Annotated in this window: 97 protein-coding genes, 2 tRNA genes and 1 pseudogene (2 of these 100 cut by a window edge); 49 read left to right on the top strand and 51 right to left on the bottom strand. The window is 72.2% G+C overall.

Going from position 1 to position 114,317, the window contains the following annotated elements; all coding sequences use genetic code 11:
- Positions 1–165 carry the 3' end of a 1-phosphofructokinase gene (pfkB, locus tag AAC944_RS16220; RefSeq protein WP_030617145.1) on the top strand. Its footprint begins 783 nt before the window's first position, so 165 of the gene's 948 nt are visible here — the last part of the coding sequence; the start codon falls outside the window, past its left edge; its stop codon occupies positions 163–165.
- A 97-nt stretch (positions 166–262) separates the two neighbouring features.
- Positions 263–2,467 carry a PTS fructose transporter subunit IIABC gene (locus AAC944_RS16215; protein ID WP_030617146.1) on the top strand — a complete coding sequence of 735 codons (2,205 nt, stop codon included), beginning with the start codon at positions 263–265 and terminating at the stop codon, positions 2,465–2,467.
- Positions 2,468–2,574: 107 nt separating this feature from the next.
- Here the strand turns inward: AAC944_RS16215 and AAC944_RS16210 are convergent, their stop codons facing one another.
- A complete protein-coding gene (locus AAC944_RS16210) occupies positions 2,575–3,867 on the bottom strand; it encodes a L,D-transpeptidase (RefSeq protein WP_030617147.1) in 1,293 nt (430 codons plus the stop codon).
- A 79-nt stretch (positions 3,868–3,946) separates the two neighbouring features.
- Complete coding sequence (locus AAC944_RS16205) at positions 3,947–5,134, bottom strand: CaiB/BaiF CoA transferase family protein (RefSeq protein ID WP_438272807.1); 1,188 nt, start codon at positions 5,132–5,134, stop codon at positions 3,947–3,949.
- Positions 5,135–5,647: 513 nt separating this feature from the next.
- Between AAC944_RS16205 and AAC944_RS16200 the strand changes: the two genes are divergently transcribed.
- A complete protein-coding gene (locus tag AAC944_RS16200; protein WP_030617149.1) occupies positions 5,648–5,899 on the top strand; it encodes a hypothetical protein in 252 nt (83 codons plus the stop codon).
- Positions 5,900–6,065: 166 nt separating this feature from the next.
- Here AAC944_RS16200 and AAC944_RS16195 read toward each other — a convergent pair whose 3' ends face one another.
- The 3 genes from AAC944_RS16195 to AAC944_RS16185 all read right to left on the bottom strand — a co-directional run bounded on the left by AAC944_RS16195 (position 6,066) and on the right by AAC944_RS16185 (position 9,173).
- On the bottom strand, positions 6,066–6,671 hold the full coding sequence (locus AAC944_RS16195; RefSeq protein ID WP_078888655.1) for a YIP1 family protein: 606 nt from the start codon (positions 6,669–6,671) through the stop codon (positions 6,066–6,068).
- A 190-nt stretch (positions 6,672–6,861) separates the two neighbouring features.
- Positions 6,862–7,986, bottom strand: coding sequence for a P1 family peptidase (locus tag AAC944_RS16190; RefSeq protein ID WP_030617154.1), 1,125 nt, complete (start codon positions 7,984–7,986; stop codon positions 6,862–6,864).
- A 362-nt stretch (positions 7,987–8,348) separates the two neighbouring features.
- Complete coding sequence (locus AAC944_RS16185) at positions 8,349–9,173, bottom strand: hypothetical protein (protein WP_030617156.1); 825 nt, start codon at positions 9,171–9,173, stop codon at positions 8,349–8,351.
- A 358-nt stretch (positions 9,174–9,531) separates the two neighbouring features.
- On the opposite strand from AAC944_RS16185, the gene AAC944_RS16180 reads away from it, so the two are divergent.
- A complete protein-coding gene (locus AAC944_RS16180; RefSeq protein WP_368397208.1) occupies positions 9,532–10,302 on the top strand; it encodes a group III truncated hemoglobin in 771 nt (256 codons plus the stop codon).
- Here the strand turns inward: AAC944_RS16180 and AAC944_RS16175 are convergent.
- Positions 10,247–11,494, bottom strand: a complete 1,248-nt coding sequence (locus AAC944_RS16175) for a methyltransferase (RefSeq protein WP_368397207.1) — start codon at positions 11,492–11,494, stop codon at positions 10,247–10,249. The two genes, AAC944_RS16180 and AAC944_RS16175, sit on opposite strands and share 56 nt — an antisense overlap.
- Before the next feature lie 428 nt (positions 11,495–11,922).
- On the opposite strand from AAC944_RS16175, the gene AAC944_RS16170 reads away from it, so the two are divergent.
- Positions 11,923–13,188, top strand: a complete 1,266-nt coding sequence (locus AAC944_RS16170) for an amidohydrolase (protein ID WP_030617162.1) — start codon at positions 11,923–11,925, stop codon at positions 13,186–13,188.
- Positions 13,189–13,277: 89 nt separating this feature from the next.
- Positions 13,278–14,357 (top strand): MerR family transcriptional regulator, encoded by a 1,080-nt coding sequence (locus AAC944_RS16165; protein ID WP_030617165.1) that lies wholly within the window; start codon positions 13,278–13,280, stop codon positions 14,355–14,357.
- 61 nt (positions 14,358–14,418) lie between these two features.
- Here AAC944_RS16165 and AAC944_RS16160 read toward each other — a convergent pair whose 3' ends face one another.
- On the bottom strand, positions 14,419–15,669 hold the full coding sequence (locus AAC944_RS16160) for an NAD(P)/FAD-dependent oxidoreductase (RefSeq protein WP_078888656.1): 1,251 nt from the start codon (positions 15,667–15,669) through the stop codon (positions 14,419–14,421).
- A 269-nt stretch (positions 15,670–15,938) separates the two neighbouring features.
- Here AAC944_RS16160 and AAC944_RS16155 point away from each other — a divergent pair, with 269 nt between their 5' ends.
- Positions 15,939–16,517 carry an AMP-binding protein gene (locus tag AAC944_RS16155; RefSeq protein ID WP_078888657.1) on the top strand — a complete coding sequence of 193 codons (579 nt, stop codon included), beginning with the start codon at positions 15,939–15,941 and terminating at the stop codon, positions 16,515–16,517.
- Positions 16,514–16,726 (top strand): hypothetical protein, encoded by a 213-nt coding sequence (locus AAC944_RS16150; protein ID WP_107054177.1) that lies wholly within the window; start codon positions 16,514–16,516, stop codon positions 16,724–16,726. The genes AAC944_RS16155 and AAC944_RS16150 overlap by 4 nt, the downstream gene beginning before the upstream one ends.
- A 218-nt stretch (positions 16,727–16,944) precedes the next feature.
- On the opposite strand, the gene mscL is transcribed toward AAC944_RS16150, so the two are convergent.
- From mscL to AAC944_RS16125, 5 genes are all read right to left on the bottom strand, one after another.
- Positions 16,945–17,457: a large conductance mechanosensitive channel protein MscL gene (gene mscL / locus AAC944_RS16145; RefSeq protein ID WP_368397206.1), complete on the bottom strand. Its 513-nt coding sequence runs from the start codon at positions 17,455–17,457 to the stop codon at positions 16,945–16,947.
- Between the two features lie 637 nt (positions 17,458–18,094).
- Positions 18,095–18,928 carry an S-methyl-5'-thioadenosine phosphorylase gene (locus AAC944_RS16140; RefSeq protein WP_030617195.1) on the bottom strand — a complete coding sequence of 278 codons (834 nt, stop codon included), beginning with the start codon at positions 18,926–18,928 and terminating at the stop codon, positions 18,095–18,097.
- 98 nt (positions 18,929–19,026) lie between these two features.
- The gene (locus AAC944_RS16135) at positions 19,027–19,359 is read right to left on the bottom strand and encodes an FmdB family zinc ribbon protein (protein ID WP_078888658.1); all 333 of its coding nucleotides are present in this window, start codon (positions 19,357–19,359) and stop codon (positions 19,027–19,029) included.
- Positions 19,360–19,427: 68 nt separating this feature from the next.
- Positions 19,428–20,651: an MFS transporter gene (locus tag AAC944_RS16130; RefSeq protein WP_368397278.1), complete on the bottom strand. Its 1,224-nt coding sequence runs from the start codon at positions 20,649–20,651 to the stop codon at positions 19,428–19,430.
- Between the two features lie 421 nt (positions 20,652–21,072).
- A complete protein-coding gene (locus AAC944_RS16125) occupies positions 21,073–22,578 on the bottom strand; it encodes a potassium/proton antiporter (protein WP_030617201.1) in 1,506 nt (501 codons plus the stop codon).
- 193 nt (positions 22,579–22,771) lie between these two features.
- On the opposite strand from AAC944_RS16125, the gene AAC944_RS16120 reads away from it, so the two are divergent.
- The gene (locus AAC944_RS16120; RefSeq protein WP_030617204.1) at positions 22,772–25,486 is read left to right on the top strand and encodes a penicillin acylase family protein; all 2,715 of its coding nucleotides are present in this window, start codon (positions 22,772–22,774) and stop codon (positions 25,484–25,486) included.
- Between the two features lie 88 nt (positions 25,487–25,574).
- On the opposite strand, the gene AAC944_RS16115 is transcribed toward AAC944_RS16120, so the two are convergent.
- Complete coding sequence (locus AAC944_RS16115; RefSeq protein WP_196943065.1) at positions 25,575–26,207, bottom strand: 5-formyltetrahydrofolate cyclo-ligase; 633 nt, start codon at positions 26,205–26,207, stop codon at positions 25,575–25,577.
- A 56-nt stretch (positions 26,208–26,263) separates the two neighbouring features.
- On the opposite strand from AAC944_RS16115, the gene galU reads away from it, so the two are divergent.
- From galU to AAC944_RS16080, 7 genes are all read left to right on the top strand, one after another.
- The gene (galU, locus tag AAC944_RS16110) at positions 26,264–27,166 is read left to right on the top strand and encodes a UTP--glucose-1-phosphate uridylyltransferase GalU (RefSeq protein ID WP_030617209.1); all 903 of its coding nucleotides are present in this window, start codon (positions 26,264–26,266) and stop codon (positions 27,164–27,166) included.
- A 4-nt stretch (positions 27,167–27,170) separates the two neighbouring features.
- On the top strand, positions 27,171–28,487 hold the full coding sequence (gene glp, locus AAC944_RS16105; RefSeq protein ID WP_030617211.1) for a molybdotransferase-like divisome protein Glp: 1,317 nt from the start codon (positions 27,171–27,173) through the stop codon (positions 28,485–28,487).
- Positions 28,488–28,602: 115 nt separating this feature from the next.
- Positions 28,603–29,133, top strand: coding sequence for a cyclic pyranopterin monophosphate synthase MoaC (moaC, locus tag AAC944_RS16100; RefSeq protein ID WP_030617213.1), 531 nt, complete (start codon positions 28,603–28,605; stop codon positions 29,131–29,133).
- Entirely contained in the window at positions 29,130–29,651 is a 522-nt protein-coding gene (locus AAC944_RS16095; protein ID WP_030617216.1) for a MogA/MoaB family molybdenum cofactor biosynthesis protein, read from the top strand. The genes moaC and AAC944_RS16095 overlap by 4 nt, the downstream gene beginning before the upstream one ends.
- Positions 29,648–30,280: a GNAT family N-acetyltransferase gene (locus tag AAC944_RS16090; protein WP_030617619.1), complete on the top strand. Its 633-nt coding sequence runs from the start codon at positions 29,648–29,650 to the stop codon at positions 30,278–30,280. The genes AAC944_RS16095 and AAC944_RS16090 overlap by 4 nt, the downstream gene beginning before the upstream one ends.
- Before the next feature lie 151 nt (positions 30,281–30,431).
- Positions 30,432–31,535: a divisome protein SepX/GlpR gene (sepX, locus tag AAC944_RS16085; protein ID WP_030617219.1), complete on the top strand. Its 1,104-nt coding sequence runs from the start codon at positions 30,432–30,434 to the stop codon at positions 31,533–31,535.
- A 75-nt stretch (positions 31,536–31,610) separates the two neighbouring features.
- Positions 31,611–31,683: transfer RNA gene (locus AAC944_RS16080), tRNA-Ala, on the top strand.
- Between the two features lie 96 nt (positions 31,684–31,779).
- Here AAC944_RS16080 and AAC944_RS16075 read toward each other — a convergent pair.
- The 4 genes from AAC944_RS16075 to AAC944_RS16060 form a co-directional block, all read right to left on the bottom strand.
- Entirely contained in the window at positions 31,780–32,766 is a 987-nt protein-coding gene (locus tag AAC944_RS16075; protein ID WP_368397205.1) for a DUF2637 domain-containing protein, read from the bottom strand.
- 87 nt (positions 32,767–32,853) lie between these two features.
- Positions 32,854–33,066, bottom strand: a complete 213-nt coding sequence (locus AAC944_RS16070) for a hypothetical protein (protein ID WP_030617225.1) — start codon at positions 33,064–33,066, stop codon at positions 32,854–32,856.
- Positions 33,067–33,271: 205 nt separating this feature from the next.
- Positions 33,272–33,568: an ABC transporter ATP-binding protein gene (locus AAC944_RS16065; RefSeq protein ID WP_196943067.1), complete on the bottom strand. Its 297-nt coding sequence runs from the start codon at positions 33,566–33,568 to the stop codon at positions 33,272–33,274.
- Positions 33,569–33,598: 30 nt separating this feature from the next.
- The gene (locus AAC944_RS16060) at positions 33,599–34,117 is read right to left on the bottom strand and encodes a M23 family metallopeptidase (protein ID WP_030617226.1); all 519 of its coding nucleotides are present in this window, start codon (positions 34,115–34,117) and stop codon (positions 33,599–33,601) included.
- A 198-nt stretch (positions 34,118–34,315) separates the two neighbouring features.
- On the opposite strand from AAC944_RS16060, the gene AAC944_RS16055 reads away from it, so the two are divergent.
- Positions 34,316–37,453 carry an alpha-mannosidase gene (locus AAC944_RS16055; RefSeq protein WP_030617230.1) on the top strand — a complete coding sequence of 1,046 codons (3,138 nt, stop codon included), beginning with the start codon at positions 34,316–34,318 and terminating at the stop codon, positions 37,451–37,453.
- Here AAC944_RS16055 and AAC944_RS16050 read toward each other — a convergent pair.
- On the bottom strand, positions 37,450–37,929 hold the full coding sequence (locus AAC944_RS16050) for a hypothetical protein (RefSeq protein ID WP_051871913.1): 480 nt from the start codon (positions 37,927–37,929) through the stop codon (positions 37,450–37,452). The two genes, AAC944_RS16055 and AAC944_RS16050, sit on opposite strands and share 4 nt — an antisense overlap.
- A 131-nt stretch (positions 37,930–38,060) precedes the next feature.
- On the opposite strand from AAC944_RS16050, the gene AAC944_RS16045 reads away from it, so the two are divergent.
- Positions 38,061–38,939, top strand: a complete 879-nt coding sequence (locus AAC944_RS16045; protein WP_063759975.1) for a helix-turn-helix domain-containing protein — start codon at positions 38,061–38,063, stop codon at positions 38,937–38,939.
- Positions 38,940–39,046: 107 nt separating this feature from the next.
- Here AAC944_RS16045 and AAC944_RS16040 read toward each other — a convergent pair whose 3' ends face one another.
- The 4 genes from AAC944_RS16040 to AAC944_RS16025 form a co-directional block, all read right to left on the bottom strand.
- A complete protein-coding gene (locus tag AAC944_RS16040) occupies positions 39,047–39,433 on the bottom strand; it encodes a GntR family transcriptional regulator (protein WP_030617240.1) in 387 nt (128 codons plus the stop codon).
- A gap of 37 nt (positions 39,434–39,470) precedes the next feature.
- Complete coding sequence (locus AAC944_RS16035; RefSeq protein ID WP_030617243.1) at positions 39,471–40,451, bottom strand: ABC-2 membrane transporter-related protein; 981 nt, start codon at positions 40,449–40,451, stop codon at positions 39,471–39,473.
- A complete protein-coding gene (locus tag AAC944_RS16030) occupies positions 40,448–41,407 on the bottom strand; it encodes an ABC transporter ATP-binding protein (protein WP_030617246.1) in 960 nt (319 codons plus the stop codon). Before AAC944_RS16030 ends, AAC944_RS16035 begins: the two co-directional genes overlap by 4 nt.
- Positions 41,408–41,526: 119 nt before the next feature.
- A complete protein-coding gene (locus AAC944_RS16025; RefSeq protein WP_030617249.1) occupies positions 41,527–42,003 on the bottom strand; it encodes a GNAT family N-acetyltransferase in 477 nt (158 codons plus the stop codon).
- A 68-nt stretch (positions 42,004–42,071) separates the two neighbouring features.
- On the opposite strand from AAC944_RS16025, the gene AAC944_RS16020 reads away from it, so the two are divergent.
- Together AAC944_RS16020 and AAC944_RS16015 are read left to right on the top strand one after the other, a co-directional pair.
- Complete coding sequence (locus tag AAC944_RS16020) at positions 42,072–42,869, top strand: exodeoxyribonuclease III (protein WP_030617252.1); 798 nt, start codon at positions 42,072–42,074, stop codon at positions 42,867–42,869.
- A 201-nt stretch (positions 42,870–43,070) separates the two neighbouring features.
- Entirely contained in the window at positions 43,071–44,159 is a 1,089-nt protein-coding gene (locus AAC944_RS16015) for a hypothetical protein (RefSeq protein ID WP_030617255.1), read from the top strand.
- A gap of 55 nt (positions 44,160–44,214) precedes the next feature.
- Here the strand turns inward: AAC944_RS16015 and AAC944_RS16010 are convergent, their stop codons facing one another.
- Positions 44,215–44,970 carry a MerR family transcriptional regulator gene (locus tag AAC944_RS16010; RefSeq protein WP_051871940.1) on the bottom strand — a complete coding sequence of 252 codons (756 nt, stop codon included), beginning with the start codon at positions 44,968–44,970 and terminating at the stop codon, positions 44,215–44,217.
- Positions 44,971–45,189: 219 nt separating this feature from the next.
- Between AAC944_RS16010 and AAC944_RS16005 the strand changes: the two genes are divergently transcribed.
- The 4 genes from AAC944_RS16005 (at position 45,190) to AAC944_RS15990 (ending at position 48,843) form a co-directional block, all read left to right on the top strand.
- Positions 45,190–46,716 carry a flavin-containing monooxygenase gene (locus tag AAC944_RS16005; protein ID WP_030617262.1) on the top strand — a complete coding sequence of 509 codons (1,527 nt, stop codon included), beginning with the start codon at positions 45,190–45,192 and terminating at the stop codon, positions 46,714–46,716.
- Positions 46,713–47,705, top strand: a complete 993-nt coding sequence (locus AAC944_RS16000) for an alpha/beta fold hydrolase (protein WP_030617264.1) — start codon at positions 46,713–46,715, stop codon at positions 47,703–47,705. Before AAC944_RS16005 ends, AAC944_RS16000 begins: the two co-directional genes overlap by 4 nt.
- Positions 47,702–48,583, top strand: coding sequence for an SDR family oxidoreductase (locus AAC944_RS15995; RefSeq protein WP_030617266.1), 882 nt, complete (start codon positions 47,702–47,704; stop codon positions 48,581–48,583). The genes AAC944_RS16000 and AAC944_RS15995 overlap by 4 nt, the downstream gene beginning before the upstream one ends.
- A gap of 74 nt (positions 48,584–48,657) precedes the next feature.
- A complete protein-coding gene (locus AAC944_RS15990; RefSeq protein ID WP_030617268.1) occupies positions 48,658–48,843 on the top strand; it encodes a hypothetical protein in 186 nt (61 codons plus the stop codon).
- 85 nt (positions 48,844–48,928) lie between these two features.
- Here the strand turns inward: AAC944_RS15990 and AAC944_RS15985 are convergent, their stop codons facing one another.
- The gene (locus AAC944_RS15985) at positions 48,929–52,243 is read right to left on the bottom strand and encodes a S41 family peptidase (RefSeq protein ID WP_030617270.1); all 3,315 of its coding nucleotides are present in this window, start codon (positions 52,241–52,243) and stop codon (positions 48,929–48,931) included.
- 187 nt (positions 52,244–52,430) lie between these two features.
- Positions 52,431–54,467, bottom strand: coding sequence for an MDR family MFS transporter (locus AAC944_RS15980; protein ID WP_030617273.1), 2,037 nt, complete (start codon positions 54,465–54,467; stop codon positions 52,431–52,433).
- Positions 54,468–54,677: 210 nt separating this feature from the next.
- Here AAC944_RS15980 and AAC944_RS15975 point away from each other — a divergent pair, with 210 nt between their 5' ends.
- The 5 genes from AAC944_RS15975 (at position 54,678) to AAC944_RS15955 (ending at position 60,045) form a co-directional block, all read left to right on the top strand.
- Positions 54,678–55,826 carry an energy-coupling factor ABC transporter permease gene (locus tag AAC944_RS15975; protein WP_030617276.1) on the top strand — a complete coding sequence of 383 codons (1,149 nt, stop codon included), beginning with the start codon at positions 54,678–54,680 and terminating at the stop codon, positions 55,824–55,826.
- 1 nt (position 55,827) lies between these two features.
- On the top strand, positions 55,828–56,589 hold the full coding sequence (gene cbiQ / locus AAC944_RS15970; protein ID WP_030617279.1) for a cobalt ECF transporter T component CbiQ: 762 nt from the start codon (positions 55,828–55,830) through the stop codon (positions 56,587–56,589).
- A 2-nt stretch (positions 56,590–56,591) separates the two neighbouring features.
- A complete protein-coding gene (locus tag AAC944_RS15965; RefSeq protein WP_438272806.1) occupies positions 56,592–57,356 on the top strand; it encodes an energy-coupling factor ABC transporter ATP-binding protein in 765 nt (254 codons plus the stop codon).
- A gap of 102 nt (positions 57,357–57,458) precedes the next feature.
- A complete protein-coding gene (locus AAC944_RS15960) occupies positions 57,459–58,667 on the top strand; it encodes a serine hydrolase domain-containing protein (protein WP_030617285.1) in 1,209 nt (402 codons plus the stop codon).
- 592 nt (positions 58,668–59,259) lie between these two features.
- Entirely contained in the window at positions 59,260–60,045 is a 786-nt protein-coding gene (locus AAC944_RS15955) for an SDR family NAD(P)-dependent oxidoreductase (RefSeq protein WP_030617289.1), read from the top strand.
- Positions 60,046–60,075: 30 nt separating this feature from the next.
- Here AAC944_RS15955 and AAC944_RS15950 read toward each other — a convergent pair whose 3' ends face one another.
- The 8 genes and pseudogenes from AAC944_RS15950 to AAC944_RS15915 form a co-directional block, all read right to left on the bottom strand.
- A complete protein-coding gene (locus AAC944_RS15950) occupies positions 60,076–60,927 on the bottom strand; it encodes an EamA family transporter (protein WP_030617293.1) in 852 nt (283 codons plus the stop codon).
- Positions 60,924–61,409, bottom strand: coding sequence for a YbaK/EbsC family protein (locus AAC944_RS15945; protein WP_030617295.1), 486 nt, complete (start codon positions 61,407–61,409; stop codon positions 60,924–60,926). The genes AAC944_RS15950 and AAC944_RS15945 overlap by 4 nt, the downstream gene beginning before the upstream one ends.
- 117 nt (positions 61,410–61,526) lie before the next feature.
- Positions 61,527–63,185 carry a penicillin-binding transpeptidase domain-containing protein gene (locus AAC944_RS15940; protein WP_030617297.1) on the bottom strand — a complete coding sequence of 553 codons (1,659 nt, stop codon included), beginning with the start codon at positions 63,183–63,185 and terminating at the stop codon, positions 61,527–61,529.
- A gap of 316 nt (positions 63,186–63,501) precedes the next feature.
- Positions 63,502–64,395 carry a hypothetical protein gene (locus AAC944_RS15935; protein WP_368397204.1) on the bottom strand — a complete coding sequence of 298 codons (894 nt, stop codon included), beginning with the start codon at positions 64,393–64,395 and terminating at the stop codon, positions 63,502–63,504.
- A gap of 744 nt (positions 64,396–65,139) precedes the next feature.
- Positions 65,140–65,862 (bottom strand): annotated as a pseudogene (locus tag AAC944_RS15930) (NUDIX domain-containing protein).
- A gap of 537 nt (positions 65,863–66,399) precedes the next feature.
- Complete coding sequence (locus tag AAC944_RS15925; RefSeq protein ID WP_196943069.1) at positions 66,400–67,179, bottom strand: restriction endonuclease; 780 nt, start codon at positions 67,177–67,179, stop codon at positions 66,400–66,402.
- A gap of 113 nt (positions 67,180–67,292) precedes the next feature.
- Complete coding sequence (locus AAC944_RS15920; RefSeq protein ID WP_078888662.1) at positions 67,293–68,369, bottom strand: ParB N-terminal domain-containing protein; 1,077 nt, start codon at positions 68,367–68,369, stop codon at positions 67,293–67,295.
- A gap of 477 nt (positions 68,370–68,846) precedes the next feature.
- Positions 68,847–70,604, bottom strand: coding sequence for a dolichyl-phosphate-mannose--protein mannosyltransferase (locus AAC944_RS15915; RefSeq protein WP_030617307.1), 1,758 nt, complete (start codon positions 70,602–70,604; stop codon positions 68,847–68,849).
- Between the two features lie 98 nt (positions 70,605–70,702).
- On the opposite strand from AAC944_RS15915, the gene rsmI reads away from it, so the two are divergent.
- From rsmI to AAC944_RS15885, 6 genes are all read left to right on the top strand, one after another.
- Positions 70,703–71,572: a 16S rRNA (cytidine(1402)-2'-O)-methyltransferase gene (gene rsmI / locus AAC944_RS15910; protein WP_030617309.1), complete on the top strand. Its 870-nt coding sequence runs from the start codon at positions 70,703–70,705 to the stop codon at positions 71,570–71,572.
- Between the two features lie 179 nt (positions 71,573–71,751).
- Positions 71,752–72,183 (top strand): hypothetical protein, encoded by a 432-nt coding sequence (locus AAC944_RS15905; protein ID WP_030617312.1) that lies wholly within the window; start codon positions 71,752–71,754, stop codon positions 72,181–72,183.
- Positions 72,184–72,229: 46 nt separating this feature from the next.
- Complete coding sequence (locus AAC944_RS15900) at positions 72,230–73,099, top strand: TatD family hydrolase (RefSeq protein WP_030617315.1); 870 nt, start codon at positions 72,230–72,232, stop codon at positions 73,097–73,099.
- Between the two features lie 222 nt (positions 73,100–73,321).
- Positions 73,322–74,836, top strand: a complete 1,515-nt coding sequence (locus AAC944_RS15895) for a resuscitation-promoting factor (protein WP_438272829.1) — start codon at positions 73,322–73,324, stop codon at positions 74,834–74,836.
- Positions 74,833–75,714: a 16S rRNA (adenine(1518)-N(6)/adenine(1519)-N(6))-dimethyltransferase RsmA gene (gene rsmA / locus AAC944_RS15890; protein WP_030617320.1), complete on the top strand. Its 882-nt coding sequence runs from the start codon at positions 74,833–74,835 to the stop codon at positions 75,712–75,714. The genes AAC944_RS15895 and rsmA overlap by 4 nt, the downstream gene beginning before the upstream one ends.
- On the top strand, positions 75,711–76,631 hold the full coding sequence (locus AAC944_RS15885) for a 4-(cytidine 5'-diphospho)-2-C-methyl-D-erythritol kinase (protein ID WP_030617323.1): 921 nt from the start codon (positions 75,711–75,713) through the stop codon (positions 76,629–76,631). Before rsmA ends, AAC944_RS15885 begins: the two co-directional genes overlap by 4 nt.
- Positions 76,632–76,693: 62 nt before the next feature.
- Here the strand turns inward: AAC944_RS15885 and AAC944_RS15880 are convergent, their stop codons facing one another.
- Positions 76,694–77,425, bottom strand: a complete 732-nt coding sequence (locus AAC944_RS15880) for an alpha/beta hydrolase (RefSeq protein WP_051871915.1) — start codon at positions 77,423–77,425, stop codon at positions 76,694–76,696.
- Positions 77,426–77,571: 146 nt separating this feature from the next.
- Between AAC944_RS15880 and AAC944_RS15875 the strand changes: the two genes are divergently transcribed.
- The 3 genes from AAC944_RS15875 to AAC944_RS15865 all read left to right on the top strand — a co-directional run bounded on the left by AAC944_RS15875 (position 77,572) and on the right by AAC944_RS15865 (position 82,466).
- Positions 77,572–79,368 carry an ABC-F family ATP-binding cassette domain-containing protein gene (locus AAC944_RS15875; RefSeq protein ID WP_030617329.1) on the top strand — a complete coding sequence of 599 codons (1,797 nt, stop codon included), beginning with the start codon at positions 77,572–77,574 and terminating at the stop codon, positions 79,366–79,368.
- Between the two features lie 256 nt (positions 79,369–79,624).
- Complete coding sequence (locus AAC944_RS15870; protein ID WP_051871916.1) at positions 79,625–81,493, top strand: PQQ-binding-like beta-propeller repeat protein; 1,869 nt, start codon at positions 79,625–79,627, stop codon at positions 81,491–81,493.
- 265 nt (positions 81,494–81,758) lie between these two features.
- Positions 81,759–82,466, top strand: a complete 708-nt coding sequence (locus AAC944_RS15865) for a helix-turn-helix transcriptional regulator (RefSeq protein WP_030617335.1) — start codon at positions 81,759–81,761, stop codon at positions 82,464–82,466.
- 12 nt (positions 82,467–82,478) lie between these two features.
- Here AAC944_RS15865 and AAC944_RS15860 read toward each other — a convergent pair whose 3' ends face one another.
- Together AAC944_RS15860 and AAC944_RS15855 are read right to left on the bottom strand one after the other, a co-directional pair.
- Positions 82,479–82,790, bottom strand: coding sequence for a hypothetical protein (locus tag AAC944_RS15860; RefSeq protein WP_030617337.1), 312 nt, complete (start codon positions 82,788–82,790; stop codon positions 82,479–82,481).
- Positions 82,791–82,809: 19 nt separating this feature from the next.
- Entirely contained in the window at positions 82,810–84,480 is a 1,671-nt protein-coding gene (locus AAC944_RS15855; protein ID WP_030617340.1) for a sodium:solute symporter family protein, read from the bottom strand.
- Between the two features lie 265 nt (positions 84,481–84,745).
- On the opposite strand from AAC944_RS15855, the gene galT reads away from it, so the two are divergent.
- From galT to AAC944_RS15835, 4 genes are all read left to right on the top strand, one after another.
- Positions 84,746–85,792 carry a galactose-1-phosphate uridylyltransferase gene (gene galT / locus AAC944_RS15850; protein ID WP_030617343.1) on the top strand — a complete coding sequence of 349 codons (1,047 nt, stop codon included), beginning with the start codon at positions 84,746–84,748 and terminating at the stop codon, positions 85,790–85,792.
- Positions 85,789–86,757, top strand: a complete 969-nt coding sequence (gene galE, locus AAC944_RS15845; protein ID WP_030617345.1) for a UDP-glucose 4-epimerase GalE — start codon at positions 85,789–85,791, stop codon at positions 86,755–86,757. Before galT ends, galE begins: the two co-directional genes overlap by 4 nt.
- A gap of 50 nt (positions 86,758–86,807) precedes the next feature.
- Positions 86,808–87,977 (top strand): galactokinase, encoded by a 1,170-nt coding sequence (galK, locus tag AAC944_RS15840; protein ID WP_030617349.1) that lies wholly within the window; start codon positions 86,808–86,810, stop codon positions 87,975–87,977.
- Positions 87,978–88,400: 423 nt separating this feature from the next.
- Positions 88,401–89,207, top strand: coding sequence for a LuxR C-terminal-related transcriptional regulator (locus AAC944_RS15835; RefSeq protein ID WP_030617352.1), 807 nt, complete (start codon positions 88,401–88,403; stop codon positions 89,205–89,207).
- Between the two features lie 122 nt (positions 89,208–89,329).
- Here the strand turns inward: AAC944_RS15835 and AAC944_RS15830 are convergent, their stop codons facing one another.
- From AAC944_RS15830 to AAC944_RS15820, 3 genes are all read right to left on the bottom strand, one after another.
- Positions 89,330–91,339 carry a beta-galactosidase gene (locus AAC944_RS15830; protein WP_030617354.1) on the bottom strand — a complete coding sequence of 670 codons (2,010 nt, stop codon included), beginning with the start codon at positions 91,337–91,339 and terminating at the stop codon, positions 89,330–89,332.
- Between the two features lie 77 nt (positions 91,340–91,416).
- Positions 91,417–92,199: an SDR family NAD(P)-dependent oxidoreductase gene (locus AAC944_RS15825; protein WP_030617358.1), complete on the bottom strand. Its 783-nt coding sequence runs from the start codon at positions 92,197–92,199 to the stop codon at positions 91,417–91,419.
- A gap of 224 nt (positions 92,200–92,423) precedes the next feature.
- The gene (locus AAC944_RS15820; protein WP_030617361.1) at positions 92,424–92,921 is read right to left on the bottom strand and encodes a MarR family winged helix-turn-helix transcriptional regulator; all 498 of its coding nucleotides are present in this window, start codon (positions 92,919–92,921) and stop codon (positions 92,424–92,426) included.
- Between the two features lie 131 nt (positions 92,922–93,052).
- Here AAC944_RS15820 and AAC944_RS15815 point away from each other — a divergent pair, with 131 nt between their 5' ends.
- Together AAC944_RS15815 and AAC944_RS15810 are read left to right on the top strand one after the other, a co-directional pair.
- A complete protein-coding gene (locus tag AAC944_RS15815) occupies positions 93,053–93,877 on the top strand; it encodes a trans-aconitate 2-methyltransferase (RefSeq protein ID WP_030617364.1) in 825 nt (274 codons plus the stop codon).
- 3 nt (positions 93,878–93,880) lie between these two features.
- Complete coding sequence (locus AAC944_RS15810; protein WP_030617366.1) at positions 93,881–94,240, top strand: VOC family protein; 360 nt, start codon at positions 93,881–93,883, stop codon at positions 94,238–94,240.
- Between the two features lie 70 nt (positions 94,241–94,310).
- Here the strand turns inward: AAC944_RS15810 and AAC944_RS15805 are convergent, their stop codons facing one another.
- Positions 94,311–94,997, bottom strand: a complete 687-nt coding sequence (locus tag AAC944_RS15805; RefSeq protein ID WP_030617371.1) for a TetR family transcriptional regulator — start codon at positions 94,995–94,997, stop codon at positions 94,311–94,313.
- Between the two features lie 22 nt (positions 94,998–95,019).
- Entirely contained in the window at positions 95,020–96,012 is a 993-nt protein-coding gene (locus AAC944_RS15800; protein ID WP_030617374.1) for an acyl-CoA desaturase, read from the bottom strand.
- Between the two features lie 344 nt (positions 96,013–96,356).
- Between AAC944_RS15800 and ppc the strand changes: the two genes are divergently transcribed.
- The gene (gene ppc, locus AAC944_RS15795) at positions 96,357–99,044 is read left to right on the top strand and encodes a phosphoenolpyruvate carboxylase (protein ID WP_051871942.1); all 2,688 of its coding nucleotides are present in this window, start codon (positions 96,357–96,359) and stop codon (positions 99,042–99,044) included.
- Between the two features lie 65 nt (positions 99,045–99,109).
- On the opposite strand, the gene AAC944_RS15790 is transcribed toward ppc, so the two are convergent.
- From AAC944_RS15790 to AAC944_RS15760, 7 genes are all read right to left on the bottom strand, one after another.
- Positions 99,110–99,631, bottom strand: coding sequence for a hypothetical protein (locus tag AAC944_RS15790; protein WP_030617380.1), 522 nt, complete (start codon positions 99,629–99,631; stop codon positions 99,110–99,112).
- 81 nt (positions 99,632–99,712) lie between these two features.
- A complete protein-coding gene (pth, locus tag AAC944_RS15785; RefSeq protein WP_030617383.1) occupies positions 99,713–100,306 on the bottom strand; it encodes an aminoacyl-tRNA hydrolase in 594 nt (197 codons plus the stop codon).
- 117 nt (positions 100,307–100,423) lie between these two features.
- Entirely contained in the window at positions 100,424–101,017 is a 594-nt protein-coding gene (locus AAC944_RS15780) for a 50S ribosomal protein L25/general stress protein Ctc (RefSeq protein WP_030617386.1), read from the bottom strand.
- 193 nt (positions 101,018–101,210) lie between these two features.
- Positions 101,211–102,185 (bottom strand): ribose-phosphate diphosphokinase, encoded by a 975-nt coding sequence (locus AAC944_RS15775; RefSeq protein WP_030617389.1) that lies wholly within the window; start codon positions 102,183–102,185, stop codon positions 101,211–101,213.
- Positions 102,186–102,291: 106 nt separating this feature from the next.
- Entirely contained in the window at positions 102,292–103,773 is a 1,482-nt protein-coding gene (gene glmU / locus AAC944_RS15770; RefSeq protein ID WP_030617390.1) for a bifunctional UDP-N-acetylglucosamine diphosphorylase/glucosamine-1-phosphate N-acetyltransferase GlmU, read from the bottom strand.
- Positions 103,774–103,892: 119 nt separating this feature from the next.
- A tRNA-Gln gene (locus AAC944_RS15765) sits at positions 103,893–103,963 on the bottom strand.
- Between the two features lie 6 nt (positions 103,964–103,969).
- Entirely contained in the window at positions 103,970–104,833 is an 864-nt protein-coding gene (locus tag AAC944_RS15760) for a hypothetical protein (protein WP_030617393.1), read from the bottom strand.
- 156 nt (positions 104,834–104,989) lie between these two features.
- Here AAC944_RS15760 and AAC944_RS15755 point away from each other — a divergent pair, with 156 nt between their 5' ends.
- The gene (locus AAC944_RS15755) at positions 104,990–106,432 is read left to right on the top strand and encodes a sensor histidine kinase (RefSeq protein ID WP_037772504.1); all 1,443 of its coding nucleotides are present in this window, start codon (positions 104,990–104,992) and stop codon (positions 106,430–106,432) included.
- A 76-nt stretch (positions 106,433–106,508) separates the two neighbouring features.
- Here the strand turns inward: AAC944_RS15755 and AAC944_RS15750 are convergent, their stop codons facing one another.
- The gene (locus AAC944_RS15750) at positions 106,509–107,045 is read right to left on the bottom strand and encodes an SUKH-3 domain-containing protein (protein WP_030617398.1); all 537 of its coding nucleotides are present in this window, start codon (positions 107,043–107,045) and stop codon (positions 106,509–106,511) included.
- 8 nt (positions 107,046–107,053) lie between these two features.
- Complete coding sequence (locus tag AAC944_RS15745; RefSeq protein ID WP_030617400.1) at positions 107,054–107,617, bottom strand: YwqJ-related putative deaminase; 564 nt, start codon at positions 107,615–107,617, stop codon at positions 107,054–107,056.
- Positions 107,618–107,889: 272 nt separating this feature from the next.
- On the opposite strand from AAC944_RS15745, the gene AAC944_RS15740 reads away from it, so the two are divergent.
- The 3 genes from AAC944_RS15740 (at position 107,890) to AAC944_RS15730 (ending at position 112,865) form a co-directional block, all read left to right on the top strand.
- The gene (locus AAC944_RS15740) at positions 107,890–108,900 is read left to right on the top strand and encodes an SMI1/KNR4 family protein (protein WP_078888664.1); all 1,011 of its coding nucleotides are present in this window, start codon (positions 107,890–107,892) and stop codon (positions 108,898–108,900) included.
- A 6-nt stretch (positions 108,901–108,906) separates the two neighbouring features.
- On the top strand, positions 108,907–111,720 hold the full coding sequence (locus tag AAC944_RS15735; protein ID WP_030617403.1) for an SUKH-4 family immunity protein: 2,814 nt from the start codon (positions 108,907–108,909) through the stop codon (positions 111,718–111,720).
- Positions 111,721–111,830: 110 nt separating this feature from the next.
- Positions 111,831–112,865 (top strand): LCP family protein, encoded by a 1,035-nt coding sequence (locus AAC944_RS15730; RefSeq protein WP_438272805.1) that lies wholly within the window; start codon positions 111,831–111,833, stop codon positions 112,863–112,865.
- 1,391 nt (positions 112,866–114,256) lie between these two features.
- On the opposite strand, the gene AAC944_RS15725 is transcribed toward AAC944_RS15730, so the two are convergent.
- A protein-coding gene (locus AAC944_RS15725; RefSeq protein WP_368397202.1) for an MFS transporter crosses the window boundary here: on the bottom strand, positions 114,257–114,317 show its end. The gene runs 1,673 nt beyond the window's last position; the window shows 61 of its 1,734 coding nt (coding positions 1,674–1,734); its start codon lies off the right edge, out of view; it ends in the stop codon at positions 114,257–114,259.

Here is a 114,317-nt window from a genome sequence, read left to right as displayed (position 1 = left end):
GGCGGTACGGGGCCGCGCGCGCTGGCCGAGGCGGTGGCGCACGGCGCGGCGGCGGTGCAGCTGCCGGGCAGCGTCATGCCGTCGCCCGACGACCTGCGGCCGTCGGACGTGACGGTGACGGATGCGGTCCCGATGGACCGCCCCTTGACGGAGGCCGTGTCATGAACGGTTCGGTACGCCGGGACCGCCCGGCAGACGTTCGTCCTCAAGCGCCGGACGGGCTGGTCGCCCGGACGGGCCGGGAATACAGAGGGAGCCCGCGATGAGTGAGCTGATCACCGCGGACCTGGTCGACCTCGACCTGTCCGCCGACACCAAGGAAGCGGCCGCCAGGTCGCTGGCCGAACGGATGGTGGCGGCCGGTCGCGTCACCGACCTGGAGGGGTTCCTCGCGGACGTCGCCGCGCGCGAGGCCCAGATGCCCACCGGGCTGGACGGCGGCATCGGCATCCCGCACTGCCGGAGCGCCCATGTCACCGAGCCGACGCTGGCCTTCGGGCGCAGCGCAGCCGGTATCGACTTCGGCGCGGCGGACGGCCCGGCCGACCTGATCTTCCTGATAGCCGCCCCGGCCGGCGGTGACGCCGACCACCTGTCGATCCTCTCGACGCTGGCCCGGCACCTGATGGACGAGGAGTTCACCGGGGCGCTGCGGTCGGCGGACGCCCCGGAGCGGGCGGCCGCGCTGGTACGCGGGGACGAACCGGCGGCGGAGGCCCCCGCGGCCGACAAGTCTGCGAAGGCCCCCGCTGCCGATGAGCCTGCGGAGGCTCCTGGGGCCGGCGAGGCCGCGGCGGCCGCGGAAACCGCGGAGCCCGCCGCTACGGAGCCTGCCCCCGCAGAGCCCGCCACTACGAAGCCCGCCACCGCGGAGTCCGTCGCGGACGACGCCGCCACGGACGACGCCGCCACAGACACAACCGGTTCCGACGGGACCGGTTCCGACGGGACCCCGTCCGGCGGCGCCCCCTTCCGCATCGTCGCGGTCACGTCCTGCCCGACCGGTATCGCGCACACCTACATGGCCGCCGAGTCGCTGACGAAGGCGGGGGAGACGGCCGGCGTGGAGCTGGTCGTCGAGACGCAGGGATCGGCCGGGTTCACCCGTCTCGACCCGGCGGTGATCGCGGCCGCGGACGGCGTGATCTTCGCGCACGACGTGGAGGTACGGGACCGGGACCGGTTCGCCGGCAAGCCGGTCGTCGACGTCGGTGTGAAGGCCGGCATCAACCGCCCCGCCGAACTCATCGCCGAGGTACGGGAGAAGGCCGCGCGCGGCGAGGTCGGCGCGCCGGCCGCGAGCCCCGACGCGCCGATGGACCGGGACGCCGACGAGCGCGACGGCTTCGGCACCAGGCTGCGCAAGTGGCTGATGACCGGTGTCAGTTACATGGTGCCGTTCGTCGCTGCGGGCGGTCTGCTGATGGCCCTCGCCTTCGCGATCGGCGGCTACGAGATCAACAAGGCCCCGTCCGTCGCCGAGCACTTCGTCTGGACGGAGACCGGCAGCTGGGCCGCGCTGCTCTTCCAGATCGGCAACGTCGCCTTCACCTTCCTGGTGCCGGTGCTGGCCGGGTTCATCGCGTACGGCATGGCCGACCGGCCGGGCCTCGTACCGGGCTTCGTCGGCGGCTCGATCGCGCTGACGATCAACGCGGGCTTCCTCGGCGGGTTGATCGCCGGTCTGCTCGCGGGCGCGGTGGTGATGGCCATTCAGCGGGTGAAGGTGCCCGCGCCACTGCGCGGCATCATGCCGGTGGTGGTGATCCCGCTGATCTCCTCGGCGGTGGTCGGCTTCCTGATGTTCCTGGTCGTCGGCAAGCCGATCGCCTCGCTGCAGAAGGCGCTGACCGACTGGCTGTCCGGCCTGACCGGCGCCAACGCGATCATCCTGGGCGTCATCCTCGGCCTGATGATGTGCTTCGACCTCGGCGGTCCGCTGAACAAGGTCGCGTACGCCTTCGCGGTCGGCGGCCTGGCCAACCCCAACGACGGCAGCCTGAAGGTCATGGCCGCGGCGATGGCGGCCGGCATGGTCCCGCCGCTGGCGATGGCGCTGGCGACGACCGTACGCGGCAAGCTCTTCACCAAGGCCGAGCGGGAGAACGGCAAGGCCGCCTGGGTGCTGGGCGCCTCCTTCATCACCGAGGGCGCGATCCCGTTCGCCGCGGGCGACCCCCTGCGCGTCATCCCCGCCTCCATGGCGGGCGGCGCGGTGACCGGCGCGCTGTCCATGGCGTTCGGCTGCACGCTGCGCGCCCCGCACGGCGGCGTCTTCGTGGTCCCGCTGATCGGCCAGCCGCTGCTGTACCTGGTGGCCATCGCGGCGGGCGTGGCCGTCAGCACGGTCCTCGTGGTCGTCCTGAAGGGGCTGCGGAAGACCGGTACGGAGGCGGTCGCCCCGGCCGCCGCCGAGGGGGCGGAGCAGCCGGCTGCCGAGAGCCGGAAGGAGCCGGTCGCCGCCTGACACGGCCCCCCGCTCCCGGGCGGTCCGCCGCTCCGGCATTCCCCATGAGCACACCACCCCGCTGCCAGTGCCCGGCAGCGGGGTGGTGTTTCGCTGTGTCGGTTCGGTCAGGCGGCGCTGCCGGCCTTCCACTCGTCCCACGGCATGTTCCAGCCGTTGAGGCCGTTGTCGGGCTTGATCGTCTCGTCCTTGGAGTTCTTCACGACGACCACGTCACCGATGAGCGAGTTGTCGAAGAACCACTTGCCCGGGGTGTCGCTGTTGGCGCCCTTGGCGTCCCGCAGGCCGACGCAGCCGTGGCTGGTGCCCGCATTGCCGAAGATCGAGGGGGAGCCCCAGTAGTTGCCGTGGATGAACGTGCCGGACGAGGACAGCCGCATGGCGTGCGGCACGTCCTTGATGTCGTACTCGCCCTTGCCGTCCTTGTTGGTGAAGCCGACCGTGGAGCCGTCCATCCGGGTCTCCTTGAACTTCTCCGAGATCACCATCTGACCGTTGTAGGTCGGGTTCTCGGGGCTGCCGCCGGAGATCGGGATCTTCTTGAGGACCTTGCCATCCCGCTCGACCGTCATCTGCTGGGTGTTCATGTCGACGGTGGAGACCTGCGAGCGGCCGACGGTGAAGGTGACCGTCTTGTCCTGGACGCCGGTGACGCCGTCGGCGCCCTCCACGCCGTCCAGGTCGATCTTCATCGTGACCTTGGAGCCGGCCTTCCAGTAGTCCTGCGGGCGGAAGTCCAGGCGCTGGTTGCCGAACCAGTGGCCGACGACCTCCTGGCCGCTGCTGGACGTCACCGTGATGTGCGACTGCACGGCCTTCTGGTCGGTGATGGCCTTGTCGAAGTTGAAGGAGACCGGCATGCCCACGCCGACGGTCTTGCCGTCGTCCGGGGTGAAGGTGCCGATGAAGCTGTTGGCGGGCGAGACCGTGGTGAAGGTGGAGTTCTCGGTCGCGGCCCGGCCCTTGGAGTCCTTGGCCTTCGCGGCGAGCTGGTACTTGGTGCCGCGCTCCAGCTGCACGTCCGGCTTCCAGCCGGTGCCGTCGCCGGATATGGAACCGGCGATCTTCTCGCCGGTGTCGGTCCGGGTGAGCGTCACCTCGGTCAGCTTCCCGCCGCTGACCTTGACGTTCGTGCCGTTGATGCTGGCACCGTTGGAGCCGTCCTTCGCCGAGACCTTGATCTTGGCGTCCGAGGCGTCCTTGGCGGCCGCGGCGTCGGCCCCGGCCTGGCCGTCCTTGTTCCCCGCGCCCGTGGCGTCGCCACCGCAGGCGGTCAGGGCCAGTGCGCCGGCCGCGAGCAGAGCGGCCGCCGCGAGGCCGCGCCGCACCGAGCGCGCGGGGCGCGAATTGCGGGGCTGTGCGGGCGCGGCGTTGTCCGGCGTTGTCACGAGCTGCTCCAGGCAAGAGTGTTGGTCCACTGTTGTTAAACAGCGACTGTGAGCCGTTTTGGTTGCAGCTCTCCATATCTTGTGACAGATGTCACACGTGTGGGGGAAGTGGCTGGTCGGAGGGGCCCGCCAGCCACTCGCGGAGCTGCGTTCCGTGTTCGTCCAGCCGCGGTGGCGCCACCGGTTCGGCCACCGGTGTACGCGAGAACCGCAGGGGACTGCGTACCTGCGGTACCCGTCCTTCGCCGACCGGAACGATCGGATCCAGCCCCAGTCGTGTCGCGAACTCGATGGCCTCACTCAGGGTGTTGACGGGCCCGCACGGCACCGATACCGCGCTCAGCCGCTCGGTCCAGCCCTGCGGGGTGTCCGCAGCCAGCCGTGCCTCCAGCTCCTTGACCAGCTCCGTACGGTGCACCACCCGGTCCGGATTGGTCGCGAAGCGCGGGTCATCGGCCAGCTCCGGCGCGCTGAGCGCCGTGGCCAGCGCCCGGAACTGCCGGTCGTTGCCCACCGCCACCGCCAGCAGCCCGTCACGGCAGGCCAGCGTCTCGTAGGGCGCGATGCTCGGGTGCCGGTTACCCATCGGGCCCGGGTCGCGGCCGGTGGCCAGGTGCCCGGACGCCTGGTTGACCAGCGAACCCAGCAGCGAGGACAGCAGGTTCACCTCGACGTGCTGCCCCTCGCCCGTACGGTCCCGGTGGCGCAGCGCCGCGAGGACGGCGGTCGTGGCGTCCTTCGCGGTCAGTACGTCGACCAGCGCGACGCCGGCCTTCAGGGGCGGCCCGCCGGGCTCCCCCGTGATGCTCATCAGCCCGCCGACCGCCTGCACCACGAAGTCGTATCCCGGCAGGCGGGCGCCCTCGCCGGACCCGAAGCCGGTGATCGAGCAGTGCACGAGCCCCGGATTGGCCGCGATCGACGACGCGGGGTCCAGGCCGTACTTGGTGAGCGCGCCGGGCCGGAAGTTCTCGATCAGGACATCCGCCCTGGCGGCCAGTGCGCGTGCGGCCGCCGCGTCGTCCGGCACCGAGAGGTCCAGGGCGAGGCCGCGCTTGGAGCGGTTGGCGGCGTCGAAGTACGCGGCCGTGCCGTCGGCCGCGAACGGCGGCCCCCAGGCCCGGGTGTCGTCACCGGCGCCGGGCCGCTCCACCTTGACCACTCGGGCGCCCAGGTCGGCCAGGGTCGCGGCGGCCAGCGGCCCCGCCAGCACCCGGCTGAAGTCGGCGACGAGTACTCCGTCGAGGGGCTTCGGCAGGTCCGTACACTCCACGCGCACTCCTCCGTCGGGTGTTCTGGTGGTCCCGTTGTCCGGTGGTTCCTTGTCCGGTGATCCCGTTGTCGTATCGGGTGAGTGGTGCGCCGCCATGCTGACGGACGATCTTGACCCGGCGGAACCCTCCGATGCGTCCAACGGACCCCGCCCGACTCCTCCGTGCAGGAGTGGTGGGGACGTACCGGTGAAACGCGCCGAAGCCGGGACACCACGCCGCGGGCCGCTGGATCCTTACGGACGCGGCGCGGAACTGTGGCGGGATTCTTGCGGTCCTGCCGGCGTTTCTTGAGGACCGCGCACCTGATGCGGTGGGATGAGGGATGGTTGTGGCGTGATGCGGGAAGGACCCTGAGTGATGCGGGAAGGTCCGGTAGTGGTGGGAGATGCGTCACTTCGGGGCCTAAGTCCTATAAAAACCTGTCATAAGTGCCGAGGCGTGGTGTCTACTGATCCGCGTCAGCCGTCGGCGCCGAGTGCACCGGCGCCGCGCCGCGCCCGTACGCCATGGAGGACCGGATGCTCCCCTCCGTCTCGACCCTGCAGCAGATCGGCCTGGCCGTCCTGCTGCTCGCGACCCTCGCCTGGGCCATCGGGCTGGTCAGAACCGTACGCAGGGACCGCCCCGCACCCCAGCCGCCGGGCACGGCGCCGCGGCTGCTCAAGGCCGTGCCGCGGCAGGTCGTCCCGCCGTCGGAGAGCGTGGAGCTGACGGCAGCCGAGCGCGAGGCGTTCGCCGGCCTGGTACGCGAGCTGACCCGGCGGCACTGAGGGACGCCACGGGGTACTGAGGGACGCCACGCGGTACTGGCGGGGATCGCCACGCGGTACTGAGGGCCGCCAAGTGGGGGCGAGGATGGCTGCGCGGTAAGAGGATCGCTGCGCGGTACGTGGCCGGTGACGGGCCTGTCGTGCGCCGCCGTCGGGTGAGGGCCCGTCAGCCGGCCGGGCCGAGCTTGAGCAGCGCCAGGGACGCCAGCATCTGGACCGCCACCGCGCCCACCGCCCGCAGCGTCGGCAGATGGTGCTGCCCCCGGATGAGCAGTACCGCCAGCGCGCAGCCGAATCCCCAGGTCGTCAGCGCCACCGCCTGCGTGACGGGATGCTGTTCGGGAAGGACGAAGGCCAGCAGCAGCCGCGGCAGATCGGTCACCCAGAACACCACGACGAACAGGCTGACCGTCGGACGGAGCCGGCCGTTGCCGCCGAGCGTGCGGGCTATGGCGTGCGTGACCAGCCCCAGCCCCAGGCTCGCGACCAGCACGCCCGCCTCGGTCATACCGGCGATCTGCCAGGCCACCTCGCGCGGCCCGGTCTCCCACTGGGACCGGAACGACCCCGAGGTCAGCAGTCCGAGCGCGCCGCCCAGCAGCGTCAGCAGCACCGCGGCGCTGCTCGCCCCACGGTCGCGCGCCTCGTCCAGCACCTCCACCGGGCGGTACCACAGCCCCAGGATCAGCCGGTGCCACCACAGCCGCCGCCGCTTGACGGCGGGCTGCGCCTCGGGGGCCGGCTGGACGAGGGTGGGCGGCGGTATGGGCATACGGCCGTTTCTACCACCGGTGGTCACACGACGATGCGGCGGGAGCGGTGGGGGCGTGAGGGGGCAGGGAGCGTGAGGGGCGGCCTCTCGTGCTGCCTGACAGGCCATCACCGGCCTTGAGTGCGGCGTTGCCTGAGGGGTCCCGCACTGCGTCCGATCCCTTGGGCCGCCTGAGGGGCCATCAGACGTCTCAGGCCGCCCCGTACAGGTCGGCGTACGAGGGGAAGACGCCGCCCGGGCCGTCCACGCCCTCCGCCGCCAGCACGGCCTTCACGACGGCGCGGGTCATCGCGTCGGCGCCCGCGGCCAGGATCTCGTTGACCGCGCCGGCCTCCGCGTGCACGGCGAACACCGGGTCGTTCTCCGCGCTCTCCGGAGCCGCCGGCCGGTCGCCGGTGGCCAGCGCGAAGACCGTGTCGCCGTCCGAGAGCAGATGCACCGGCCGTACCGCCCTGGCCAGCCCGTCGTGGGCGGTGCCCGCGAGCTTCTGCGCCTGGGCACGGGTGAGGGCCGCGTCCGTGGCGACGACGGCGAGGGTGGTGTTCAGGGGCGGGCGTACGGATGCGGCCGAGCGCGCCGCGGACTCCGCGCGGGCCGCTGCCAGGTGGCGCACCGCCGCGCTGTGCACCTCGGGCGCCGGCGGCCGCGCCGCGCCCTCGTACAGCTGCCCGTACAGCAGGCCGGTCACCGGGTCCACCGGTGAGCCCGCCGCGTTGACCGCCGCGACCACCGCGACCGTCACCCCCGAGGACAGGACGACGCTCGCCGTGCCGACGCCGCCCTTCAGCCCGCCGGCCACCGCGCCCGTGCCGGCACCCACGTTGCCCTGCGGCACCGCCGCGCCCGAAGCGGTGCGGTGCGCCGCCTCGACGGCCGCCCGGCCGAGCGCCGCGTCCGGACGGGCCCGCCAGTCGCCGCCCCGCCCCAGGTCGAAGAGGGCGGCGGCGGGCACCACCGGCACCACCTGGGCGGGATCCGGGCCGACCTGGAAGCCACGGCCGTGGTCCTCCAGCCAGGCCGCGACGCCCGACGCCGAGTCCAGCCCGAAGGCGCTGCCACCGGTCAGGACGACGGCGTCCACGCGCTGCACGAGATTGCGCGGGTCCAGGGCGTCGGTCTCCCGGGTGCCGGGTCCGCCGCCCCGGACGTCGACGGCGGCGACCGCGCCGCCCTCGGGCGCGAGGACGACGGTCGTGCCGGTGAGATGCCCGGCCCCGGTCCGCTGCGCGTGCCCGACCCGGAGGCCCGGTACGTCCGTCAGCGCGTCACGAGGGCCGTGCGGGGCGCGGGACTGCTCGCGGTGTACGTCAGCCATGGCTCATGCGTACCACGGGGGCGCGGCGCGGGAGAGCGGGCGTGCGGCGCCGGAGAGCGGGTGTGCGGGCGTGCGGCGCCGGAGAGCGGGTGTGCGGGCGTGCGGCGCCGGGAGGGCGGGCGGTGCGGCACAGGAGACGGGTACGCGGCGTCTGGAGACGGGCCGCGGTGCATGCAGGGGGTGCGGCACAGGAGGCACGGGTGCGCGTCGGGAGACGAGTGCGCGGCGCCCGTAGACGGGCGTGCGGTGCCGGGAGGGCGGGTGTGTGGCACAGAAGACGAGTGCGCGGCGCTCGTAGACGGGCGTGCGGCGCCGGGAGGGCGGGTGTGTGGCACAGGAGACGGGTGGGTACGGCGCCGGTCTCAGTGGCCCGACGGGCCCATCACGATGACCGGGTGCTTGGCCGGGTCCAGCGTGCGCAGCAGCTTCCGCATCACGTCGGCCTTGAGGCTGACGCAGCCCTGGGTCGGGCCGTCGTGGTCGACGTGCAGCCAGACGCCGCCGCCCTTGGCCGCGCCTTCGGGGCGCCGCGGGTCCAACGGCGAGGAGCCCGGCACGCGGTTGTAGTCGATCGCGATGACGTAGTCGAACGCGCCGGCCAGCGGCTCGCCCTCCACACCCGACCCGTTGGCCACGAACGAGGAGTTGTGGTCGTACGGGAGCTTCGTGCCGCGCGGCGGGGCCAGCTTGCCGCCCGCGTCGCTCAGCGTGAACACTCCCTCAGGCGAGCGGAGATCGCCGTAGTGGTGATCCTTCGTCCAGCCCTTCGCGGCGTTGTGCGCCGGCCAGGCATCGCCCGCGCGCCACTTCTCGGAGCCCTTGGCGCGGGTGTAGAGCGTGACGGTGGAGTCGTGCGAGTCGGCGTCCTCGCCGGTGACGACCAGGACCTGCTGCGACTTGTCCGGGATGCGGTCCCGTACGGCCGTGTCGAGGCCGGGGATGTTGCCCGGCTCGGAACGGACGGGAGAGCCCTGCTTGAGGCCCGTGGGCCGCTGCTTCGACGAGGCGGCGGCGCCGGGGTTGTCCTTGGCCGTGACCGAGCTGCCGTCGGCGTGGTGATCGTCTCCCGAGGCGGGCCAGGCGCACAGCGCGGTGCCCACCAGCACCACCACGGCCGTACCGCCCGCGATCTTGCCGCGTCGGGACAGGCGTATTCGCTCACTGGGCTGGGCGTGCCGGCCTGCCATGGTGTGACAACTCCTCGCGCGACGGCGCTCCGTGGGCATAAAAGGGGGCAATACGTACCCTACCCTTTCCGGGGCGTGTTCAGTCTCCCCGGGCCCTTGCTTCCGTTGGTTCCGCACATCATGCCGGGTGACAACCGGGGCCCGTGGGGCACGGGCACCCCCCGGCGGGCGGCGGACAGTTGGCGGGCGTACTGTACGGCGGCTCCGGCGGCCGGTGTCCGCCGGACGCCGAGGGTTGACCGGATCCGGACCCCGGCCGACGGCGGGCCGTGACGGGAGGTGGCCGACGGCCGCGGGTGGGGCACCATGGAGAGGGGTGGTGTGCGAAGCGGCGGCAGGAGTGGCAGGAGCGACGGCAGTGTCTGACATATCAGTGGAAACACCGCGGCCCGAGGGCCCGGCGGACCGCGCCCCGAAGGGCGGCGCGGACATCGCCGGTCGCCCGGACATCGGCGGCCGCGCGGACATCGCCGGTCGCCCGGACATCGGCGGCCGCGTGGACATTGCCGGTCGCCCGGACATCGCCGGTCGAGTGGACATCGGCGGTCGTCCGGAGACCGTCGGCCGCGAAGACACCGCTGGCCGCGTGGACATCACCGGCCGCGCGGACACCGCCGGCCGCGCGGACACCGCCGGCCGCGTGGACACCGCCGGCCGCGTGGACACCGTCGGCCGCGCGGACATCGCCGGTCGTCCGGATCTCGAACGGCTGCTGCGCCGTTTCTACACCGCTGCCTTCGCCGACCCGCTGATCGGTCCGCACTTCACCGAGGTCGCGGGCACCGACCTGGCCGTCCACCTGCCGGTGATCACCGACTTCTGGGAGCGGGCGCTGTTCCGCACCGCCGACCACCGCCGCGACGTCTTCGGGGTGCACGCCGGGCTGCACCGTGCCCGGCCACTGACCGCCGCGCACTTCGGGCGCTGGGTCCAGCTGTGGCGGTACACCGTGGACGGGCTGCACGCCGGGCCCCGCGCCGAGCGCGCCAAGAACCAGGGCGAGCGGCTGGCCGTGGCGATGCTGCGCCGCCTGCACGGGAGGGCGGCGGACACCGGCGGCGGCCCCGGCGGCTTCATCCCGCTGGCCGCCCTGCGGCTGCGGGCCGTACCGGGAGCAGCGACCTCCTGACGGCCGGGGCGCGCCCCGGCCGTCGTCGGCTGCCGGTCACGGCTGCCGTGTGCCGGCCCCCGTCCCGCCTGCGCGCCGGGGGGGCCGTCCGCTCCGCCGGTACCGACTCCACGATCGAGGGGAAGGCGGGGGTGGACAGCACGCGGGTCAGCCGGAAGTCCGCCGCTGAGAGCAGCGTGGCGTACTCCTCGGCGGTCCGTTCCTTGCCGTCGAGCACCGCCATCATCGCCACGTCCATCGCCTTCCCGTAGTGCGGCGCGTTGCCCGGTGGCAGCACGGAGTCGACGATCAGCAGCCGGGCGTGTGCCGGGGCCGCGTCCCGCACCCGCCGCAGGATGTCCACGCAGGCGGCGTCCGGCCAGTCGTGCAGCACGTGCTTGAGCACGTACACGTCACCGCCCTCCGGTACGGATGCGAAGAAGTCGCCCGCCTCGGCACGCCAGCGGCCCGCCAGCCCGGGTACGTCCAGCAGGTGCCGGGCGACCGCCGGCTCCTGGTCGTAGAGCACCCCGGAGAGCGAGGGGTGCAGCTCCAGTACGGAGCGCAGCAGGCCGCCCCGTCCGCCGCCGACGTCGATCACCGTGCTGCCCTCGGGGAACGGGTAGCTCTCCGCGACCAGGCCGTCCACCGGCCCGGACAGCGACGCCATCCCCGTGTCGAACAGCTCACGCGTTCCGGGGTCAGCGGCCAGGAGCTCGAAGAGCGGTGCCCCGAAGATCCGGTCGAAGGAGGGCCCCGCGGTCCGTACGGTCTCCGGGAGCGCCGCCGAGGACCGGAGGAACGTCTCGTCGGTCATCATCAGCACCGCGTCCCGCAGCGAGTGCGGTACGTCGGAACGGAGCGGCCGCGCGCCCGGCGTCAGCTGGAAAGCGCCGGTGGCGTCCTCGCGGAAGATGTCCCGGGTGGCGAGGTAGCGCAGCACGCGCCGCAGGTGGGGCGCGTGTGTGCCGGTGGCCTGGGCGAGCTGCTCGGCCGTACGCGGCCCCTCGGCGAGATGATCCGCGATGCGGTACTGCACCGCGGTGCGCAGGGCGGCGGAGAACAGGTGCCCCAGCGCGTGCTCCATCAGAAAGGCGACCGGGTCCTCCGGCTCCCGGTTGTCGGCGGGCCGGTTCGCCGGCCGGCCGGGGAGAGTGGCCGTGGTCGGGTTCCCGGTCCGCTCCGTGGACCGGCCGGCTGATGATGTGGTCAACGTCCGCCTCCCGTCACTCACATGAACCGAACTGATTCGTTCCGTACCGACGATCCGAGCTGAATTCTTCCGTACCGGTGATCCGAGCTGAGCCGTTCCGTACCGCTGAACTGAGCTGGGTCCGTCCGTACCGGTGATCCGAGCTGCGTCCTTCCGTACCGGTGAATTGCGCCGCGCCCTTCTCCACCGATGATCCGCGCTGAGTCCTTCCGTACCGCTGAACCGAGCTGAGTCGTTTCCGTACCGAGGGTCCACCGTGGCAGCGCCCGGCCCGCCTGTCACCGGCGCCTCCCGCACACCCGCGAACTCCGGCCATCCGCAGGCCACCGTGACCTGGGGCGCGGGCCCGGGACGATGGCCGGGGGCCGCCCATCGGACGCGCCGCGTCCTCTGTGCCGGTACGGGCGTTCCGTGATCGAATACGGCACATGAGCGATCGCGCGCGAGAGAAGGTACTGGCCCCGCTCGACGCCCGCATGGCGGACCTCGAAGCCCTCTACGAAGACCTCCACCGGCACCCCGAACTGTCCTTCCAGGAGACCCGCACCGCCGCCGAGGTCGCCCGGCGCCTGAAGGCCGACGGCTTCGACGTGCACACCGGCATCGGCCGCACCGGCGTGGTGGGCGTGCTGCGCAACGGCGACGGGCCGACGGTCCTGCTCCGGGCCGACATGGACGCACTCCCCGTCACCGAGCAGTCCGGGCTGCCGTACGCCTCCACCAACGAGGGCGTCATGCACGCCTGCGGCCACGACATCCACGTCACCTGCCTGATCGGCGCCGCCGGCCTGCTCGCCGCCGGACGCGATCACTGGTCCGGCACCCTCATCGCCCTCTTCCAGCCCGCCGAGGAGGACGGCGGCGGCGCGCAGAAGATGATCGACGACGGTCTCTACAGCAAGGTCCCGGTGCCGGACGTGGTCTACGCCCAGCACGTCGCGCCGCTCGGCGCCGGACTGATCGCGTACCACGACGGCGCCTGCATGGCCGCCGCCGACAGCCTGCGCATCACCTTCCACGGCACCGGCGGCCACGGTTCCCGTCCCGAGACCACCGTCGACCCGATCGTGATGGCCGCGTCCTTCGTGCAGCGCGTGCAGTCCGTCGTCGCCCGCGAGACCGCCTCCCGGGAGCAGGCCGTCGTGACCGTCGGCTCCTTCCACGCGGGCGACGCCCCGAACGTCATCCCTGACCACGCCACCGTCCAGCTCAGCATCCGCACCTTCGACGAAGAGGTACGCGCCCGGGTGCTGGCCGCCGTGGACCGCATCGCCCGCGCCGAGGCCGCCGCGTCGGGCGCGGCGCGCGCGCCCGAGACCGAGACGATCGCCGGCTTCCCGGTCACCCGTAACGACTCCGAGGCACTGCGGGAGGTCAACGCGGCCTTCGCCGGGCTCTTCGGCGAGCAGGCGCTGTTCCCCTACGACCCTGCCTCCGGCAGCGAGGACGCGGGCCTGCTCGCGACCGCGGCCAACGCCCCGCTGTACTACTGGTGGCTCGGCGGCTGGGACCCGGCCGCCTTCCGCAAGGCGATGGAGGCCGGCCGGATCTCCCAGGACATCCCCTCCAACCACTCCGCGCGGTTCGCGCCGGTCCAGCAGCCCACCCTGACGATGGGCACCCGCGCCCTGGTCGCCGCGGCCCTCACCCGGCTGGGGAAGGACGGGCAGACGGGGGCGGGGGCGGGGGACTGACGCGGCGGCGTTGACCTTGCCCTTGGGGGAAGCCCCAGCCTCGGTCGTGGAAGGCGGCAGGGCGGTGTGCCGAGAGGGGGCGAGGGACGGTGGAGAACGGTCTGCTGACGATCGGGGCGTTCGCACGGGCGTCCCGGCTGTCCCCGAAGGCGCTGCGGCTCTACGACGAGCTGGGCCTGCTGCGCCCGGCCCGCGTCGACCCGCGGAGCGGCTACCGCTTCTACGCCCGTGACCAGATCGAACGGGCCCGCCTGGTGGCGTGGCTGCGCCGTCTGGGCATGCCGCTGGCCCGCATCCGGACGGTGTGCGACCTGGCCCCCGCCGAGGCCGCCGCGGAGATCGCGGCGTACTGGACGGGCGTCGAGGCGGACACCGCCGCCCGCCGCGACCTGGCCGCCTTCCTCGTCGACCAGCTACGAGGAAAGGACCCGGCCATGCCACACGAGACGATCACCGGCATCCGCTACGCCGCCCTGTCGGACACCGGCCTGGTACGCGAGGGCAACCAGGACACGGCGTACGCGGACAGCCGGCTGCTCGCCGTCGCCGACGGCTTCGGCGCGGACGGAGCCGCGGCCGGCACCGCCGCGATCGAGGCCCTGCGCACCCTGGAGAGCGCCTCGGCCCCGCTCCCCGGCGACATCCTCAACACCCTCAGCGAGGCGGTCGGGCGCGCCAACCGCGCCGTCGCGGAGCGGAGCCCGGGCGAGGACAGCGGCACCACCCTCACCGCGATGCTGTGGACCGGCTCCCGGCTGGCGCTCGTGCACGTCGGCGACTCCCGTGCCTACCTGCTCCGCGCCGGCGGCTTCTTCCGCATCACGCACGACCACACCCTCGTCCAGTCCCTCGTCGACGAGGGACGCATCACCCCCGAGGAGGCGTCCACGCACCCGCAGCGGACCCTGCTGCTGCGGGCGCTGAACGGTCGGGACGGCGAGGCCGCCGCAGCGGACCTGAAACTGCACGACGCCCGGCCCGGCGACCGCTACCTCCTCTGCTCCGACGGCCTGTACGGGGTGGTCAAGGACGCCGACCTGCGCCGCGTCCTGACCACCAGCAGCACCCCCGAACAGGCGGTGCGCGAACTGATCGACCTCGCCCACGCGGCCGGCGCCCCGGACAACGTCAGCTGCGTCGTCGCGGACACGGTCCCGGCCGCGGGGTGACGGACCGGCGGGCGGCCGGGGTCAGGCCAGGCCCTTGAGCGTCAGACCAGGCCCTTGAGCATCAGACCAGGCCCTTGAGCATCCCGTGCCAGTAGAACTGCGGGAGCCCGTACCGCTTGAGGAACCACATGTCCGTCCGCTCCTTCGTCGTGTCCAGGAACGGCACCGAGGGAGCGGGCTTCAGCTCGTAGTCGAACTCCGCCAGCAGCATCTTGTGGCGCGCGGTGACCAGCGGACAGGAGGTGTACCCGTCGTACCGGGCCCGGAGCGGCCGGCCGCGCAGCGAGTCCCGGAGGTTGGCGACCAGCACCGGGGCCTGCTTGCGTACCGCCGCGCCGGTCTTGGACGTCGGGAGGTTCGCCACGTCCCCGAGCGCGAACACCTCGGGGTGGTCCGGATGCCGCAGCGTCGCCGGGTCGGTCTTCACGTAGCCGAAGGGCGAGGCCGGGTCGGCCAGCGGCCCGTCGGCTATCCACTCGGGGGCCGCCTGCGGCGGCACGGCGTGCAGCAGGTCGTAGGAGATCGTCTCCTTGTCGCCGGTCGCGTGGTTCACGATCACGGCCTCGCGCGCCGCGCCGTCCACGGACACCATCTCCGACCGCAGCCGCACCTCGATGCCGTACCGCCGGGCCACGTCCTCCAGCACCCGCCCGAACTCCGGCACCTTGAACATCGCCGTCTCCGGCAGCACCAGCACGACCCGGATACGGTCCAGGACACCGCGCTTCCGCCAGTGGTCGGCGGCCAGATACGCGATCTTCTGCGGCGCGCCGCCGCATTTCACCGGCCCGGTCGGCATCGTGAACAGCGCCGTGCCGCTCTTCATACGGCGGATCAGGTCCCAGGTCATCGGGGCCAGTTCGGGGAGGTAGTTGCTGCTCACGCCGTCGTGGCCGAGGGCCTGCGCGAGTCCGGGCACGCCGTCGGGGTCCAGCCGCAGCCCCGGCGCGAGCACCAGCCGGTCGTACGAGACGGTCCGCCCGGACGCCGTACCGACCGTACGGGAGGAGGGGTCGACGGACGCGGCGGCCTCCCGCAGCCAGTGCACGCCGGACGGCATGACCTCGGCCTCGGTACGTAACGACGCCCGCAGCGGCGCCTGGCCGCCCCCGACCAGCGTCCACAGCGGCTGATACCAGTGCGTGCCGGAGGGCTCCAGGACGGCCACGTCCGGCGCCCCGGCCCGCCGCAGCCGCGCGGCCACGGTGATGCCGGCGGTTCCGCCACCGACGATGACGATGCCGTGGTGGACCTGTGAGCGGTCCACGGACGAGGACGAGCTCTCGTACGAGTCGTGCGGTGAGGTGGACATCTGCGCCTCCTGGATCGGTGGACGGGGCGTGCGCCCGGGAGCTGAGGGCTCGGGCCCGCGCCCGGGCGGGTCAGTCCACAGACTCCCAGGGGCAGCGGGCGAGAGCGAGGGCGCCGGTGGACGGGCAGCGACCGCGCAGGTGGCGGCCGTGCGGACGGTGGTGGACGCGGTGCTTCGGCGTCGGGCCGAGCCGGTGGGTCCGGTTCCGATGCCGGGGGCATCTATCGCGCGTTCAATGAACGTTGATCCGGGAACCGCAAGCTGGGCGCATGTTGCGCTGCCTGCCTTCCGAGCCCGCCGACCCGAACCTCGCCCCGCAGGCGACGAACCTCACCCCGCGGGTGAGGAAGCATGCCTCGCGGGTGCGGAAGCTCGCGCTGAGCTGGACCGGTGAGCCGGGGCGGGTGGAGGAGCTGACCCACGGCCAGCTCCTCGACCAGTCGGAGCGGGCCGCCGCCGCCCTGGCGCGCTTCGGTGTCCGCGCCGGGGACCGGGTGGCCGTCCATCTGCCGCTGGTGCCCGAGTCGGTGATCGCCACGCTCGCGTGCGGCCGTATCGACGCCGTACGCAGCTCTCTCCCCGTATCGCTGAGGGCCCCCGAGATCGCCGGCCGGCTCAGGTCCTCGGGGGCGAACGTCGTGATCACCGCCGACGCCGGTTTCTGGGACGGCGCGGTGCGTCCGGTCAAGGCCACGCTCGACCGGGCCCTGGCGGGCGGCGGCACGGACGTACGGACGGTGCTGGTCGTGAGCCGCTGTCCCCGCCCGGTCGCCTGGCGGCCGGGCCGTGACCACTGGTGGCACGAGTCCCTCGCCGCCGGCCGATCCGGCCGTACCCTGGAGGGGTGAGTGAGAACGCGGACGCCGCTACTGAGAACGAGGGCCACCAGGGCCCGGAGGCCCGGCCCGGTGCTGCCGCGCTGATCTTCGATGATCCAATGGACCAGCAGTCGTCGGACGACACCGACCGGGGCTGGGGCGAGCGTCCCGTACCGGGCAGCGGCAGCGCCGCCGACCTGGCGCGCTTCCTGGACGAGAAGCCGCCCCACCACATCTGACGAGCCCGGACCCGCCACGTCCGACGTGCTCGGACCCGCCACGTCCGACGTGCTCGGACCCGCCACGTCCGACGTGCTCGGACCCGCCACGTCCGACGTGCTCGGACCCGCCACGTCCGACGTGCTCGGACCCACCACTTCTGATTCGTTGGGATCAAGCGTGTGCGGGGCCGGGGTGTCCGGAGCGCCGCGCCGGTGGTCCGGCGCGGCGGCTCGCGTCAGCTCTGGGACTTCTCCGTGGAGACGGGGCCGGGGATCGTGCCGGTGCCCGCGGCGGGCGCCGAACCGTCCCGCCGGCTGACCAGGGCGTCGCGGATCTGCATCAGCAGCTCGACTTCGGTCGGGTCCGCCGGGGTCTCGTCCACCGGCTTCTTGGCCTCCTGGCGTGCCTTCCACTTGTTGATCGGAAGGATCATGAGGAAGTAGACGACCGCGGCGGTGATCAGGAACGTCAGCGCGGCGCTGAGCACCGAGCCCCACAGGATGTAGATCCCGTCGGTGAACTCGCCGGCCTTGTCCGGGTGGCAGGTGGAGCTGAGGCAGGTCTTGTAGTGGTCCAGGTTCTGCGACCCGAGCGCACCGACGATCGGGTTGATGACGCCCTTCACCACAGCGTTCACGATGTTGGTGAACGCGGCTCCGACCACGACGGCAACCGCCAGCTCGATGACGTTGCCGCGCATCAGGAATTCCTTGAATCCCTGCAGGACGCCGTTCTTCTCGTCGCTCACCAGACAGCCTCTTTCCACACTTACTACGGACACCGTGCCCACGCGGGGCACCGGCGCAACTTACGGCAAGGTGGGGCGCGGCAGTCCAAGAGGCCGGGACGGACCAGAGGTTGGACGGAGGGTCAGTACGGGGCAGCATGGCGTTACCGCCGTACCGGGTGAAATCGCCACATTGCGACACCGGATGGTTGCCCCACCGGTCCCACCAGTTTTGCGTGCCTCCTGCGTATCGGCCAGTAGAACGGAATGACCGAAAACGCCCGAGGCGCGTGTTTCACCGGCCGGTGAGGCGATGGCGAGAGCGGCCGCCATGGCCGCCAGGCCAGCGAAAACGGCGTACCGCCAGGCTTTCGGCGGGGGCGCGAGCCGGCGCCGTGCAGCGCCGATGCGGAATGGCTCGAAGTGCGGAACGTCACACAACGGGGGTGCGGGCAGCGGGTGATTGGTGTACGGGGAGCTGATCATGACGGTCACCGCCGGAAAGAGGGAGGAGAGAGGGATGCGCACGCCCGGCGCCGGTGCGCCAGGCCGTCGGACGAGATCACTCTGACCGAATCCGGCGAAGGCCGCGGCGGCCTGTGGACGGCCGAGGGCGCTACCCACCGGTTGTGGACATCTCCGTCACCCGGCGGAGCGGCTACGGCAGTTCGATCCCCAGCTCCCGGTCCCCGTGCGGCCGCGCGCACGCGCAGTCGCGTGCGGTGGTCGCCGGGAGCGCGGCCACCGCGTCGAAGAGGACCTCGCGCAGCCGTCCGATGTTCTCGGCGAAGACCCGCAGTACCTCGTCGTGCGAGACGCCGGCGCCCGTCTCGGAGCCCGCGTCCAGATCCGTGACCAGGGCCAGCGAGGTGTAGCACAGCCCCAGTTCGCGGGCCAGCACGGCTTCGGGGTGGCCCGTCATGCCGACCACCGACCAGCCCTGTGCGGCGTGCCACCGGGACTCGGTGCGCGTGGAGAAGCGCGGGCCCTCGATGACCACGAGCGTCCCGCCGTCGACCGGCTCCCAGCCGCGTCCACGGGCGGCGCCGACCGCGGCCCGGCGGCCGGCCGGGCAGTACGGGTCGGCGAAGGCGGTGTGCACCACGTCCGGGACGGTGCCGTCCGGGAGCGGCACCCCGTCGAAGTACGTCTGCGTGCGGGTCTTCGTACGGTCCACGATCTGGTCCGGTACGAGGAGGGTGCCCGGCCCGTACTCGGGGCGCAGGCCGCCGACCGCGCAGGGGCCGAGGACCTGGCGGACGCCGGCCGCGCGCAGCGCCCACAGGTTGGCGCGGTAGTTGATGCGGTGCGGCGGGAGGTGGTGGCCGCGGCCGTGGCGGGGCAGGAACGCGATCTGCCGGCCGGCGACCTCGCCGAGGAAGAGCGAGTCGCTGGGCGGCCCGTACGGGGTGTCGACCGTGACCTCGGTCACCTCGTCGAGGAAGGAGTAGAAGCCCGAGCCGCCGATAACGCCGATCTCCGCGTCCGCCATGCGGGGCACACTACCCGGCCGTGCCGGGATCCGGCCCGGTACGGCAGAACGCGACGGACCCCGCCGTCGGTGACGGCGGGGTCCGTGCGGAGCAGGTGTCAGGCGGCGGAGCTGCTGCTCGACGTGGTCGAGGCGGAGCTGCCGGACGTGGTCGTGGTGGAGGAGCTCGACGACTTGCTGTCGGAGCTGCTCGACGACGAGGAGGACGACGAGCTCGACGAGGAGGCCGACGCCGGGCTGCTGCTCGACGAGGAGCCGCGGCTGTCGTTCCGGTAGAAGCCGGAGCCCTTGAAGACGATGCCGACCGCCGAGAAGACCTTCTTCAGGCGTCCACGGCAGCTCGGGCACTCGGTGAGCGCGTCGTCGGTGAACTTCTGCACGGCCTCGAGGCCTTCGCCGCACTCGGTGCACTGGTACTGGTAGGTCGGCACTTGTCTTCCTCCTGGCACTCTCACTCAATGAGTGCTAACGACGATCCATAGTGCAGTATTCCGGCGCGTCAGTCCACTGTGACCGGCGCACGGTGACCGACTCCACGCGCCGCGACCCGCCCCGTACCGGGCGGAATCAGGCGTCCGCGCAGGCCCGCGAGCACCAGGAAGGCCAGCGCCGTACCGGTCAGCGGCACGAAGAACCCGGCGCTGGGCCCGAAGCGGTCGGCGAGCTGCCCCGCGGTGGTGGTGGCCGCGGCCTGGCCCAGCGCCACCGCGCCGGTCAGCCACGTGAACGCCTCCGTGCGGGCCGAGGCAGGCACCAGGGACTCCACCAGGGTGTAGCCGGTGATCAGGGCCGGGGCGATGCACAGGCCCACCAGCAGGCCGGTCAGGCCCAGCAGCGGTACCGCGGTGAGCGCCCACAGCGGGGTGGTCGCCAGCGCCAGCAGCCCGTAGGCGACCAGCAGCCGGCGGCGCGGGCCGGTCTTCCACGCGATCGCGCCGCACACGATGCCCGCGGTCATGTTGCCCGCGGCGAAGATGCCGTACAGGACGCCGTTGATGCCCGGCTGCCCGATGGACTCCGTGAACGCCGTCAGCGAGACCTGCATGCCGCCGAAGACCGAACCGATGCCGAGGAACACCGCGATCAGCACGCGCACGCCGGGTACCGAGAGGGCCGAGGTACGCGCTCCGCCGGCCGGCCGCGTGCGGTGCGCGGCCGGCTGGCTGCGGTGCTGGGACGCGAAGAGCAGGCCGCCCGCCAGTGTCAGCACGGCCTCGGCGACCAGGCCGGCCGCCGGGTGGACGCCGGTGCACAGGGCGGTGGCGAGTACCGGGCCCACCACGAAGGTGAACTCGTCGGTCACGGACTCGAAGGCCGCCGCGGTGGACATCAGGGGGCTGTCGCTCAGCCGCGCCGCCCACCGTGCGCGCACCATCGGCCCTACCTGGGGCGTCGAGGCGCCCGTGGGCACGGCGACGGCCACCAGCGCCCACAGGGGCGCGTCCAGCAGGGCCAGGGTGATCAGGGCTGCCACGGAGGCGGCGTGCACGGCCACCCCGGGGAGCAGCACGGCGCGCTGCCCGAAGCGGTCGGCGAGCTTGCCGCTCTGCGGAGCGAACAGGGCCATCGAGATGCCGGTCGCCGCGGAGACCGCGCCCGCGGCACCGAAGGAGCCGGTGGTGTGCTGGACGAGCAGGACGATGCCGATGGTGAGCATCGCGAAGGGCTGCCGGGCCAGGAAGCCGGGCAGCACGAACGTCCACGCCCCCGGGGTGCGCAGCAGCTGCCCGTAACCGGGGCGCTTGCCCGAGGGGCCGCCCGGGGGAGCGCTCTTGGTGTTCTTCGGCTCGTCGTGGGCCGTCGATGCGTTCTGGACCGTGGATGCCACGGCCGGGCCTTTCCGCCGCCTGGTGACGCGCCTGTGAGGTCTTCACGGGATACGCGCCGAGAGCTGTCCTCTCGCGCTGGACCGAGTGATACCGGGTCCGCACCTGAGAGGTGGCTGCGTACGCAGGGGACCGCGGCCGCCGAGCGGTCGCGCCAGCTCTGCATCAGGCAGAGTGGGTGTCGTGCATTGCCTCTTCATGCTACAGGCGAGAGCGCGTGCGCACCTGCGATCCGCCGGGTGAGATGTGTCCCACACCTGGGATAGGCGGGGGCCCGCCCGCGCTGACCCGGCGGCGCCGAGCGGCCGGGTCAGCGCCTCACCTCCGGGGCGCCGACGCCCCGCTCGTGCCCAGCCAGCCCGCCAGCTTGCCGCCCTGGGAGACCGCCTGGAGGCGCCGCTCGGCGGCGTCCCGCACCGGGTCGGTGGCGACGACCAGGAGCTCGTCGCCACGCCGCAGGACAGTCGTCGGGGACGGTACGAAGCTCGTGCCGTCCCGGACGATCAGGGTGACCGCCGCGCCGGCCGGCAGCCGCAGCTCGGCGATCTCCACGCCGTGCATGCGCGACTTGGGGCCGATCGCGGTCGACAGCAGGTGGCCGCGCAGCCGTTCCAGGGGCGCCGACTCGATACCGAGGTCGGCGGCCTCCTCCTTGTCGCCGATCCGCAGCCGCCGGGCCAGCCAGGGCAGGGTCGGCCCCTGGACGAGGGTGTAGACGACCACGAGTACGAACACGATGTTGAAGACGCGTTCGCTCCCCGGGACCTCGCCGACCATCGGGATCGTCGCCAGCACGATGGGCACGGCGCCGCGCAGCCCCGCCCATGAGAGCAGCGTCTGCTCGCGCCACGGCATACGGAAGGGCCGCAGGGTGAGCACGACGGACAACGGGCGGGCGATCAGCGTCAGTATCAGGCCGATGACGATCGCGGGCAGGATGTCGTCGCCCAGGTTGTGCGGCGTGACGAGCAGACCGAGCAGGACGAACATGCCGATCTGACCGAGCCAGCCCAGCCCTTCGGCGAAGCCGCGAGTGGCCGCGGAGTGCGGCAGCTTGGAGTTCCCGAGGACCATCGACGCGAGGTAGACCGCGAGGAAGCCGGAGCCGTGCGCGAGGGCGCCCGCCGCGTACGCGGAGACGGCGATGGCCATGACGGCGATCGGGTACAGGCCGGAGGCCGGGAGGGCCACGTGCCGCATGCCGTACGCGCCGAGCCAGCCGATCGCCAGGCCGATCGCGGCGCCGATGGCCAGCTCCAGGGCGATCTCGCCGATGAGGACGTACCAGTGCTCGACCGGGCCCGCGGTCGAGAACGCGACGACGAGGATGACCACGGGGGCGTCGTTGAAGCCCGATTCGGCCTCCAGGACGCCCGTGAGGCGGGCCGGCAGCGGGACGCTGCGCAGCACCGAGAAGACCGCCGCGGCGTCGGTGGAGGAGACCACCGCGCCGATGAGGAGCGCCTGCCGCCACTCCAGCCCGACCAGATAGTGCGCGCCGGCCGCGGTGACCCCCACGCTCACCGCGACACCCATGGTGGAGAGCAACGCGGCCTGGGGCAGGGCCGGTCTGATCTCCTTCCACTTCGTGCCGAGACCGCCTTCGGCCAGGATCACCACAAGTGCGGCATAGCCGAGGATCTGGGTCAGTTCGGCGTTGTCGAAGCGGACCCCGATGCCGTCGGACCCTATGGCGACGCCGATCCCCAGGTAGACGAGCAGGCTGGGGAGCCCGCTGCGCGAGGAGATCCGTACGGCCGCCACGGCGATGAGCAGTACGAAAGAGCAGATCAGCAGGAGTTCGTTGAGGCGGTCGACAGTCAGGGGCCGGGTCCTTCCACGTGATTTCCCGGGCGGATGCGCCCGGTCATTTTACTTACTGTATCTAGTTACTGACCCTAACAATTTACCATTGCTTGAATGTCGGAGGCGTTGGTGGTGACTCCGCGTAGGGGTCGCCGATCCAGTGCGCCTATGGTTGCTCCAGCACTCCCACCCTGCCCCTCGAAGGACAGAGATGCCCGCCAACAAGTCCGGCCCCGCTCCGAAGAAAAAGGGGCGGCGCGCCCGCCTCGTCGTCATCTTGGTCGTGCTTCTGCTCGTGGCGGGCGTCGGCTACGGGACGTTCTGGGGCGTCAGCACGGTCCGCGCCTCCTACCCGGAGACCACCGGGTCCCTGAAGATGCCGGGCCTGTCAAGCCCCGTGGACGTCATGCGGGACGGCAACGGCATCCCGCAGATCTACGCCGACACCGATGAGGACCTCTTCCGCGCCCAGGGCTACGTCCAGGCGCAGGACCGCTTCTGGGAGATGGACGTCCGCCGTCACATGACGGCCGGCCGGCTCTCGGAGATGTTCGGCAAGAGCCAGGTGAAGACCGACTCCTTCCTGCGCACCCTCGGATGGCACGAGACCGCGCAGAAGGAGTACGACACCAAGCTGTCGGACAGCACGAAGAAGTACCTCGACGCCTACTCGGCCGGGGTCAACGCCTACCTCGAGAACCACGAAGGCTCCGCGCTGTCCCTCGAGTACGCGGCGCTCGGCCTGCAGAACGACTACAAGCCCGGCAAGTGGACCCCCGCCGACTCCGTGGCCTGGCTCAAGGCCATGGCCTGGGACCTGCGCGGCAACATGCAGGACGAGATCGACCGGTCCCTGATGACGAGCCGCTTCTCCCAGAAGCAGATCGCCGAGCTCTACCCGTCGTACCCGTACGACCGCAACAAGCCGATCGTGCAGGGCGGCGCCGTCGACCCGGCGACCAAGGAGTTCGACCCCGAGGCCACGCCGAGCGGCACCCAGGCCGGCAGCGCGGCCGGTGCCGCGCAGTCCCTCCAGAGCCAGCTCTCCTCGCTCTCGAACACCCTCGACGAGGTGCCCGCGCTGCTCGGCCCGAACGGCAACGGCATCGGCTCCAACTCCTGGGTGGTCTCCGGCAAGCACACCACCACCGGCAAGCCGCTGCTGGCCAACGACCCGCACCTGGCGCCCCAGATGCCCTCGCTCTGGTACCAGATGGGCCTGCACTGCCGCGCGAAGAGCCCGAAGTGCAACTACGACGTCTCCGGCTTCACCTTCTCCGGCATGCCGGGCGTGATCATCGGCCACAACCAGGACATCTCCTGGGGCATGACCAACCTCGGGGCCGACGTCTCCGACCTGTACCTGGAGAAGGTCGGCGAGCACGGCTACCTCTACGACGGCCGTGAGGTGCCCTTCACGACCCGCAAGGAGACCATCAAGGTCGCCGGCGGCCCCAGCCGCACCATCACCGTCCGGTCCACCAACAACGGGCCCGTGGTCTCCGACCGCGACGACGAACTGACCAAGGTCGGCAAGGACGCCCCCGTGGGCAACTCCGCGCCCGACCGCGGCGACGGCTACGCCATCTCCCTGAAGTGGACCGCACTCAGCCCGGGCCGCTCCATGGATGCCGTGTTCGAAATGAACAGGGCGTCGGACTGGAACGGGTTCCGTAAGGCGGCGCGCAACTTCGAGGTGCCGTCGCAGAACCTGATCTACGCCGACACCAAGGGCAACATCGGCTACCAGGCGCCCGGCCGCATCCCCGTACGCGGCAAGGGCGACGGCTCGCTGCCGGCGCCGGGCTGGGACCCGGAGTACCGCTGGACCGGCTACGTCCCGCAGTCCGCGCTGCCCTGGGAGCTGAACCCCAAGAGCGGCTACATCGTCACCGCCAACCAGGCCGTGATCGATCAGGACAAGTACCCGTACCTGATCACCCGGGACTGGGGCTACGGAGCGCGCAGCCAGCGGATCGACGACCTGATCAAGTCGAAGATCAAGGACGGCGGCAAGATCTCCACGCACGACATGCAGACCATGCAGCTCGACAACAGCAGTGAGATCGCCGAACTGCTCACGCCGTACCTGCTGAAGCTCGACATCAAGGACAAGTACGTCCGCGAGGCGCAGCAGCTCCTGGAGGGCTGGAACTACACCCAGGAGTCCGACTCGGCGGCGGCCGCGTACTTCAACGCGGTCTGGCGCAACACCCTCAAGCTGGCCTTCGGCGACAAGATGCCCAAGGAGCTGCGCGTCGAGGGCCAGTGCCTGACGGTCCACCCGGCCGACTCCACCGGCCCGGCCGACGACCTGCAGAAGTGGGTCCGCGAGTGCGGTGAGCGCGCCAAGGACTCCGCCCAGCCCGACGGCGGCGACCGCTGGTTCGAGGTCGTGCGGAAGATCCTCGACGACCCGGACAACGACTGGTGGAAGACCGAGGACCGGCCCGGCCGTCCCGGTGACAAGAACCGCGACCAGCTCCTCGCGCACGCCATGCAGGACGCGCGCTACGAGCTGACCGCCAAGCTCGGCAAGAACATCAACACCTGGAGCTGGGGCCGCCTGCACCAGCTGACGCTGAAGAACCAGACGCTCGGCACGGACGGCCCCGGCATGCTCCAGGGCCTGTTCAACCGCGGCCCCTGGAACCTCGGCGGCGGCGAGGCGGCCGTGGACGCCACCGGCTGGAACGCGGCCGGCGGCTACCAGGTCGTCTGGGTGCCCTCGATGCGGATGGTCGTCAACCTCGCCGACCTCGACAAGTCGCGCTGGATCAACCTCACCGGCGCCTCGGGACACGCGTACAACGACCACTACGACGACCAGACCGGCAAGTGGGTCAAGGGCGAACTGCTGCCGTGGGCCTTCTCCGAGAAGGCCGTCAAGGCCGCCACGAAGGACACGCTGACGCTGTCCCCGTGACGCCGCAACCGGCGTGACGCGCCGGCCGGAACGGAAAACGGTCGCCGGGCCGTCCCGAGAACATCGGGGCGGCCCGGCGACCGTCGTTCTAGCCCTCCGTGGGCGGCGCCGCGAAGCGGTGCACGCCCGACGGCGTCACCGCCGCCTGCACCGGCCGGTCGTGCGCCTCGGCCGGTACCTCCTCCAGCACCTCGCCGTCGTACAGCAGCACCACCAGCGCGGGCGTGACGCCGGCGCGTTCCAGCCGCGCCAGCACCCGGTCGTAACTGCCGCCGCCGCGGCCGAGACGCAGCCCCCGCCGGTCCACCGCCAGCCCCGGCAGAAGCACCGCTCCCGCCTCCGTGACGGCCTCCGGGCCGAGCCGGGGCCCCGCGGGTTCCAGCAGCCCCCGGCCGGCCTTCACGAGCCGCTCAGGGCCCTCGTACGCCGCCCAGTCCAGGTCGTTGTCCGGCAGCAGGACCGGCAGCAGCACACGGACCCCCGCCGCCCGCAGCCGGTCCAGCAGCGGGCGGGTGGACGGCTCCCGGCCGACGGACACGTACGCGGCGACCGACCGGGCCGCCGCCAACTCGCCGAGCTGCAGCGCCCGCTCGGACAGAACCGATCCGGCCGCTTTCACGTCATCCAGAGGCAACGAGTTCCTCACCTGGATGAGGTCTTGCCGCAACACGCGTTTCCTAGCGTCGTTGGTGGTCACTGTGCGCCCTTGCTCCACTCTCATGCGCTTTTCGCCGGACCATCATGAAGCGTCACATAGCTCCGGTTATCGTGTGGCGCATGACTGAATCGCGTACTCGGATCCGTAAGGCTGTCATCCCGGCGGCCGGTCTCGGCACCCGCTTCCTGCCGGCCACCAAGGCGACCCCGAAGGAAATGCTGCCGGTCGTCGACAAGCCGGCCATCCAGTACGTGGTGGAGGAAGCCGTCACCGCGGGGCTCTCCGACGTCCTGATGGTCACCGGCCGCAACAAGCGCCCGCTGGAGGACCACTTCGACCGCAACTACGAGCTCGAAGAGGCGCTGAGCCGCAAGGGCGACCAGTCCCGGCTCGCCCGCGTGCAGGAGTCCAGCGACCTCGCGACGATGCACTACGTACGGCAGGGCGACCCGCGCGGTCTGGGCCACGCCGTGCTGTGCGCCGCGCCCCACGTCGGGGACCAGCCCTTCGCCGTCCTCCTGGGCGACGACCTGATCGACCCCCGGGACCCGCTGCTGCAGCGCATGGTCCAGGTCCAGGAGGAGCACGGCGGTTCCGTCATCGCCCTCATGGAGGTCGACCCGGCCCAGATCGGCCTCTACGGATGCGCGGCCGCCGCGCCCACGGGGGACGACGACGTCGTGACCGTCTCCGACCTGGTCGAGAAGCCCGACCCGGCCGACGCGCCCAGCAACCTCGCCATCATCGGCCGCTACGTGCTCGACCCCGCCGTCTTCGAGGTGCTGCGCAAGACCGAGCCGGGCCGTGGCAACGAGATCCAGCTCACCGACGCCCTCCAGGTGATGGCCTCCGACCCCTCGATCGGCGGTCCCGTGCACGGCGTCGTCTTCAAGGGCCGCCGCTATGACACCGGAGACCGTGGCGACTACCTGCGTGCCATTGTCAGACTGGCATGCGAACGTGAGGACCTGGGCCCCGACTTCAGGACCTGGCTGCGCAGTTACGTCACCGAGGAGATGTAGGGCTTTGACCGCCACCACCGACCGGACCAGCCACCACGACCGCGTCTGGTCGGTGGCCGACCACATCGACGACGTCCTGTCCAAGATCCGCCCGCTGGAGCCGATCGAGCTCCAGCTGCTGGACGCCCAGGGCTGCGTCCTGGTCGAGGACGTCACCGTGCCGGTCGCGCTGCCGCCCTTCGACAACAGCTCCATGGACGGTTACGCGGTGCGCGTCGCCGACGTCGCCGGAGCCACCGAGGAGTACCCCGCGGCCCTCACCGTCGTCGGTGACGTCGCGGCCGGCAGCGGCGACCTGCCCACCGTCGGGCCCGGCGAGGCCGCCCGCATCATGACCGGCGCCCCGCTGCCCCCCGGTGCCGAGGCCGTCGTCCCCGTGGAGTGGACCGACGGCGGCACGGGCGGCGGCCCCGCCGCCACGATGCGCGCCCACAGCGCCGACCCCACGGGCGCGAGCGGCGAGGTCCGGGTGCACCGCCCCGTGGAGGCGCGCGCCTACGTACGCTCGCGGGGCAGCGACGTCTCCGCCGGTGAGCCCGCCCTCGCCGCCGGCACGGTCCTCGGCCCGCCGCAGCTCGCCCTGCTCGCCGCCATCGGCCGCGGCTCCGTCACCGTACGGCCGCGCCCCCGCGTCGTGGTCATGGCCACCGGCAGCGAGCTGGTCCAGCCCGGTGAGCCGCTGGGCCCCGGCCAGATCCACGACTCGAACAGCTACGCGCTGACCGCGGCGGCCCGGGACGCCGGCGCCATCGCGTACCGGGTCGGCGCGGTCGCCGACGACGCCGAGACGCTGCGCGCCGCCATCGAGGACCAGCTCATCCGGGCCGACATCGTCGTCACCAGCGGCGGCGTCAGCGTCGGCGCGTACGACGTGGTCAAGGAGACGCTGGAGGACTTCTCCGGCGAGGAGGGCAGCGTGGAGTTCCGGCGGCTCGCCATGCAGCCGGGCAAGCCGCAGGGCTTCGGGCTCATCGGCCCTGACCGCACCCCGCTGCTCGCGCTGCCCGGCAACCCGGTCAGCTCCTACGTGTCCTTCGAACTGTTCGTCCGGCCCGCCATCCGCACCCTGATGGGCCTCCAGGACGTCCACCGCTTCACCGAGCTCGCCCGCTGCACCGAGGACATCACCTCCTCGCCCAAGGGCAAGCGGCAGTTCCTGCGCGGCCGTCACGACCCGGTGTCCGGCACGGTCACCCCGGTCGGCGGCGCGGGCTCGCACCTCATCAAGGCGCTCGCGCACGCCAACTGCCTGATCGCGGTCCCCGAGGACGTCACCGAGATCTCCGCGGGGGAAGAGGTGGACGTGCTCCTCCTCGGGTAGCGCGGCCGGTCCGGACCGGCCGCGCCTTCGTAGCACCCGGCTGCCGGGGTGACGGCCGTCCCCTGCGGGTACGGTGTCGTCGCACAGGCGCGGCACGGTCCGGACCAGGAGAACGATGAGCAGCGGCCAGCAACACCTCACCCACATCGACGCGGCGGGCGCGGCCCGCATGGTCGACGTATCCGAGAAGGACGTCACCGCGCGCGTCGCCCGCGCCAGTGGCCGGGTCCTCGTCGCGCCGCGGGTCGTCGAACTGCTGCGCGGCGAGGGCGTCCCCAAAGGCGACGCCCTGGCCACGGCACGCATCGCCGGCATCATGGGCGCCAAGCGCACCCCCGACCTGATCCCGCTCTGCCACCCGCTGGCCGTCTCCGGTGTGAAGGTGGACCTGTCGGTGGCCGACGACGCCGTGGAGATCCTGGCCACGGTGAAGACCACCGACCGTACGGGCGTGGAGATGGAGGCGCTGACCGCGGTCACGGTCGCCGCGCTGACCGTGATCGACATGGTCAAGGCCGTCGACAAGGGCGCCGTCATCACCGACGTACGGGTGGAGGAGAAGAGCGGCGGCAAGTCGGGCGCCTGGACGCGTGAGGGCGGCGCGGAGCGTCCGGCCTCCGCCGGGAGCGCGGAGGCGGGCGCATGAGCGGCCAGGCCGGCCCGTCGCGCCCCTACCGGGCCATGGTGGTGACGGCCTCGAACCGCGCCGCCGCCGGGGTCTACGCCGACAAGGGCGGCCCGCTCATCGCCGAAGCGCTCACGGCGCTCGGCTTCGAGGTCGACGGCCCCCGGGTGGTGCCGGACGGCGACCCCGTGGAGGCCGCGCTGCGCGAGGCGGTGGCCGGCGGCTACGACACGGTGATCACCACCGGCGGTACGGGCATCTCGCCGACCGACGCCACCCCGGAGGCCACCCGCCGGGTGCTGGACCACGAGGTGCCCGGCATTCCCGAGGCGATCCGGGCCGAGGGCCTGGCGAAGGTGCCCACCGCCGCGCTCTCCCGGGGCCTGGCGGGCGTCGCGGGCCGCACGCTGATCGTGAACCTGCCCGGCTCCACCGGCGGCGTCCGGGACGGCCTCGCCGTACTGGAACGGCTCCTCGTGCACGCGGTCGACCAGCTCCACGGCGGCGACCACCCCCGGCCGGCCGGGAGCACGCACTGAACGCCCCCTGGCCGGTGGAGCTGGCGGACGGCGACACGGCCCTCCGCCCCATAAGGCTGCGCGACCAGCGGGCCTGGCGGGAGGTCAACCGGCGCAACCGCGACTGGCTGCGCCCGTGGGAGGCCACCATTCCGCCCGCGCCGCCCGGCGCGCCGCCGGTCCAGCGGCCGACCTACCGTCAGATGGTGCGGCACCTGCGGGCCGAGGCGCACGCGGGCCGCATGCTGCCCTTCGTGGTGGAGTACCGGGGCCGGCTCGCCGGGCAGCTGACGGTCGCCGGGATCACCTGGGGATCGATGTGTTCGGGCCATATCGGGTACTGGATCGACGAGGGCGTCGCGGGGCGCGGTGTCATGCCCACCGCGGTCGCGCTCGCCGTCGACCACTGCTTCCGTACGGTCGGTCTGCACCGCATCGAGGTGTGCATTCGCCCGGAGAACGTGCCGAGCCGACGGGTGGTGGAAAAGCTCGGCTTTCGCGAGGAGGGGCTGCGGCCGCGCTATCTGCACATCGACGGCGCCTGGCGTGACCACCTGGTTTTCGCGCTCACGGCCGAGGAAGTGCCGGGCGGGCTGCTCGCCCGGTGGCACCGGGAGAAGCCGGGCACCTCAGGGACATCCCACAAATAAAAAATCTGTTCGAATTAATCCATCAATTCGACACATTCGCAGTGCGTTGATCGCAACAATCACAAAAAAAGTTCGAGATATCAGCCAGATCGTGCGACACACCGGCTCAATTGGCGGATGGCCCCGCTCAAACCCCTCTACCGTGTGAGGCGTGAGCAGCAGCGGCCTCATCTACGCAGTCATCGTCGGGGCCTGGGCCGCCTACTTGGTGCCGATGTGGCTCCGTAGGCAGGACGAGCTCAATGAAGCCCGTCCTACGGAGCGCTTCAGCACCGCCATCCGGCTCCTGTCCGGGCGGGCGGCGATGGAACGCCGCTACGCCAAGGGGCAGGAAGGCCGCCCGACCGACGATGCGAGCGGGGAACGGGACCCGGACGCCGAGGCCGACGCGGCCGACGTCCGGTCCGCAAGCACGCCCGCGGACGAGGACCGCCCGCCCGGTGCGCACGCGGCGGACGCCCGCGCCGCCCAGGAGCGCGAGGCCCCGCCCACGGCAGTCCAGCCGCACGGCCCCGCCCACCCGCAGATCCCGCACCCGCGTCCCTCGTCCGCCGAGCGCACGAAGCGGGCCAAGGTCCTCGCGCGCCGCCGCCGCACGATCACGGTGCTCTTCCTCGCCTTCACCCTCGGTGCGGTCGTCGCCGGGGTCGGCGGCATCACCTACCTGTGGGCGCCCGGCATCCCGGCCGTCCTGCTGAGCGCGTACATCGTGTACCTCCGCGTACAGGAGCGCCGCCGGTTCGCCTTCACGATGGACCAGCGGGAGGCCGAGGCGGCCGCGCAACGGCTCCGGGAGGGCCGTGGCCGCCCTCCTCAGGCGGGCCCGCGCCCGCCCGCCGAGGAGAGCCCCGCCGATCCGGCCGCCCCCGCGCCTGAGCCGGTGCGCCCCGAGCCCGTGCCGAGCCGGCAGCGCCCACGGGGTGACGGCGAGGGCTGGGACCCGGTCCCGGTGCCACTGCCGACGTACGTCACCGCTCCCGTGGCGCCGCGCGCGGGCGGCCATGTCGACCTGGGTGCCGACGACGCCTGGAGCTCCGCCCGCTCCAGCGCAGCGGGCGGCACGGCCCCGGGCGCCGCGGCGGGCCCGGCGGCCGGTGCCGGTGCGCCCGGCGCGGGCGCCCTCGACGCCGATCCGCGGCACGCGCCGGCCCGGGAGCGCCCGGCCGGCGGCCGTCGCGGCCGTACCCCGCTCTTCGACCAGTACGCCGCACCGGCCGACGAGGGGCTGGACCGCCCGCGCGCGGCGAACGAGTGAGCAGCCCTCCCTGACCAGCGCGGGAAGCGATTTCCGAGCACGGCCACATGGATGCTAGAGTTTCACTCGTCGCAAGGGCCTGTGGCGCAGCTGGTAGCGCACCTCGTTCGCAACGAGGGGGTCAGGGGTTCGAATCCCCTCAGGTCCACCGACATCAGAGCCCCTGCCGGGAACACCGGCAGGGGCTCTGGTCGTTCGTGAGGTGTCCGTCCGGGCCGGAGCGGGGCCGGCCCGGAGTGCTGGGTCAGGAGGCCACGCGCTGGCGGTGGTTGCCCTTGGTGTTCTGGGCGTGGCGGGCGACGACCGCGGGCGCGGGGGAGAGGTCCAGCTGACGGACGAGCTGGTGGAAGCAGAGCAGGACGGTCACCGGAGGCAGGCCGGCCACGGTGATGCCGGCCGGCGTCGTCGGGCTGTTGGCGATGCACAGCAGCATGGCGACGGCCGCGAAGAAGATGACGACGAGCCAGGACTGCGCGGTACGGCGACGGTAGGCGCGGGCCCGCAGGATGGAGAGGGTGGCGGCGATCCAGGGACCGTAGATGAGCAGCGGCCACAGGTCGGCGATGTGGCGCGGGGCGACGCCGCCGGCCAGGGCACGCAGTGAGGGGTAGGACGCCAGCGCGCCGAGGACGCTCACCGCGATGACGATCAGGGCCGTCAGCGTCACGGACACCAGGCTCAGCGTCCGCTGCCAGGTCCAGGTGGCGGTGCGGGCGCGGAGGAACGACGTCTTGCGGTGCCGGGTGGGCGGCACGGCCGGGGCGGGGGGCTCGGGCGCATCGGGCTGCGGGGGCACGACCTCCCGCGGGGGCACCACGGGCTGCTCGGCCGTCTCCAGGAGCTGCGCGAGCTCCCCTTCCAGCTCCTCCACCACGGCGGCGTCCCAGCCGTCGGCCGTGTTGCCGAGCATCATCTCGTCACGGAAGAGCGGCATGCCGGCGAGGCTCGGCGCGGAGTCGAGCTCGTCCGTGACCTGGCGCGGCAGCCGGTGCCGGCCGGAGCCGTCCGGATAGCCGCCGCTCGGGTGGTCGCCGCCGTTCGGGTACGCGGGGCCGCCCGGGCCGCCGGGGCCGTCGGGGAATCCGGGGCCGTCGGCGAATCCGGGGCCGTCGGGGAAAACGGGGCTGTCGGGGAAACCGGGACCACCTGGGAAACCGGGGCCGCCCGGGTAGCCGGGGCCCTCCGGGTAGCCGTTGCCGCTCGGGTAGGGGACCTGGGGAGTGTCGTACACGTCGGCTCTCGTGGGGTTTCGATGGGACCGTGACCGGGGCGGGGGCCGGTCCGTACCGCCAGGGCGGCCGGGGCCGGCGGTGGGCTCCTACCGTCTGATGTGCTGCCCGCGCTCCGCGCGGTCCCGCGGCCCCAGCGCGGCCTCCAGCCCGTCGAGGGCCGACAGCAGCACCTCCAGCAGATCGCCGGTGTGCTCCAGCCTCACGCACTGCCCGGCACGCTCCAGGCGTACGTCCGGGTGACCGGCGCCGGCCGGACCGGCGACCGCCGAACTCAGGCGCCAGCCACCGAGTCGACGCATTCGCGGAATGGTTGTCTCAGGCATACCCCGTCAACGAAGAATTCGGCGTGAAGAAACGTGGCATCCGGGTTATCCGGGTTTTATTTTCCGGCCGTCGGGAATGCCGACAGGCTGATGTTTTTCTGCAATAGAAATCCCTTGGGTAAATATGCTGAGCGGGCCCGGCCGTGGCCGACGGGGTGCCGGCCACGGCCCCGGAGCGCCGCTACGGCCCGGCCCGCCGGCCGCCACCCGGCCCGTCCGGTGCCGCACCGGTTCCCGGGCGCGGCCGCCCGGCCAGGCCCACGACCGGTACGGCCTCTCCGCACCGGGCCCGGTAACGGCAGTACGTTTTATGAGCGGGGCCCGGTGTAATAGTCGGAGGTTCATGTACGGGTGTGTATATCTCTGCCCAATGGCCGTCGGCCCGCGGGGACGAACGGAGAAGGCGTCGGGTGTACCGTGCCGGCCGGCCGCCGGTGGAAGTCGGCCAACCCGGCGGTCCCGGCCGGCACCCGCTCACCACCGGTATCCCTACGGTGTCCTGGGCGCGTCACTTCATGTGCACGCCGTGCCGGGACAGGTACCTCAGCGGGTTGATGTCGTTGCCGTATCCACGTGCCTTGCGCACCTCGAAGTGCAGGTGCGGGCCGCTGGCCCGGCCGCTCGCGCCGCTGGAGCCCAGCCGGGTCCCGGCGCCCACCTTGCGGCCCGGCTTCACCGAGATCTTGGAGAGGTGGCCGTACACGATGTAGTGACCGTCGCGCATGCGAACGGTCACCGCCTTTCCGTAGGCTCCGGAGCGGCGCGCCAGCACCACCGTGCCGGAGCCCACCGAGCGCACCCGTGCGCCGGACGCCACGGCGAAGTCCACCCCCGTGTGGCGGCCCGCGGCCCAGTCCCCCTGCACGCCGTACGACGAGGAGATGTAGTACGGCGCGGTGAGGGGCCGGGTCCAGCCGCCGGCGGCTTCGGCGGCGGACGCCGTGCCTTGAGGGACCGTCAGCACCAGGGCAGAGGCGACGACGGTGGGGACCGTGCCGAGCAGGGTCAGTTCCTTGAGCGCTGTCATAGGGGCGACCCCACCGCGTCTGACGGTCCGTCGCAATGTGGAAACCCGCCGCACGGGTTAATGGCGTGGACCAAACGGTACGGCGGCCCGCCGCGGGTACGCCGGGCGTGCCGTGCATAACCGGGCTCGCCCGCCGGGCAGGGTGGAGGAAGGGCCGTACTCACCGGGTCTCCCCACGCCTCCCACCGGAGCCGCCGCATGCACGACGACCGCAGCATCGTGGAACACCGCCTCCGCCGCGTCCTGGACGAACGCGTCCGGCCCGCCCTCTACAGCGCGTCCGTGCCGCTGACCGTGGGCCGCTGGGACGCGCCGGGCGAGCCGGTGCCGGTCGCGGAGGGGTTGGCCGCCCCGTACGCGCCGGCCGCCGCCGGTGACGCCTGGGGGCCGGCCTGGGGCACCAGCTGGTTCCGGCTCACCGGGCGGGTGCCCGAGGAGTGGGCGGGCCGCACCGTGGAGGCGGTGCTGGACCTCGGCTTCGAGCGGAACATGCCCGGCTTCCAGAGCGAGGGGCTGGTGTACCGCGCGGACGGGGCGGCGGTGAAGGCGCTCAACCCGCGCAACGCCTGGGTGCGGATCGGCGACCGGGTGGCCGGCGGGGAGGAGGTCGTGCTGTACGTCGAGGCCGCCGCCAACCCGGTGCTCAACGTGCAGCGGCCCACCTACGAAGGCGACCGGCTCACCGCGAGCGACGCCCCGCTCTACCGCCTGCACCGCCTGGACCTTGCCGTCTTCGAGCCCGAGGTGGCAGAGCTGATCCAGGACCTGGAGGTGCTGGGCGGGCTGATGGAGGAGCTCCCGGAGGACGACGCGCGCCGGCACGGAATCCTGCGCGCCCTCGAACGTGCCCTGGACGCTCTCGACACCGACGACGTACCTGGCACGGCCGCGCGTGCCCGTGCCGAGCTGACCGCCGTGCTGGCCGCGCCGGCCCACGCCTCCGCGCACCGCCTCAGCGCCGTCGGCCACGCCCACATCGACTCCGCCTGGCTGTGGCCGCTGCGCGAGACCGTCCGCAAGGTCGCCCGTACCTGCGCCAACATGACGGCCCTCATGGACGACCACCCGGACTTCGTGTTCGCCATGTCCCAGGCCCAGCAGCTCGCCTGGATCAAGGAGCACCGGCCCGAGGTGTTCGCACGGGTCAAGGAGAAGGTCGCCGCCGGGCAGTTCGTGCCGGTCGGCGGGATGTGGGTGGAGTCGGACACCAACATGGTCGGCGGGGAGGCCATGGCCCGGCAGTTCCTGTACGGCAAGCGCTTCTTCCTGGAGGAGTTCGGGATCGAGACCGAAGAGGTCTGGCTACCGGACTCCTTCGGGTACACCGCGGCCATGCCCCAGCTGGTCAAGCTCGCCGGGGCGCGGTGGTTCCTCACCCAGAAGATCTCCTGGAGCCAGACCAACACCTTCCCGCACCACACCTTCTGGTGGGAGGGGATCGACGGCACCCGCGTCTTCACCCACTTCCCGCCCGTCGACACGTACAACTCCGAGCTGAGCGGCCGCGAGCTGGCGCACGCCGCGCGCAACTACCGCGAGAAGGGCCGCGGCACCCGTTCCCTCGTCCCCTTCGGGCACGGTGACGGCGGAGGCGGGGCGACGCGCGAGATGCTGGCGCGCGCCGAGCGGTGCCGCGACCTGGAGGGCTCGCCCCGCGTCACGATCGAGCGCCCCGCCGCGTTCTTCGAGAAGGCGCACGAGGAGTACGCGGACGCCGCGCCCGTATGGGTCGGTGAGCTGTACCTGGAGCTGCACCGCGGCACGTACACCTCGCAGGCGAAGACCAAGCAGGGCAACCGCTTCAGCGAGTCGCTGCTGCGCGAGGCGGAACTGTGGGCGGCGACCGCGGCCGTACGGGTACCGGGGTACGCCTATCCGTACGAAGAACTGGAACGGCTGTGGAAAACGGTCCTCCTCCACCAGTTCCACGACATCCTGCCCGGCTCGTCGATCGCGTGGGTGCACCGCGAGGCCCGGGAGACCTACGCACGGGTCCACGCCGAGCTGCGGGACATCGCCGACGGGGCGCGGCGGGTGCTCGCCGGGCCCGGCGACGAGGAGATCGTCTTCAACGCGGCGCCGCACGCCCGGCACGGCGTACCGGCCGGCGGCGCGGCTCGCGCGGCCATGGGGGCGGGCCCGGCCACCACCGGAGCGGGCCCGGCGGCCACCGGAGCGGACACGCAGCACACCGCCGCGGACCCGCAGGCCACCGGGGCGGACGCGCAGCCCACCGCCGCGGACCCGCAGGTCACCGTGGCCGAGCGGCCGGGCGGCGGCTGGACGCTCGTGAACGGCCTGCTGCGTGCCGAGATCGACGGCAACGGGCTGCTGGTCTCCGCGTACGACCTGCGGGCCCGCCGCGAGACCCTGGCGCCCGGCCGGCCCGGCAACCTCCTCCAGCTCCACCCCGACCTGCCCAACTTCTGGGACGCCTGGGACCTCGACGCCTTCTACCGGCACCGGGTGACGGACCTGACCGGCGCCGAGGAGCTGCGGCTGACCGCCGACGGGCCGGACGCGGCCACCGTCGAGGTGCGGCGCGCTTTCGGGCGCTCCACGGTCACCCAGACCCTCACCCTGCGCGCCGGTGCCGCCGTCCTGGACCTGACCGCCGACGTCGACTGGCACGAGCGGGAGAAGATCCTCAAGGCGGCGTTCCCGCTGGACGTGAAGGCCGACCGGTCCGCCGCCGAGACCCAGTTCGGCCACGTCCACCGGCCCACCCACACCAACACGTCCTGGGAGGCCGCCAAGTTCGAGATCTGCGCGCACCGCTGGCTCCAGGTCGAGGAGCCTGGCTGGGGCACCGCGCTGGTCAACGACTCCACGTACGGGCACGACGTCACCCGCGACATGCGCGCCGACGGCGGCCAGACCACCACCGTCCGGCTGTCCTTGCTGCGCGCGCCGCGCTACCCGGACCCGGAGACCGACCAGGGCCGGCACCGGCTGCGGTACGCGCTGGTCCCCGGCGCCGGGACGCTGGACGCGGTGCGCGAGGGGCACCGGATCAACCTGCCGGAGCGCACGGTGCGGGGCGGCCGGGACGTCGAGCCGCTGGTGCACGTCGACAACGACGCGGTGGTCGTGGAGGCCGTCAAGCTCGCCGAGGACCGCGGCGGCGACCTCGTCGTACGGCTCTACGAAGCGGCCGGCGGGCGGGCCGAGGCCACGCTCACGGCGGGCTTCCCGGTGACCGCCGCGTACGCCACCGACCTCCTGGAACGGCCGCTCGCCGACGCGCCCCCGTACACCGTGGCGGACGGCGGGCGGGTGGCCCTGGCCCTGTGGCCGTTCCAGATCCGCACGCTGCGGCTGTCCAGGGACGGCTAGCGGGTACCGGCCCCGGCCCCGGCCTGCGCCGCCCGGCGGATGCGGCGCAGGCCGACGTACTCCAGGTCGGCGAAGACCGCGACGATCACCGCGCCCGCGGCGAGGAACAGCCGCCCGAACCCGGTCAGCGGGACCAGGTCCGTGCAGGCCAGGACGGCGAACGCGGCGCCGCACACGGCGTTCAGCGCGATCGCCCCGGCCACCGGGCGGGGTGGCAGCACCGGCATCCGGGCGAGCAGCCGGAACGCCACGGCGCCGCAGATCATCCCGCACCCCGAGACCACCGCCAGGCCGCGCGGCAGCCCCAGCGGAGTGGCGGTCAGCGCGCTTTCCACCAGCATCAGCACCGCGAACGCGGCCGTGCTGAGGCTGTCGGTCCGCAGCACCGTCCGCAGCAGCCAGGAGGCGTCGCGCGCTGAGCGGTTCCCCGGTGTGCCCGGAACGGCGCGGGACGAGGGCGAGGTCGACGTGGTCATGCGGGCCTCCTTGGCCTACGGCGGTGCGTACGGGCGATCCGTACGTCCCGAACGGTGGCAAGGGGCGGGTGAGACGGGCAATGACCTCCGAGGTCATGGACGCCGCGACCGGCCCGGCTAGGCTCGGCCTCATGACCGCCCGACTCGCCGCTGCCGCACCGGTGTCCGACCGGTCAGCCGCCTCCGCCGCCTCCGGTGACCGGCCGCGGGTCGGCGCGCTGCTGCGCGACTGGCGGCGCCGCCGCCGGCTCAGCCAGCTCGAACTCGCCCTGCGCGCAGGGAGCTCGGCCCGCCATCTCTCCTGCGTGGAGACCGGCCGGGCCCGCCCCAGCCGCGCCATGGTGCTGCGGCTCGCCGACCACCTCGACGTGCCGCTGCGGGAACGCAACGGGCTGCTGCTCGCGGCCGGTTACGCGCCCGCGTACCGGGAGAGCGCCCTGGACGACGAGGTCCTGCGGTCCGTACGCGACGCCCTGGACATGATGCTGACCGCCCACCTGCCCTACCCGGCCGTGGTCGTCGACCGCGGCTGGAACGTCGTCGCCGGCAATCCCGCCATGGGTGTCCTCCTCGACGGCACACCCCCGGAACTGCTCGCACCCCCGGCCAACGTGGCCCGCCTCGCGCTGCACCCCGAAGGGCTCGCCGCCCGCTGCACCAACCTCCCCGAAGTGCGCGACCACTTCCTGGAGCGGCTGCAGCGCCAGGCCGAGGCCACCGGCGACCCGGAGCTGCGCGCGCTGCACGAGGAGGTGAGCGCCTACGCCCTCCCGGAAGCGGCGCCCGCGCCCGCCCACGGGGCCGCGGAACCGCGCCCCATGGAGGCCGTCGTCCCCCTCCGCTTCCGTAGCCCGCACGGCGAACTGGCCCTGTTCAGCACCATGGCCGTCATCGGCGCCCCCAACGACGTCACCCTCTCCGAACTGGCCATCGAACTCTTCTTCCCGCTCGACGACCACACGGCAGAGGTACTCCGCACCTTGGACGCCCCGGCCGCGGCTGCCACGTAGCAGCTACCGGCTCAGCCGAGCGCCGCGATGCGGGCGGGGCCGTCGGTGGCGATGCGTTCCACTGCTCGCAGGATGCGCCCGGCGCCGTCCCCACCGAGGCCGGGCTCTCAGGCCCTGGGGAAGCGCTTCTCCAGTACGGCGGCGAAGAGCGCCTCCACGTCCTCGCGGTCCAGGCCCTCCGTACGGGCCCGGTCCAGCCAGTCCGCCAGCTCGGCCCGGAGGACCGCGTCGCCCTCGGACTCCGGCCGGGCGAGCGTTCGGCTCACGAACGTGCCCAGTCCCGGGCGCGGCTCGACCAGGCCCTCGCGCTCCAGCTCCCGGTACGCCTTGAGCGTGGTGTTCGGATTGACCTTCGTGGCGGCGGCGACCTGCGCGGCGGTCGGCAGCCGGTCGCCCTCCACCAGCGTGCCCAGCCGCAGCGCCTGCCGGACCTGCTGGACGATCTGGAGGTACGTGGCGACCCCGCTGCGCCGGTCGATGCGGAATTCGACCATGGTCAGCGCCTTTCCGCTCGATGTGCGTGGTGGCTGTTCAGAGCGGCCGCCGCCGGGTCCACTGCACGATGAACGCCACGAACAGCACCGTGAGGACCAGCAGCAGACCGGCCCCTCGCCACTGCATGCCTGCCATCTGGTCGAGGCTGAAGTACTCGACGATCTTATGCACGATGCCGTGGTCGGCGTAGCACGCAGCCTCGTTCTTGGCGTCGACGCAGGTGCCGTAGCCCAGGAGGCGGCCGTCGGCGGTGCCCAGCCACTGGTCGAAGTTGATCGCGCCGTCCGGGATGTCCGGGTAGTCGCCGGAGGCGGGGCCGGTCAGCGAGTGCGGGGTGGCCAGGCGGGTCCGGAGGTAGGACCAGGCGATCGACGTGCCGAAGGCGGCGACGAGCGTGAGCAGCATGGCCGGGACCACGCGGCGGACGAGCAGGCCCAGGGCGATGCCGCAGCTGGTGAGGAACAGTGCCGTGGCGACCGGCACCGGGCCGGTGATGTCGAAGATGGTCCCGCCGAGCCAGTCGCCGTAGTTCACCAGCCGGCTCGCCGGCGACCACAGGGCGGTGAAGGCGAGGGAGACCAGGGTGGTGCAGACGAGGACGACCAGCATCGGCAGCGCCACGGTCACGGCGATCCAGCGGGTCCGTGTGACCGACTGCGTGGTGGCCAGCCGTACGGTGCCGTGCTCCTGCTCGCCCGAGATCAGCGGGGCGCCGAGGAAGACGGCGAGGAGCGCGGGCAGGCCGGACAGCGCGAAGAGGCGGTCGAACACCGGCTTGTACGCCTCGTCGAACTTCTCGGCGTAGCGCGCGTCGTTGCCGTACCGCGCGACGAAGTCCAGCACGCCGGCGCGGTGGTAGAGGCAGTAGGCGCACACCACCACGGTGACGGCGGCCAGCAGCAGGAACGCGGCGCGGTTGCGGCGCCAGACCAGCCAGGCCATGCCGCGCAGGGGCCCGCGGTCCCGTCCGGTGGTGGCGGCGTCCGCAGTCTTCTTCGTACCGGTCAGCGTGCTCATGCCGCCTCCAGGCGGGTCTCGGTGCGGGCGGCGGCGGTGATCAGGGGCGGCGCGTCGGCGGCGCGGAGGTAGCCGAGCAGGGTCTCCTCCATGCTGGGGAACGCGGTCTCCCACGGTCCGGCGGGCAGCTCGGCGCCCGGTACGTCGGTACGGACGAGGGCGGTGAACTGGCGTCCCGCGACGCGGTGCTCCACGACCGTGCAGCCCGCGGCCAGCTCCCGGGGCAGCGCGCCGTCCTCCGCGGCCCCTGTGATCACGGTGTGCGCGGGCAGCAGGGCGTCGGTGTCACCGGCCATCCGCAGCCGGCCGCCGGTCAGCACCAGCAGGAAGTCGCACATGTCCTCCAGCTCGGGGAGCACGTGGGAAGCCATGATCACGGTCGTGCCGTGCTCCGCGGCCTCGGCCATCAGCAGCCCGGAGAGCTCGTGCCGGGCCAGCGGATCCAGGTCGGCCATCGGCTCGTCGAGCAGCAGCAGCTGCGGTCGCTTGCCGAAGGCCAGCGCGAACGCGACCCGGGTGCGCTGGCCGCCGGACAAGGTCCCGATCCTGGCGGTCAGCGGGACGTCCCCGGACCGCACGATCCGCTCCGCCGCCGCCTGGTCCCAGTCCGGGTTCAGCTCGCGGCCCATGCGCAGCGTCTCGGCCACCGTGAACCGCTTGTACAGCGGCTTGTCCTGGGCCAGGAAGGCGAACCGGGGCAGTACGGCCGGGTCGGTGACCGGCACGCCGAACAGCTCCAGCGTCCCGGCGGACGGCCGCACCAGGCGGGTGGCCGTGCCGAGGAAGGTGCTCTTGCCCGCGCCGTTCGGTCCGACCAGCGCGCAGATCCGGCCGGCCGGGATTCGGAACGAGACGTCCCGCAGCGCCCATCCCCGCCGGTACTTCTTGCCCAGTCCGCGCGCCTCGACCGCCCAGCCGCCGGATCCGCCGCCGCCCTGCTCCGTCGGGTCGTTCATGCGCCGGCCCCCTTCCCTACTTCCACTAGTTCATTAGTGGAATGAGTATGGGAAGCGGCCCGGGCCGCTGTCAACAGAGATCGTGCAGGGCGGGCCCGCCGCGTCGGGCCCGCCGCACCTCAGGGGTGCAGGGGCTTCCCGAGGTGCCGGCTCTCCTCGTGGAACCGGTAGTGCCCGAACTTCGTCACCGGGAGGTAGCCGCTGGACGCGTACAGCGCCAGCGCCTCCGGCTGCTTGATGCCCGTCTCCAGCACCATGCGGGTGCGCCCCGCCGCCCGGGCGTCGTCCTCCAGTGCGCGCAGGATGCGCCGCGCCAGCCCGCGCCCGCGCGCCTCGGCCGTCACGAACATCCGCTTGATCTCGGCGTCGCCGTCCTCGTGCCCCTCGTCGTCGGCGTGCTGCGCGCGCCAGCCGCCGGTGGCCAGCGGCCGGCCGTCCTCGTACGCGAGCAGGTAGATGCCGTTCGGCGGTACGAACATCTCCGGGGCGAGCGGCGTCACGTCGGGGTCGCCGTAGCGCAGCACGTACTCCTGCTGCACGAGCTCGTCGAGCTTGACGGCGTCGGGATGGTCATAACGAACCGGACGAATCTCCATTCCCGGAATCGTACGTGCGTCCGATGGCGCGAGGCGAGAGTGTCTCCTGGGTCGGCTATCGTGCCCGGATGCTCACCGTGACCACAGCAAACGTCAACGGCCTGCGGGCCGCTTCGAAGAAGGGCTTCGTGCCGTGGCTGGCGGAGACCGCCGCCGACGTCATCTGCCTGCAGGAAGTGCGTGCCGAGCTCGACCAGCTCCCGGCGGGGGTGCGGGCGCCCGAGGGCTGGTTCGCCACGTACGCGCCGGCCGCGGCCAAGGGGCGGGCCGGCGTGGCGCTGCTCACCCGGCGGGAGCCGGACGAGGTGCGGGTGGGCTTCGGGTCGGCCGAGTTCGACACCAGCGGCCGCTACGTCGAGGCCGACCTCCCGGGCGTCACGGTAGCCAGCCTCTACCTCCCCTCGGGCGAGGTCGGCACGGACCGGCAGGACGAGAAGGAACGCTTCATGGCGGAGTTCCTGCCGTACCTGGTCGAGCTGAAGGGCAGGGCGGCGGCGGCCGGCCGCGAGGTCGTGGTCTGCGGTGACTGGAACATCGCCCACCAGGAGGCCGACCTGAAGAACTGGAAGGCCAACCAGAAGAAGGCCGGCTTCCTCCCCGAGGAGCGCGCCTGGCTGACCCGCGTCCTGGACGAGGCCGGCTACCGGGACGTCGTCCGTGCCCTCCATCCGGACGTCGCGGGCCCGTACTCCTGGTGGTCCTACCGCGGCAAGGCCTTCGACAACGACGCGGGCTGGCGCATCGACTACCAGATGGCCACCCCCGGCCTCGCGGACCGCGCCCTCAAGGCCTACGTCGAACGCGCCGCCGCCTACGACCAACGCTGGTCCGACCACGCCCCGGTCACGGCGGTCTACGACCTCTGATCCGACGGCGGGACCGCGCGGCACGCGCGGTCCCGCCGGCGTTCACTCGCGTGTCCGAGTCCGGCACTCCAGCGCGCCGTTTCTTTCACCCACTCATGCGTGTTAGTCGGCATATCTGCTGTTCTCATGATTTGTTGCGTTTTGTCGACATTGATGCCGTGCACCGGTTCCGGTCGCGGCAACTCAGGAGAGGAAACGCACATGCCCTACAGGATCAAGGCCGTATCCGGCGTGCTGGCCGGGGCGGCGCTGCTGCTGGCTCAGGCGGGAACCGCTTCGGGCGCCCCCGCCGAGCGGCCGGCGGCCCCGGCGAAGGGGGACTTCCGCATCGCCAGCGCCGCCGACGGCCGTTGCCTCGCTCCGCGCGCGGTCAAGGGCGTGCTCGACCTGTCGCTCATCACCTGCGGCAGCCAGGGCAAGACCGATGTGTTCGGCCTGAAGCCGCACGCCGACCGGTTCCAGCTGCGCAGTGAGGCGAAGAAGGGCTGCCTGGGCACCAGCCCGGCGCGCAAGCTGATGTTCCCGTCCTGCTCGGCGAAGCACATGACGGACTGGACGTTCACCCGGCACGGCGACGGCTACCAGATCCGCAGAACCGGCATGGACCCCAGTCGCAGCCAGTTGCGCGCGCCTGTCCGGCAGGACTGCCTCACCGAGGTCATCGACCGCATCAGGGGTGACCGCGTCGCCCTGAAGCCCTGCTCGGACCGGAGCGCGCGCCAGATCTGGAAGCTGAACCCGGTCCGGCAGGCGGTCTCCCCGAAGCCGGACCCGGTGCAGCAGCCGGCCGCCAAGCCGGAGCCCGGTAAGCCGGAGGCGGCGAAGCCGGAAGCCGGTAAGCCGGAGGCGGCGAAGCCGGAGCCCGCCAAGCCGGAGGCGGCGAAGCCGGAGGCCGGGAAGCCGGAGCCCGCCAAGCCCGAGGCGGCGAAGCCGGCGGCCGTGAAGCACGAGGCCGTGAAGCCGGAGCCCGGGAAGCCGGAGGCCGGTAAGCCCGAGCCCGGGAAGCCGGAGCCCGCCAAGCCCGAGCCCGCCAAGCCCGAGCCCGCCAAGCCCGAGCCCGCCAAGCCGGAGGCGGCGAAGCCGGAGGCCGGGAAGCCGGAGCCCGCCAAGCCGGAGGCCGGTGAGCCCGCGGCAGGAGAGCACCAGGCCGCCGAGCCGGAAGCGGTCAGGCCGCAGGCCGGGCACCACCAGGCCGGGCACCACCAGGCCACCGAGCCGGCGGCAGTCCAGCCGGGACACGGTCAGCACCAGGTCGCGAAGCCCGCGGTGGGCCGGCCGGCGGGTGCGTAGCCGACCGCACTGAGGTGAGGTGAGCCCGTTTCCGGCGCAGGCGCCGGAGGCGGGCTCAGTCGCTGTCCGGCGGGCCCTCGGGGGGCGGCGTCGGACCGCCCGCCCAGGAGGCCAGTTCGGCGCCGATGGCGCGGTCCATGGCCATGGAGAGCTCGGCGTCGACGATGCTCTTGGACAGCGGGCGGAGCGTGTCGATGGTCTGCGCGAGCCGGGCCAGCTCGTCCGGGCCGAGGCCGGCGCCGGACTCCACGCGGGCCAGCAGGTCCTGCAGGACGTGGGTGCGGATGACCCTGATGAACAGCTCGGCGAGCGCGTCGGCGTGCGCGCGCACCTGGCGCCCGGCGTCCAGGACGGCGGCGAGCGGTACGCCCTCGGCGACCAGGTCCGTGGAGGCGTCCAGCAGCCGGCGGCTGATGTGCACGAACTCGTCGCCGTCGACGGCGAGGTAGCCGATGTCCAGGGACTTGGCGAGGTTGTCGACCGTCACGTGGTCCTTGAAGTGGTCGGCCAGCTCCTCGGGGGTGAGGCGGACCGGGGTCTCCTCGGAGAAGGGCGCCACCAGGGAGCTGCTGTCCAGCCCGAGCAGTTCGCGGACGTCGCGGCCGCTCTCGAAGGCGGTGAGCAGCTGGGCGATGCCGCCGAGGTTGTGGCCGCGCTCCAGCAGGGCCGCGATCGTCCGCAACCGGGCCAGGTGGTGTTCGTTGTACCAGGCGATGCGGCCCTCGCGGCGGGGCGGCGGGATGAGCTTGCGCTCGCGGTAGAAGCGCAGCGTGCGGACCGTGATGCCGGCTTCCTTGGCCAGCTCGGACATGCGGAACTCGCGTTCCTTCGGGCCGTCCTCCGTGCCTGTGTTCGCTTCCACGGCTTCACCCTATGCCGGGCGCCCGGCCGCTCCGGGAGGTGCAACCGCCGGTAACTTCCTCGCGCTCACCCCCTACCGCTCAGTACGGACCTGCCCTACTCTCCGACTGTGCCAGTGATTACTGGCGCGGTTCGGAGCGGTCGACGGTACGGACACAGGAGGCGCGGCATGGCCGAGCGCGAGCACGAGCACGTACGGGTGGCGGTGATCGGATCGGGGTTCGGCGGCCTGGGGGCCGCCGTCCGGCTGCGCCGCCAGGGAATCACCGACTTCGTCGTCCTGGAGCGCGCCGGCTCGGTGGGCGGCACGTGGCGGGACAACAGCTATCCGGGCTGCGCCTGCGACGTGCCCTCGCATCTGTACTCGTTCTCCTTCGCGCCCAACCCCGAGTGGCCGCGGAACTTCTCCGGACAGCCGCACATCCGCGCGTACCTGGAGCGGGTCACCGACATCTTCGGACTGCGGCCGCACCTCCGGTTCAACGCCGAGGTGAAGAGCGCGCGGTGGAACACCGAGGAGCTGTACTGGGAGATCGAGACGGCGCAGGGCGCGCTCACCGCCGACATGGTGGTCTCGGCGACCGGGCCGCTCTCCGACCCGCAGATCCCCGACGTCCCCGGGCTCGACGGCTTCCAGGGCAAGGTCTTCCACTCGGCGCGCTGGGACCACGACTACGACCTGCGCGGCAAGCGGGTCGCGATGATCGGTACGGGCGCCTCGGCGATCCAGATCGTGCCGGCGATCCAGCCCACCGTGGACAGGCTCACCGTCTTCCAGCGGACGCCCCCGTGGGTCATGCCGCGCGCGGACCGGAAGATCACCCGGGCCGAGCACTGGCTGCACACCAAGGTGCCCGCCACCCGGGCGCTCCGCCGCCAGCTGCTGTGGGGCATCCGCGAGCTGCAGGTCTCCGCGTTCACCAAGCGGCCGAAGGAGCTGGGCCTGGTCCAGGCGCTGGCCAAGGCGCACATGCACCGGGCGGTCAAGGACCCCGTGCTGCGCGCGAAGCTCACCCCCGACTACACCATCGGCTGCAAGCGCATCCTGCTGTCCAACAGCTACTACCCGGCGCTCGCCAAGCCCAATGTGGACGTCGTCGCCTCCGGCCTGAAGGAGGTGCGCGGCAACACTCTGGTCGCCACCGACGGCACCGAGACCGAGGTCGACGCGATCATCTTCGGCACCGGCTTCCACGTCACCGACATGCCCATCGCCCAGCGGGTGACCGGCGCCCACGGCACGACGCTGGCCGAGGAGTGGAAGGACGGGATGGAGGCGCTGCGCGGCAGCAGCGCGGCCGGCTTCCCCAACTTCCTCACCATCATCGGGCCCAACACCGGCCTGGGGAACAGCTCGATGATCCTCATGATCGAGTCCCAGCTGAACTACATGGTCGACTACCTGCGCCAGCTCGACCTGCTCGGCGACCGGATCGCCCTGGACGCCCGCCCCTCCGCGGTGCACGCCTGGTCCGCCGCCATCCAGAAGCGCATGGAGCGCACCGTGTGGAGCACCGGCGGCTGCGACAGCTGGTACCTGGACGCCAACGGCCGCAATACCACGGTCTGGCCCGGCACCACCGCCGAATTCCGCAAGGTGACCCGCCAGGTGGACCTGGCCGAGTACGAAGTGCTGCGTGCCCCCGCGCGCAAGGAGCCCCAGGACGCCGGGAAGACCGTGGAGGCCGCCGCATGAGCCACCCGCCGTACGTCACCACCGGGCGCTACGCCCCGCCCGCGGCCCGCCGCGAGCTGACCGTCACCTCCGCCGACGGCTCCCGGCTGCACGCCGAGATCCACGGGCCCGAGGACGCGCCCGCCGTCGTCCTCGCCCACGGCTGGACCTGCTCCACCGCCTTCTGGGCCCCGGTCGTCCGCGAACTGGCCGCCGAGCACAAGGTCGTCGTCTACGACCAGCGCGGCCACGGCCGCAGCCCGGCGGCGGGCCCCGGCGGCTACAGCACCGACGCGCTCGCCGACGACCTCGAAGCCGTGCTGGCCGCCACGCTGGAGCCGGGTGAGAGAGCCGTACTGGCCGGGCATTCCATGGGCGGCATGACCGCGATGGCCGCGGCCCGCCGCCCGGGCCTGCGCGAGCGCGCCGCCGCGATCCTGCTGTGCAGCACCGGCGCCTCCGAACTCGCCGCGGAGGCCATGGTCATCCCGCTGCGCTCGCCCGGCGCGCGCCGCTTCGCCCACCGTGCGGTCCTCGGCTCGCGCGCCCCGCTGGGCCCCGTCACGCCGCCCGGCAAGCGCGTCCTGAAGTACGCCACGATGGGCCCGGCCGCCACCCCCGAGCAGATCGAGGCGTGCGCCCGCATCGTGCACGCCTGCCCGACCGGGGTGCGCGCCCAGTGGGGCAAGGTGCTCGCGGGCCTGGAGCTGACCGGCGAGGTGGCCCGGCTGGAGATACCCACCGCGATCGTGGCGGGCACCGCCGACCGGCTCACCCCGATCGTCCTCGCCCGCCGGCTGGCCTCCGTCCTGCCGCAGTGCCTGGGCCTGACCGAGCTGCCGGGCCTGGGCCACATGACACCGATCGAGGCACCGGACGTGGTCGCGGACCGCATCCGCGAGCTCGTGCGGGACCACCTGACCGCGGCCGTGCCGGAGCCGGCCGCGCTCGCCCCGAAGACGAAGACGAAGGCGCGGCGCGCCCGGGAAGTGAAGGAGAAGTCGGCATGAGCGGACGCAGGACCCTGGAGGGGCAGGTCGTCGTCGTCACCGGCGCGGCGCGCGGCGTCGGCGAGCTGCTGGCCCGCAAGCTGTCGGCGCGCGGCGCCAAGCTCGCGCTGGTCGGCCTGGAGCCGGACGAGCTGAAGAAGGTCGCCGCCTCCCTGCACGGCGAGGCGGCCCACTGGTACGCCGACGTCACCGACCACGAGGCGCTCGCGCAGGTCGCGCAGGAGGTGAAGGCCCGCTTCGGCAAGGTGGACGTGGTGGTGGCCAACGCGGGCGTCGCCACCGGCGGCCCGTTCGTCGACTCCGACCCGGTCGCCTGGCGCCGCGTCATCGAGGTCAACCTCATCGGCGGCGCGGTCACCGGACGCGCCTTCCTGCCCGTCCTGATGGAGTCCCGCGGCTACTTCCTGCAGATCGCCTCGCTCGCCGCGATCACCCCGGCGCCGATGATGACCGCGTACTGCGCGTCCAAGTCGGGTGTCGAGGCGTTCGCGCACAGCCTGCGCGCCGAGGTCGGGTACAAGGGCGTGAAGGTCGGCGTCGGCTACCTGAGCTGGACCGACACCGACATGGTGCGCGGCGCCGACCAGGACGACGTGATGCGCGAGCTGCGCCAGCGGCTGCCCTGGCCGTCGAACAAGACGTACCCGCTCGGCCCGGCCGTCGACCGGATCGTGGCGGGCATCGAGCGCCGCTCCGCGCACGTCTACGGCCAGTGGTGGCTGCGCGGCATGCAGTCGATACGCGGTTATCTGCCCGGAATCATCGGGTCGGTCGGGCAGCGCGAGATCAAGCGCTTCGGCGACCGGCTGGAGGGCATGAAGATCGGGCTGGTGGGCGCCGGCGGCGCGGCGGACGAGAGCGCGCGGGCGCATCGGTAGTGTCCGATATGCACTTTTGGTCTATATGTGCGACGCTGGTGGGCATTCCGACCTCACCCCATTGGAGTGTGCACATGGGCCTCATAGACCAGTTCCACGCCAAGCAGCGGGAGCTCGACGAGCGCGCACGCAGGGCGCTCGCCGACCAGGGCGCGCAGCGGACCGACCGGGCGGTCGGCCAGGTGAAGAGCATGGACCGCGTCGGCGGGGAGTCCCGCGCGGCGGCGAAGGACACCCTGGGGGACGCCCGCAAGGCATGAGGCCCCGGCACCTGACGTGAACGGAAGGGGCGCGCCCGCACCGGGTGCGCCCCTTCCGCGCGTCGCGGTACGGCCGCATCGGCGGTCAGCTCCGCGGCGGCAGGACCGGCCGCCGGTTGTCGGGCACGTCGGCCAGCCCCGGCGGGTCCGTCGCCGGATGCCGCTCCAGCAGCTCCAGTGCCGTACGGACGGCCACGCCCAGCTGCGGATTGCGGCCCTCGGCCCACTGGAGCGGCGAGCGCAGCGCCTGGATGTCGGCCTCCACGCCGTGGTTCTCCACGTCCCAGCCGTACGCGTCGAACCACGCGGCGTTCATCGGGACGGTGATGGACGTGCCGTCGCCGAGGCGGTGCCGGCCGGTCATCCCGACCACGCCGCCCCAGGTGCGCAGGCCCACCACGGGGCCGATCCCCTGGAGCTTGAAGGCCGCGATGATCATGTCGCCGTCGGAGGAGGTCATCTCGTCCGCGACCGCCACGACCGGACCGCGCGGCGCGTTCGACACGTACGTCACCGGCTGCGCGTCCCGCGTCAGGTCCCAGCCCACGATCGTGCGGGTCAGCTTCTCGATGACCAGCTCGGAGATGTTGCCGCCCGCGTTGCCCCGCACGTCCACGATCAGCGCGGGCCGGGAGACCTCCATCCGCAGGTCGCGGTTGAACTGCGCCCAGCCGGAGCCGCCCATGTCGGGGATGTGCAGATAGCCGCACTTGCCGCCGCTCAGCTCGCGGACCACCTCACGGCGCTTGGCCACCCAGTCCTGGTACCGCAGCGGCCGCTCGTCGATCAGCGGCACGATGGCCACGCGGCGGGGCCGCCCGTCCCCGTCGTCCAAGGGGTCCGAAGGGCCTTCCCCTGAAGGGTGGTGGGCGACGGGTTGGGAGAACGTCAGCTCGACCGTCGTGCCGCCGGCCGCGGCCAGCAGCGGGAACGGCCCCGTCACCGGGTCGACCGGGCGGCCGTCCACGTGGGTGAGCGCCGCGCCCTCGCGGATGCCCGTACCGGCCAGCGGCGAGCGGGCCTTGGAGTCGGAGGAGTCGCCGGGCAGGATGCGCTGGAGGATCCAGCGGTCGTCCCGGCACACGAAGTTGGCGCCCAGCAGGCCGATCGCGCGCTGGTAGTGCGGCGGGCCTTCGTTGCGGCGCGCGCCGGTGACGTACGCGTGGGAGGTGCCCAGCTCGCCCAGCACCTCGCGGAGCAGGTCGGCGAACTCGTCGGGCGAGGCGACCCGTTCGACCAGCGGGCGGTACTGGTCCAGCACACCGCCCCAGTCGATGCCGCACATGCCCGGCTCCCAGAAGTAGGCGCGGACGATCCGGCCCGCCTCGTCGAACGCCTGCCGCCACTCCGCCGCCGGGTCCACGTCGTGCAGGATGCGCCGCAGGTCCAGGAAGACGGTCGAGTCGGCGTCCGGCGTCTCGATCGCGGGCACCGACCGCAGATCGCCCTCGTCGTTGATCACCAGACGGGTGCCGTCACCGCTGAGCGCGTACGAGTCCAGCGAGCTGGTCAGCTCCGTGCGCTTGGCCTTGACCAGGTCGAAATGCTCCAGCGTCGGCTGGCCCGAGGTGTTGTCCGGGTTGGCGAAGGTCTCGCCCAGCGCCCCGGAGATCGGCCAGCGCAGCCAGACCAGCCCGCCGCCGGCCACCGGCGAGAGCGCGGAGTACTTCGAGGCCGCGACCGGGAACGGCGTCACCCGGCTGGCCAGCCCCTCCACCTCCACCAGCACCATGCCCTCGGCCGCGGTGTCCACCGGGTCCAGGCCGCCCGCCGCCGGCCGGCCCTCCGGGGAGAGCGCGAAGGGCGAGGGGGTGGCCGAGGACAGCGGGACCAGATACGGGCGGCAGCCCAGCGGGAAGGAGAGATCGCCGGTGTGCACGTCGTAGACCGGGTCGAAGCCGCGCCAGGAGAGGAAGGCCAGGTACCGGCCGTCGCGGGTGAAGACCGGCTGCTCGTCCTCGAAGCGCCCGTTGGTGACGTCCACGACGAGCCCGTCGCTCAGCTTGGCGATCTTGATCTGCCGCAGCGATCTGCCGATGCCCGGATGCGACCAGGTCAGCCATGCGGAGTCCGGCGCGAACGCCAGGTCGCGCACCGGGCCGTTGACCGAGCGCACCAGCTCGGTGACCTCGCCGTCGCCCTCCTCGGAGGCGTCCACCAGGAGCAGCCGCCCGTCGTTGGCGGCCACCGCCAGCCGCTCGCCGTCCGGGGACGACACCAGCTCGTGCACCCGGCCCAGCTGCCCGGCCGCGAGCCGGCGCGGCTCGCCGGGCCCGGACGCCTTGGGCAGGTCCGCGATCTCGATGGCGTCCTCGCCCACCACGTCCGTGACGTACGCGATGCGGCCGGTGTCCCCCAGCATCTCCGGCAGCCGGACCCGCACGCCCGGGGTGTCGTGGATGGTGCGCGCCGGGCCGTCGCGGTGCGTGAGCCAGTACAGGCTGCCGCGCACCCCGACCGCGCTGGCCCGGCCGGTGGTGTCCACCGCGAGGGAGGTGACGTTGGCGGCTGCGGGGACCTGGTGCGTGCGGCGGCCCGTGCGCGGCCCGCCGAGCCGGACCGGCAGCTTGCGCGGCTTCCCGTCCGGGCTCAGGTCGTCCACCAGCCACAGTTCGCCCGCGCACTGGTAGACGATCCGCTCGCCGTCGCTGGCGGCGTGCCGGGCGTAGAAGTCCGCGTGATCGGTGTGGCGGCGCAGGTCCGAGCCGTCGGGGAGGCAGGAGTAGACATTGCCGACGCCCTCGTGGTCGGAGAGGAAGGCGATCCGGCCGCCGACGAACATCGGCGTGTCCAGATGGCCGTTGATCTCCGGCACCAGCTGCGTGCCGTGCAGCCACAGTCGCCCCGTCGCGCCGCCTCTGTACCGCTTCCACGACGCCGGCTCGTGCGGCGGGGTGCCGCTGAGCAGCAGTGTCTTGTGCTCGCCCCCGATGTCGGCGACCGCGATGTTCGACACCGGGCCCCACGGCAGCCGCCCGCCGGGGCTCCCGTCCGTCGGCAGCTTGTACGCCCAGGAGTAGTACGAGAACGGCTGGCCGTGCGAGGACACCGCGAGGATGTCGCCGTCCGGGGTCCAGCCGCACACCCGGGCGTCCACGCTGCCCCAGTACGTCAGCCGGCGGGCCGGTCCGCCCTCGGCCGGGACCAGGTACACCTCGGGGTCCAGGCTGCGCCACGTCGTGAACGCGATCTCGCTGCCGTCGGGGGAGAAGCGCGGGTGGCTCACGCGGGTGCGGTCGACGGTCAGCCGCCAGGCGCGGGGCGGCTCGGCGTCCTCGGGGACCACCGGGGCCACCCACAGGTCGTCCTCGGCCGCGAAGCACACCGTGTCCCCGTGGATATGGGGGAAGCGGAGGTAGGACCCGCCGGTGGAACCTCCGTCCGGCTTCGCCGGCCGCAGGCGGCCGCGGGCTCTGGCGGGGGCGGACTGCGTCTCCGAGGGCGGCTCGACGGCCTCCTGTGCGTCGCTCACCCGTCCATCGTTTCGGCCCGGGCAGGCCGCGGCAACTCGACTTGCATAACTCACCCCAAGGGGTGACTGCGCGTAGAGCTGTGCCCCACGCTTCATTCCGGACGCACGCCGGCGTTCAGACGGCCGTACGCTCCTGCGCACCCTCACCCTCCTCCAGAAGCCGCGCCGCCATGGTGTCCAGCGCCCGGTCCAGGCTGGCCCGGTCCTCGGGGTCGGTGATGTCCCAGTCCTCCAGATGGGCGTCGAGCCACCGCCGCCAGGCCGCACCCAGCCGGTCGATCTCCGTCCGCCCCGCCGGGGTGAGCGCCAGCGCGTCGCCGTCCCGGGTGAGGAACCCGGCCGCCACCGTGTGGTCGAACACCGGGTCCAGTACGTCCGGCGGCATCCGGTGCGCCACCGCCACCGAGTCCAGCGAGGCACCGCCCCGCAGCTTGGCCCGCCAGTGCACCTGGCCCAGCGCCCACGCCTGCGCCGGGCTCAGCGTGCTCCCGGAGTCGGCGAGCAGCTGCCGGCTGACCGGCCGCCCCTTCGCCGTCCGCATGACCGCCGCCACCGCCCGCTCCAGCTGCCGGTCCCGGTCCGCGGTGTCCGGCGCGCCGAAGCCGTCGCCCATGTCGCCCGCCGCGGCCCGCGCGCTGTCCCGCAGCGGCACCTCCTTGAGGAACCACGCCACCAGGAAGCCGAGCAGCGCGACCGGCACCACCCACTGGAAGACGTGGTCGACGGTCTCGGCGTACGCGTCGATCACCGGCCGGGCCTGCGCGGCGGGCAGCGCGTGCAGGCCCTGCGGACTCTGCGCGGCCTCGGGCGGCACGCCGGGCACCTTCGCCAGCGCCTCCTTCAGGTTCGGCTCCAGCTGCCCGCTGTAGAGGGTGCCGAAGATCGCGGTACCGAAGGAGGAGCCGAGCGTACGGAAGAAGGTCACGCCCGAGGTCGCCGAGCCCAGCTCGTGGTACGAGACGGTGTTCTGCACCGCGATGGTCAGCACCTGCATCGCCAGCCCGATCCCCAGGCCGAGCACGAACATGTACAGCGACTCCAGCCAGACGCCGGTGTCCCTGCCCATCGTCGACATCAGGTACAGCCCGAGCGCCATCACGCCGGTGCCCGCGATCGGGAAGAGCCGGTACCGCCCGGTCCGGCTGACGACGACGCCGGACAGCATCGAGGTGGCCAGCAGGCCGATCACCATCGGCAGCGTCCGCACGCCCGACATGGTCGCCGAGACCCCGTCCACGTACTGGAGGTACGTCGGCAGGTACGTCATCGCGCCGAGCATCGCGAAACCGACGATGAAGGAGAGCACCGAGCAGACCGTGAAGACCGGATTGCGGAAGAGGTGCATCGGGAGCATCGGCTCCTTGGCCCGCAGCTCCACGAAGACGAACGCGGCCAGCAGCGCCGCCGAGCCCGCGAACAGCCCGATGATCACGCCCGAGCTCCAGGCGTACTCGTTGCCGCCCCACTCCAGCCCCAGCACCAGCCCGGCGGAGCCCAGCGCCACCAGCACGATGCCGGCGTAGTCGATCATCGGCCGGACCGCGGACCGTACGACGGGAACGGTCCGGGCGGCCATCACCACCATCACGACCGCGATCGGGACGTTGACGTAGAAGCACCAGCGCCACGACGCGTGGTCGGTGAAGAGCCCGCCCAGCGTCGGCCCGACCACCGTCGTCACGCCGAAGACCGCGCCCAGCGCGCCCTGGTACTTGCCGCGCTCGCGCAGCGGGATGACGTCCGCGATCAGGGCCATGGCCGTGACCATGAGCCCGCCGCCGCCCACGCCCTGGACCGCGCGGGCCGCCACCAGCATCCCCATGCTGCCCGCGAGCCCGGCGAACACCGACCCGGCGACGAAGACCACCGCGCTCAGCTGAAAGACGATCTTCCGCCCGAAGAGGTCACCGAACTTGCCGACCAGGACCGTCGAGACCGTCTCCGCCAGCAGATAGGCGGTCACCACCCACGCCATGTGCCCGCCGCCGCCCAGGTCGGCGACGATCGTCGGCAGCGCGGTGGAGACGATCGTCTGGTCCAGTGCCGCGAGCAGCATGCCGAGCACGATCGTGACGAAGACGAGGTTCGTACGGCGGCGGCTGAGCGCGGGCGGCGCGGACGGAGCCTCCGCGGCGGTGGTGGCCGATGTCATGCGGCAGACCTCCGGACGTGCGACTGCGAAGGCGCGGGTTCCCCTCAGCTTCACCGGTAACCACAGGCTTGCCATCTTTCGCACGCGCGCCCGGGGAGTGGCGGACGGGCGGCCGCGTGCGCCCCCGTCTCGCGTCCTGGGCGCTCTTGCACATGATTTGCAGTACGACCACCATGGGTGGGTTACCAGCCACGAGCGGAGAAACCAGCCATGCATGTCCCCGACGGATTCATCGACGCACCGGTCTCGGTGGCCACCGGCGTGGTCGCCGCCGCCGCCGTCGCGGTCAGCCTGCGCGGCGCCCGCCGCGAGCTGGGCGACGGCCTCGGCGGCGAACGCACCGCGCCGCTCGCCGGCCTGGTAGCCGCGTTCATCTTCGCCGTACAGATGCTCAACTTCCCCGTCGCCGCCGGTACCAGCGGGCACCTCCTCGGCGGTGCCCTGGCGGCGATACTCGTCGGCCCCTGCACAGGGGTCCTCTGCGTCTCCGTCGTCCTCCTCATGCAGGGCGTCCTCTTCGCCGACGGCGGCCTCACCGCGCTCGGCGTCAACATCACCGACATGGCCGTCGTCACCACGGTGGTCGCGTACGCCGTCTTCCGCGGCCTGGTGAAGGTCCTGCCGCGCAAGCGCCGCTCCGTCACCGTCGCGAGCTTCGTGGCGGCCCTGCTCTCCGTCCCGGCGGCGGCCCTCGCCTTCACCCTGATCTACGCGCTGGGCGGCACCGCCGACGTCTCCACCGGCAAGGTGCTGACCGCCATGGTCGGCGTGCACGTCCTCATCGGCATCGGCGAGGCCTTCATCACCGCCCTCACCGTCGGCGCCGTGATCGCCGTACGGCCCGACCTCGTCTACGGCGCCCGCGGCCTCAGCAAGCCGCTCGAACTGAAGGTCGCCCCCGTCGCGGCCCCCGCGGCACCGGGCGCGCCGCGCCCCGAGCCCGCCGCCACCCCCGCCGCGTCCGAGGCCGCCCCCACGGCCCCCGCCGAGCCGCAGGCCGCCGCGCCGGTGCCCGCCCGCCGCTCCGCCAAGCGCGTCTGGCTCGCCGGCGTGGCCGCCGCCCTGATCTGTGCCGGCGGCGTCAGCTACTACGCCTCCGCCAGCCCCGACGGCCTCGAGAAGGTCGCCCACGACCAGGGCATCGACAAGCAGGAGAAGGACCACGCCGCCAAGGACTCCCCGCTCGCCGACTACAGCGTCAAGGACATCACCGACGCCCGGCTCTCCGGCGGCCTGGCCGGCGTGATCGGCGTCGGCGCGACCCTGGCCGTCGGCACCGGCGTCTTCGTCGTCGTGCGCCGCCGCCGGGACGGCGCGGACGCGGCCCCCACCGACGACCGCACCCCCGAGCAGGTCTGACATGGGTGCCGGCCACGCGCACAAGCTCTACCGGCACGGGCACTCACCCGTGCACGCGCTCCCCGCGCACTGCAAGATCGCGGCCGTCTTCGGCTTCGTCCTGACCGTCGTGTCCACGCCCCGTGAGGCGGTCTGGGCCTTCGCCGTGTACGCGCTGCTCCTCGCGGCCGTCACGGCGGTGGCCCGCATCCCCGCCGGCTTCCTCCTCAAGCGCCTCCTCATCGAGGTCCCGTTCGTGGCCTTCGCGCTCCTGATGCCCTTCGTCGCCGAGGGCCCGCGCGTGCACGCCCTCGGCATGTCGCTCAGCGAATCCGGCCTGTGGGGCGCCTGGAACGTCCTCGCCAAGGGCACCCTCGGCGTCGCGGCGTCGGTGCTCCTCGCCTCGACCACCGAACTGCGGGCACTCCTCCTCGGCCTCCAGCGCCTGAGGATGCCCCCGATGCTCGTCCAGATCGCGTCCTTCATGATCCGCTACGGCGACGTGATCACCGACGAGATGCGGCGGATGCGCATCGCCCGCGTCTCCCGCGGCTTCGAAGCGCGCGGCGTACGCCACTGGGGCGTCCTCGCCAAGTCCGCCGGCGCGCTCTTCATCCGCTCCTACGAACGCGGCGAACGCGTCCACCTCGCGATGGTCAGCCGCGGCTACACCGGCACGATGCCGGTCACCGACGAGGCCACCGCCGGCCGCGCCCAGTGGACCTCCGCCGCGGTACTCCCCACCGCCGCCCTCGCCGTGTGCCTCCTTGGATGGACGCTATGACCATGAACAACAGCACCCCCGCCCCCTCCCTCCAGGTCTCCGGCCTCGCGTACGCCTACCCCGACGGCCACCAGGCCCTCTTCGGCGTCGACCTGACCGTCGCCCGCGGCGAGCGGGTGGCCCTGCTCGGCCCGAACGGCGCCGGCAAGACCACCCTCGTCCTCCACCTCAACGGCATCCTCGAAGCAGGCGCGGGCTCCGTCACCGTCGCCGGCCTCCCCGTCGCCAAGGGCAACCTCGCCGAGATCCGCCGCCGCGTCGGCATCGTCTTCCAGGACCCCGACGACCAGCTCTTCATGCCCACCGTCCGTGAGGACGTCGCGTTCGGCCCGGCCGCCGCGGGGCTTCGCGGCGCGGAGCTGGAAGAGCGTGTCCTCGAGGCGCTCGACCGCGTCGGCATGGCCGCCTTCGCCGACCGCCCGCCGCACCACCTCTCCTTCGGGCAGCGCCGCCGGGTCGCGGTCGCCACGGTCCTCGCGATGCGCCCCGAGATCCTCGTCCTGGACGAGCCCTCGTCCAACCTCGACCCGGCCTCCCGCCGCGAACTCGCCGACGTACTGCGCTCCCTGGACGTCACGGTCCTGATGGTCACCCACGACCTCCCGTACGCGCTGGAGCTGTGCCCCCGCTCGGTCGTCCTCTCCGGCGGCGTCATCACCGCGGACGGCCGCACCCAGGAGCTGCTCTGTGACGCCGACCTCATGGCTGCCCACCGCCTCGAACTGCCCTTCGGATTCGATCCGCGTTCGGTGACCGCCCCCGTGTGACATGCCCGCGGCGGTTCCTGTGACCCTCCCCACGGCCACCGGGTTCCTGGTCATCAGCACTGATCGGCGCGTTGCACCATGGATGGGTCACAAACGCGACGGATGAGTGGGAAGCGGGAACCAGTGGTGGACGTCCACGGCACGGTCGAGGCCGGCTACGAGCCGGTCCGCGATGCCTTCGCGGCGAACTTCGCGCAACGCGGCGAGCGGGGGGCGGCCGTCGCCGCCTACCGGCACGGGCGCAAGGTCGTGGATCTGTGGGCGGGGGCCCGTGACGCGGACGCCGGCACGGAGAGCGGGGCCGCCCCCTGGGAAGAGGGCACCGCGCAGATCATCCGGTCCGCGACCAAGGGCGTCGCCGCCGTCGTACCGCTCCTCCTCCACCAGCGCGGCCAGCTCGACCTGGACGCGCCGGTCGGCACGTACTGGCCCGAGTACAAGGCCGCGGGCAAGGAACGCACCCTCGTCCGCCACCTGCTCTCGCACCGCGCGGGCGTGCCGGTCCTGGACACCCCGCTCACCCCCGCCCAGGCCGCGGACGGCGTCAGCGGCCCGGCCGCGGTGGCCGCACAGGCACCGGCGTGGGAGCCCGGCACGGACCACGGCTACCACGCCCAGACCTACAGCTGGCTCCTCTCGGAGCTGGTCCTGCGGGTCACCGGCCGCACGATCGGCGCGTTCGTCGCCGAGGAGATAGCCGGGCCGCTCGGCCTGGACCTGTGGATCGGCCTCCCCGAAGCGGAGGCCGCACGCGGCCGGGCCGGACGGCTCGCCGAGATCACCCCGCCACCGGCTCCCGAGGGCGCGGGCCTGCGCGTACGGCCCAAGAAGGCGGTGGCCGACGCGTACGACGACCCCACCTCCCTCACCCGCCGGGCCTTCGGCGCCATCGCGCCGCACGCCGACGAGAACGCGGCCGCGTTCCGGGCCGCGGAACTCCCCGGCTCCAACGGCATCGCGACGGCCCGCTCGCTGGCCCGCCTGTACGCGGCGCTCATCGGCCCGGTGGACGGCCACCCCCGCCTCTTCGCGCCGGCGACGCTCACCCTGGCCCGTACGGAGGAGTCCGCGGGCCCGGACCGTACGCTCATCGCCTCCTCCCGCTTCGGCCTCGGCTACATGCTGCACGGCCCCACGGCCCCGCTGCTCGCCCCCGGCTCCTTCGGCCACCCCGGCCGCGGCGGCGCCCTCGCCTTCGCGGACCCCGAATCCGGGATCTCCTTCGGCTACATCACCAACGGCATGCAGAAGAACGTCACGGCGGACCCCCGCGCGCAAGCGCTTGTGCGCGCGCTTCGGACGACGGTCTGAGGGGTGTGCGGGGTCGGTTGCGGGGTGCGGTTGCGGGGTGCGGTTGCGGGGTGCGGGCCGGTGGGGGCATGAGCCATGACGGCCCCCGCGGCGGGCGGCATTGCTGTCCGTAGGGAGTCGGTGCCGCACCGGGGCACCTCCTCGGAATCGAGGGTCACCAGCCGCGTGACCCTGGCAGCCCCCGCGCGACAAACCTCGATTCCTGCGGGGGCACCCCGGTACGTCCCCTCCCGTCGAGTCGCAGTGTCCGTCCGTAGGACTCGCCGTCACGGCACATGGGGTGGGTACCGGCCCTGCGCCGCGGGTGGGGGATTGGGTGCCGCCGCTCCGCGACGGCACTTCAGGTGGCCGCTCCGCGGCCCCGAGGGCCTGGTGGTCACCGCCGACATGCATCTGCCGCCGATGACGGGAGACGGGACGGCACCCCGATTCGCACCCGGGGATGAGACGGACCGCCTGGGGCCTCCCCGGCCACCGTCCCGCACCCGCCGGCAGGACCGGAAAGCCGCGCCGCGAGGGGCGCCAGGGTTGCGGGGCGGGAGCCCCGCGTAAAAAATGCCACCACCTCAGCCACCACCCGAAAGGGGCAAGCGTGCGGCGTTTCGAAGGTTACGGGGCACTGATCACCGGCGCAGGACGCGGCATCGGCGCCGCCACCGCCCGCCGGCTGGCCGACGAAGGCGCCGGCGTGCTGGTCACCGACCTGAACGGGGACCGCGCCGAAGAGGCCGCCGCCGAGATCCGGAAGACCGGTGGCACCGCCGAGGCATGGCCCTGCGACGTCGCCGACCGCGACGCCGTCGAGTCGGCCGTGGCCCGCGCGGCGGACCGTTTCGGCCGCCTGGACGTGCTGGTCAACAACGCCCTGTCCTGCCACCCCGACACCCCCGCCATCGAGGACCAGCCCGACGACACCTGGCAGCGTGACCTCGACATCACGCTCACCGGCGCCTTCCGGTGCGCCCGCGCCGCGATGCCGCACCTGGCGGCGGCCGGTGGCCGCGGGGCGATCGTCAACATCGGCTCGGTCAACGCCGAGCAGTACTTCACCAACCACGCGTACAGCGCTGCCAAGGCGGGCCTGGCGAGCCTGACCCGTACGCTCGCCGTGCAGAACGCCGCCCGCGGGGTGCGGGTGAACCTCGTCCACCCGGGCACGGTGCACACCCCGAACTGGGACGGCCGCGAGGACGTACTGGAGCGGGCCGCGCCCGTCTATCCGCTGGGGAGGGTCGGCGAGCCGGAGGACATCGCAGCGGCCGTGGCGTTCCTGGCCTCCTCGGACGCCTCCTGGATCACCGGCGTAGCCCTCCCCGTGGACGGCGGCCTCCTGGTCAGCAACGCCGCGCTGGTGAGCGCCATGTCGGGCACCGGCTGACGACGGCGGCCGTCCGGCAGCACCCCGTCGTCAGCTCGTGTGCAGCATCAGCCCGATCCCCACGACCATCAGCCCCGCGGCAGCGATCCGCGGTGCCCCGAACCGTTCCTTCAGGAAGATCGCGCCGATCGCGGCGCCGACGATGATCGAGGACTCGCGGAGCGCCGCGATGGGGGCGAGCGGCGCACGGGTCTGGGCCCACAGGACCAGGCCGTACGCGAAGACGGAGAGGACCCCGCCCAGCAGGCCGCGCACGGCGAACGGCCGGAGCTGCCCCGCCAGCTCCCGGCCCCGCGAGGCCACCGCGTACACCGGTATGGCGAGGCCCTCCAGGAGCATCAGCCAGCCGATGTACCCCAGCGACGTGCCGGACGCGCGGACGCCGACCCCGTCGACGGTCGTGTACGAGGCGATGGCCAGGCCGGTGGCGACCGCGGCGATGATCGCGGGCCAGTGCGGCCGCGTCCCGGAGCCGCGGATGCCCCACAGCGCGACGCCGAGGAGGCCGGCGGAGGCCACGGCGACGCCGGTCAGCGCCCAGGCGTCGGGCAGTTCGCCGACGAAGACGGCGGCGAGGACGGTGACCACGAGCGGCGCGGTGCCGCGCGCGATCGGGTACATCTGCCCGAAGTCCCCCAGCCGGAAGGACTGCATGAGCAGCGCCTGGTAGACGATGTGCAGGAGCGCGGAGGCGATGAGGAGCGGCCAGGCGCCGGCGGCGGGGAACGGTGAGACGGCGGCGAGTACCACGCCGCAGACGGCGCCGCCGGTGCCGACGAGGGTGAAGGCGAGGAGCTGGTCGCGTATCCCGTGGGCGATCGCGTTCCAGCCGGCGTGGGTGACGGCGGCGGTGAGGACGGCGGCGACGACGAGCGGGGTCACGGGGTGTGCTCGCGGACGTCGACGACGCGGCCGCCGGCGTGTTCGATGAGCGTCTTGGGGTCGAGCGGGAAGACGGTGTGCGGGGTGCCGGCGGCGGCCCAGACCGTGCCGTGGGCGAGCAGGCCCTGGTCGGCGAGGACGGTGGTGCGGGTGCGGTGGCCGAAGGGCGGTACGCCGCCGATGGCGTACCCGGTGGTCTCGCGGACGACCGCGGCGTCCGCGCGGCCGACGTGCCGCGCGCCCAGCTCGGCGCGGACCTTCTCGACGTCGACCCGGGAGGCGCCGTCCATGAGGACGAGGACCGGCACCCCGTCCGCGGCGAAGACGAGCGACTTGACGATCTCGGCGGGCTCGCAGCCGACGGCGGCCGCGGCCTGTGCCGCGGTGCGGGTGGCGTCGGGGAAGCGGCGTACCGCGACTTCGAGGCCCCGTTCGCGCAGCGCCGCGGCGAACAGGGGATGAGCGTCGGCTGAAGTACTCATGGCCCGCACGCTAGCGAAAGCTGTACGGGCCATGCGACCGGGAAAAGGGGGCGGTCCGGCATGCGGACCGCCCCCTTCCGGAAGGGCTGTTGTACGGGCCGTGCGGGCCGCCCGGCGTCAGCCCTGGTTGAGGATGGCGCGGACGACGGGGCCCGCGTTGTCGCCGCCGTGGCCGCTGGCGGGGACGACGGCGGCGGCCGCGAGGTCGCCGTTGTAGGCGGTGAACCAGGCGTTCGGCTTCTTCTGGTTGTCGACCTCGGCCGAACCGGTCTTGGCACCGATGTCACCGCTGAGGCCGGACATCGCCTTGGCGCCCGTACCGGACGTGGCGGTCAGCTTCATCAGGGACTTCATGGCGGACGCGGTGGCCGGCTTCATGTTCCGGGCGGCCTTGGCCAGCGACCGGTCGTCGATGTCCGGCGAGACGATGTACGGCTGGTGGAAGCTGCCGGCCTGGACGGTCGCCGCGATGGAGGCGACGTTCAGCGGGTTCATGCGCACCCCGCCCTGGCCGATGAGCGAGGCGGCCATCTGCGCGTCGCTCTGCACCGGGACGTTGCCGTCGAAGCTGGGGATGCCGGTGTTCCAGGTCAGGCCGAGGCCGAAGACGTCCCGGGCCTGCTTGGTCAGGTCGTCGTCGTTCAGCTTCTCGGCCTGCGAGATGAAGGCGTTGTTGCAGGAGGCCGCGAAGCTCTGCGCGAAGGTGCCGTTCTTGATCTCGGTCTTGTTGAGGTTCTGGAACTTCCAGCCGCCGTACGTCACGTACTTGTCGCACGGGTGCTTCTTGTTCGGCGAGGTCATGCCCTTGTCGATGAGCATCGAGGCGGTGACGACCTTCATCGTGGAGCCGGGGGCCAGCGAGCCCTGCGTGGCGACGTTGAAGCCCTTCGTCGGCGAGTTGGCGATGGCCAGGATCTCGCCGGTGCTGGGCTTGACCGCGACGGCCGAGGCCTTGCTCTTCGAGGCGACCGCCTTCTGCGCGGCGGCCTGCACCTTGGCGTCCAGGGTGGTCTTCAGCGTGCCGGGGGTGCCCTTGGAGAGGACCTTCAGGGTCTGGTCCGGCTTCTGGGTGGCCTTGTCGTCGCTCTTGGCGCGCTGGATGAAGAACTCCACGCCCGGGGTGCCGCCGGCCTTGTCGCCGTACTTGTCGCGCAGGCTGGCCAGGATGCCCGCCAGCTCCGGGTTGGTCTCCTTGGTGATCTCCTTGCCGTTGCGGTCCACGGCCTTGATGGGCGGCGCCTCGCCCTCGCCCGTCCGCAGCGTGTCACCCTCGCTCATCCCCGGGTGCACGATCGTGGGCTGCCAGTCGACCACCGGCTCGCCGCTGCGCTTGTCCCGCTCGACGGTGAGGGAGGTGCTGTAGGAGACGGCGGCACGCTGTCCCTTGTAGCTGACCTGGCCGGACACCTGGTACGACACCTTGTCGCCCTTACGGGTGCCCGGGGTGAGCGTCAACTTCTCGAAGTGGGCCTGCTCGGCCACCCCGGTCAGCGCGGTGCCGGCCGCCTCGGCGTCGTCGGTGAGCTTCGCGGCCTCGGCCACGTCGCCCGACTGCCAGGCGTCCAGGAAGCCGGTGGCGGCGGTCTTCACCTCCTGCGCGGACAGCGGCCCGGTCTTCACCGGCGCCTTGCCGTCGCCCGGCTTGCCGTCCGCCGCCATGACTTCCTGCTGCGGGGCCTCGTCACCGGAACTTCCCATCAGGGTGTATCCGCCGACGCCTCCCGCGACCAGGGCGATCGCCCCGCCGATCAGCCCGTACCTCACCTCGCGGCGCATGACTTACGTTCCCCTCCCGAAGAAGCGTTGACCGTCCTTGGGACACGACACAAGAACGTGCAGCGCACTCTATGGGACACGCGGTATTGGAGTGACCTTCGCGCATCTCGTTACCGCATCGGTACGGTGACGCTCGGTCGATGCGCCGGTCACGAAAAAGTCACATCCGGCCCCGGCGCTTCCGCCCCCGCACCGGCCCCACCCGGCGGTCCAGCAGGACTCGCCCCCGCCCCGTGCTCGCGGGGCCCGGTAGCCCTCCGTACACGCACCGGCGGCGGATGAACTCCCTCACATGGCCCGGCGCCACCCTGACCTGTTACGTTGCCCCGCCTCCCGAGACTCCGGGGTGCAGTTCGATGCGCACCGAGTCATCGTCCTTGAGCACGTAGGTCGGATCGGTGTCGCGGTCGAAGCCCATGGGGATCAGGTAGTACCGGTCACGTCGTTCCACGAGCAGCCGCAACCCGGTGTAGCGGTACCGGAAGTGCTTGCCCTTCCCGAGATCCGCCGGCGCGTCCAGACCGGGCGGCCCGGTCATGCTCAGCAGCTCGGTACTGAACACCACCACGGGCACCCGCCGGGCCACACCGGCAGCGTCCCGCTCCGCGTCCGCCTGTCCCATCCGCCCGGCCGCCAGCGCGATCAGCCACATCGTGAAGATCCCCGCGACGGCGAAGGAGACGGCGCGGTGCCGTACGGAATGCGCCGCCCGGGCCTGCCCCATGAGCAATCCGCACGTCACCGTCAACGGGGCGATCCACGAATACGGCTGGAGAGGGCGCCAGAGGAACAGCAGAAGAATTCCGAGAGCGACGAAGAAGAGGTGTCCTGCGACGACGGCATGACCGACGCGCCGCAAACTCCCCACCACGGTCGCGGGGATGCCCAGTGCCGCCAGGAACTCCGGCAGCCGGGGAAGAAAGGCGACGAGAGCGAGCGTGGTGAGTACAGGCAGGGTGATCAGCCGCAGGCTCGTCACGGCCAATTCCAGCGCGTCGAATCCGACGGCGAACGTGTCGATGTGGAAATAGCCGTAATACGAGGCGTTGTGCATGAGCCCCGCGTAGAGCATCAGCGCGAGCACGCACGAACTGGCGCCCAGTGCGGTGTTCGCGATCTCGACACCGCGGCCGGACGGGCCGGGGGCGGGCGGCGGGATGTCCCTGCGCGTCCTTCTTCCCGTCCCTCCCGACGCGATCCGGCTATTCACCGAACGTGCCCGCCGGGCACGAGGCCGCCGACGGAGAAGGACCGTCGCAGGAGGGATCCACGGCGGGAGTGGACGCGACGGGAGGAACGATCCCCAGGCTCGGGTCGCTCCCCGGCGGCTCTCCCGGTCCCCGTGCGGGAGGGCCCTTCAGCAGGGGCGGAGAGGGAGAGAAGGACGCGGAAGACCGCACCGGCGAGGAAGCGGAAGGCACCGACGACGGAGTCACCGGCGACCGGGAACGGACATCCGGCTCACCCGCTTCCCCCGACCCGGTGTGCGTGCCGGGCCCGGGCCGCTGGACCGGCGGCACATCCGTCTCCCCACCGCCCTGCGGCCAACCGGGCGGCACGACGACGTCTCCCTCGGGACGGTGCGCGCACCCTGTCACCGACACCGTCACGATCCATGCGGCAGCCAAGGAAGCGACGGCCCTCCTCGGCCTCTTCCGCTTCGGTGAATCCACGGAATCCCCCGTCCCCTGCGCCTCGGTGAGGTGTTCCTCTCACGATTGCTCCCAGCAAGGCACGGTGATCAGAGGCGTCGCAACCGCCTCTCAGGAACCCCCCTCCGGACGCCCCTCCCCGACGTACCCGTGGCTCATGGCAGACGCCCACCCGCCCTACGACAGCTGCGCCGCCCCCCACTGGACGCTGACCGCTACACCCACGTGTCCAGCCACATCCGCCCCTGCCATGCCGACTTGGGGATCGGAAGGCCCGTGTAGACCGGGTAGAAGTAGGCCCGCTAGGCCAGGATGTGGAACAGGGCTACGAGCGTGCCCGATCCCATCAACTGCCCCTTGGCCATGAGCCCCGGTGCGTCAGCCAGCGGCACCCAGACGCCGTGGTCGGCTTCTTCGAGGTCCGTCGGCTTACCGACACGGCGAGCGCCCCGCCCCACGTAGATCTCGTGGGGAGAGTCGACCATACCCACCATCGGCTGGTACGTGACCACGTGCTCCAGCCGCTCCGGCCGCCAGCCGGTCTCTTCCTCGACCTCGCGAAGCGCCGTCGCGTGCGGGTCTTCACCGGCATCAACGATCCCGCCGGGGAGTTCCCAGCCCCATCGCTGTGGGACGAAGCGGTACCGCCAGAGCATCAGCACGCGGTCCTCGCCGTGCAGCACGGCCGACACAGCGACATGGTGAAGCTTTCACGACGTGGTGCTCGAACTCGCTCCACGCCGGGCGGTTCAACGTCGACCAGGTCGAGCTTCACCCAACGGTTGTCGTAGAGAATTTGCTTCCCATGGATCTTCCACGGCTCCAGCCCTTCGGGGACTCTGTGGTGACTCCGCCGGCCACCCGGTACGCGCTCCGCCCGTAGGCCCGGATCAACCTCTCCGAAGCGAGCCGCGCCAGCACCTGCCGCAGGGCCGTACGCCCGATCTCCAGGTCCCCGCTCAACGAGCGCTCGGAGGGCAGCTTGTCTCCTGGCTGCAGCTTCCCCGACGTGATCCACTCCGAATCGTCGAGTAAACCCTGTCGACTTTGGTCCCATCCGCAGAGCACTCTCCCGGTTGGCGGACTGGCGCTTACCAGCGTATTCGCGGAGATTCGGCCCGGTGCAGGGCCAAGTTCTCGCTTCCTCACCTTGTAGGTGCGGATTAAGCAATGGCTGAGTAACACCTGTGTGCGTGTCCTGTAGGTGGCTCGCTGCCGCTTGCTGCGCGCGGTTCGGCACCTAGCCGCGTTGCCCCTTCTGCCTCCGCTCCAGCTCGATGGTCCGCCCGCACACACGAGGCAGCGGAAACGCCGACCACTGAGGTCCGGACGATATCGGCTGTGGCTGGGGCGGTAGGCTCTACGGCTCTAGCCACCTTTCCGACGCTTCGGGTCCCGAGCCGAGCAAGCCCGGGGCCGCGCGTGCTATTTGCAGGCAGATACGAAATCGGCCCGAACTGCCAACCAGCGTACGGCCGCTTGGATATGCTCGCGCCCGAACCAGGCAGGCTACCGGCCAAGCCCGTCCCACCGACCTAGCGTTCGTAGTCCAAAAGAAGGCACTACTGCTTCCTGGAAAGTTGCGAAGATTCGATAAACTTTTTCAGCTCATCAACTGTCTGTCCGTTCGCTGTACTCAATTTCATATCCGATTGCGCCAAAATGTGCGAAAAGGAATCTCCGTCAATCGCTATTACGCCACTGTTTCTGCATAGCGACCAAGCGTCCCTGCTTATCGTCCCGCTAGTCATGAAGATGGTGAATACTGGATCGCATGACCTTATCTTCATGTCGGGATACCTGTCTCCGGAGAAGCCATACTCGCCGCTGCGTGCCAATTGGATGGATCCTACGAGTTCACGTAGGTCGAAAGTTGCTACCTGAGTTGCCTCGAAATGCTTTGCTTGGCCTACCACCCAGACGCAGAATTTACTGAGTACAGGCGGGTAGCCAGCAATATCGGCAAGTGCGCTACCCAGCCTCAAGCGGCCGTAGAAATCTATGCCTTGGTCGGCGCGGTATGGCGTGAGCTTGATGTCATAGGCACCCATGCTTTCCAGGGCGATGACGCACAGCTTCTCAAATTCTGCTGGTTCGAGTCGTCCAATGGCGGAGCTCATTCGATGAGCAGCGCTGCGTCTACGCTTTTGCTCTGCTGCATCCTCATCATCCACGCCGATCTCGACGAAGCAGGCGCCTTGTACATAGCGTGCGTCGGAGGAGTTGAAAGCGAAGAGGGTACTGCGTCCGTCTTCTAATAGCTGATTTGCCAGGCGGACGAGTTGTTGAAGGGCTCTGTCTGCTACTTCCTCAGCCCACATCTGAGACTCGAGTGCAGGCACGGAAAGATGCTGGTATGCCTCCTTCAATAACTCGATAATAGAGCGAGGCGGATCATCTACGCCAACAGATTCTATTATCCGATCGGTGACGATGTTCAGTCTCGGTCTAGCCATTACGAGTCTTTGAGTCGACGGTACGTGTCGATAACGTCCTGTAGCGTCTGACTCAGTGTCTCTAGAATGCTCACATGCTCAGGTTCCAGTTTCCTGAGCTCCAAGGCTGGGATGCCGAGTAGCGCCTTATTCGCCTCGGCAACTTGCGTAGTCCAGGCGTGCTGCAGTTCTTCTGCCCTGGCTACAGCGAGGGCCTCAGTGAAGCTGCGTGAAGGGTCGGACAGAACCATACGGGCTTCTGGGGAGACGATGATTGTCTTGAGTTCGCGCACCTCGTTGGCTGTTGTGATCTTTGCCCGAGTTTCTATGCCTTCATCATTTTGAGTGGAGGCGATCAGTTCGTAGAAGTGGCGAAGATTCGTCTCGTCTTTGAATTCCGAGGATCCTTCATCCCACTGGAGCCATTGGCGAATCAGGGGCTGAGAAACTGCCTCGTGAAACATGGGATACATTCGTCGTTCGCAGTATTCCGCGAACTCCTCATCTTCCTCCATTTGGCGCAACGCCTTGAACGCGCGATAGCGGCGAGTCACTTCCCGGGTGGACATCCCCAGGCGTGCACCAATCTCTGAAAACTCCAAATCATGCTCATCGTGTAGCTCAGATACCAATTTAGAACTCTGGTATGAGCCCCATTGGCGCACTCCGCTAACATGCCGAATTCCCATCAGGGAGAGATGAAGAGCACCATCATCGCTCTCGACGCATGCGACGGGGAGCTCGTTGAAGACAGCTACTACGCTTTCTGGGACCTCGATTCCCGCTTCATGGTCCTGCTTTAGTGACCGAAGTGCGGCTACTCGCCTATTGCCCTCAATTACAACAAAAAGCCCCGGGCGTTCATAGGGACGAACTATGATGCGCTCGAAAGTGAGGAACCCGTTGTGCTTGATCGAAGCCTTTAGGTCGTTTATGCCTTCCCCGCGGATGCGTTCGAAGGCTTTGCGCTGCACCATGGGTTCGTGGAACCGTGCGGGCTGCGCGAATTGGAAACTCGGATCATCTTGGAATCGATAGTTATTCGGATCCAATAGTAGGCTATCGAGATTCACGATGCGCTCAACGCCGTTTGCCATGTATCTACCCTCTGATGTCGGTATGTGACCTGTGACACATGTGGAGCTGGAATCCTACAGGAAGCAAGCGACGTGCATAGTGCAAATTGAACAGCTGTGACGGGTGAAGGAAGTGACTGGTGAGCGAGGTTAGGTCTAGGCGTGAGACTGGGCTAGCAGCTGGGCTTGTTTTTGATCTGTGGTTGTTCCCAGCCGTCGTCAGGGCAGACGCGACAGTGCCACTTCCGGTATGGCTGAGAGAGCAGTGCCGGACAGGCGGCTGAAGGGGGCACCACATAGCAGTAGGCCGATGCCTTACGTAAGAAAGCGAGGCCAGCCAGCCTCCTCGGCGGAGGCGTTGCCATCAGCGTCTGGCATCAATTCAGTGATCGCCAGCCAGTGTGGGCCGTCCCTGGGCCGTCCGGAGGCGGCCCCGGACGGCCCGAGTCGACCAACGACGACCGCCACCGGAAGCCGGCGGTCAGGGCATCGGCCCAGCTACACCCACGTGTCCAGCCACATCCGCCCCTGCCATGCCGACTTGGGGATCGGAAGGCCCGTGTAGACCGGGTAGAAGTAGATGAAGTTCCAGATGATCAAGAGGACCAGGATGCCGACGGTGACGATGCCGGCTGTTCGGCGGCGTTCCTGGGTGAGGAGGGGGGCAGGGGACGACGGGGATTCCGTGGGGCGGCCGATGACGGCGCCGAGCGTCATGGCCAGGGCGAGGCAGAGGAACGGGACGAAGACGACCGCGTAGAAGAGGAAGATCGTGCGCTCCTGGTAGAGGAACCAGGGGAGGTAGCCGGCGGCGATGCCGCAGGCGATCGCGCCGGCCCGCCAGTCGCGCTGGAACAGCCAGCGGTAGAGGACGTACAGCAGGGCGAAGCAGCCGGCCCACCACAGGAGCGGGGTGCCGAGCGCGAGGACCTCGCGGGCGCAGCCCTCGGCGGCCGTGCAGCCGTCCTGGCCGGCCTTGGGGTCCTCGTAGAAGTAGGAGACCGGGCGGCCGAGGACCAGCCAGCTCCAGGGGTTGGACTGGTAGGTGTGGGTGGACGTCAGGTGGGTGTGGAACTCGTAGACCTCGTGCTGGTAGTGCCACAGGCTGCGCAGCCAGTCGGGCAGCCAGGTCCAGCCGGACGCGCGGCCTTCGGGGGTGGTGGCCCAGTCGCGGTAGTAGCCGCCCTTGGTGGCGATCCAGCCGCTCCAGGAGGCGAGGTAGGCGGCCGCCGCGAGGACGACGGTGGAGAGGAAGGCCGGTACGACGTCGCGGCGGAGGGCCGAGCGGTACGGGTGGCGGGCGCCCGCCGTGCGGCGGGCTGCGGCGTCCCAGAGGACCGACATCAGCGCGAACGCGGCGAGGAAGTACAGGCCGTTCCACTTGGTGGCGGCGGAGAGGCCGAGGCAGAGGCCGGCGGCCAGGCGCCAGGGGCGCCACCCCAGGCGCAGCCGGTCGCCGGTCCCCTCGTCGGGGCGGGCGAGGCCGTCCTCCCCGACGGGCAGCGCGGCGGCGAGCCGGGCGCGGGTGCGGTCCCGGTCGACGAGGAGGCAGCCGAACGCGGCGACGACCCAGAACATGACGATGAGGTCGAGGAGCGCCGTGCGGCTCATGACGAAGTGCAGGCCGTCCACGGCGAGCAGCAGGCCCGCCAGACAGCCGAGGGTGGTGGAGCGCAGCAGACGGCGGCCGATGCGGCAGATCATCAGCACCGAGAGGGTGCCGAGGAGGGCCGTCATGAAGCGCCAGCCGAAGGGGTTCATGCCGAAGGCCCACTCGCCCAGCGCGATCATCCACTTCCCGACGGGCGGGTGGACGACGTAGGAGTGCTCGGGGCTGAGCAGGATGCGTGACGGGTCGCCGACCAGCGCGTCGTTGGCGTTCTTCGCCCAGGTGCCCTCGTAGCCGTACTGCAGCAGGGACCAGGCGTCCTTGGGGTAGTACGTCTCGTCGAATATCACCTTGTCCGGGCTGCCCAGGCGCCAGAAGCGCAGGATGCCGGCGAGGAGCGCGACGAGCAGGGGGAGGCCCCAGGCGGCGAGCCGGGCGAGGCCGGGGGAGACCTGTGGGGCGGGGAAGGGTGCGAGCAGCCGGGTGCGTACGTCCCGGTCCGCGCGTGCGGTGTAGCCGAAGCGGCGCAGCCGCCGCAGCCAGGCGGTCGGCGCCAGGACGCCGCCGTGGGGCGCCCGCGCGGCGGCCGCCGGGGGCCGGCGGTGGTCGTCGGCACGCCGGTCGTTGGTCGCGGTGTCACTCGTCACCGGGCCATCGTAGGGAAGCGGTCTGTGAGAGGCGCGTCTCTCCGGCCCGTCTCTCCGCGCGGCGGGAAGGATGCCGGTGCGCCTGAAAGGATGGGGCCGTGACTGGAACGCTCGTACTCGCAGGGACCCCCATCGGCGACACCGAGGACGCACCGCCGCGGCTGGCCGCCGAGCTGCTCGCCGCCGACGTGATCGCGGCCGAGGACACCCGCAGGCTGCGCCGGCTGACGACCGCGCTGGGCGTGCACACCACGGGCCGGGTGGTGTCGTACTTCGAGGGGAACGAGTCGGCGCGCACCCCGGAGCTGGCCGAGGCGCTCGAAGGCGGGGCGCGGGTGCTGCTGGTCACCGACGCGGGCATGCCCTCGGTCTCCGACCCGGGGTACCGGCTGGTGGCGGCGGCCGTGGAGCGTGGTGTGAAGGTGACGGCCGTGCCGGGGCCCTCGGCCGTGCTCACCGCGCTGGCGGTCTCCGGGCTGCCGGTGGACCGTTTCTGCTTCGAGGGGTTCCTGCCGCGGAAGGCGGGGGAGCGCACCGGGCGGCTGAAGGAGGTCGCCGCCGAGCGCCGCACGCTGGTGTACTTCGAGGCGCCGCACCGGCTGGCCGACGCGCTCGCCGCGATGGCGGAGGTCTTCGGCGCGGAGCGGCGCGGCGCCGTCTGCCGCGAGCTGACGAAGACGTACGAGGAGGTCCGCCGCGGGCCGCTCGGTGAGCTGGCCGAGTGGGCGGCCGAAGGGGTGCGCGGCGAGATCACGATCGTGGTGGAGGGCGCGCCCGAGCCGGGCCCCGGCGACCTCGGGCCCGAGGAACTGGTGCGCCGGGTGCGGGTCCGGGAGGAGGCCGGCGAGCGGCGCAAGGAGGCCATCGCGGGGGTCGCGGCCGAGGCGGGCGTACCCAAGCGGGAGGTCTTCGACGCGGTCGTGGCGGCGAAGAACGCGGAGCGTGGTGACTCCCGCGCGGGTAAATGACGGGTCTGGAAGGTAAAGCGGAGGTCGGCCGGGCACGGTCTTTTCCCTCGGCCCGCTCAAATCTGGGCCAACAGGGAGAACCTTTGCTGCATCGCAGCTCGGAAAGGCGTCCACTGGAGGTGGGACGTCCGTCTCCGAGGGCGCCCCGAGAACTTGTCCGGCGGACAAGAGGAGCTGCGATGACTGAATCTGTGGGAACCACGAGCGGGATACCGCACCCGGCCCGGACCGAGCCCTCCGCGCACGAGGCCTACTCCTTCGCCTGCATGAAGTGCGGGCACGGCTGGGAGCAGGCCTACGACATCGAGCACCACGTGGACGTGTCCGGCGAACCGCGCGTCGTCTACTACGCGGACGGCGAGCGCGTCCCCTCACCGCTGACCCGGCCCACCTGCCTCCAGTGCGGCGGGCACGTCGTCCGCATCATGCGGGCCGGTCAGGTTTCCATGGTCTCGGCGGCCGCCGAGCGGCTGTACGCGCCGCGCAGGCCGCAGCCCACGACCGGCCCGGCCGGTGACGCCGGCGGCTCCGGTGACGGTGCCCCGGAGCGGCGCGGCCACCACTGGCATCTGTCCGACCTGCTGCACCCCTTCCAGCACCACCGCAGGTGAGGACCGCCGCCGCGGCGGAGCGCCGCGGTCCTCGTAGGATCGCGGCATGAGCTCCAAGGACGCACCGCCGCCGCTGCCCGAACCGCTCGGGGTCTCCGTGGCGGACTCGCACACCCACCTGGACATGCAGTCGGGGACGGTCGAGGAAGCGCTCACCAAGGCCGCGGCCGTCGGCGTGACGACGGTGGTCCAGGTGGGCTGTGACGTGAACGGCTCGCGCTGGGCCGCGGAGACGGCAGCGGCGTACGAGGCGGTGCACGCGGCGGTGGCCCTGCATCCGAACGAGGCGCCGCGCATCGTGCACGGCGATCCTGACGGCTGGTCGCGGCAGGGGGCGCGGGAGCCCGGTGGCGACGCGGCGCTGGACGAGGCGCTCGCGGAGATCGACCGGCTCGCCGCGCTGCCGCACGTCCTCGGTGTCGGCGAGACCGGGCTCGACCACTTCCGCACCGGCCCGGAGGGCATGGCCGCGCAGGAGCGTTCCTTCCGTGCGCACATCGAGATCGCGAAGCGGCACGGCAAGGCCCTGGTCATCCACGACCGTGAGGCGCACGACGACGTGCTGCGCGTGCTGCGCGAGGAGGGCGCGCCGGAGCGGACCGTCTTCCACTGCTACTCCGGGGATGCCGAGATGGCGAAGGTCTGCGCCGAGGCCGGCTACTTCATGTCCTTCGCCGGCAACGTGACCTTCAAGAACGCGCAGCCGCTGCGGGACGCGCTGGCCGTGGCTCCGCCGGAGCTGGTGCTCGTCGAGACCGACGCCCCGTTCCTGACGCCCGCGCCGTACCGCGGTCGGCCTAACGCGCCGTACCTCATTCCGGTCACGCTCCGTGCCATGGCCGAGGTCAAGAGAATGGACGAGGACGCGCTGGCCACAGCCGTCGCGGCCAACACGGCCCGCGCATTCGGGTACTGACCTACCCCCGGCCGCCACCCTCCGTAGTCGCGCGACTTTGGGGAGTGATCCTCCTCTCCGCTACATTCCGCCCGTCAACCGGTCCCGGGCACGTGGAGCGTCGTGAGTCATTCGCAGCGATACGGATTCGCCCCGGCGTACGAACCGCCGCAGGCGTACGGCTGGCCGGGGGACCACGAGACGCAGGGGTACGGGCCGTACGGGCCGCCCGACGAGGCGCAGGTGTACGACACGTACCAGGCGGCCCGCGCGGCCCGGCCGCACGACGGCCACGCCGCGTACGACGCCGGCGCCGCGTACGACGTGCGGACGTACGTCCCCCGGGGCCACGCCCCGCAGGCGTACGCACCGGAGCCGTACGCACCGGAGTCGTACGTACCGGAGTCGTACGCCGAGGCGTACCCGGCGCCGTCGTACGCGCCGGAGCCGCCGGACCTGGTGGCGACCGAGCCGCAGGTACCCGCGCCGCGGGTCCCCCCGTCCCACCTGCCCGACCAGCAGCCGTACGACCGGCAGCCGGACGGGCCGCAGCCGGACACGGAGCCGTACGACCCTCTGCCGGCCGCCGGGGGCCGGGCCGGGAGCCGGTCGGGCGGCCGGGCCGCCGCCCGGCGCGCGGCCCGCCGGAAGCGGTTCGTCGAGCGCCCCGAAGGGCTGCGCCGGCTGGTCCCGCAGGCGCTGGTCGTGGCGTTCCTCGCGGGCGGCACCACCGCCTTCGTCGCGCACGACAAGGCGGTCCGGCTCAGCGTCGACGGTGACCCGCGGCGGCTGCACACCTTCGCCGGGGACGTCGGCGAGCTGCTGGCCTCCGAAGGCGTGCCGGTCGGTCCGCACGACATCGTGGCGCCCGCCGCCGACGCCCCGCTGGACAGCGGCGACGAGGTGGCCGTGCGCTACGGCCGGCCCATCGAGCTCACCCTGGACGGCCACCGCCGCCGGGTGTGGACCACGGCGCGCACCGTCGAGGGCGCGCTGCGCCAGCTCGGCGTGCGGGCCGAGGGCGCCTACATCTCCGCCTCGCGTGCGCGGCCGATCGCCCGGCACGGCATCGAGCTGGCCGTACGCACCGAGCGCTCCATGACCTTCATGGCCGACGGCCAGGCGCGGACCGTCCGCACCAACGCCGCCACCGTGCGCACCGCACTCCACCAGGCCGGCATCCGGCTGCGCGGCCAGGACACCGCCTCCGTACCGCTCGACAGCTTCCCCCGGGAGGGCCAGACCATCTCCGTGCTGCGGGTGACCGGCTCCCGGGAGGTCCGCGACGAGGCGATCGCCTTCGAGACGCGGCGCGTCGACGACCCCACGCTCCTCAAGGGCACCGAGTCGGTGGTCCAGCCGGGGCGGCCCGGGGTGCGGCGGGTCACGTACCAGCTGCGTACCGTCAACGGGGTACGGCAGCGGCCGCGGCTGCTGCGCCAGGAGGTGCTGCGTGCGTCGCGCCCCGAGGTCGTGCACGTGGGTACCGCACCGGTGCCCGACAGCGTGGCCGGTGCCGACCACCTCAACTGGCAGGGCCTCGCGCAGTGCGAGACCGGCGGCCGGGCCGACGCGGTCGACCCGTCGGGCACGTACGGCGGGCTGTACCAGTTCGACCGCCCCACCTGGCACTCGCTCGGCGGGAGCGGCGCCCCGCAGGACGCGCCCCCCGAGGAGCAGACGTACCGGGCGAAGAAGCTGTACGTCAGCCGGGGGGCGAGCCCGTGGCCGGTGTGCGGCCGTAAGCTTCACCAGTGACCAACAGCAGCACCGATGAGCCCGGCCCGCTCCTGGGCCCCGCCGACATCCGCGAACTGGCCGCGACGCTGGGCGTCCGTCCCACCAAGCAGCGCGGCCAGAACTTCGTCATCGACGCCAACACCGTCCGCCGGATCGTGCGGACGGCGGAGGTGCGTCCCGACGACGTGGTCGTCGAGGTCGGCCCGGGCCTCGGCTCGCTGACCCTGGCGCTCCTGGAGGCCGCCGACCGGGTCACCGCCGTGGAGATCGACGACGTGCTGGCGGCCGCGCTGCCCGCGACGGTCGAGGCGCGGCTGCCGGAGCGGGCCGACCGCTTCGCGCTGGTCCACTCCGACGCGATGAAGGTCACCGAGCTGCCCGGCCCGCCGCCCACCGCCCTGGTCGCCAACCTCCCGTACAACGTCGCGGTCCCCGTCCTCCTGCACATGATGGCGACCTTCCCGACCATCGAGCGCACGCTCGTCATGGTCCAGTCCGAGGTCGCCGACCGGCTCGCGGCCCGCCCCGGCAACAAGGTCTACGGCGTCCCGTCGGTCAAGGCGAACTGGTACGCCGAGGTCAAGCGGGCCGGCGCGATCGGCCGCAACGTCTTCTGGCCCGCGCCCAACGTCGACTCCGGGCTGGTCTCCCTCGTCCGCCGCGACAAGCCGCTGGACACCACCGCCAGCCGGGACGAGGTGTTCGCCGCGGTGGACGCCGCCTTCGCGCAGCGCCGCAAGACGCTCCGCTCCGCGCTCGCCGGCTGGGCGGGCTCGGCCGCCGCCGCCGAGGCCGCGCTGGTCGCGGCGGGCGTCTCGCCGCAGGCCCGCGGGGAGTCGCTGACCGTCGAAGAGTTCGCCCGCATCGCCGAGCACAAGGAAGCCGCAGCCCAGTGACCGCGTCCCGTACCGCTCCCGAGTCCGTCACCGTCCGCGTCCCCGCGAAGGTCAACGTCCAGCTGGCGGTCGGCGCCGCACGCGCCGACGGCTTCCACGACCTGGCCAACGTCTTCCTGGCCGTCGGCCTGTACGACGAGGTCACCGCGGCGCCCGCCGACACCCTGACGCTCACCTGCGAGGGCCCGGACGCCGGGCAGGTCCCGCTGGACCGTACGAACCTCGCCGCGCGCGCCGCCGAACTGCTGGCAGCGCGGCACGGCATCGAGCCGCGCGTCCACCTGCACATCGCCAAGGACATCCCGGTCGCGGGCGGCATGGCGGGTGGCAGCGCGGACGGCGCGGGCGCGCTGCTCGCCTGCGACGCCCTGTGGGGCACCGGCGCGAGCCGCGAGGAACTGCTCGACATCTGTGCCGAGCTGGGCAGCGACGTACCGTTCAGCCTGGTCGGCGAGGCCGCGCTCGGCACGGGGCGGGGCGAGCGGCTGACGCCGCTGGAGGTCGGCGGCGCCTTCCACTGGGTGTTCGCCGCGGCGGACGGCGGGCTGTCCACGCCCGCGGTCTACCGCGAGTTCGACCGGCTCACCGAGGGCACCGACGTACCGGCGCCCGAAGCGTCCCCGGCCCTGCTGGCGGCGCTCCGTACGGGGGACACGGCCGCGCTGGCCAAGTCGCTCTCCAACGACCTCCAGCCCGCGGCCCTCTCGCTCTTCCCGTCGCTCGCCGCGACCCTGGAGGCGGGCACGGAGGCGGGCGCCCTGGCGGCGCTCGTCTCCGGGTCCGGCCCGACCACGGCCTTCCTCGCGGCGGACCGCGAGGCCGCGGAGCGGGTCGCCGCGGCGCTCCTGGCGTCCGGCACCTGCCGGTCGGCCCGCGTCGCGGCGAGCCCGGCCCCGGGCGCGACGGTCATCGGCTGAGCGACGCCGCCCGGGGGCCGGAGCGCTCTCAGCCCGCGCTGGTCTCAGCTGGCGCCGCGCTCTCAGCCCGCGGCGCCGGCGAGGAGTTCGGCGGCCCGGCGGCCGGCCGCGAGCACGCCCTCGTCGGCCGCCGGGACACAGCGGTTCCGCGCCGGGTCGTACGCGGTCATGATCACCCCGGCGTGGTCGGCGGGGCACTCGTCGAGCGTCACCAGCAGCTCACGCGCGCGCAGCGCCGCGGCCAGATCACGGGAGTGCTGGGCCGGCACCACCGGGTCCTCGCTGCCGTGCACGAGGTGCACGGGAACGGCCGGGGCCGCGCCCGCCGCGATCCGCTCCAGCGCGGCCGCTCCGCCGAAGCGGTCCGGTATGTCGAACCGGCCCGCGACGCCGACCACCGCCGACGGCCGCCACCCGCCGACGGCGTCCGGGTCCAGCGCGGCGCCGACCGCGGAGGTGGCCCCGGTCGACCAGCCGGCCAGCACGGTCCGCTCCGGGTCGGCGCCGTGCAGGGCCGCCCGCTCGCGCAGGTACGCGAGCGACTCCAGCAGGTGCGTACGGCCCCGGTCCTCGGCGTCCGGGCGCCAGTCGGGCACGAGGACCACCGCGCCCAGCGCCGCGGCCGTACGGGCCAGCGGCGCCAGTACGTCCCGCTCGTCCGGCCCGATGCCGTGCCACAGCAGGACGGCCGGGGGCGGGACCGCCGCCGCGGCGGGCCGGTACACGTCCAGGAGCTTGCCGCTCGGCCCGTAGGGCAGGCCGTGCTCGACATCCACTTCGAGATCCACTGTCATGGCGCGACGCTAGCAAGGCCGCAGGCCGCGACCGACGGGGGCGGTTGCCGGGTGCTGCCACGGAGGTCCGCCGCGGACGTGATGCGGGAGTGACCGGCGTGCCGGACTAGGCTGGAAGGCCGACCGATGCGAAGCGCAGGAGTGAGATGGCCGCGAACCTCGTCAATCTGGAAGCCGTCAGCAAGGCGTACGCGCTGCGCACGCTGCTGGACGGCGTCTCCCTCGGCGTCAACGAGGGCGACCGGATCGGCGTCGTCGGCCGCAACGGTGACGGCAAGACGACCCTGATCCGCATCCTCGCCCAGCTGGAGGCCCCGGACGACGGACGCGTCACACACGTGAACGGGCTGCGCCTCGGTGTGCTGACGCAGCACGACTCGCTCGACCCGGAGGCCACCGTCCGGCACGAGGTGATCGGCGACCTCGCCGACCACGAGTGGGCCGGCAACGCCAAGATCCGCGACGTGCTGACCGGGCTCTTCGGCGGCCTGGACCTGCCGGGCTTCCCGCAGGGCCTGGACACCGTCATCGGTCCGCTCTCCGGTGGCGAGCGGCGCCGCATCGCGCTCGCGAAGCTGCTGATCGCCGAGCAGGACATGATCGTCCTCGACGAGCCGACCAACCACCTGGACGTCGAAGGCATCTCCTGGCTGGCGCGGCACCTCCAGGCGCGGCGCTCCGCGCTCGTCGTCGTCACCCACGACCGGTGGTTCCTGGACCAGGTCTGTACGCGCATGTGGGATGTGCAGCGCGGCGACGTGCACGAGTACGAGGGCGGCTACAGCGACTACGTGTTCGCGCGTGCCGAGCGGGAGCGGATCGCCGCCAGCGAGGAAGCCAAGCGGCAGAACCTCATGCGCAAGGAGCTGGCGTGGCTGCGGCGCGGCGCCCCGGCCCGTACGAGCAAGCCGCGCTTCCGCATCGAGGCCGCCAACGAACTGATCGCCGACGTGCCGCCGCCCCGGGACAGCGCCGAGCTGATGAAGTTCGCCAGCTCCCGGCTGGGCAAGACGGTCTTCGACCTGGAGGACGTGACCGTACAGGCCGGGCCCAAGGTGCTGCTGAAGCACCTCACCTGGCAGCTCGGCCCCGGCGACCGGGTCGGCCTGGTGGGCGTCAACGGCGCGGGCAAGACCTCGCTGCTGCGGGCGCTGGCCGACGCGGCGCGTACGCAGGGCGAGGCGCAGCCGGCCGGCGGGAAGATCGTCGTCGGGAGGACGGTGAAGCTGGCGTACCTCTCGCAGGAGGTCGCGGAGCTGGACCCGTCCTGGCGGGTGCTGGAGGCCGTACAGCGGGTGCGCGAGCGGGTGGACCTCGGCAAGGGCCGGGAGATGACCGCGAGCCAGCTGTGCGAGAAGTTCGGCTTCACGAAGGAGAAGCAGTGGACGCCGGTCGGCGACCTCTCCGGCGGTGAGCGCCGCCGCCTGCAGATCCTGCGGCTGCTGATGGACGAGCCGAACGTGCTCTTCCTCGACGAGCCGACCAACGACCTGGACATCGAGACGCTGACGCAGCTGGAGGACCTGCTCGACGGCTGGCCCGGCTCGATGGTCGTCATCAGCCACGACCGGTACTTCGTCGAGCGGACCACCGACCGGGTGTTCGCGCTGCTGGGCGACGCGACGCTGCGGATGCTGCCGCGCGGCCTGGACGAGTACATCGAGCGCCGGCAGAAGATGGCGGAGGCCGCGGCGCCCGCGCCGGCGGCCGCGGCCCCCAAGCAGAAGTCCGCCGCCGTGGACCGCGCGACGCAGAAGGAGCTCCAGAAGATCGAGCGACAGCTGGACAAGATCGGTACGAAGGAGGCGAAGCTGCACACGCAGATCGCCGACAACGCCACCGACTTCGCCAAGGTCGCCGAACTGGACGCGCAGCTGCGGGAGCTGAGGGACGAGAAGGACGAGCTGGAGATGCGCTGGCTGGAGCTGGCGGAGGACGCGTAGCGGACGCCGCGGGCCCGGGACGGCGGCGTGCGTAACGGGTGCGTCGCGGGAGTGTCCCGGGCCGGTCTCGCCCTTTTGGCGGCGGCGTACCGCACCGGTGCGGTGTCGGTGCCGAGTGGTAGAAAGAACTCCCGCTCAACTGCCGTTAATTGCCGAGCCTTATGTCTGATTCACTCCATCCTGGGGGCTTTGCCGCTCGGGGTCGCGGGGGAGGCCGATTCGGAGCCATGGGCCGGTGTGAAGAGGTAACGACCCGATGACCCAGCCGCCGCAGCCGCCTCCACCGCCCGGTCAGCCGCCGTCCGGCGGCTTCGGCGCGCCCCAGGACCCTTCGTACGGCTATCCCCAGCAGCCCGGCCAGCAGCCGCCGCAGCCCGAGAAGCCGCCGAACCAGCCGCCGCAGGCTCCGCCGCAGCCGCCCCAGGCCCCGCCGCAGCCGCCCCAGGCCCCGCCGCAGCCGCCGCAGGCCCCCGGCCAGCCGCCGCAGGGACCCCCGCCCGGTCCGTACGGCGCGCAGCCCGGGTACGGCTACCCGGCCCAGGGGCCGGGCTACGGCTACCCGCAGCAGCCCGGTCAGCCCGGCGCCCCCGGCCCGTACGGCAACGCGTATGCGCCCACCGCGCAGTACCAGGGCGGCATGCCCCCGCAAGGCGGCGGCAATCAGCAGCGCACCCGCATGATGATCATCGTGGCGGCCGTGGTCGCGGTCGCGCTGATCGTCGGCGGCGGCGTGTGGTTCGCCAACAGCGGCGGCGGTGACGAGCCGGCGCCGGACGCCAAGGGCTCCAGCCAGGGCACCGACGGCGGTGCGGAGGGCTCGGACGGCACGGTGGCCCTCAAGGGCGGCAAGGTCGCGCTGAACCCGGAGACCAAGCCCGGCAGCTCCACGGGCAAGCTGCTCTTCAACGTGCCGCTGCCCTCGCCGGACAAGTCGGTGGTGACGCTGAACGGCGCCTGGGCGACGGCGAAGACGTACGCCAAGGTCAGCAAGGGCGAGATCGTCGGCTACGACCTGGAAGCGAAGAAGCCCAAGTACAAGCTCCCCATGGACGGCATCGTCTGCGGCGCCTCGCCGTACGCCACCGAGGAGGGCAAGGCCGCCGTCGTCTTCGAGGCCGGCCCGCGCAAGGGCGAGAACGAGCGCGAACCCTGCAGCCAGATCGCGCTGCTGGACATCGACTCCGGCAAGTTCGACTGGCAGAAGACGATGCCCGGCGGCCGGCAGGCCTCCAGCCTCGGCATGGGCGTCACCTTCAGCCAGGGCGCGGTCGTCGCCTCCTGGCCGGGCAACGGCGAGGCCGCGTACGACATCGCCGGCAAGGAGCTGTGGCACCAGCGCGACAACGGCAACGACGCCTCGATGCAGTGCCTGGACCGGGGCATCGGCGGCGGCAAGAAGCTGGTCGCGATCCTGCGCTGCGGTGAGTACGGCTCCCAGACCACCCAGGTCCAGGAGATCGACCCGGCGACCGGCAAGCCCAAGTGGACGTACGACGCGCCCAAGGGCGTACAGAGCGCCGAGGTGGTCTCCACCAACGGGCCGGTCGTGATCGGCATCTCCGCGGGCGACGCCGGTATCACGGACATGGTCGTCATCGACGACTCCGGCAAGCGGCAGGCACAGATCTCGCTGCAGGGCGACAAGTACAAGCCCAACTGCGGGGTCAGCGGCGGCGTGGAGCGCTGCATCACCGCCACGGCGGACGACAAGTACCTCTACATGCCGTCCAAGTCGCACGACGCGGTGGGCGGCGAGTCCTTCGACAAGCAGAACGAGATCGTCGCCTTCGACCTGAAGACCGGCTCCGCGACCTGGAAGGCGTCGTCGGAGGTCAACCAGGAGCTCGTGCCCCTCCGGATGGCCGGTGACAAGCTCATCGCCTACCAGGACGGTTACAGCGACAAGGGCGGCCAGGTCGTCAGCATCGACCCGGCGAAGCAGGGCGAGAAGACGGTCTTCCTCAACCTCCCGAAGGAGACCGCCGACGCGGCCCGTTCGCTGCGCCCCGGTATGACCCGTGCGGTGTACGCGCACGGCCGGCTGTTCCTGAACCAGGACATCATGTCCGGCACGAAGTACGGCCTGGGCGACGGCAAGTACCTGGGCCTGGCCTTCGGCAGCTGAGGACCCGCAGGCCGAGGGCCTGCCCGGCGGCCCCGTCCTACGCACGGTAGGGCGGGGCCGTCGCCGTACCGGGTCCGTCCGCCTCTGGAAAGAAATGATCGGCAGTCGACGGCAAGTGGCCCAGAATGGCCGGGATTTCAGCATTCCGACGGGCTTCTGCCCGGTAGGGGGCGCGCGATGTCGAACAAGCGTGTAGCTTCCGGATGCAAAGGGGCCCGGCGAAGGGCCGGGGGGCTGGGATCGCCGGGGAATGGGGGGTTGCTGAATGGGCGTGCGGCTCATGGTGGTCGACGACCACCGCCTGCTCGCCGAGGCACTCGCCTCGGCATTGAAGTTGCGCGGGCACAGGGTGCTCGCGGCGGCCGCGCCGAGTGCGGGTGCGGCGGATCTGGTGGTGAGCAGAGCGCCGGAGGTGTGCCTCCTGGGGACGGCAGCGCCCGCCGAGCCGGGGGTGTTCGACCCGGTGGTACGGATCAAGAAGGAGCGGCCCCAGGTGGCCGTCGTGGTGCTCGGCCCGGTGCCGAACCCACGCGGTATCGCGGCGGCGTTCGCGGCCGGCGCGTCCGGTTACGTCCGCCACGACGAGCGGATCGAGGGTGTGGAACGGGCGATGATGAAGGCCAGGGCGGGGGAGGCGGCGATCGCCCCGGCCCTGCTCCAGCAGGCCTTCGAGGAGCTGCTGCACCCGGCGGCCCAGCCCGACGACGAGGGCGCCCGGCTGCTGCAGATGCTGACCCCGCGCGAGGTGGAGGTGCTGGTCCGGGTCGCCGAGGGCGAGGACACCCGGCTCATCGCGGCCGGTATGGGCATTGCGCCGAGCACCGCCCGTACGCACGTGCAGCGGGTGCTGATGAAGCTGGGGGTGGGGTCGCGGCTGGAGGCGGCGGCGCTGGCGGCCCGTACGGGGCTGCTGGACCGGGCCGCGGTCAGCAACGCGAACGCGGCGGGGCCGCAGCAGGCCCCGCCGCAGTGAGCGCGCGGCGCGTCAGTCCGTCGGGCCGGCCGTGCCGTCGGCCGTGGCTCCGGCCTCCTCGGGGGCCGGTGCCTCGGCGGGCCGCAGCTTCATCCACAGCAGGAAGAGCAGGCCGAGGACCAGCATGCCGAGGCCGGTCCAGAGGTTGATGTTGATGTCCTGGGCCTTCTTCAGGTCCGCGTCGGACGCGGTGAGGCCGGCGATCGTGACGATGACGCCGTAGACGACGAAGAGTCCGCCGATGATGCGGCGTACGTCGAAGAGCCGGGCCGCCGTCGCGGACTTGCGCTCCAGCTCCTCGACCTCGTGCTGGTAGTCACTCATGGTGTGCTCCTTACGGCCCTTAGAAGGAGAAGGGGATGTAGCAGACGGCGGCGAGGACGACCGCGCCCCAGCCCAGCAGGGCGGGCTTGCGGTACCAGGCGTCGTCGCCCTCGGCGGGCAGCTCCTCCATGCCGGGCGAGCGCGTGCCGTAGACCAGGCCGGCCAGCGACTCGGCGGGCTTGGGCTTGGTCACCAGGGTGATCACGAACATCACGACCGCGCCGACGACGAACGCGACGATCGAGGAGACGAAGTTGGCGCCCTGGTCGGAGGGGATCGCGATGATGCCCTGCTTGTAGAACCAGAAGTAGTTGACCATCGCGGCGACGGTGCCGGAGAGCAGGCCCCAGAAGCCGGCCGCCGCGCTGGTGCGCTTCCAGAACATGCCGATGATGAACACCACGAACAGCGGCACGTTGAAGAACGAGAACAGCGTCTGCAGGTAGTTCATGATGTTGCTGAAGCTGGAGGCGATGAACGCCGTGCCCATGCCGATCAGCACGCCGACCGCGGTGACCACCCGGCCGGTCTTCAGGTAGTACGCGTCCTCGCGGCCCTTCTTCAGGTACGCCGCCCAGATGTCGTTGGTGAAGACCGTGTTGAACGACGAGACGTTGGCGGCCATACCGGCCATGAACGCCGCGAGCAGACCGGTCACCGCGATGCCCAGCACGCCGTTCGGCAGCAGGTCCCGCATCAGGACCGGGATGGCGTCGTTGTACTGCAGACCGTCCTTGGTCTTGCCCAGCGAGGGCTCCATGACCAGCGCGATCAGGCCCGGCACCACCACGACCATCGGAATGAAGATCTTGGGGAAGGCGGCGATCAGCGGGGTGCGCTTGGCGGCGGAGAGGTTCTTCGCGGACAGCGCGCGCTGGACCTCGGCGAAGTTGGTGGTCCAGTAGCCGAAGCTCATCACGAAGCCGAGGCCGAGCACGATCGTCAGCCAGTTGGCGCCGAGCGGGTTGGACTCGCCGATGCCGGTGCCGCCCCAGGCGGTGAGGAAGTCACCGCCGTGGCTGTCGGTGAGGCTGCTGGTCAGTCCGTCCCAGCCGCCGACGCGCTTGAGGCCGACGACGGTCAGCGGGATCAGCGCGGCGAGGATGACGAAGAACTGCAGGACCTCGTTGTAGATCGCGGAGGACAGGCCGCCGATGGTGATGTACGCGAGGACGAAGAAGCCGGCGACGACGATCGCGACCCACTCCGGCCAGCCCAGCAGCGCCTCCAGCACGATCGCCATCGCGTAGAGGTTCACGCCCGCGATCAGCACGGACGAGACCGCGAAGATGATCGAGGACAGCAGGTGCGAGGACGGCCCGAAGCGGTGCAGCAGGAACTCCGGTACGGAGCGGACCTTGGAGCCGTAGTAGAAGGGCATCATCACCAGGCCGAGGAAGACCATGGCGGGGATGGCGCCGATCCAGTACCAGTGCACGGTGTACGCGCCGTACTGCGCGCCGTTGGCGGCCATGCCGAGGATCTCGGTGGCGCCGAGGTTGGCGGCGACGAACGCGAGGCCGGTGACCCAGGCGGGCAGTGACCGGCCGGACAGGAAGAAGTCCAGGCTGGTCTTCACGCTGCGTTTGGCGGCGAAGCCGATGCCCAGGACGACGGCGAAGTAGATCGCCAGGATGGTGTAGTCGAGCCCGTTCGTCGGGAGGCGTAGCCCTTCGGCCAACGTGATCATGGGTGCTCCGGGGGTCTGGGGGCAGCGCCCCCAGAAACTGCCGTGGTGCGGGGCGCCCTTGCCGTGAACGGTCAGAAAGCTACGCTCGGCTCCTCGGAAACTGAACAGTTTTGTTTGTTTTGTTTGTTGGATCGTGATCGAGTCATCCGGCCGAGTGACGCTGCGTGCGCGGTGAGCGGCGGTCCGTGGAACGCATTGACGGAACTGTTGGCTCGTGGTTCCTTATGTTTGTTTGTGTTTGGTCGTCGGCTGGCGAGGAGCATCAGTGAAGAAGACGTCCACGCGGCTCGCGGACGGCCGGGAACTCATCTACTACGACTCCCGGGACGACGCCGTACGCGACGCCGTCGACCAGCGCCCCCTTCCGCAGGTCACCACCGCCTCCGAGATCCGCCACGACCGCCTCCTCGGCGACTCGGTGGCCGTCGCCTCGCACCGCCAGGGGCGCACCTACCACCCGCCGGCCGACGAGTGCCCGCTGTGCCCCTCGCGCGACGGCCGGCTCTCGGAGATCCCCGCCGCCGACTACGACGTCGCCGTCTTCGAGAACCGCTTCCCCTCGCTCGCCGGCGGCACAGGGCGGTGCGAGGTCGTCTGCTTCACCTCCGACCACCACGCCTCCTTCGCCGACCTCACCGAGGACCAGGCAGCCCTGGTCCTGGAGGCCTGGACCGACCGCACCGCCGAGCTCTCCGCGCTCCCGGACGTCGAGCAGGTCTTCTGCTTCGAGAACCGCGGTGCCGAGATCGGCGTGACCCTCGGCCATCCGCACGGGCAGATCTACGCGTACCCCTTCGTGACCCCCCGTACCGAGCGGATGCTCGCCTCGGTCACCGCGCACCGGGAGCGCACGGACGGCCGCAACCTCTTCGACGACGTCGTCGCCGACGAGCTCGCCGACGGCAGCCGCGTCGTCCTGGCGGGCGAGCACTGGGTCGCCTTCGTCCCGTACGCGGCGCACTGGCCGTACGAGGTGCACCTCTACCCCCGCCGCCGCGTACCCGACCTGCTCGCGCTCGACGACGACGCGCGCACAGAGTTCCCACAGATCTATCTGGAAGTCTTGCGACGGTTCGACCGGATCTTCGGAGAAGGGGAGCCGCCGACGCCGTACATCGCCGCATGGCACCAGGCGCCGGTGCGCGCCCCGCACCGCGGCGACTTCGCGCTCCATCTGGAGCTCTTCACCATCCGACGCACTCCCGGCAAGCTGAAGTTTCTCGCGGGTTCCGAATCCGGCATGAATGTGTTCATCAACGATGTGCCGCCGGAAGCCGCGGCGCAGCGACTGCGAGAGGTAGCGAGCGCGTGAGCAAGAAGTACCTGGTCACCGGCGGTGCGGGATACGTCGGCAGCGTCGTGGCGGCACACCTGCTGGAGGCCGGTCACGAGGTCGTGGTCCTGGACGACCTGTCCACCGGCCACCGTGAGGGCGTCCCCGCGGGCGCGGAGTTCATCGAGGGCCGGGTCCAGGACGCGGGCAAGTGGCTGGACCGGTCCTTCGACGGTGTCCTGCACTTCGCCGCGTTCTCGCAGGTCGGCGAGTCCGTCGTGGACCCGGAGAAGTACTGGCGGAACAACGTCGGCGGCACCATGGACCTGCTCGCCGCGATGCGCGTCGCGGGCGTGCGCACGCTGGTGTTCTCCTCCACGGCCGCGACCTACGGCGAGCCCGTGAACACCCCCATCACGGAGACCGACCCCACCGCGCCCACCTCCCCGTACGGTGCCTCGAAGCTGGCCGTCGACCACATGATCGGCGGTGAGTGCGCGGCGCACGGCCTGGCCGCGGTGTCCCTGCGGTACTTCAACGTGGCCGGCGCGTACGGCGACTGCGGTGAGCGGCACGACCCCGAGTCGCACCTCATCCCGCTCGTCCTCCAGGTCGCCCAGGGCCGCCGTGAGCACATCTCCGTCTTCGGCGACGACTACCCGACGCCGGACGGCACCTGCGTCCGCGACTACATCCACGTCGCCGACCTCGCCGACGCCCATCTGCTGGCGCTGGACGCCGCGGTCGCGGGCGAGCACCTGATCTGCAACCTCGGCAACGGCAACGGCTTCTCCGTGCGCGAGGTCATCGAGACCGTCCGCGAGGTCACCGGCCACCCGATCCCCGAGGTCGTGGCCCCGCGCCGGGGCGGCGACCCGGCGGTCCTGGTCGCCTCGGCGCAGACCGCCATCGACCGCCTGGGCTGGCAGCCCAAGCGCGCGGACCTGGCGGGCATCGTGGCCGACGCGTGGGCGTTCGCGAATTCCAGCCCGTCCGGCGATTGAGGACCGGGGTCCGGGGCGGAGCCCCGTTCCCACAGGACAAGGGAGTCCGAGTGACAGATACGCAGCACGGCGCAGCCCGCAGCGAGGCGGCCTTCCGGGAGGTGTTCGGAACCGCCCCTGCGGGGGTGTGGGCCGCCCCCGGGCGGGTCAACCTCATCGGTGAGCACACCGATTACAACGACGGCTTCGTGATGCCGCTGGCCCTGCCGCACACCACGACCGCCGCTGCGGCGCCCCGTACCGACGGCGTGCTGCGCCTGCACTCCGGCAACGTACGCGGCGGCATCGTCGAGCTGCGCACCGAGACGCTGCGCCCGGCCTCCGACGGCGGCTGGGCCGCGTACCCGGCCGGCGTCCTGTGGGCGATGCGGGAGGCCGGGCTGCCCGTCGGCGGCGCCGACCTGCACTTCGACTCCGTCGTCCCGACCGGCGCCGGGCTCTCCTCCTCCGCGGCCCTGGAGGTCGCCACCGCCCTCGCGCTGAACGACCTGTACGGCCTGGACCTGGACGGACAGGAGCTCGCCCGGCTCGCGCAGCGGGCCGAGAACGCCTTCGTCGGCGTGCCCTGCGGGATCATGGACCAGACCGCTTCGGCGTGCTGCACCGAGGGTCACGCCCTCCTGCTGGACACCCGCGACCTCACCCGCCGCCAGGTCCCCTTCGACCTCGCCGCTGCCGGGCTGCGCCTCCTGGTCGTCGACACCCGCGTCCAGCACGAACTGGGTGACGGCGCGTACGCCGAACGCCGCGCCGGCTGTGAGCGGGCCGCACGCACACTCGGCGTACGCGCCCTGCGCGATGTGGCGTACGACAATCTGGCGCAGACGCTGGAGTCACTGGCGGACGAGGCCGCCGTGCGGCCCCTGGTACGGCACATCGTGACCGAGAACCGGCGGGTGGAGGACGTCATGGCACGCCTCGACGCGGGCGATCCACGCGGCATCGGCCCGCTGCTGACCGCCGGGCACGCCTCGCTCCGCGACGACTTCGCGGTCTCCTGTGCCGAGCTGGACCTCGTGGTCGACGCGGCGAACGAGGCGGGCGCGCTGGGCGCCCGGATGACCGGCGGCGGCTTCGGCGGGTCGGCGATCGTGCTGGTGGAGGAGGCGGAAGCGGACGCCGTGGGCAAGGCCGTCACCGAGGCGTTCGCGGCGGCCGGGTACGCCGCGCCGCGGATCTTCCCCGCCGTGCCGAGCGCGGGGGCCCGGCGGCTGGCGTGACGGGGGCGGCGGCGGGGGCTCGGGTGCCCGCCACCGCACACCCGGGACCCGCTGTCAGCCGGTATCCGCGACTGGCCGAGAGACCCGCGGGCGTCCGGCGGTAACCGGCCGGAATGAGCCGATCACCGGCTACTGGCGCCTCGCGGTGAGCCGGCTGCCCCACCCTGAACACATGGGTCGGGCAGTTTTGCCAATCGGCTTCCGTTGCCGGACCCCGTACGTACGCTGAACAGAGCACCGGTGGGGGCCGGTGCCGATCAGGGGGCGAGCTGAACCCTCCCCGCCGAACGCGGCGCGGGGAGGGAGGTACGGCGCCCGGGGTGGGACAGCGGTGCAGCACGGCGGCGGCCGTGCCGCTGCGGCGTCTCCGCCGCCGGGCGCACGTATCCGTATCCGCTCGTTCCCCGAGACAGGGGGTCCTCAGTGCAACGCATCCGGGTCTTGGTGGTCGACGACCACCGCATCTTTGCCGAGTCCCTGGCGGCTGCCCTCGCGGCCGAACAGGACGTGGACGTGGCGGCGGCCGGGAGCGGACCGGCGGCCCTGCGCAGTCTGGAGCGGGCGGCCTCCGAGGGCCGGCGCTTCGACGTCATGCTTGTCGACGCCGACCTCGGCACGGCCGTCGCACCGCTCGCGGCCGTCCCCATGCGGCCGCAGGTCCCGCGGGACGGCGCGGCCGACGGCGCGCCCGTGGACGGCATATCGCTGGTCACCACGGTCCGCACCACCCACCCGCTGGTCCGCGCCGTGGTGCTCGCGGAGAAGGACGACCCGCGCAGGGCCGCGGCGGCGCTCCAGGCGGGGGCCGGCGGCTGGGTCGCGAAGGACTGCTCGCTCTCCCGCCTGCTGGCCGTGATCCGCGGCGTGCTGCGGGACGAGACGCATCTGCCGCCCGCGCTCCTGACGGGGGTGCTGCGGGAGCTGACGGCGGCGCGCAAGCACCGCACCGAGAGCGAGCGGCTGGTGGAGTCCCTCACCCCGCGCGAGCGCGAGGTGCTGCGCTGCATGGTCGCGGGGCTCGGCCGCAAGGCGGTCGCGGAGCGGCTGTTCCTCTCCCCGCACACGGTCCGTACCCACATGCAGAACGTCCTGGGCAAGCTCGGGGTGCACTCCACGCTCGCCGCGGTGGCGCTGGCGCGCCGGGCCGGGGTGGGGCCGGTCGAGCTGGAGCCGCCCCCGTCGTCCCCGGCCGCGCAGCCGGTGCCGACGGCGTCGGTCTCGGTGCCGTGACGGGCCGGGGCGCCGCCGGTGGCCGGGCCCCGGCCGGTACGGCGGCCGGCGGCCGGTGCGTCCCGGCCGCCGGCAGACCCTGACCGCCCCGCCGTCCGGGGCCGTGGCCCGGGTCAGGACTCTCAGGAGCCGGTCCGCGGGCCGGGCTCCGTCAGGACGGCCACGCCGCGGGCGGGCAGGGTGAGGTGATGCACGGCTGCCGCCCGCGGCGTGGCCTGTGCCAGTGCGTCGGCCATGGGCTCCGGCAGCTGTACGGAGGCCGGTTCCTGCCCGTGGTTGAGCAGGAAGAGATAGCGTCCGCGGGCCCCGGAGCGCACGGTGGCCTGCACGCCGGCCGGCAGTCCCGGCAGTACGGGTGTGACGCCCGCGGCCTCCCGTACGTCGTCCATCAGGTGCCGCATCAGGCCGGGGTCGGGACGGGTGCCGACGTACCAGGCGGTGCCCCGGCCGTAGGTGTGGCGGGTGATCGCGGGCTGCAGCGCCGGTTCCTCGCCGACGAAGTCGACGACCGAGCCCGCGCCGTCGAGGACGATGTCCTCGGCCCAGAGGTCGGCGCGGCCCGAGTACCGTCCGCGCAGCAGCAGCCGTACGCCCTCGTCCAGCGGCCGGAACTCCTCCACCCGCAGGCCCAGCAGCTCGCGCAGCGGCGCCGGGTAGCCGCCGGGATGCACCCGGTCGTGGGCGTCGACGATGCCGGAGAAGAACGACACCAGCAGGTGCCCGCCGCCGTGCACGTACGCGGCCAGCCGTTCGGCGTCCTCCGTGCGCAGCAGGTAGAGGTTGGGGACGACGACCAGACGGTAGTTGGACAGGTCACGGTCGGGCGGTACGACGTCGCAGGCGACCCCGGCCTCGAACAGCGGACGGTAGTGGGCCAGGGCCCGTTCGGGTGCCTCCAGCGCGGTGGAGGGCCGGGAGTCCAGCTCCAGCGCCCGCCGGCTGTCCCAGTCGGCGAGCAGCGCCACCTGCGCCTCGGAGCGGGTGCCCTCGATACCCGGTACGGCGGCCAGCTCCCGCCCCAGCTCGGTGACCTCGCGGAAGATCCGGGTGTCGGTGCCGCCGTGCGGGACCATCGCCGAGTGGTACTTCTCGGCGCCGCCGAGCGACTGGCGCCACTGGAAGAACAGCACCGCGTCGGCGCCCTGGGCGACGGCCTGCCAGCTCCACAGCCGCATCGCGCCGGGCGGCTTGGGGCCGTTGCGGGGGCGCCAGTTGACGGCGCTCGGCGCCTGTTCCAGGAGCAGCCAGGGCTGGCCGCCGCGGGCCGAGCGCATCAGGTCGAAGTGGTAGCCGGCACGGATGTGGTCGTCCGCCACATAGGGGTCCTGGTAGAAGTCGAGCGCCATGACGTCCATGTCGCGGGCCCAGGCGAAGGCGTCGACGGGCTTGTGGTCCGGCATGAGGTTGGTGGTGACCGGCACGTCCGGGGTGACGCGGTTGAGCACCTCCTTCTCGGCGAGGTAGCAGGCGCGCAGTGCGTCGTCGCTGAAGCGGAGGTAGTCCAGCTGCTGCGCGGGGTTGGCGGAGGCGGGCGCGGCGCGCGGCGGCAGCACCTCCTCGAAGTCGCCGTAGGCCTGCGACCAGAAGGCGGTGGACCAGGCGTCGTTGAGCGCCTCGACGGTGCCGTAGCGCTCGCGCAGCCAGCGGCGGAAGTCGCGGGCCGAGACGTCGCAGTAGCACTGCCGGGTGTGGCAGCCGTACTCGTTGCCGATGTGCCACAGGGCGAGCGCGGGGTGACCGGCGTAGCGGTGGGCGAGGCGTTCGACGAGGCGGACGGCGTGCTCGCGGTAGACCGGGCTGGAGGGGCAGTAGTGCTGGCGGGCGCCCGGCCAGCGACGGGTGCCGTCGGCGTCCTCGGGAAGCGTCTCGGGGTACCGGTGGGCGAGCCAGGGCGGTGGTGAGGCGGTCATGGTGGCCAGGCAGACCGCGACGCCCGCCTGGCCGAGGCCGTCCATGACGCGGTCGAACCAGCCGAAGTCGTAAGCGCCGGGCCGGGGTTCGACCCCGGCCCAGGAGAAGATCCCGGCGGTCACCATCGTGACGTGCGCCTGCTTCATGAGGACGAGGTCCTCGGCCCGTACGTCCTCGGGCCACTGCTCGGGGTTGTAGTCCCCGCCGTACCGGATTGCCATCGCGCGGTCCCCCTGGGGGCTTGTCGGGTCGCGTGGTCGTTGCGGTGCTGCTGTGGACGAGTGGTCGCTGTGGCTGGTCAGGAGGAGTTCTTCAGGACGCTCCAGCCGCCGTCGACGACGAGGCTCGCGCCGGTGACGAAGGAGGCGTCGGCGGAGAGCAGGAAGGCGATCGTGGCGGCGACCTCCTCGGGCCGGCCGAGCCGCGCGGCGGCGGTCTCGGCGGCGGTGGCCCGGCGGTCCTCCTCGGCGATGCCTTCCCAGGCCGGGGTGAGGACGGGGCCGGGCAGCACGGAGTTCACCCGTACGTCGGGCCCGTACTCGACGGCCAGCTGGCGGGCGAGGCCGGTCAGGCCCGCCTTGGAGGCGGCGTACGCGGGCCGCCCCGGCAGCCCGAATCGGGCGTGCACGGAGGAGGTCAGCACGACGGCGCCCTGCCGCGCGCGCAGATCGTCCAGGGCCGCCCGTACGCCGAGGAACGCGCCGGTGAGGTTGACGGCGAGCTGGTGGTCCCAGTCGGCGCGCGGGGTGCGGTCGGCGGGCGCGGCGTAGTGGGTGAAGGCGTTGGAGACCAGGCCGTCGACCGGGCCGTAGCGGCCCCGGGCGGCGGCCACGGCGCGCTGCCAGGCGGCCTCGTCGGTGACGTCGCAGTGCTCGTAGGAGGCCGTGCCGCCGGCGGCACGGATGCGGCGCGCGGTGTGCTCGCCGCGCTCGTCGTCGATGTCGAGGAGGAGGACGCGGGCGCCTTCCGCGGCGAGCCGGTCGGCGGTCGCCGCGCCGATGCCGGAGGCGGCGCCGGTGACGAGGTGGGTACGGCCGTGGAATCGTGCCGTTGCGGGCGGCGCATCGCGCTGCTGGCTCATGGCCGCGATCCAAGTGGACGCATGCCGCCTCGGGCAAGAGGGCGCCCCGGTAAGGGGCGCGGGGAGCTGCGCTACCAGCCGTCGCGGCACGGTACCGGGCCGCCGGGAGGACGTCCCGAGTTCTTGGGAAGGAGCCACCGGCCCGCCGTTGGGGGCGCGCCACCGGGCCATCCGCGGCGCCGTCGTGGCCGTTCGCGCAGTTCCCCGCGCCCCTGGCGGGGCGATCAGCCCGGGATGTTGTCGAACGGGGCCGTCAGCTGGCGGAGCAGACCCGCCAGTTCCGCGCGCTCCGCGCGGGAGAGTTCGGCCAGGATCGCCCGCTCCTGGGTGAGCAGCCCGGCCAGCGATTGATCCGCGCGGTCGCGCCCTTCCGCGGTGAGCCGGACGAGGACGCCGCGCCGGTCGCTGGGGTCGGGCAGCCGCTCGACGAGGCCCTTCTTGGCGAGCCGGTCGATACGGTTGGTCATGGTGCCGGAGGTGACCAGGGTCTGGGTGAGCAGCTGGCCGGGGGAGAGCTGGTACGGGGAGCCCGCGCGGCGCAGCGCGGTGAGGACGTCGAATTCCCAGGGTTCGAGACCCACCTCGGAGAAGGCCAGCCGCCGCGCGCGGTCGAGATGCCGGGCGAGCCGGCTGATACGGCTGAGCACCTCGAGTGGTTCCACATCGAGGTCGGGGCGCTCGCGGCGCCATGCTGCGACCAGTCGGTCGACCTCGTCCTCCATGACGATCAGTGTAGTGGTTGTGTCGACGTGAAGTCTCTTGACATCAAGATATATTTCCCTGGACGATTGGGCAGCGTCGGCAGCAGTTCCTGCTCCACCGGCACTGGCCCGATCAGCAGAGGGGTTCGACCATGCACGACACGCACGTTGCGCCGACCTGGGACCCACAGCAGTATCTCCGCCACGCGACCCACCGCACCCGCCCGTTCCTGGACCTGCTCGCCCGGATCCCCGAGCTGCCCGCCGCCCGCCGTCCGCGCATCGCCGACCTGGGCTGCGGCCCCGGCAACGTCACGGTCCTGATAGCGGACCGCTGGCCCGACGCGCACATCACCGGCTTCGACAGCTCCGCCGACATGCTGGCCAGGGCCCGGTCCTACGAGGGCCCCACGCCGGGCGGCGGGCTGCTGGACTTCGCCCCCGCCGACGCCGCCACCTGGATCCCCGAGGAACCCTTCGACCTGATCGTCTCCAACGCGGCACTGCAGTGGGTCCCCGGCCACGAGGACTCCTTCGGGCCCTGGCTCGACTCCCTCGCCCCCGGCGGCACCCTCGCCTTCCAGGTCCCCGGCAACTTCACCTCGCCCAGCCACGCCCTTCTGGGGGACCTGTGCGACACCCCCCGGTGGCGGGCCCGCCTGGGTGACCAGGGGCGGCGCTTCGTGCATGTCCTGGAGCCGGCGGAGTACCTGAAGCGGCTGATCGACCTGGGCTGCGCGGCGGACGCCTGGGAGACCACGTACGTGCAGGTCCTGCGGGGCGAGGACCCGGTGCTGGACTGGGTGAAGGGCACCGCCCTGCGCCCCGTCCTCACAGCGCTCGAGGACGACCCCGAGGCCCGCGAGGAGTTCCTCGACCAGTACCGCGACCTGCTGCGCAAGGCCTACCCGGCGGGGCCGCACGGCACCGTCTTCCCCTTCCGGCGGATCTTCGCCGTGGCACGCAAGGAGGTCTAGCGGATGATCACCGGCCTCGACCACGTCCAGCTGGCGGCGCCGCCCGGCTCCGAGGGTGCGCTGACCGCGTACTACGAGGGCGTCCTGGGCATGACCCGGGTTCCCAAGCCGCCCGGGCTCGCCGTGGGCGGGTGCTGGTTCGAGGCCGGTCCGGTCCGTCTCCACCTCGGCGTCGAGGACGGCTTCCGGCCGGCGGCCAAGGCCCACCCCGGCATCCTCGTCACGGGCATCGACGCCTTCGCCGCCCGGCTGGCGGCCCAGGGAGCGGATGTCACCTGGGACGACGGCCTCCCGGGTCACCGCCGCTTCTACTCCCACGACCCGGTCGGCAATCGACTCGAATTCCTCGAACCCCTGTACTGACGCGGCGCACCGGGAGCCCCCTGCGCCGCTCACTCTTTCGGGTGAACTTTGGGGCGGGTGTGGTCAATGGTCAGGCCTTGCGGTGGCCTATCAGCCGCGGTTTCGGCTCCAGCCCGTCCAGCCCGTGCCAGGCCAGGTTCACCAGGTGCGCCGCGACTTCCGCTTTCTTCGGCTTGCGCACGTCCAGCCACCACTGGCCGGTCAGCGCGACCATCCCGACCAGCGCCTGCGCGTACAGCGGCGCCAGCTTCGGGTCGAAGCCCCGGGCCTTGAACTCCAGCCCCAGGATGTCCTCGACCTGCGTCGCGATATCGCTGATCAGCGACGCGAACGTGCCCGTCGACTGGGCCACGGGGGAGTCCCGCACCAGGATGCGGAAGCCGTCGGTGTAGGACTCGATGTAGTCCAGCAGCGCGAACGCCGCCTGCTCCAGCAGCTCGCGCGGGTGCCCCGCGGTCAGGGCACCCGTCACCATGTCCAGCAGCCGCCGCATCTCCCGGTCCACGACGACCGCGTACAGCCCTTCCTTGCCGCCGAAGTGCTCGTACACCACCGGCTTGGACACCCCGGCCTTCGCCGCGATCTCCTCCACCGACGTGCCCTCGAAGCCCCGCTCGGCGAACACCGTGCGCCCGATGTCCAGCAGCTGCTCCCGGCGCTCCTTGCCCGTCATGCGGACCCGCCGCGCACGCCGCGCGCCCGCACCGGAAGACGCTTTGTCCTTACTGCCACTCACGCTGCTGCCATCGATCGCCACCTGACAATCATGCCTTCCCCGGCTACCGCTGGGCGGCGCCCCCCGCCACGGCCTTGTCCTGGCGGCGCGAGTCGAGCCGGGAGGCGTTCGGCCACCGCACGTCGTACGCCCAGCCCAGTCGCTCGAACCAGCTGATCAGCCGGGCGCTGGAGTCCAGCTGCCCCTTCATCACGCCGTGCCGCGCGCAGGTCGGGTCCGCGTGGTGCAGGTTGTGCCAGGACTCACCGCAGGACAGGATCGCCAGCCACCAGACGTTGCCCGAGCGGTCCCGGGACTTGAAGGGACGCTTGCCCACCGCGTGGCAGATGGAGTTGATCGACCACGTGACGTGATGGAGCAGCGCGACGCGCACCAGGGAGCCCCAGAAGAACGCGGTGAACGCGCCCCACCACGACATGGTCACCAGCCCGCCGACCAGCGGCGGGATCAGCAGCGAGACGGTCGTCCACAGGACGAACTGGCGGGAGATCGTGCGGATCGCCGAGTCCTTGATCAGGTCGGGCGCGTACTTGTGCTGCGGCGTCTGCTCCTCGTCGAACATCCACGCCATGTGCGCCCACCACAGGCCCTTCAGCAGGGCCGGCACGGTCTCGCCGTAACGCCACGGGGAGTGCGGGTCACCCTCCGCGTCGGAGAACTTGTGGTGCCTGCGGTGGTCGGCCACCCACCGCACGAGCGGGCCTTCCACGGCCAGCGACCCCATGATCGCCAGCGCGATGCGCAGCGGCCGCTTCGCCTTGAACGACCCGTGCGTGAAGTAGCGGTGGAAACCGATCGTGATGCCGTGGCAGCCGATGAAGTACATCGCCACCAGCAGCCCCAGATCGAGCCAGCTCACACCCCAGCCCCAGGCCAGCGGCACCGCGGCCACCAGGGCGAGGAACGGCACGGTGATGAACAGCAGCAGCGTGATCTGTTCGACGGAGCGTTTGCTGTCGCCACCCAGCGTCGCGGAGGGCAGCGGGGTGTCGGCGGACTTGACGGTTTTCTCGACGACTTCGGGGCCAGCGGTCATGTGTGTCCCTCGCTGGGGTCGGAGGCAAGGCTACGGTTCCGTAACCTACGGTCTCGTAAGTATGGCAGTGCCGCCACACCGTACAAGGGTGTGACCGGCCCGACAGCCCCTCTCACAGAGCGGACGGTGTGACCCCCCGAAAAGCGGAGATCTATTCTTGAGGCGTCGGACAGCGCGGTCCGCAACCCGCCACAAGGGAGTGTCCACGCGACACCCACCAGCCCAGACGTGCTCAATCACTGCAAGGAGCCGCACCTGTGAGCAGTGCCGACATCTCTCCCGACGCCGCCCAGCGGACCCCGAACCCCGAGGCCCCCGACACGGCAGAAGCCGGCAACGGGGCCCTGCGCGCCGACATCCGCCGCCTCGGCGACCTGCTCGGCGAGACCCTCGTACGGCAGGAGGGCCCCGAGCTTCTCGATCTGGTGGAACGCGTACGCGCATTGACGCGTACCGACGGGGAGGCCGCCGCCGATCTCCTCGGCGACACCGACCTGATCACCGCCACCAAGCTCGTGCGGGCCTTCTCCACGTATTTCCACCTCGCGAACGTCACCGAGCAGGTGCACCGCGGCCGCGAGCTGCGCGCCAAGCGTGCCGCCGAGGGCGGCATCCTCGCCCGCACCGCCGACATGCTCAAGGACGCCGACCCCGAGCACCTCCGCGAGACCGCGGCCCACCTCGCCGTACGCCCCGTCTTCACGGCCCACCCCACCGAGGCCGCCCGGCGCTCCGTCCTCACCAAGCTCCGCAAGGTCGCCGAGCTGCTGGAGACCACCGACGCCGGCGACCGGCGCCGCGCCGACCTCCGCCTCGCCGAGAACATCGACCTGATCTGGCAGACCGACGAGCTGCGCGTGGCGCGCCCGGAGCCCACCGACGAGGCCCGCAACGCCATCTACTACCTCGACGAGCTGGGCCGCGGCGCCGTCGGCGACGTTCTTGAGGACCTCGCCGCCGAGCTGGAGCGGGCCGGCGTCCAGCTCCCCGCCGGCACCCGCCCGCTCACCTTCGGCACCTGGATCGGCGGCGACCGCGACGGCAACCCCAACGTCACCCCGCAGGTGACCTGGGACGTCCTGATCCTCCAGCACGAGCACGGCATCACCGACGCGCTGGAGCACATCGACGAGCTGCGCGGCGCCCTGTCGAACTCCATCCGCAACTGCGGCGCCACCGACGAGCTGCTCGCCTCCCTCCAGCAGGACCTGGACCTCCTCCCCGAGATCAGCCCCCGCTACAAGCGGCTGAACTCCGAGGAGCCCTACCGTCTGAAGGCCACCTGCATCCGCCAGAAGCTGGTCAACACCCGCGAGCGCCTGGCCACCGACACCCCGCACGTCCCGGGCCGCGACTACCTCGGCACCCGCGAGCTGATCGACGACCTCACCCTGCTGCAGACCTCGCTGCGCGAGCACCGCGGCGGCCTGGTCGCCGACGGCCGCCTGGAGCGCACGATCCGTACGATCGCCGCGTTCGGCCTCCAGCTGGCCACCATGGACGTCCGCGAGCACGCCGACGCCCACCACCACGCCCTCGGCCAGCTCTTCGACCGGCTCGGCGAGGAGTCCTGGCGCTACGTCGACATGCCGCGCGACTACCGCCGCAAGCTCCTGGCCAAGGAACTGCGCTCGCGCCGCCCGCTGGCCCCCAGCCCCGCCCCGCTGGACGAGGCCGGCGCCAAGACCCTCGGCGTCTTCGAGACGATCCGCAAGGCCAAGGACACCTTCGGCCCCGAGGTCATCGAGTCCTACATCATCTCCATGTGCGCCGGCTCCGACGACGTCTTCGCCGCCGCGGTCCTCGCCCGCGAAGCCGGCCTCATCGACCTGCACGCCGGCTGGGCGAAGGTCGGCATCGTGCCGCTCCTGGAGACCACGGACGAGCTGAAGATCGCCGACAAGCTCCTGGACGAGATGCTGTCCGACCCGTCGTACCGGCGCCTGGTCGCGCTCCGCGACGACGTCCAGGAAGTGATGCTCGGCTACTCCGACTCCTCCAAGTTCGGCGGCATCACCACCTCCCAGTGGGAGATCCACCGCGCCCAGCGCCTGCTGCGCGACGTCGCCCACCGGCACGGCGTACGGCTGCGCCTCTTCCACGGCCGCGGCGGCACCGTCGGCCGCGGCGGCGGCCCCTCCCACGACGCGATCCTCGCCCAGCCCTACGGCACCCTCGAAGGCGAGATCAAGGTCACCGAGCAGGGCGAGGTCATCTCCGACAAGTACCTCGTGCCGTCCCTGGCCCGCGAGAACCTGGAACTGACCGTCGCGGCCACCCTCCAGGCATCGGCCCTGCACACCGCGCCGCGCCAGTCCGACGAGGCGCTGGCCCGCTGGGACGCCACGATGGAGACCGTCTCCGACGCCGCGCACGGCGCCTACCGCCGCCTGGTCGAGGACCCGGACCTCCCGGCGTACTTCCTCGCGTCGACCCCGGTCGATCAGCTCGCCGAACTCCACCTCGGCTCCCGGCCCTCCCGCCGCCCCGGCTCGGGCGTCTCGCTCGACGGCCTCCGCGCCATCCCGTGGGTCTTCGGCTGGACCCAGTCCCGGCAGATCGTCCCCGGCTGGTTCGGCGTGGGCACCGGCCTGAAGGCCGCCCGCGAGGCCGGCTCGGAAGCCGTGCTCGACGAGATGCACGAGCACTGGCACTTCTTCCGCAACTTCCTGTCCAACGTCGAGATGACGCTGGCCAAGACCGACCTGCGGATCGCTCAGCACTACGTCGACACCCTCGTGCCCGACGAGCTCAAGCACGTCTTCGACGTGATCAAGGCCGAGCACGAGCTGACGGTCCAGGAAGTCCTCCGGGTCACCAAGGAGGACGAGCTGCTGGAATCCAACCCGGTCCTCCAGCAGACCTTCCGCATCCGCGACGCCTACCTGGACCCGATCTCCTACCTCCAGGTCTCCCTCCTCGCCCGCCAGCGGGAAGCCGCCGAGCGCGGCGAGGAAGCCGACCCCGTCCTGGGCCGCGCCCTGCTCCTCACCGTGAACGGTGTGGCAGCGGGCCTGCGCAACACGGGCTGACCCGACGACAGCGGCGGCCGGTCACGGGAACGTGACCGGCCGCCGCTGCGTTCGCGGAGCGGGGCTCACAGCGTGAAGAACGCCGCCACCAGCAGTGCGGCCCCCGCCAGACCGACGGCCCACGCCGTCCGCCGCATCCGCAGGCCGCCCGCCACCACCAGCGAGGCCAGCAGCAGCGCACCGCCGAGCGGCGCCCAGGCGTACAGCATGCCGCCGGGACCCGTACGCACCGCACGGTCCGTACCCGGCTCCACCGTGACCTCGACCCGTTGGCCCTTCTCCGGCGCCGCCGCCTCCGCGAGCACGACCTTCGCCCGCCGCTTCCCGTCCCCGCCCGTCGGTACGTAGGGACCCCAGCAGCTGTCGTCGTCGCACGACGCGACCGTCATCGTGCCGCGCTCCTTCGCCTGCACGAGCATCGCGTACTGCGCGTCGCCCCATGACGTCCACGCGCCGGCCACCAGCAGCAGCAGCGCGAGCAGCGCCATCAGCGCGTTCTTCAGCACGAGCAGCACCCCGAAGGCGCTCTCGCCCGCCCGCCGGGTGCGGCTGCGCTTCTTGGTCCCTGTCGTAGCTGTCCTGGACATGGCGGCGATCCTTGGCCATGCGCGTACGCCTGGTCAACTCGATCAGGACGCTTCGTCAGGCGTCGTCCCGCGCTGTCCCGCTCAGGAGTTGTAGGCGGATTGCGCCCGTTCCAGCCCCTCTGTGACCAGGGCTTCCACCGCGTCCGCCGCCCGGTCAACGAAGTAGTCCAGCTCCTTGCGCTCCGCCGACGAGAAGTCCTTCAGCACGAAGTCCGCGACCTGCATCCGGCCCGGCGGCCGGCCGATGCCGAACCGCACGCGGTGGTAGTCCGCGCCCATCGACTTCGTCATCGACTTCAGGCCGTTGTGCCCGTTGTCCCCGCCGCCCAGCTTCAGCCGCAGCACTCCGTAGTCGATGTCCAGCTCGTCATGGACGGCCACGATCTGCTCCACCGGGACCTTGTAGAAGTCCCGCAGCGCCGTCACCGGACCGCCCGACAGGTTCATGTACGACGACGGCTTCGCCACCACGACCCGGCGGCTCGCCGGCCCCGGCGGACCGAACCGGCCCTCGACCACCTGCGCCCGCGCCTTGTGCGCCTTGAACCGGCCACCCATCCGCTCCGCCAGCAGATCGGCCACCATGAACCCCACGTTGTGGCGGTTGCCGGCGTACTCGGGACCGGGATTCCCCAGCCCGACCACCAGCCACGGACTCGCCGCGCCCTCACTCACAGCAGTACTCCTGTACGTAAGAAAAACCGCCGCCCCGCTCGCAACGAACGGGACGGCGGCGGAAGAACCGGTGACGGTGACCGTCGGAGAGGGTGACCGTCAGAGGTGGTCCGAGGCTCAGGCCTCGGCGCCCTCCTCGCCCTCGCCCTCGCCCTCGGCGGGGGCCTCGGCCTGCGCGGCCACGACCTGCAGCACGACCGCGTCGTCCTCGACGCCCAGGGAGACACCGGCCGGCAGCTTGATGTCCTTGGCCAGCACCGACTGACCGGCGTCCAGGCCCGCGATGTCGGCGGTGACCGACTCGGGGATGTGGGTGGCCTCGGCCTCGACCGGCAGGGTGTTCAGCACGTGCTCGAGCAGGTTGCCGCCCGGGGCCAGCTCGCCCTCGGTGTGGATCGGCAGCTCGACGGAGACCTTCTCGCCCTGGCGGACCAGCAGCAGGTCGACGTGCTCGATGATGCCCAGGCGGATCGTGGCGCGCTGCACGGCCTTCGGGATCACCAGCTCGCGCTTGCCCTCGATGTCCAGGCTGATCAGGACGTTCGAGTTCTTCAGCGCCTGCAGGGTGTCGTGGTGCGGCAGGGCCACGTGACGCGGCTCGGAGCCGTGACCGTAAATGACGGCGGGAACCTTGTCCTCGCGACGCAGACGGCGGGCGCTGCCCTTGCCGAACTCGGTACGCAGCTCGGCGGAAATCTTCACCTCGGCCATGGTGCACTCCTCGTATGGAAAACGATCTGTTGGCCGTCACCCGGCCCACGACAGACCTGCTACGAAGAGCGCGTCGATAACGGAGCGCCGTACGTACGAGTACGGCCTCCCTCGCCGAGCAACTCCACGAGTCTACCCGGCGGGGAGGCCGCTCCCGAAATCGATCACCGGTCGCCCTGTGCGGCGACCCGGCTCACTGCTCCTCGAACAGGCTCGTCACCGAGCCGTCCTCGAAGACCTCCTGGATCGCCCGGGCGATCGTCGGCGCCATCGACAGCACCGTGATCTTGTCGAGCTCCAGCTCACCCGGCGTCGGCAGGGTGTTGGTGAACACGAACTCGCTCACCTTGGAGTTCTTCAGACGGTCGGCCGCCGGGCCGGACAGGATGCCGTGCGTGGCGGTGACGATGACGTCCGCGGCGCCGTTCGCGAACAGGGCGTCGGCCGCGGCGCAGATCGTGCCGCCGGTGTCCACCATGTCGTCGACGAGGACGCAGACGCGGTCCTGCACGTCACCCACGACCTCGTGGACGGTGACCTGGTTCGCCACGTCCTTGTCGCGCCGCTTGTGCACGATCGCGAGCGGCGCGTCGAGCCGGTCGCACCAGCGGTCCGCCACGCGCACGCGGCCGGCGTCGGGGGAGACGACCGTCAGCTTGTCGCGGTCCACCTTGGCGCCCACGTAGTCCGCCAGCACCGGCAGCGCGAACAGGTGGTCCACCGGGCCGTCGAAGAAGCCCTGGATCTGGTCGGTGTGCAGGTCCACCGTGACGATGCGGTCCGCGCCCGCCGTCTTCAGCAGGTCCGCCACCAGGCGGGCCGAGATGGGCTCACGGCCGCGGTGCTTCTTGTCCTGACGGGCGTAACCGTACGACGGGATGACCACCGTGATGCTCCGCGCCGAGGCGCGCTTCAGAGCATCGATCATGATCAGCTGTTCCATGATCCACTTATTGATGGGAGCCGTGTGGCTCTGCATCAAGAAGCAGTCCGCGCCACGCGCCGACTCCTGATAGCGGACGTAGATCTCACCGTTCGCGAAGTCGAACGCCTTCGTCGGGACCAGGCCGACTCCCAGCTGGTGAGCAACCTCCTCCGCCAGCTCGGGGTGGGCGCGGCCGGAGAAGAGCATCAGCTTCTTCTCGCCGGTCGTCTTGATCCCGGTCACAGCAAATCTCCTTGCCAAGCTGTCAAACATGAGGGCGCCGGGGGTGCGCCGTCCATGTTGCGTGCGCTTATCACGGTACGCCCCGCACGGCGCACCCGTTGCCCGGTCACTGCTCGTCCTTGCTCTCCTGACGAGCAGCCGAAGCGGCCTGCGCGGCGGCGCTCCCGGGTCGCTTGCGGGCGACCCAGCCCTCGATGTTCCGCTGCTGACCACGCGCGACAGCCAGCGAACCCGGGGGCACATCCTTGGTGATCACGGAGCCCGCCGCGGTGTACGCGCCGTCCCCGATCGTGACAGGAGCCACAAACATGTTGTCCGCCCCCGTCTTGCAGTGCGAACCCACCGTCGTCTGATGCTTCGCCTCGCCGTCGTAGTTCACGAACACGCTCGCCGCACCGATGTTGGTGTACTCGCCAATGGTCGCATCCCCGACATACGACAGATGCGGCACCTTCGTGCCCGCACCGATCTTCGCGTTCTTCATCTCCACGTACGTGCCGGCCTTCGCCTTCGGCCCCAGCTCCGTACCCGGCCGCAGATACACGTACGGGCCCACGCTCGCCCCCGGGCCGATCCGCACGCCGTCCGCCACGGTGAACGACGCGACCGCGCCCTCGCCGACCGTCGTGTCCGTCAGCCGCGAATGCGGGCCCACCTCGGCGAACGACGCCACGTGCGTCGCGCCCAGCAGCTGGGTGTTCGGCTGCACCACCGCGTCCGCCTCGAACGTCACCGTCACGTCCACCCAGGTGGACGCCGGGTCCACGACCGTCACGCCGCTCAGCATGGCCGCTTCCAGCAGCCGGTCGTTCAGCAGCCGGCGCGCCTCCGCCAGCTGCACGCGGTTGTTGATCCCGAGGATCTCCCGGTGGTCGGCGGCGACCGCCGCGCCCACCCGGTGCCCGGCCTCCCGCACGATCCCCAGGACGTCGGTGAGGTACTCCTCACCCTGGCTGTTGTCCGTCCGCACCTTGCCCAGCGCGTCGATCAGCAGCTGCGCGTCGAACGCGAACACCCCGGAGTTGATCTCGCGGATGGCCCGCTGCGCGTCGCTCGCGTCCTTGTGCTCCACGATGGCGGTGACGGCCCCGGTGGCCTCGTCCCGCACGATCCGGCCGTACCCGGTCGCGTCCGGCACCTCGGCGGACAGCACGGTGACGGCGTTGCCGTCGGCGGCGTGCTTCTCGGCCAGCGCCTTCAGGGTCGCGCCCGTCAGCAGCGGCGTGTCGCCGCACACGACGACCACGGTGCCGGCCAGCTCCACGCCCGGCGCCGCGGCCTCGCCGGAGCCGCCGGAGGTCAGCTCCTCCAGGCCCATCCGGACGGCGTGGCCGGTGCCGTTCTGCTCGTGCTGCACCGCCGTACGGACGCCCGCGTCGATCTCGGAGAGGTGCGCGGTCACCTGTTCCCGGGCATGGCCCACGACCACCACGAGGTGCTCGGGGTCCAGCTCACGGGAGGCGGCGACGACATGGCCGACGAGGGAGCGGCCGCAGATCGCGTGCAGGACCTTCGGGGTCGCCGACTTCATGCGGGTGCCCTCACCCGCTGCGAGAACGACGACGGCTGCCGGGCGGTTGGCGCTCACGGGGATGCCCTTCGGCTTCTTGGCTACTTCGGGTGGTGGACACCCGAAGGATACCGGTGCGTATTGCAGCCGAAACTCGGACGGGTCCCGACCTCTCGGTCAGGACCCGAACTTTGAGGCTCCCGGGGGAGGACTCGAACCCCCATGATCAGAACCAAAATCTGACGTCTTGCCCTTAGACGACCCGGGATTGCCCTTATGTCCGTTTCCCCTCTCGGGGATCACGGACGCCCCCTACTATGCCGTACCACCAGCCTTCGATGCGACGGTACAGATCGGCTCCTTGGGCGACGCGGACCGTCAGGCAGCCGTGGTACTCGTCGCCGACGTTCTTGCGGACGGTCGTCGGGTTGTGTTTCTTCAGCGTCGTCTTGCTGAGGGCGCCGACGTCGATACCGGTCAGCTCGGCCCAGAAGCGCTCCGCGCCGGCCGTCTCGGCGGATTCGTGGATCGATACGCGGAACTCCAGCCGGTCCCGCTCCACGCCGAGCAGGTCGAGCCAGGCGAGGTAGACGCAAATCATCTGCGGATCGCTGTTGATGAAGGCGACGCGCTCCCGCCGGGCGTGCGGCTTGCTCTTGGATCCCTCGGACCAGTACAGCCCTACGCCGGCCAGGAACAGCTCGCGGTCGGTGAGCGTGCCGATCTCCGTGGCCGCCTCTCGCTTCGTCGCCTGACGCTCCTCCTCCCGTCGCTCGAGTGTCGCCTGCCAACCGCGTCTGGCGATCGCGGAAGCCTCCTCCGAGGTGCGTCGCCGCTCCGGCTTCGGCAGGTGCCGCACCCACAAGGAGGTCGAGCTCTTCGAGCAGCCCGGCTCCAGCTGGATCTGGTCGTACGTCATCCCCTGGGAGCGGAGCTCGCGGGCTCTGGCGCGGAGGTCGTCCTTCGCGTTCGGGCGTGTGGTCCACTCCGGGGCCGGGGCGCCCTCCAGGAGGCGGTTGAGGAGGTCGTTGTTGTGGACGTGGAGGCGGTCGCGGATCTGGCGGCGGCTGAGGCCCGCGCGGCGGAGGGCCACCGCCTCGTCGCGCAGGGACTCGAATCCCGTGTGGGTGTTTGTCACAGAGCAAAGCGTCGTGTCTGCGGTAGAAGGATGTGCTGAAAATGTGGGTGATTCGCCGGTTCGAGGGAAAGTCGCAGGTACTGGTCCGTAACGGGCGTGCTGCAGGGTGGCGGCCGTGGCCGGAAATCGGTGGCGGGCGCCCGTAGGGTGGGCGGTATGACCGCGACGGGGGTAATGGGCGCCGGAGGCGCCAGGGGTGCACCGGGCAGAGGGCCGTGGTGGTGGCAGAGCCGCCGCAGCGCCGCGCTGGACGTCTCCCTGGCCGTCGCCTCGACGGTGGAGTGCGTTCTCGAGGGGGTGCAGTTCGCACAGGAGTCCCGGCTGCCGGTGGCGGCGGGGATCGTGCTCGGACTGCTGGTCGGCCCGGTGCTGCTGGTGCGGCGCAGGTGGCCGATTGTCGTCGTACTGGTCGCGATCGCGGTGACCCCGGCCGAGCTGGGCGGACTGCTGACGGTCGTGGGGCTCTACACGCTGGCGGCGTCGGACGTGCCGCGGCGGTTCACGGTGCTGCTGGCGGGAATGTCCGTCGTCGGCACGCTGATCATCACGCTCCTGAAGATGCAGCAGGACGTGGCGTCGCAGGAGGACTTCGACCCGCCGTGGTGGTTCGTGCCGCTGGTCTCCGTGGCGCTGGGGCTGGTGCTGACCGCGCCGCCGGTGCTGCTGGGACTGTACGTGGGCGCGCGGCGGCGGCTGGTCGAGAGCCTGCGGGAGCGTGCGGACGGTCTGGAGCGGGAGCTCATGCTGCTCGCGGAGCGCGCGGAGGAGCGCGCGGAGTGGGCGCGCAACGAGGAGCGGACGCGGATCGCGCGGGAGATGCACGACGTCGTGGCGCACCGGGTCAGCCTGATGGTCGTGCACGCGGCGGCGCTCCAGGCGGTGGCGCTGAAGGACCCGGAGAAGGCGTCGCGCAACGCCGGGCTGGTCGGGGACATGGGCCGGCAGGCGCTGACGGAGCTGCGGGAGATGCTGGGGGTGTTGCGTACGGGCGAGGGCGCGGCGGCGTCGGCGCGGGTGTCGGACGAGCCGGAGCGGCTGGTCGCGGTGGCGTCGAAGGTGTCGCGGGGGCCGGCGGAGCCGGCGGCGCCGGAGTCCGCCACGGGGACCGGGAGCCGCGCGGCGGCCGGCGCTCCGGGTGCCGCACGGGCGCGGGCCGCGGCGGCGCGCGGGCCGTCCACTGTGCCGGAGAGCGAGGGGGAGGGACCGTCGCTGGCCGAGGTGGCGGCCCTGGTGGACCAGTCGCGGGCGGCGGGCACGGTGGTGGAGCTGTCGGTGCAGGGGGAGCCCGGGGCGTACGGGCCGGGGGTCGAGCAGACGGCGTTCCGTGTGGTCCAGGAGGCGCTGACGAACGTGCACAAGCATGCGCCGGGGGCGACGGTGCGGGTGCGGCTGGCGCACCGCGAGGGGGAGGTCGCGGTGCAGGTGGAGAACGGCCCGTCGGAGCGCGGCGCGGCGGACGCCGGCCTGCCGAGCGGGGGGAACGGCCTGGTGGGGATGCGTGAGCGGGTGACCGGCCTGGGCGGGGTGTTCGTCTCGGGGCCGACGGAGGCGGGCGGCTTCCGGGTCTCGGCGGTGCTCCCGGCCGGTCAGGACCGCTGACCGGTGGCGGTGTCCGTGGCAGTGGCGGGGCGGAGTGCTGTGCCGCCCCGCACGGTGCCGGCCGGTGCCCGGGTGCTCAGTCCGTTCCGCCGCCGACCGTGAGACGGGCCGGGCGGGTGCCGAGTACGAGGGTGGACAGGGCCTGGTCGATGTCGTGGCCGAGGTACCAGTCGCCGGTGTGGTCGAGGCTGTAGACGCGGCCCAGGGCATCGATGGCGAGGGTGGCCTGGCTGTCGGCCTCGCGGCCGAGGGGGGCGACCTGGGTGTCCAGGGCACGGCCGAGGTCGCCCAGGGTGCGGGCGAGGTGGATGCCGTACAGGGGGTCGATCTCGAAGGGCGTGGGGGCGATGTGCCGGCCGGGCCCCGGCGCGTTGATGCGCAGGCCGCCGAACTCGGCCCAGGCTTCGACGGCGAGGGGAAAGACGGTGTGCCGGTGGCCGCCGGGTGAGGTGTACTCGCGGAGCGCGTCGGCCCAGTGTTCGGCCTGCTTGATGTCCCAGCGGCCGGGCTGCCAGCCGGCTTCCTGGAGGGCGGCGTCGACGGCGACGGGGAAGCGCGTGGTGGCGCCGGCGGCACGGTCGTACGCGCGGGTGGCGGGCGTCGAGGGGGTCATGGCGCGGGTCAGCTCCCTGCCGAGGTGAAGCCGACGGGCATGACGCCGAAGAAGGCGAGGAGCGCGTCGCAGGAACGGCACGGCGCGGCGTAGTGGCCGTGCTGCGGGTCGCCGTCCTCGCGGATGTGACGGGCGGTGAGCTTGGAGTGCTTCAGGGAGCGGCGGGCCTCACCGTTGGTGAGCGGTTTCTTGGCCTGCCGTTTGGAGCGGTTGGTCTCGACGGCCGTCAGGTGCCGGGAGAGCAGGACGGCTTCGGGACAGCGCCCGGTGAAGCGCTCGCGCTGCGCGGTGCTGAGGGTGTCGAGGAAGTCCTGTACGAGCGGGTGGAGCGTGGGCGGCTGCTCGGATTTGCTGGCGGTGCAGGTCAGGGTCTCGCCGCGGACGGAGAGGGCGGCGGCGACGGTGGGGAGGATGCCGTCGCGGCGGTGCCGGAGTACGGGCGGCCCGTCGTGGTCGGCGGTGGCGCTCCAGCCGATCCTGGGGTCGCCGGCGGGGTGCGCCGCTTTCGGTGCGGTGCGCTGCGCGGCGGTCCGTCCGGTGGACCGCGCGGCGGACTGTGCGGTTGTGCTCATGGCGGTGCTTTCCCTCCCTGCATCCCCCCGTCTGCGGGGGTCAGCCTGCCAAACGCGCTGGGTGTTGCGGAAGTCGGGCTTGCAATGGGGGTGTCACCGGTCTGTGACAGTCGGCCGACCGGGGGTGCGGTGGCACGGGTGTACGAGCGTGCCGTGGACGGCCGCCGGGGGCCTTCCGGGCGCTCGCCGGGGGCGGACAGGGGCGGGGGCGGGGGTTGCCGGAGCGCTTAGGCTGTGCGGCAGTAGCCAGTTCCAGCCAGGGGGCAACCGCCATGACGACAGGTCCATTCAGTGGGCTGGGGGTACCTCCCAGCCGCCAGGCTGGGGGACGTGCCGCGCCACCGAACACGGCCTACGCCGGGCAGGTCGTGCATTTCCCGGACCCGGTCCGGGCAGCGCGTTTTCCCAGGGGCGTACGGGTGGACGGGAGCGGGTTCCCGGACTTCTCGCCGTACGCGCGGGCGGCGGCGGAGATCGCCGAGCCGCCGGAAGGTTTCGGTGTCGACGAGTTGCGGCTGACGGACTTCGTGTCGGCCAACGCCGCGCTGCACGCCGAGGGGCACGAGCTGTGGGAGGACGTGCCGTCGGTGGCGACGCCGCACGGCTGGACCTGGCACCACGTGGCGGGAACGCGGCGGGTGCAGCTGGTGCCGGTCGAGGTGAAGGCGCTGCTGCGGCACCACGGTGGACTGGCGACGGCCGCGGTGGACCACGAGAAGCGCGGCACGCGCCCGTTGCAGGAGGTGCGCCCCACGCACTTCGGGCTGCCGCACCGTGACGTGTCGGTCTCCGAGGACGCGGTCCTCCAGGCCGAGGAGGCGCTGGGGTACCGCCTGCCGGGTGCGTACCGCTCGTTCCTGAAGGCGGCGGGCGGCTGCGCCCCTGTAGGCGCCGCGCTCGACCCGGAGCTGGGGCTGCTGGTGGACCAGCCGTTCTTCACGGTGCGGGACGAGGCGGCCGTGAACGACCTCGTGTACGTGAACAAGTGCCTGCGGGACCACTTCACGAAGGACTATCTGGGCGTCGGGTTCGTCCAGGGCGGTGTGATCGCGGTGAAGGTGAAGGGGGACGCGGTCGGCTCGGTGTGGTTCTGCGCGTACGACGACGCGCGGGACCAGGACGGCTGGACGGTCCAGGAGCGGGTGGAACGGCTGCTGTTGCCGTGCGGCCGGGACTTCGACGAGTTCCTGGAGCGCCTCGCGGGCAATCCGCCGGAGCTGGAGACGGTGGCGAACCTGATGGTGGACGGTGGCTTCGCGCGCGCCGTTCCGGTGGAGGGGTGAGGCGCGATGGTGACGTTCGCGCAGGCGCAGGAGCGCGCGGAGCGCTGGGTCAACGGTGAGGTGCTGGCGTACCAGCAGCGTGAGGTGCGGGTACGCGAGTTCGACCTGGGCTTCGTGGCCTGGGCGGAGGACCGTGAGGGCGGCCCGGTCGTCGACGGCGGCCGGCAGCGGCTGGTGATCGCCCGGGACAGCGGCGAGACGACGCTGTGGCCCGGCCTGCCGGTGGGTGAGGTGATCCGCCGGTACGAGGAGGAGTACGGCTCCGTGCCGGACGCGGCACCGGCGCCCGAGGTGCCGCCGCAGCGGATCGATCTGGAGCAGACGTCCTTCCTGCTGACGCCCCCGGAGTGGCTGCAGGAGGCCGCCGACGCGATCGGCATCCCGGACCGGCGGACGGACCCGGAGCGGGAGCCGGAAGGGGCACAGCCCTCCGACGCGGAGCCTGCCGCTGCGCCGCCTGCCGCCGCTGAGGCTGCCGCTGAGCCACCTGCCGAGCCTGCCGCCCCGTCGGCTGCCGCTGAGCCCGCTGAGCCCGCTGAGCCCGCTGAGGCTGCCGCTGCGCCGCCGGCTGCCCCCGCGCCCCCTGCCCGGCCGTCTGCCGCGCCTGCCGTGCCGCCCGCCGCCGCGTCGGCGCCGCAACCGGTGGCGGAGGAGGAGCCGGTGGCGGAGGACGAGCCGGCGCCCGCGGAGGCCGGTGCGCCGTCCCCGGGTACCTCCGCCGCCTCCTCCTGGGAGGGCACGGACATCACCGCGGACGACGACGGGGACGACCGGTCCGTGGGGCTGCCCGCCACCGTGTTCGCGCCGCAGCTGGAGATCGAGGAGGACGCGGGTACGGGGCAGCCTTCGGTGCGCCCGGAGGCAAAGACCGAACTCCTGCCGGGCGGCAGCAACCTGCCGCCCACCGCGGTCGCGCCCGCCCTTGACGACCCCGGTGCCGCGGCTCCCGGACCCGCTCCCGCGTCCCCGCCCACGTTGTCGCACCTGCCGCCGCCGTCCGGCCCGCCCGTGACGCACCTGCCGCCGCCCCCGGGTGCCGCGGCCGCGCCCGGTACGAGTGCGCCGCCGCCCGCCGCTCCCGGTACGCCTCCGCCGCCTCCGGCACCGGCCACGCCCCCGCCACCGGGTGCCCCCGGAGCGGGCCGGCCGTCCGCCGCCGAGATCGCGGACGAGGCGGCCGACAAGGCCGAGGTCCGTCCGGCGGCACCCGCTACCCCGCCGCCCGCCGCCCCCGGTGGCCCGGCCGGCGGCTACGTACCGACGCAGATGGTGTCCCAGCTGGACCCGAGTGCGGGCGGGCCCTCGGGCGCCCCGGACGCGGCGGACAGCTCGCGGACGCCGCCGCCCGGTGCCCCCGCGGCTCCCGGTGCCCCTGGCGCTCCCAGCGCTCCCGGTGCTCCTGGCGCGCCCGGCGGCGGTGTGCACGCGGCCGCCACGATGCTGGCCGACGGCTCGTCGCTGCCCGGCAACACGGGCGCAGCCAAGACCGGTGGTGACGCGCCGCCGCCTCCCTCGCCGCCCGGTACGCCCGGCGCGGCCGGCCCCGGTACGCCTCCGCCGCCGCCCGCCGCCCCCGGTACGCCGCCTCCGGCCGTCCCCGCCGGGCCCGGCGCGCCCGGTGGTGGCGTGCACGCGGCCGCCACGATGCTGGCGGGCCCCGGTACGCCGCCGCCCGGCCCCGGTGTGCCGCCCGCCGGCCCCGGAGCGCCGCCCGCGGGCCCCGGTATGCCGCCGCCCGCGCCTCCCATGGGGCAGCAGCCCGGCGCACCCGGGTACGGCTATCCGCAGGCGCCGAGCGGTCAGCCGACCGTCGGCCCCGGCTACATGGCCGTGCTGCGCTACCGCGCGCCGGACGGCTCCGAGCAGCAGATCATCCGGCGCTCGGCGCCCGGTACGCCGCATCCGGAGTGGCAGATCCTGCACGAGCTGCGCGGCCTGAACGTGCCGCCGCAGCAGGTGCTGGAGCTCCACACCGAGCTGGAGTCCTGCGATCTGCCGGGCGGTTACTGCGCCCGGATGATCCGGGAGACCTGGCCGCAGGTGCGGATCAGCCACACCGCCGCGTACGGCCACGACCACGCCTCGCGGCAGCAGGGCGTACGTCATCTGGTCGAGCACCAGGGCGAGCTGCACCAGGTGGCGGACGGCCCGGCGCGCCCGGCCCCGGTACGCGTCCCGCTGCCGCACCCGTCGCAGGTCCAGCTCGCGCCGCCGGTCCCGCCGCAGGCGATCGGCCAGGAGCTGGAGCAGGCGTTCGGTCCGCAGGGCGTGTTCCGCTTCGACCAGCGCGCGGTCTCCCGGCAGGGCGTGCCCGACGTGGTGGCGCAGACCCTGGTGTGGGCGGGCGTGCCGGTCGATTTCGGCCCGTTCTTCTGGGGCCAGGCGCAGCCGGGCCGTCCGGTGCCGACGCTGGCCGAGCTGGCCCAGGAGCGGGGCGTGCAGCCGGCCCCGGACGCGGGCTCGTACCTGGTGATGGGTACGGACTTCGGCCGCCAGCTGTGCGTGCAGTACGGCACGGCGCACATCGTGGCGGTGCCCTTGGGTGGGGGTACCTCCCATGCCCTCAAGGCAAGGGGGGACGGTCCCGACGGGCAGGCGGCGGCGCCGCAGTTCGTGAACACCGGCCTGCCCGAGTTCGTCCGCTGCATGGCGATGCTGGGCCGGATGTGGCGGCTGCGGTACGGGCTGAACCCGGAGCAGGCGGGCCGCTGGACCACGGACTTCCAGGTGCAGCTGGCGTCGCTGGACCCGGCGGCGCTCGGCTCGCCGGAGACCTGGTGGTCGGTCCTGCTGGAGCAGATGTGGGACGGCCTGCTGTAGCCGGTACGCACCGGTCCCGCCGCCGGGGAGTGTCCCCCGAACGGCGGTGACGACGTGTCATACGTGGCGCTCGACCTGCGCGGCAGGGCGGGCGCCACGATCATGCCGGTATGGCCCCACCACCGCTGCCGCCGCCGAGTTCGTCGACGCCGTACCGCGGGGGGCGTGAGCGGCGGCGCCGCAGATGGTCGTGGCCACGGCGGATCGCGCTGCTGGTGACGGTGCTGGTGCTGCTGGCCCTGGCGCTGGCCGTCGCGCTGTTCTTCTGGGCGGGCGGACAGCTGCGCCAGATGGACGCGCTGAGCGGCTATTCGGGGCGGCCGTCCTCGGGCAAGGGCACGAACTGGCTGCTGGTCGGTTCCGACAGTCGGCGCGATCTGTCCCCTGGGCAGCAGCAGGAGCTGCACGTGGGCCATGACGCGGGGCGCAACACCGATACGGTGATGCTGCTGCACTACGGGGACAGCGGCCCGTATCTGGTGAGCCTGCCGCGGGACAGCTATGTCGAGGTGCCGGGGCACGGCAAGAACAAGATCAACGCGGCGTACGGGATCGGCGGCGCGAAGCTGCTCTCGCGCACCGTCGAACAGGCGACAGGCCTGCGCGTTGACCACTACGCCGAGGTCGACTTCCTCGGCCTGGTCCAGGTCGTGGACGCGCTCGGCGGGGTACGGCTGTGCCTGGACGCGCCGCTGAAGGACGAGAAGTCGGGCGCGGACTTCCCCGCGGGCTGCTCGCGGACGGACGGCGTACGGGCGCTGGCGTACGCACGGGCCCGTTACAGCGATCCCCGGGGCGATCTGGGACGCGTGCAGCGGCAGCGGGCACTGATCAGTGCGGTGGCCGGGAAGATGCTCGGCCCCGGGGTGCTGCTCAACCCGTTCCGGGTGGTGCCCGCGCTGGACGCGGCGCTGGCGGCGCTCCGGGTGGACAGCCGTACGGGCGTGGTGGACCTGACGCAGATGGGACTGTCGATGAAGCAGGTGGCGGACGGCTCGGGCAAGGCCACGACGGTGCCCGTGACCGGTTCCGGCGAGCAGGTCGCCGGGGCGGGTGACGTGCTCGTGTGGGACGAGAAGAGAGCGCGGCAGCTGTTCCGAGCCGTGCGCGCCGACGAGCCGATTCCGGCTTCTGGCGAAAAGTAACGCATCCTTGGGCAGGAATAGGTGCGGAGTGTCGCGTTATGGGTGCTTCGGACGGATCAACAAAGATGTGCGCCGGACCACGTCGCTGTCGGAGAGGGGCTTTGAGGGATGAGTGCATCGGTGTCGCCTCACGGGTTCGAGGTCGTACGAGGGCGTGGTTACCGTCCGGAGGACGTGGACCGCAGGGTCGAAGGGCTCTCCGTGGACCGCGACTCCTGCTGGGAGCGGGCGGCCCGGCTCACCGTGCTGGCCAACGAGATGACCGCGGAGCTGGAGCGGCTGCGCGAGTACCTCGCCCAGCTGCCGCCCCAGACGTACGAATCGCTGGGTGAGCAGGCCCGGCTGATCCTGACCACGGCGGAGTCCGAGGCGGAGCGGCTGCGTACCGAAGCGGCGGAGGCCGCCGAACACATGCAGCAGGAGGCGGCGGACTACGCGCAGGAGCAGGGTGACGCCGCCGACACCTACAGCCTGGAGCTGCGCCAGGACACCGAGGACGCCGTGGCGCGCGCCCTGGAGGCCGCGGAGGCCGAGGCCCGCACCACGGTGGCCGAGGCCGCCCAGGAGGCCGAGGACCTGCGCCGGCAGGCGGAGGAGTCGCTGCGCGAGATGCGGCGGCGCACCGCCGAGGTCCTGGAGGAGCAGGAGAACGACCAGGCCGGCAAGTGGGCGGCGGCCGAACAGGAGATGGCCGCACAGGAAGCGGACATGCAGCAGCGGATCGCCGCCCTGGAGGAGCGTGGCGAGGCGCGCATCGCGGAGGCGCAGCGCTACTACGCCAAGATGGAGGAGACCGCGCGCGACATCGACGAGGAGGCCGCCGCCCGTGGCGCCGACCTGATCGCGCAGGCCGAGGCAGAGGCCGCCCGCGTCGAACGTGCCACGGAGCGCGTGCTGCGCGAGCACGAGGAGCGCCGCGAGGAACTGCGCTCCCACATGGCCCATGTACGCAGCAGCCTGGCCACCCTGATGGGCAAGGACCCGGACGCGGTGGAGCAGGAACCGGCGGAACAGGAGCAGGCGGAGCAGGAGCGGGCCGACGCCGGCGGCACGGCGGACGCGCAGGATTCCGGCCACGTGTACGACGTGGCGGCGGACGGCGCCGAGGACGTGCGCGAGCACACCGAAGAGCTCCAGGAGGCCCCGTCCGAGGAGGCGCACGCGTACGAGGAAGCGCACGCGTCCGAGGAGCCGCGCACGTACGAAGAGGTGCCTTCGGGTGAAACGGCGCCTTCGGGCGGAGCGGCGGCTGCCTACGAGGACGAGACCCCCCGCCCCCGAAGGGACACCCGCCAGGCACGGCGTCGACCCGGACGAGGAGGACACGCTCGAAACCCGGCTGCCGGCCACGGAGAACTGAGCCGCCGCTCCCCGAGCCGGCGGCCGGGCTCTCAGCCCTTCTCGGCGGGCGCGCCCTCCGCCCCGTCCCGCAGGTCACCGTGGACGGGGAAG

It is taken from the genome of Streptomyces sclerotialus, assembly GCF_040907265.1.
In the GTDB taxonomy this organism is placed as follows: Bacteria; Actinomycetota; Actinomycetes; order Streptomycetales; family Streptomycetaceae; genus Streptomyces; species Streptomyces sclerotialus.
Note: the sequence above shows the minus strand (reverse complement) of the source record. Positions and strands in the feature narration are given on the sequence as shown.

What these genes read in the sequence shown, in the direction of transcription:
- AAC944_RS16005 (WP_030617262.1), top strand. Translation starts at nt 45,190, where the DNA reads ATGGCCGAGCGCGAGCACGAGCACGTACGGGTGGCGGTGATCGGATCG.
- AAC944_RS15860 (WP_030617337.1), bottom strand. Translation starts at nt 82,790, where the DNA reads ATGAGTGACTACCAGCACGAGGTCGAGGAGCTGGAGCGCAAGTCCGCG.
- galU (WP_030617209.1), top strand. Translation starts at nt 26,264, where the DNA reads ATGACTGAATCGCGTACTCGGATCCGTAAGGCTGTCATCCCGGCGGCC.
- AAC944_RS15825 (WP_030617358.1), bottom strand. Translation starts at nt 92,199, where the DNA reads ATGAGCCAGCAGCGCGATGCGCCGCCCGCAACGGCACGATTCCACGGC.
- AAC944_RS15900 (WP_030617315.1), top strand. Translation starts at nt 72,230, where the DNA reads ATGAGCTCCAAGGACGCACCGCCGCCGCTGCCCGAACCGCTCGGGGTC.
- AAC944_RS16160 (WP_078888656.1), bottom strand. Translation starts at nt 15,669, where the DNA reads ATGTCCACCTCACCGCACGACTCGTACGAGAGCTCGTCCTCGTCCGTG.
- AAC944_RS16050 (WP_051871913.1), bottom strand. Translation starts at nt 37,929, where the DNA reads ATGACCACGTCGACCTCGCCCTCGTCCCGCGCCGTTCCGGGCACACCG.
- AAC944_RS16035 (WP_030617243.1), bottom strand. Translation starts at nt 40,451, where the DNA reads ATGAGCACGCTGACCGGTACGAAGAAGACTGCGGACGCCGCCACCACC.
- AAC944_RS16020 (WP_030617252.1), top strand. Translation starts at nt 42,072, where the DNA reads ATGCTCACCGTGACCACAGCAAACGTCAACGGCCTGCGGGCCGCTTCG.
- AAC944_RS16000 (WP_030617264.1), top strand. Translation starts at nt 46,713, where the DNA reads ATGAGCCACCCGCCGTACGTCACCACCGGGCGCTACGCCCCGCCCGCG.
- AAC944_RS16025 (WP_030617249.1), bottom strand. Translation starts at nt 42,003, where the DNA reads ATGGAGATTCGTCCGGTTCGTTATGACCATCCCGACGCCGTCAAGCTC.
- AAC944_RS16030 (WP_030617246.1), bottom strand. Translation starts at nt 41,407, where the DNA reads ATGAACGACCCGACGGAGCAGGGCGGCGGCGGATCCGGCGGCTGGGCG.
- AAC944_RS15865 (WP_030617335.1), top strand. Translation starts at nt 81,759, where the DNA reads ATGGGCGTGCGGCTCATGGTGGTCGACGACCACCGCCTGCTCGCCGAG.
- AAC944_RS15870 (WP_051871916.1), top strand. Translation starts at nt 79,625, where the DNA reads ATGACCCAGCCGCCGCAGCCGCCTCCACCGCCCGGTCAGCCGCCGTCC.
- AAC944_RS15820 (WP_030617361.1), bottom strand. Translation starts at nt 92,921, where the DNA reads ATGGAGGACGAGGTCGACCGACTGGTCGCAGCATGGCGCCGCGAGCGC.
- AAC944_RS15960 (WP_030617285.1), top strand. Translation starts at nt 57,459, where the DNA reads ATGAGTGGGAAGCGGGAACCAGTGGTGGACGTCCACGGCACGGTCGAG.
- AAC944_RS16190 (WP_030617154.1), bottom strand. Translation starts at nt 7,986, where the DNA reads ATGGCTGACGTACACCGCGAGCAGTCCCGCGCCCCGCACGGCCCTCGT.
- AAC944_RS16170 (WP_030617162.1), top strand. Translation starts at nt 11,923, where the DNA reads ATGAGCGATCGCGCGCGAGAGAAGGTACTGGCCCCGCTCGACGCCCGC.
- AAC944_RS15875 (WP_030617329.1), top strand. Translation starts at nt 77,572, where the DNA reads ATGGCCGCGAACCTCGTCAATCTGGAAGCCGTCAGCAAGGCGTACGCG.
- AAC944_RS15990 (WP_030617268.1), top strand. Translation starts at nt 48,658, where the DNA reads ATGGGCCTCATAGACCAGTTCCACGCCAAGCAGCGGGAGCTCGACGAG.
- AAC944_RS15790 (WP_030617380.1), bottom strand. Translation starts at nt 99,631, where the DNA reads ATGTCCAGGACAGCTACGACAGGGACCAAGAAGCGCAGCCGCACCCGG.
- AAC944_RS16185 (WP_030617156.1), bottom strand. Translation starts at nt 9,173, where the DNA reads ATGGCAGGCCGGCACGCCCAGCCCAGTGAGCGAATACGCCTGTCCCGA.
- AAC944_RS15745 (WP_030617400.1), bottom strand. Translation starts at nt 107,617, where the DNA reads ATGAGCACAACCGCACAGTCCGCCGCGCGGTCCACCGGACGGACCGCC.
- AAC944_RS15995 (WP_030617266.1), top strand. Translation starts at nt 47,702, where the DNA reads ATGAGCGGACGCAGGACCCTGGAGGGGCAGGTCGTCGTCGTCACCGGC.
- AAC944_RS15750 (WP_030617398.1), bottom strand. Translation starts at nt 107,045, where the DNA reads ATGACCCCCTCGACGCCCGCCACCCGCGCGTACGACCGTGCCGCCGGC.
- AAC944_RS15980 (WP_030617273.1), bottom strand. Translation starts at nt 54,467, where the DNA reads ATGACATCGGCCACCACCGCCGCGGAGGCTCCGTCCGCGCCGCCCGCG.
- AAC944_RS16120 (WP_030617204.1), top strand. Translation starts at nt 22,772, where the DNA reads ATGCCCGCCAACAAGTCCGGCCCCGCTCCGAAGAAAAAGGGGCGGCGC.
- AAC944_RS15940 (WP_030617297.1), bottom strand. Translation starts at nt 63,185, where the DNA reads ATGCGCCGCGAGGTGAGGTACGGGCTGATCGGCGGGGCGATCGCCCTG.
- cbiQ (WP_030617279.1), top strand. Translation starts at nt 55,828, where the DNA reads ATGGGTGCCGGCCACGCGCACAAGCTCTACCGGCACGGGCACTCACCC.
- AAC944_RS16055 (WP_030617230.1), top strand. Translation starts at nt 34,316, where the DNA reads ATGCACGACGACCGCAGCATCGTGGAACACCGCCTCCGCCGCGTCCTG.
- AAC944_RS15815 (WP_030617364.1), top strand. Translation starts at nt 93,053, where the DNA reads ATGCACGACACGCACGTTGCGCCGACCTGGGACCCACAGCAGTATCTC.
- AAC944_RS15780 (WP_030617386.1), bottom strand. Translation starts at nt 101,017, where the DNA reads ATGGCCGAGGTGAAGATTTCCGCCGAGCTGCGTACCGAGTTCGGCAAG.
- AAC944_RS16095 (WP_030617216.1), top strand. Translation starts at nt 29,130, where the DNA reads ATGAGCGGCCAGGCCGGCCCGTCGCGCCCCTACCGGGCCATGGTGGTG.
- AAC944_RS15740 (WP_078888664.1), top strand. Translation starts at nt 107,890, where the DNA reads ATGACGACAGGTCCATTCAGTGGGCTGGGGGTACCTCCCAGCCGCCAG.
- AAC944_RS15855 (WP_030617340.1), bottom strand. Translation starts at nt 84,480, where the DNA reads ATGATCACGTTGGCCGAAGGGCTACGCCTCCCGACGAACGGGCTCGAC.
- AAC944_RS16115 (WP_196943065.1), bottom strand. Translation starts at nt 26,207, where the DNA reads ATGAGAGTGGAGCAAGGGCGCACAGTGACCACCAACGACGCTAGGAAA.
- AAC944_RS16200 (WP_030617149.1), top strand. Translation starts at nt 5,648, where the DNA reads ATGCTCCCCTCCGTCTCGACCCTGCAGCAGATCGGCCTGGCCGTCCTG.
- AAC944_RS15830 (WP_030617354.1), bottom strand. Translation starts at nt 91,339, where the DNA reads ATGGCAATCCGGTACGGCGGGGACTACAACCCCGAGCAGTGGCCCGAG.
- AAC944_RS15810 (WP_030617366.1), top strand. Translation starts at nt 93,881, where the DNA reads ATGATCACCGGCCTCGACCACGTCCAGCTGGCGGCGCCGCCCGGCTCC.
- AAC944_RS15755 (WP_037772504.1), top strand. Translation starts at nt 104,990, where the DNA reads ATGACCGCGACGGGGGTAATGGGCGCCGGAGGCGCCAGGGGTGCACCG.
- AAC944_RS16155 (WP_078888657.1), top strand. Translation starts at nt 15,939, where the DNA reads ATGTTGCGCTGCCTGCCTTCCGAGCCCGCCGACCCGAACCTCGCCCCG.
- AAC944_RS15880 (WP_051871915.1), bottom strand. Translation starts at nt 77,425, where the DNA reads ATGACAGTGGATCTCGAAGTGGATGTCGAGCACGGCCTGCCCTACGGG.
- AAC944_RS15735 (WP_030617403.1), top strand. Translation starts at nt 108,907, where the DNA reads ATGGTGACGTTCGCGCAGGCGCAGGAGCGCGCGGAGCGCTGGGTCAAC.
- moaC (WP_030617213.1), top strand. Translation starts at nt 28,603, where the DNA reads ATGAGCAGCGGCCAGCAACACCTCACCCACATCGACGCGGCGGGCGCG.
- AAC944_RS15800 (WP_030617374.1), bottom strand. Translation starts at nt 96,012, where the DNA reads ATGACCGCTGGCCCCGAAGTCGTCGAGAAAACCGTCAAGTCCGCCGAC.
- AAC944_RS16215 (WP_030617146.1), top strand. Translation starts at nt 263, where the DNA reads ATGAGTGAGCTGATCACCGCGGACCTGGTCGACCTCGACCTGTCCGCC.
- AAC944_RS15920 (WP_078888662.1), bottom strand. Translation starts at nt 68,369, where the DNA reads ATGGCAAACGGCGTTGAGCGCATCGTGAATCTCGATAGCCTACTATTG.
- AAC944_RS15730 (WP_438272805.1), top strand. Translation starts at nt 111,831, where the DNA reads ATGGCCCCACCACCGCTGCCGCCGCCGAGTTCGTCGACGCCGTACCGC.
- AAC944_RS16070 (WP_030617225.1), bottom strand. Translation starts at nt 33,066, where the DNA reads ATGCGTCGACTCGGTGGCTGGCGCCTGAGTTCGGCGGTCGCCGGTCCG.
- AAC944_RS15945 (WP_030617295.1), bottom strand. Translation starts at nt 61,409, where the DNA reads ATGAGTACTTCAGCCGACGCTCATCCCCTGTTCGCCGCGGCGCTGCGC.
- AAC944_RS15905 (WP_030617312.1), top strand. Translation starts at nt 71,752, where the DNA reads ATGACTGAATCTGTGGGAACCACGAGCGGGATACCGCACCCGGCCCGG.
- AAC944_RS16010 (WP_051871940.1), bottom strand. Translation starts at nt 44,970, where the DNA reads ATGTCCGAGCTGGCCAAGGAAGCCGGCATCACGGTCCGCACGCTGCGC.
- AAC944_RS16060 (WP_030617226.1), bottom strand. Translation starts at nt 34,117, where the DNA reads ATGACAGCGCTCAAGGAACTGACCCTGCTCGGCACGGTCCCCACCGTC.
- AAC944_RS16195 (WP_078888655.1), bottom strand. Translation starts at nt 6,671, where the DNA reads ATGCCCATACCGCCGCCCACCCTCGTCCAGCCGGCCCCCGAGGCGCAG.
- AAC944_RS16015 (WP_030617255.1), top strand. Translation starts at nt 43,071, where the DNA reads ATGCCCTACAGGATCAAGGCCGTATCCGGCGTGCTGGCCGGGGCGGCG.
- AAC944_RS16045 (WP_063759975.1), top strand. Translation starts at nt 38,061, where the DNA reads ATGACCGCCCGACTCGCCGCTGCCGCACCGGTGTCCGACCGGTCAGCC.
- AAC944_RS16040 (WP_030617240.1), bottom strand. Translation starts at nt 39,433, where the DNA reads ATGGTCGAATTCCGCATCGACCGGCGCAGCGGGGTCGCCACGTACCTC.
- AAC944_RS15975 (WP_030617276.1), top strand. Translation starts at nt 54,678, where the DNA reads ATGCATGTCCCCGACGGATTCATCGACGCACCGGTCTCGGTGGCCACC.
- AAC944_RS15965 (WP_438272806.1), top strand. Translation starts at nt 56,592, where the DNA reads ATGAACAACAGCACCCCCGCCCCCTCCCTCCAGGTCTCCGGCCTCGCG.
- AAC944_RS16140 (WP_030617195.1), bottom strand. Translation starts at nt 18,928, where the DNA reads ATGGCGGACGCGGAGATCGGCGTTATCGGCGGCTCGGGCTTCTACTCC.